We start from the raw sequence: 115,343 nt of genomic DNA, 5'->3' as shown, positions 1-115,343 counted from the left end.
GGCGGCCATGGGCACGCCGATGATCCTGCGCGCCCAGCCCAAGGAGTATGTGCTCGGCGCCTCGCTGCCGCTCACCGGGCCCTTTGCCACCGCCGGTCAGTTGGTCGCGCCTGCCTTTGCCATGGCCGCGAAGCTTTTCAACGACGAGGGCGGGGTGGCTGGGGTGCCCATTCGCTTCGTCACCGAGGATTCGGGCTATGTGCCGCAGAATGCGCTCAACAACTACCAGCGGGCGCTGGCCTCTGAAGGCAAGAACATGATCGGCTATTTCGCTGACAGTACGGGGGCGATGAAGCTGATCGCGCCCGAGTTGAAGGGCGAGAACGCCCGGATTATGGGCTCGACCTCTTTCGCCTCGGAACTGGCCGACCCTGCGACGCATCCCTACCAGTATCTCTCGGGTCCGACCTATCAAAGCCAGTTCGACATCCTGTTGCAGAACATCAAGAACGAGGGCGGGCAGAAGGTCGCCTTCATCTTTTCCAACACTGAGTTTGGCCGCGATCCGATCGAACACGGGCGCAAGACCGCCGAGGAGCTGGGCCTCGAGGTCGTGCTGGAGGAAAGCACCAAGGCCGAAGGCGCGGATATCCCCACGCACGTCACCAAACTGGCGCAGTCCGGCGCGGATCACTGTATCCTTCAGGGCTATGTCACTGGCGTCTGGCCGCAGCTTATTGGCGGCGCGCGGCAGTTTGGTCTGCCGGTCAAATTCAAGGGCACCTTCTGGGGCATGGAGAAGCTGATTGCCGACCGCATCACCGCCGAGGCGGGGCCGTTCCTTGCGGGCTATGAGGGCGTCATGCCTTACCGCTATTTCTATGACCGCGAAGAGGCGCCGCGCTATCAGCAGTACGCCGAACTCAGCAAGAAAATGTTCGCGGGCACGCCGCTGGAGAACTACATGTCGACATGGGCGATCCAGACCATGTGCGGGCTGGAGATCGCCATGAAGGCCTTCCGCGACACCGCCGAGGCCGGGCTGGAGCTGACACCCGACAACATCGCCGAGAAGCTGGCGGGGATCTCGGACTGGGATTCGGGCGGCTTCTTTGGTGGGCCGGTGAGCATGGAAAACAACGCCATCGGGACGGGCCGGGTCTATGGCTACAACCCCGAGGACGGGTTGTTCACGCCGAAATCCGATTGGTTCACCGTTTGATAAACGCGGGGCGTCCGGCGGGCGCCCCACACCCTAGAAAGAGGACGCGCCCGTGCTGACCATCGAGAACATCGAAGTGACCTACCACCATACGGTGCAGGCGCTGCGCGGGCTGTCGCTGGAAGTGCCCGACGGCAAGATCGTCACGCTTCTGGGCACCAATGGTGCGGGCAAGACCACCACGTTGAAAGCGGCGAGCAACCTGCTGGCGCTGGAGAACGGTGAGGTCGGCGAGGGGCGGATCAGCTTCAAAGGTCAGTCGATCATGACGATCCAGCCCGACCGTCTGGTGCAGCAGGGGCTGTTCCACGTGCGCGAGGGGCGGCGGATCTTCAGTGAAATGACGGTGGAGGACAACCTGATCGCCGCCTCCTACGCGCTGGACCGGCGGCAGGCGAAGCCGGACTATGACAAGGTCTATGCGTTTTTCCCGCGGTTGAAGGAGCGGCGCCGCCAGATCGCGGGCTATCTTTCAGGCGGGGAGCAGCAGATGCTGGCCTTTGGCCGGGCAATGATTGCGCGGCCTGAGTTGATCCTGATGGATGAGCCCTCGCTCGGCCTCGCGCCCAAGGTGGTGGCGGAGATCTTCGACACGATTAAGCGCCTCAACCAAGAGGACGGCACCGCGATCCTGCTGGTGGAGCAGAACGCCGGGGTGGCCTTTTCGGTGGCCGACTACGGCTACATCATGGAGAGCGGCCAGATCGTCATGGAAGGGGATGTCGCCAAGCTGCGCGGCGACAAGGACATCCAGTCCTTCTACCTCGGCATGGGCGAGGAGGGCGGCGCGCGGCAATCCTTCCGCGATGTGAAACATTACAAGCGCCGCAAACGCTGGCTCAGCTAGTGCTCTGAGTCTGACACTTCCTACCTGTTTCCGCGAGTTTCATCGAGCTTGTCCAGCGCGCGACGTTCCCGGGTGAGGATATCCTCTGCGGTTTTGGTCCATTTGAAGGGCCTTGGCTTCTCGTTGTGGTGGGCCAGATAGTCGTAGATCGCGGCCTCAAGATCATCGACGCTGGAATAGCTGCCGCGCCGGATGCGCCTTGATGTGATCTCGGCAAAGAAGCGCTCCACCAGGTTCAGCCATGACGCGCTGGTGGGCGTGAAGTGCAGCTTGAAGCGCGGATGCTTTTCGAGCCAGGCCTTTACCTCAGGCGTCTTGTGGGTGGCGTAGTTGTCGAGCACCAGATGCACATCGCGCCGCGTGGGCACAGCCTTGTCGATCTGTCGGAGGAATTTCAGGAACTCCTGCGCACGATGGCGTGGCATGCAATCGCCAATGACGGTGCCTGATTTCACATCCAGCGCAGCAAACAGCGTGGTCGTGCCATGGCGTTTGTAATCGTGCGTTACGGTCGCGGCACGGCCCTTCTTGAGCGGCAGTCCGGGCTGGGTGCGATCCAGCGCCTGGATCTGGGATTTCTCATCGACGCAGAGCACCACGGCACGGTCTGGCGGGTCGAGGTAGAGCCCGACGATATCGGTGACCTTCTCCTCGAACTTTGGGTCGTTCGAGACCTTGAACCCCTTCGTGAGATGCGGCTTCAAGCCAGCTTCTGCCCAGATGCGGCCGACGCTCGACGGCGAGATGCCCATGGCTTCGGCCATTAGCGCGCGGCTCCAGTGCGTTGCATTGGGCGGGGTTTCCTGCACCGTCTTGGCGATCACCTTCAGCCTTGTTTCCACGGGCAAAGGCGGCACCCGCGAGGGTCGCGTCTTGTCACGCTTGAGACCGGCCACGCCCTCATCGAGATACCGCTGCTGCCAGCGCCAGACCGTGGGTTTCGACGTGCCCGCGCGTCGCATAATCTCGAACGTGCCATGACCGTCCGCTGTGGCCAGGACGATCTCGGCCCGCCAGACAAGCTTGCGCGCAGTGTTGCGGTTGCTGATCAGGGCTTGAAGCTCAGTACGGTCGGCGGGGCCAAGGTAAAGGCAGATGTCATGGCGTCTCATGCCTCAAATATGGCACATCACGTTGCCGATGGGAATCTCCTGTCAGGTGGAGAACACTAGGGAGGTCCGCCATGGCATTCGACGAGTTCAAGGGTGACTTCGCGCCGCTGGTCCGCATGGTGCACAACCATGCCAAGAACCGCCCCAACGGGGTGGCGATGCGGCAAAAGGAGTTCGGCATCTGGAACGAGATCACCTGGGAGGGGCTGCAAGAGATCATGCAGGCCACCGCCGCAGGGCTGGTCGATCTGGGGCTGAACACGGGCGATCATGTCGGCATCCTTAGCGAGAACCGCAGCGAATGGGTGCAAGCGCAGTTCGGCATCAATGCGGCGGCGGGGGTGGTCGTGGGCATGTATCCCACCAGCCCGGCGGCGGAACTGGAGCATCTGGTGAATGCCTCCGATACCACGGTGCTGTTCATCGAAGATCAGGAGCAGCTGGACAAGATCAAGGAACTGGGCGACCGGGTGCCGCAGTTGCGGCAGTTGGTGATTTTCAACCCCAAGGGCACGCGGGGCGAGGATCTGCTGGGGCTGATCAGTTTCGACGACCTGCTTGAGCGGGGCCGGGCGCGGCGTTCGGGTCTCGCCGACGATCTGCGCGCGCGGCAGGCAGGGATAGAGCCGGATGATACGGCGATGATGGTTTTCACCTCCGGCTCCACCGGGCTGCCCAAGGCGGCGGAGATTTCTTACGGCAATATCCACGCGGGCGTGGGTGTGGCGCGCGATGTCTTCGGGGACTACCCGCCCGGGACGGATGTGCTGAGCTATCTGCCGCTGTGCCACATCGCCGAACAGGCGGTGACGGTGATCAACGGGCTGGCGCAGCAATTCGTGATGAATTTTGGCGAGAGCCTTCGGACCATCACCCTTGATCTGCGCGAGGTCGCGCCGCAGGTCTTCTTTGGCGTGCCGCGAATTTGGGAGAAGATGCAAGCGGGGGTGCTGGTGCAGGCGCAGACCGCCGGGCGGATCAAGGGGCCGATGACGTTGATGGCGCTGAAAGGCGCACAGCGGCGCGGCATGATCCGGCGCGACAAGTGGAGCGCGGGGGACCGCATGGCGCATGCCTTTTGGGATACGCTCGTCTACCGGCACATCCGCAGCTATCTGGGACTGGGGCGCACGAGTTTCGCGATCTCTGCCGCCGCGCCGATCAGCGCCGAGCTTCTGGGCTTTATGCGCGGCATCGGGGTCAATATCCGTGAGGCATGGGGCATGTCCGAAACCTCGGGCGTGGGCACGATCCAGAAATCATGGGGCCAATGCGACGGGCGCATCGGCTTTCCGGTCAGCGGCGTGCGCACCCGCATCGCCGAGGATGGCGAGGTGCTGTTCTCGGGCGGGACCATTTTCAAGGGCTATTACAAGAACCCCAAAGCCACCGCCGAGACCATTCAGGACGGCTGGCTGCACACAGGCGATGTGGGGCGCGAGGAGGCCGATGGCTCGATCACCCTGATCGACCGCAAAAAGGACATCATGATCAACGCGGCGGGCAAGAACCTTGCGCCCGCGCATATTGAGAATGTCATCAAGGCCAGCCCCTTCATCAAAGAGGTCGTGGCCGTGGCCGACAAGCGGCCCTATGTGACGGCGCTGGTGCAGATCGACATGGACACCGTGCGGCTCTGGGCCGAGGGGCAGGGGATTGCCTATACCACCTTCCGCTCGCTCGCTGAGCATCCCAAGGTGCAAGAATTGATCGACGCTGAGGTGGCCAAGCAGAACCGCGATCTGGCTCGGGTCGAGCAGGTCAAGAAGGTCTGGCTGATGCGCAAGGAGCTTGATCACGACGACGGAGAGGTGACTGCGACGATGAAGGTGCGCCGGGCCAAAATCTACGAACTCTACGGCGACCAGATCGAAGCGCTCTACGCTGCGTGAGGCTCAGAGCACGCCGATCTCGGCCAGAGCGCGGTTCAGCTCCACAGGCAGTTCCGCCTCGGCCTCGCGGCCCTCGGGCAGGTCGGGGGGCGCGTCCTCGGGTTTGAGGTAGCGCCAGCCTTGGAACGCGCGGCGCAGGCTGTTTTGGGTGCGGATGATCTCAGGGTCGAGCACGATGGCGCAGCGGCGGATGCCGTCGGCGCGGGTGATCTCCTCTAGGCGGATAATGCGCTGGCGGGCTTGGATGACGCCTTTGATGACCCAATAGATCGAGCCGCCGTTGAGAATCTCGGCCTCGCGCTTGGGCCACATGCGGGTCACATGGCGCGGCAGACCGTCCTTGGTCCGCACGTCCTTACGCGCCTGCCATTTGGCGAGGCTCTCGACGCCTTCGGTGCCGACCGAAAGTTTGATTAGATTGATGTAGTTATCCAAAAGTTCCCCCGCAGTGCTGCCCGAGAATACACCTCTATATAGTAGTTTCCCCTTCGGAGCTAGCAAGGTATTGTGGTAGACTGAAGAATAAATTCCCGTAGATGTGCATTTTGGGCGTTGAGAAATCGGCCCTTCATGTTGTATCGATGCCAACTCTTAAGTCGCATTCGTGCTGCCCTCACGACTCAAAGGAACCGTTGTATGTCCCGCTTTACCGCCCCGATCGCCGAACAAATCTGGGATATGAAATACCGTTTTAAAGGGGCCGATGGCACCGCCAAGGACGTCACGGTAGAGGACACATGGCGCCGTATCGCCCGCGACCTCGCGCAGGTCGAATCGAAGGCGGATGTTTGGGAAGACAAGTTTTTCAACGCGCTGGAGGATTTCAAATACCTCCCCGCTGGCCGCATCACCGCAGGCGCGGGCACCGCGCGCCGCGTGACCCTGTTCAACTGCTTCGTCATGGGCACCGTGCCCGACAGCATGTCGGGTATCTTTGACATGCTGAAAGAGGCTGCATTGACCATGCAGCAGGGCGGGGGAATCGGCTATGATTTCTCCACCATTCGTCCACGCGGCGCGGATGTGCTGGGCGTATCGGCAGATGCCTCGGGCCCGCTGTCCTTTATGGATGTCTGGGACGCGATGTGCCGCACCATCATGTCCGCAGGCTCGCGTCGCGGCGCGATGATGGCGACCATGCGCTGCGACCACCCGGATGTAGAGGATTTCATCGCCGCCAAGTCCGACCCCGCGCGTTTGCGCATGTTCAACATGTCCGTGCTGGTCACCGACCCCTTCATGGAGGCTGTGAAGGCCGACGGCTCGTGGGACCTCGTTTTCGGCGGCAAGGTCTATAAGACCGTGCAAGCGCGCGACCTGTGGAACAAGATCATGCAGGCGACCTATGATTATGCCGAGCCGGGCGTGATCTTCATCGACCGCATCAACGCCGCCAACAACCTGAACTATTGCGAGACCATTGCCGCCACCAACCCCTGTGGCGAGCAGCCGCTGCCGCCCTATGGCGCCTGTCTGCTAGGTTCGATCAACCTCGCGCGTCTGGTCGCGCAGCCTTTCGAAGACGACGCCCATCTTGACCAAGATGCGATGAGCGAGCTTGTCGCCACCGCCGTCCGCATGATGGACAACGTCGTCGACGTGTCGAACTTCCCGCTGCCCGAACAGGCCGCTGAGGCGCAGAACAAGCGCCGCATCGGTCTGGGTGTCACCGGCCTTGCCGATGCGCTCTTGATGGTCGGCCTGCGCTATGGCTCCGACGAGGCGGCGGCGCAGACCGAGGCATGGCTCAAAGCCATCGCCCGCGCCTCCTATCTGGCGAGCGTGGAACTGGCGAAAGAGAAGGGGGCCTTCCCGCTCTTCGATGCCGAAAAGTTCCTCGCCTCCGGCACCATGATGCAGATGGACGACGATGTGCGCGATGCGATCCGCGAACACGGCATCCGCAACGCGCTGCTGACCTCGATCGCGCCCACCGGCACGATCAGCCTTTATGCGGGCAACGTAAGCTCTGGGATCGAGCCGGTCTTTGCCTATGCCTACACCCGTAAGGTGCTGCAGAAAGACGGCAGCCGGACCGAGGAAGAGGTTGTCGACTACGCCGTGCAAATGTGGCGCGAGTTGAAGGGCGACACGCCACTGCCCGACTATTTCGTCAACGCCCAGACTCTGCCACCCGCCGACCACGTCAAGATGCAGGCCGCGGCGCAGAAATGGATCGACAGTTCGATCTCCAAGACCATCAACTGCCCCGAAGATATCTCCTTCGATGCCTTCAAGGACGTCTATATGCAGGCGTGGGATACGGGCTGCAAAGGCTGCACCACCTACCGCCCCAACGACGTGACCGGTTCGGTCCTGAGCGTCTCGTCGGAGAAGACCGACAAGGCCCCCGCCGACAGCCCCGATCAGGTCAGCGAGGGCGGCGAGATCGTCTATATGTCCGACCCGCTGGACCGTCCGGCCGAGTTGGAGGGCAACACCTACAAGGTCAAATGGCCCGACAGTGAGCACGCGCTCTACATCACCATCAACGATATCGTGCTGAACGGCCACCGTCGCCCCTTTGAGGTCTTCATCAACTCCAAGAACATGGAGCATTTCGCCTGGACCGTGGCGCTGACGCGGATGGTCTCTGCCGTGTTCCGCCGTGGTGGTGACGTGTCCTTTGTGGTTGAGGAACTCAAGGCTGTCTTCGACCCGCGCGGTGGGGCATGGATGCAGGGCAAATACATCCCCTCCATCCTCGCGGCCATCGGCGGCGTGATCGAGCGCCATATGATCGCCACCGGCTTCATCGCGGGCGAGGGCATGGGCCTGAAAACTGACCCGCAGGCGAAGGTCGTCGGCCTCGATGCGCCGCGTGGCAAGTCATGCCCGTCTTGCGGCCAGTTCGACATGCGAATGGTCGAGGGGTGCATGACTTGTGGGAGCTGTGGGCATAGTAAGTGTGGGTGATTTTGGACTGCCTAGTAGTTGAGACTGAAAGCAATTAAAGTCCATTCCGCGTGAATTGTTGACCATTATGAAAGCACTTATTGACCACCGGGATGTTTCCCGGTGGTCTTTTTGGTCGCAAAAGGAATATGGGCTCGGCGAGCCAGCTCCCAAAACCGAAACTCAAGAAATCGGGTTTGCAGAGAGTATCGTCGCAGAGGTCGGCTGACTTTCAGCGGCCTATGGTCAACTAAACGAGCTTGGAGTAGTTGGACCGCGTTGCCGTGACCTTTCAGGCTCACCTCGCTGCGAGCAGCGAGCGTCGAAGCGGTGCCTCAGCCAAATTGAAAGGGGCCATGGCGATGCCATGGCCCCTTATTCTGCCTGCTCAGTCAACTGTGCTGTCTTCGGGTCTCCGCAAAACCCAAAGAGAGGCAGCCAGAGCTATACCGGCGGCACCGCGAACAGGTGCCCGGGCCGACCTACCGAGGGATGGACCCTACGTCATCCGATAACGGCTCGGGCCGCAAGATGATCACTTACGAGCCACGCGTTGCGCTGCATCTCGTCGAGGTGGTTGAACAGGATTCCAATGTTGCGTCCCAATTCAGAGCCGCCAGTTTCGTAGGGGTCGCCTTCCTCCGTGTGGTGGATAACAGGCACGCCACCTACATCCTCAATGAGGGTTTTGAGGCGCAGCAACACTTCCTGCGCAGTGTCGAGTTTATGCGGTATGAAGAGGTCTTCGACAGACAACTTGCAAGTGGCATCGATCGCAAAACGGAGCGACAGAGGCAGAGCGTCGCGCACGGGATGGATCGCGTTGCGCGATTTCCGCTGGCATGCGATTGCCCGGGCGGCGGATAGTTCGACGTCGACGTGAATGGTCTTCGAGTTCACGAGTGTTCTCCTGAAAAAAGTGCCAGCCTGTTTCGGCACGTCAAGCTGGCGCACAGAATGCGCCAGACGCTCCTACTGCCAGGCGCGCGCGGCCCGGAGGCCTTCGAGCAAGAGGCAGATTTCTTCGATGACGGAGCTCATGGGATCGATCGCAGCGAACCGTTCGGCCTCGATCCTATCGAGGTCATGAACATGCTCGAGCCCGAGAAGGCTCTCCATGGCGTCCAGTTCGCGACGCACACGCGAGGTCGTGGACGATGAAACGCACATGTCGTCGATAAGGCGTTGCACGCGTGCTTCTGCGTCGCGGCCGCCTAAAAGCAGTGCAGCCGAGCAAAGGGCAGCGGCATTGGACAGAACGAAGGCGGCGGGAGAGGGAGTTGAAAGGAAGTCACGAGGCATTGGCCATCTCCTTTTAGGTGCTGGCCCAAAGCGGCCAGCGTCAAGACCCACGGCGCCTTATTCGGCGCTTCAGGAAGTAGATTGGCCGGTTAAGAGAAGGACGAAATACATTCGTGGCTTCGAGGTGAGATTATTCCCGGGTTAGGAGATAAAGTTCCATGCCGACTGAAACGCCAATGGCTTCGCGAGTTCTACTCAGACTCGCCCACATCAAAGCGGACCACGCACTTGCTGCTGCCATTGCGGATCAAACCACGCACGCCGGTCATGAGAAACTCGGGCCTCGGGTGAAGCGATGGAATACGAGGGCCATGCAACCGAGGGGTGGTCTAAGCTTCTGGCGTTGAACTCGTAGGTTTATTCGCGCTAAGTCGCTATCAGAACTTCACATTGGCATGCAGCGACCCGCGCTGGAGCCGCGGGCAGTGCTGATGACAGAACGGTAGGTGGCAGGGTGAAGCAAGGCGCGACGACGGCAGGCACGCAGATGACAGCGCTTGCTCAACGCATCGAAGAAGAGATGCGTAATCAGACATTGTTCAATGGCTATATTGATAAGTTGCAATACCTCATCTCGAACCGTGAGGACTCGGAGCTAAAAGGCCTCCAGGAGAAACTTGAGGCAGTAGGGCGAGCGAGTGACTGGCCAAGTGCAGAGCGAGATTTGCTTGCGTTTGAACAAATTCTCGAAAAATACACTCACTATCAATCGGCGCAGATGCTATTTGCCCGGCTTCTTTTCAGAATTATGAACGTTTTTGAGAGGAAGATAATGCCTTCTGATTACACCCTCTCACGCCGCCAGGTCGAAGATATAATAGATAGCGAGATCATCGCCCCAACCTTATCCGATGTAGATAGCATTGGCGGAAAGGCTGATCTATTCATGGACGAAAGTGACATTCATGGAATGATCAACTGGTTGGCAGAGCGTTGCCATATAAGGTGGCAGTCATGTTAAATATCTCTTATTCGGCAGCTTATGATCCTTATCACACGGCATTTCGCTTTTTGATGCTGCTGCGTGCGAGCTCAAAAGAGCAAAAAACCTACGATTGGCTACGGATATCAGATTTCTATCTGTGCTTTCCGAAGAGGCTGTCAGAGTTCTCCGCGCCAAGGAAAGTTCCTGGATTGAAAGGAAGGATCAGTCGGCTTGTGAGGTCTTTGCCCGACGTTCATTACGCCTCCTTGCCGGAGTCCAGAATTATATTTGAGCGAATGACGATAATTCAAGATACAGCACTGAGCCCACATTTCCCAAGTAAGGCGCTGATTTCGCTGTCCTGACCATTATATTTCCTATATAAAACATGGTGTTGAAGGCTGCGAGGGGCGCGTTTCATGGATCACCCAGAGGGTGCGGGCTTGCAACGGGCAGATCGGGTGGATTTCGACCCTCGCGTGCGGCTGGAATTTCGCGGCACGCAGCTCAGTTCCGACGGCGGCCTTCTGGTGATGCGCGAGCTTGATGACGCGCTCGGGTTGTCCGATTTGGCGTCAGCGGCGCTGCGCGATACTCGCTCTGGCAAGAACACGGTCCATCGGCTCGACGGCCTGTTCCGGCAATCAGTCTTTGGGCGGCTGGCCGGATACGAGGATGTCAACGACGCCAACCGTCTCGCCTGCGATCCGGTCATGCGCCAAGTTGTCGGCGGCAGAGCGGTCGATGCACAAGCGGCCTCGGCATCGCAGATGGGACGGTTCGAGACCGAGACGCTGGCTCTGGCCGGGAACCGTGCCGCGCTGGCCGACCTGAACGGGCAATGGATCGACCGGTTCCATGACCGTAACGGGCTGAAGTACATCGTTCTGGACATGGACAGCTCGGTCAGCCCGACCCATGGCGACCAGGAAGGGTCCGCCTGGAATGGCCATTTCGACTGTAGCTGCTATCACCCCAACTTTCTGTTCAACCAGTTCGGGATGCTGGAACGCTGCGCCCTGCGCCATGGCAACGTCCACAGCGCCGATGGCTGGCGTGATGTTCTCGACCCCGTCATTGCGCGCTACGCGGAGCGCGACCTTGGTGGCAGGTTCTTCCGGGCCGATGCTGCCTACGCGATCCCGGCGATCTATGAGCGATTGGAAGAAGCGCGGTTCTTCTACGCCATCCGGCTGCCCGCAAACGCGGTCCTCAAGGACAAGATCGCGCATCGGCTAACGCGCCCTGTCGGGCGGCCGTCACTGACCAAGGTCAAGCGGTTCTTCGAGGAATTCGAGTATCAGGCGGCGTCCTGGGACAAGGAACGCCGGGTGATCGCCAAGATCGAATGGCATCCGGGCGAACTGTTCCCGCGTGTCGGCTTCATCGTCACCAACCTGCCGATGGAGCCGGACTGGGTGGTGCGGTTCTACAACCAGCGCGGCACCGCCGAGCAGCACATCAAAGAGGGCAAATACGCCTTTCGCTGGACGCGGCTGTCGTGCCGGAAGTTCCGCGACAATGAGGTGCGGCTGCAACTGCACGCCCTGGCGTACAACCTGGCCACCTTCTTGCGCTGCATCGAGCTGCCCGAAGCCATGGCCGACTGGTCGTTGACCAGCCTGCAACTGAAGCTGATCAAGATCGGGGCACGTGTGGTCCGTCACGCCCGCACCATCACCTTCCAGCTGGCCGAGGTCGCTGTCACCGGCACGATGGTACGCGCCATCCTCGCCGCTATCCGCCGATTGCGAGCGCCACCGCTATGCGCATGATCGCGATCCACGCTCAAACTGAACGAAAGCGGCTGGACAGATCTGTCCGCTGCGCTGAAAAACGCCGCCCCTGGGCAAGGAAACAGCGGCTTCGCGGTCTGATCCGTCCAGATCCAGCAGTCTGCGCGACCGCAGGTGCCGCTTGCGGCAGAAAATCCTTGTCTAGCGATCGGATACAGGCGATCTTCACCTCAAACGACACGCCACCTGGGGAATGCAGGCTGAGTGCGCTCAGTAAGAAAGATATGGTCTCATACAGTTTGTCTGGGAACCAGAGAATGGTGGCGCACGGGATTCAGGAGGTTCCTGAGCCGCTCCTAAGCGAAGTAGATAGTGCTATTGCCAAAAACCAACCTCTCCTGGAGATTTTGGCAGAAGATTTCGTTGAAATTGAAGTATTGGGTCCTGGAGGCCTAAAAGACCGGTCTGGCCTGGAGGAGTATCAATATGACACAGTTTAGCCCCAGGCTCGTTGTGCGTAGACTGAAGGTCATGAAGTCAGGTCAGCCAGTTTTTGATGAATTCTTTCATACTGGATTGAATATCATCAGGGGAGAAAATAGCTCAGGAAAGTCTACTATTATGGACTTCCTATATTACTCTCTCGGCGGAGATGTAGAGAGAGGGCACTGGCGAGAGGCGGCCGCAAGTTGCGACTCTGTTATTGCTGAAATCTCCGTAAACGGGCGACTGGTCACTCTCATGCGCGAGATTGAGGAGACGCCTTTCCAGCCTATGCGTGTTTTCTACGGAACCATCGATGAGGCGGACTCGGCTTCTCTTGGCGCGTGGGAAACTTACCCATTTAAGAGGGGGAAGAAGGAAAGTTTTTCGCAAGTCCTGTTCAGATTTCTCGATTTGCCCGAGATAGAATACGGTGAGGAAAACGCACGGCTCACAATGAATCAGGTTTTGAGGCTGCTCTATGCAGATCAAATGAGTTCTGTTGAGAGGATCTTCCGGCCGGTTTCATTCGACTTGGCAATCACACGGCAGGCTGTGGGCGACCTACTTTGTGGGGGGTATAGTGATACTTACTATAGGTCGCTCCTTCGGCGGCGCGCCAAAATAGCATCACTTCAGGAAGTTAGGTCGAGCATCCAGTTTCTGATCAAGAGCCATAAACGCAACGGTCGGCCCATTACGAAAGAGTGGATCGGCGAAGAAGGTGCGCGAATAGAAGAGGAAATAGCCGAGGTAAACTCGAAGATTGAAGGTATCGAGAAGGAAATTTTCGACGCTGAATTTACTGATCGACTGAGCCTGAATGATCAAGAGTCCGCATACGGTAGAGTTGTAGAGCTCCAGGAAAAGATAGGCGCCGCTGAGGAGAGAATAACCCGTCTAAATCTTCAAATTGCTGATACGGATCGGTATATCGCTTCAATTGAGCATAAGCTTGAGCAGCTCGACCAAGCAAATTTGGTAGTTAGCTCTATAGGTGGCTTGGCGTTCGAATTCTGCCCTTCATGTTTCGCGCCGGTTGAGGATCACGCTGTAGATGGTGGTTGTAATCTTTGCAAATCGACCCACTCGTCGGAAGAAACAAGAAAGCGAGTGCTGAAGCTTATTAACGAATACTCAAGGCAGCGGAAGAGAGCTGAGCATGTTCAAGAGGAGCGCCGAGCGGAGCTCCGTGCCGAAAAAGCCACGGTTGAGGAGCTCAAGTCTCTTTGGAAGAATGCTGGTGCCCAGTATCAGATTTCCTTACGAGCCGCGGATGTGATCAGCACAGTCACTGCCTCGACAGGGCCGATCATCCAAGGCCACTGGCTTAAACCCGGCAGTCACCTTGACCTGATTGGTGCCTTTAAGGGTGATATGCGCGAAAGCGACGATCAGGCGATCACGCAGGCGGAGCTGTTCGTTGATCTGCGCGCCGGGGCTTCGCTGGCGGGTGACCTTGCTCAGCCGCTGGACGCAGGGCAGATCACGCCGGGCCACATCCGTGCCGATCTGACCGAATTGTGCCAAAGGGCGCATCCGGGCCGGAGGGATGACACAGCGCGCACTGTGTTCAAATCCGCAGGCATGGCGCTTCAGGACTTGGCTGCGGCCAACCTAGCGCGCGATCACGCCATATCGGGGTAAAGCGCCAGTAGTTCCTGCGCGATATCGACGAATTTCTGTTCCGAGGGCGACAGCTTCTCTCTCGGGGCATGCACGAGATAGACATCGGCGCCGATGGCCTCATCGGTGATCTTGAGCGGCCAGAGATCGCCGCGCCGGATGTCGTCCTGCGCGGTCATCAGCGGCAGGATGCCAACGCCAAGGCCGGCCACGATCATCCTGCGAACCTCTTCGATGTTGGTGCTCAGCCCGTTGATGCGGCTGCCCAGCCGGGTGCCTTCGCGCAGAACCGACATCGGCTCGAGCCCCATGCCTTCGGTGGCGCAGGCGAAGCTGATAAAGGGCTCGTGCCTGAGATCCCGCAGTGCCACGGTCTCCTGCCCGAAGAGCGGATGCTCGGCACCGCAGAAGACGAGGAACTCTTCTCGAAAGAGGCGGATCGACGGCAGATTGACCAACGGTTTGGCCAAGAGGCAAAATCCGATCGTGCCGCGCCCCTGTTGGATCGAGCGGACGATGGACTGGCTGTTCTGGACCTCGCTTTGAAAGGCCACGGAAGGATAACGCTGATGATAAAGCCGCAGCAACTCGTCCAACATCGGTGACACCAGATTGCTGATGATCTGATACCGGACCTGCCCCCGTTCCTCTTCTTCAGCATTGCGCACCAGAAGGTTGATCCGCTCGGCACTGTGAAAGATATCGCGGCATTCCTGAAAAATCTTGTCGCCGCGTGTCGTCAGTTCGAAATGGCGGCTGTCGCGGAAGACCAACTGGCAATCGAGTTGCGCTTCGAGCTTTTGCAGCGCATTGCTGACCGAAGGCTGGCTTAGGCCCAGTTGCCTGGCCGCCTTGGTGATGCTCTGCTCTTTCGCAATCATGTAGAACATGCGCAGCAGGTTCCAGTTCAGGTCGGATTGCGATTGGGTGATCATGGAGGGCGACTCGATTTTGTTCGGGTTGGCTGAGAATGCCCTATTTTTGGTCACTGGCCACATAGTCAATGCGAATGCCTGTGATTGACAGCGCCTATGTGGCGCAACTGTGCGCTTCGCCCGCCGTCGGATAGGCTTGCCGCTCATTTAATCGGAAAGCGAAAAGCATGAGCATCACACGACTGCACCCAGGCCCGCGCATGAGCCAGGCCGTCATTCACAACAACACCGTCTACCTCGCCGGCCAAGTCGGCACCGCCGGTGCGGATGTCGCCACCCAAACCCAGGACTGCCTGAACGCCATCGACCGCCTGCTGGATCAGGCAGGCAGCAGTAAATCCAAGCTGTTGCAGGTTATTATCTGGCTGGACGACATGGCAAATTTCCAAGAGATGAACGCGGTCTACGACGCATGGATTGATCCTGCCAATCCGGCCGCGCGCGCTTGTGGCGAGGCCAAGCTGGCCACGCCTGACTACAAGGTGGAATTCATCGTCACCGCGGCGGTCTGAGCACCGCATCCCGGCCCGGGGGTTATGCCTGTCATAACTCCCGGCTATTTGACCCATTAGCTCTCTCGCCGCCATCCTTTTCCTAGAAAACAGGCGACAGGACAGAGCATGACACCCCAACTCGACCTCTCGGACATCGAAACGGCGACGCTGGGCCATTTCCTTGAAACCGGCTTCATGGCGCCGTCGCTGCAGGGGCTGTTGCCCGGCCGTCGGGTATTTGGCCCGGCGCTGACCGTGCGCATACAAGGCGACGATGGCGCGATGCTCACCGATGCACTCTCTGCCGCGAAACCCGGTCAGGTCATTGTCATCGACCGTTGCGGCGATCTGCGCCATGCCTGCTGGGGCGCGGTTACCACCGCCGCCGCCAAGGCGCGCGGCGTGGTGGGCGCGGTGATTGATGGCTTTGTCACCGACCGGTCCGCCATAGAGCACGAAGACTTCCCCGTCTGGTGCCGCGGCCGCTCGCCAATCACCACCAAGCCGCGCCGGCTTGGCGGCGACTTCAACGTGACCGTGGGCTGTGGCGGTGTCTCCGTCCGGCCTGGCGACATGATCTTGGCCGACGAAAACGGCGTTGTCGTGTTGGACAAGAAACAGACCGCAAACCACGCGGCGCGCGCCCGCAAGATGCAGGAAGACGAGGTCGGGATTCTCGAACGCCTGCGCGCGGGCGAGACACTGGCCGACATCACGCGGGGCGCAAAGCAGCCTTCCTAGAACCGGAAAACCGGCACCACCTTTCTTCACTTCACTCAACCGACAGAGAGACCCATGATTCAAACTGTATCTAGAAAACGTTTCACCGGGATGGCGGCGCTTGCCGCCAGCACAGCGCTGATACTGGGCACGCCTGCATTGGCCGACAAGGCATCCAATACGCTCAACGTGGCCTTCGCCGCCGAACCCGAGCCGCTTGACACCTATAAGATCGCCGGTCGTCAGGGCCTGATCCTCGCGCGGCACATCTATGACGGGTTGCTTTACAAGAACCTCGACACGGGAGAGATCGTGCCCGCCTTGGCAGAATCTTGGGAATTCACCGGCCCGCTGACGATGGAGTTCACTCTGCGTCAGGGTGTGAAGTTCCACAATGGCGCCGATTTCACCGCCGCCGACGTGGTCGAAACGCTCAACACCGTGATCACCCCGGAATACGGCACCCGCTATTCGATTTCGGTCGACTGGATCGACAACGTCGAGATGCTGGGCGATTACAAGGTGCGCATCAATATGTCCAAGCCCTTTGCCGGCGCGGTCGAGATGCTGGCCGATGCGCTTCCGATCTACCCGCATGAGTTCTTTGCTGAAAACGGGTCTGCCGGGATAGCCGCCACGCCGATCGGCACCGGGCCGTACAAGCTGGTGAGCCAAGAGCCGGGCATTCGATACGAGATGGAGCGGTTCGAAGATCACTACGCCGGCAGCCCCAAGGGTGGCGCGACCATCGACAAGATCACCGTCCGTACCATCCCCGAAATGAACACCCAGTATGCCGAGCTGATGTCGGGCTCGCTTGACTGGATCTGGCGCATTCCCCCGGATCAGGCGTCGCGTCTGGAAGGCCGGGTTCAAATCATCAGCGCGCCGATCATGCGCATCGGATATGTGGGTTTTGCTCCAGAAGCGATGGCAGGCGACACGCCGATTGCCGACAAGAAGGTACGTCAGGCGCTAATCCATGCCACCAACCGAGACGCGATTGTCGAAGCTTTCGCGGGCGGCGCCTCCGAGGTGCTGAATACCCCCTGCAACCCGGCCCAATTCGGGTGCGCGCAGGACGTTGCGGCCTATGAATACGACCCGGAGAAAGCCAAGGCTCTGTTGGCCGAAGCAGGCTATGAAGACGGCTTCGAGATGGAAATGGTGTTTGCCGCCATGCCCCGCCCGACGGCCGAGGCTGTGGCTGCGGACCTCGCGAATGTCGGCGTGACGCTGGAGTTGAACGAACAGCAATATTCCTCGGGTATCGGCAAGTGGCGCGCCAAAGAGCTTCCGGCGTTCTTTTCGAACTGGGGCAGCTACGGCATTGGCGACACGGCGTTTATCCTGTCGAACTTCTTTGGCGGCGGCGCGGACGATCTTGTGCAGGACGCCGAACTGGCTGAATGGCTGACCGAGGCCGATACCGCATCCGACCGCGAGGTGCGCGCCGAGAACTACGCCAAGGCCGTCAAGAAGGTCGCGGACGAGGCCTATTGGATGCCGATGTACAACTTCAACGTCGACTACGGGCTGTCCAACGATCTGAACTTCACCCCGCACCCCGACGAGTTCGCCCGTTGGTGGGCGGCCAGCTGGAAATAGGCTGACCCCTCCTGCGGAACAGGGCCGGGCGGACCGCTCCCCACTGTCCGGCCCCTATTAATGGAAAGACCGATGCTCTCTTTCATCTCCAAACGCTTGGCCGTGGCGCTGCTGGTCTGTTTGACCGTTTCAGCGCTGAGCTTCGGGCTGATGTTCCTGTCGGGCGACCCGGCGATTGCCATCGCGGGCTCCGGCGGCAGGGCTGAGGACGCCGAGGCGGTCCGTATCGCCTATGGCTTCGATAGGCCGCTGATTGTGCAATATCTCGATTGGATTGGCAGCGCGCTGACCGGAAATCTGGGGCAGAGCATTTATTTCAACGTGCCGGTGACCGAGATCATCGGCAACCGTGTCGGCGTCACCCTGACGTTGGGGTTCGTCTCCTTCATCGTTGCCTTGGTGATCGCCGTGCCCTTGGGCGTCGCGGCGGCGCTGCGGCCGAATGGCTGGATTGACCGCCTCGCGCTGGTGATCGCCGTCTCGGGACAGGCGATCCCGAGCTTCTGACTGGGGCTCATGGCCATCGTCGTCTTCGGTGTCTGGTACGGCATGGTGCCGATTTCAGGTGCGGACACCTGGCGGGGCTATATCCTGCCGGTGATCGTTCTGAGCTATTACGCCATCCCAGAACTTATGCGGATCACCCGCTCGGGCATGATCGATGTGCTGGCCACAGAGTACGTCCGAGCGGCCAAAGCCAAAGGGCTGCCAATGCACTTGGTGATTTCACGCCACGCGCTGCGCAACGCGGTGCTGCCGCTGGTATCGCTGGCGGCCGTGCAACTGGGCCAGCTTCTGTCCGGGTCCATCGTGATCGAGAGCGTTTTTGCGCTGAACGGGCTGGGGCGGCTGGCTTGGGAATCGCTGCTGCGCAGTGACCTGCCGGTGATGCAGGCCATTATCCTGATCCTATCGCTGCTCTACGTCGTTCTGACCACATTGGCCGACATTCTGAACGCTGTGCTTGATCCGCGCCTGCGGGGGGCTTCCTGATGTCCGAAGTCACCATGGAAACCGCACGGCCCAGCCTTTGGCGCAAGATGCGCGGAAATACCGGGGCGCTGATTGGTGGCACGCTGCTGGCGGGGATCATTCTGATCGCGCTGTTGGCGCCGTTGCTCGCCCCGCATGACCCGATCGCGCAGGACCTGACACGCCGCCTTCTGCCGCCGTTCTGGCATGACCGTTCCGTGCCCGAACACCTTCTGGGCACCGATCACCTTGGCCGCGACTACCTGTCGCGCCTGATCTATGGCGCGCGGGTGTCTCTGGGTGTGGGGCTGGGGGTTATCCTCGTCTCGGGTGCCATCGGCATCACGCTGGGCCTTCTTGCAGGGTATTTTGGCGGCTGGATCGACATGGTTATCAGCTTCGCCATCACAACCCGGCTGTCGCTGCCCATCGTGCTGGTCGCACTGGCGGCGGTGGCACTTGGCGGCGCGTCGCTGATCACGCTGATAACGGTTCTGGGTCTGCTGCTCTGGGATCGGTTCGCCGTCGTCACCCGCGCTGCCGCACAAAGCCTTCGGCATCAGGAATTCATCATGGGCCTGCGGGCCATCGGGGCGAGCCGAACCCGCATCCTATTCCTCGAGATTCTGCCCAATATGCGCGCCACGATCCTTGTCGTCGTCTCGCTGGAGGTCGCAAACGTGATCCTTCTGGAAGCCGCGCTCTCCTTCCTCGGGCTGGGGGTGCGCCCACCGACGCCAAGCTGGGGGCTGATGATTTCCGAGGGTCGCGACAATATTCTGTTTGATCCGTGGCTGATCGCCCTTCCCGGATCGGCGCTCTGTCTGCTGGTGCTGGCTGTGAACCTCTTTGGCGACGGACTGCGCGATATAACGGGACCTGCACGGAAATGACCGAGATGATGCTTGATATTCGCAACCTGCGCGTTTCGATCCCCACCGACCGGGGCATCTTGAACGCGGTTCGCGGGGTGGATCTGCAAATTGCCAAGGGCGAGACGCTCTGCCTTGTGGGCGAGTCGGGCTGCGGCAAATCGCTGACCGCGACCTCGATCATGGGACTGCTGCCGCGCTACGCCAAGGTCACATCCGACCGCTTTCAGATGGCGGGTCAGGACCTGACCACGAGGACCGATGGCAAGCTGGCAAAGCTGCGTGGCCGTGACGTTGCGATGATCTTTCAGGATCCGACCAGCGCGCTGAACCCGACGCTGACCATCGGGCGACAGCTGACCGAAGGCGTCATGCGCCACGAAAAGCTGAGCCGTAAGGACGCTGACACCCGCGCCATCGAGATGCTCGACCGCGTGGGCATCGCCAATCCGGCGGCGCGGCTGACGCAATATCCGCACGGGTTCTCCGGCGGCCAACGCCAGCGCATCATGATCGCTTCGGCGCTCATGGGGCGCCCCGGACTGCTGATCGCGGACGAGCCGACGACCGCGCTGGATGTAACCATTCAAGCCCAGATCTTGGCGCTTCTGGGCGAGCTGCAAAGCGATCTTGGCCTGTCGCTTTTGCTAATCACGCATGATCTGGGCGTGGTCGCGGCCATCGCTGACGATGTCGCGGTGATGTACGCCGGACGCATCGCCGAACGCGCGCCCGCCGCTGACCTCTTTGCCGCGCCGCGCCACCCCTATACCCAAGGCCTACTTGCTGCGATCCCGGTGCCGGGCGTCACCCCGCGCGGGAGCGAATTGCCCGCCATTCCGGGCCGCGTGCCGGGGCTGATCGGCACGATGCAGGGCTGCGTCTTTCGCGACCGCTGCGCCCTTGCGGGACCGGACTGCGTCAATGATCCGGTGCCGCGCGTCGACACCGGTCCCGGCCATTTCGTTGAATGTGTCAAGGCAGCGAAGGTGGCAGCATGACGCCGCCCATGATCCGAATGACCAACATCCGCAAAGCCTACCGTCTGCGCCGCGGCATGTTCGCTCCGACCGAGGAGCTGGTGGCGGTCAACGACCTGTCGCTTGAGGTGTCCGAGGGCGAAACGCTTGGGCTCGTCGGCGAATCCGGTTGCGGCAAAAGCACGGCGGTCAGCATTATGCTGGGCCTGTTGCAGCCAGACCAAGGCGAGGTCGAGATCGCGGGCCAGAAGATCGGCGCCATGCCGGTGGCCGACCGCGTGCGGCTGATCCAACCGGTGTTTCAGAACCCCAATGCCTCGCTCAACCCGGTCAAGCGCATTCAGACCCTCGTCGGCCAGCCGCTGCGCCTGCACGGCGGCGCAAATGTCGACGCCGAGGTCAAGCGAATGCTCGATCTGGTGGGGCTGCCCGCGCGACTGGCCGATGCCTATCCCGGCGAGCTTTCGGGCGGGCAAAGGCAGCGTGTCGCCATCGCCCGCGCGCTCATCCTCGGCCCACGTGTGCTGATCTGTGACGAGCCGACCTCGGCACTTGATGTCTCGGTACAGGCGCAGATCATCAATCTGCTGCTTTCGCTCAAGAAAGAGCTTGGCCTCACGATGGTTTTCGTCAGCCACAATCTGGCCGTGGTCGAGCATTTGGCAGACCACGTGGCTGTCATGTACCTTGGGCAAAAGATTGAAGAAGCCGGAACCGATACACTTTTCGAAAATCCCTGCCATCCCTATACACGTGCCCTTCTTGCCGCGACCTTGGTGCCGGACCCACAGGTAGGGCTGCCGGAACAAAAGCTGGGCGCGGCGGCGGCAGACCCGTTTGCCGCACGCCGCGGGTGCCTATTCGCGCCGCGCTGTCCGGATGTGCGGGAAAGCTGTGTCAAAGGTCCGCAAGAGCTCCGGGAGTTGCGCGACACCCATGTCAGGTGCGAGCGGGCGGCATGACGTCGTGTTCCTTCTGCGGCTGAACCACGCCGGTGAGCATTTCGGCAACGCGCTGTTTTGCTTTGCGTGCAGGAACGAGACCCGCAGCCCCGAGCCCTTCGCCAAACATAAGGGCAGGCTGCGGTAAATCGCGATCAATCGGCAGAACCTGCGCGAGGCGCTAGGCGGTAATCCCCCCACTGAAGCGGACCACCCCTGCAGGCCGGTCTTGGCAAGCTTTTTGAGCAACGCCACTCACGTAGACTTCTTCGACAGCGCGGTCGTCCCCCATGATTTGCAGCACGAACAACTCCTCCGCGAGGCTCTCAGCGCGCTCCATGCGCAGGGCCATCGCGCTTGTGGCAGATGAGTTCAAAATCACAACGTCTGCCTCTGTTCCCGATGCCAACGTACCGATTTTGTCCTCCAGACCCAGAACATTGGCGTTGCCTCGTGTCGCCCAATCGAAAGCTTGGAGCGGATGCATAGATTGCCCCTGTAGCTGCAGAATTTTATAGCCCTCCTTCAGAGTTTGGAGCATCGAATAACTTGTGCCTGCGCCTACGTCCGTCGCAATCCCGCTTTGAACGCCACGCGCAGTTAAGTTGCGATGATCAAACAGACCGCTGCCGAGAAAAAGGTTCGAGGTGGGGCAGAACACGGGGTGCGCGCCGGTTTCCGCCAGCGCGTCAACCTCTCTAGGTTCGAGATGAATGGCGTGCCCTAACAGTGTGTTGTCCCGCAATAGGCCGTAGGACTGGTACACATCCAAATAATCACGCGCCTGCGGATAGAGCTCTCTGGTCAAGGCGATTTCTTCTTTGTTTTCGGACAAATGCGTCTGGATGTGGCAATCAGGATGCTCCGCACCGAGCGCCATCGCCGTTTCCATCTGCTCTGGCGATGACGTGATGCCGAACCGGGGCGTTATGACATAGCCGTTCCGGCCTTTGCCGTGCCATTCGGAGATCAACGCCTTTGTTTCATCATACCCTTTCTGCGGCGTGTCGAGAAGATCGGCTGGCGCATTGCGATCCATCAAAACCTTACCGCCCAGCATCCGCATATTGCGCCGCGTCGCTTCTGAGAAAAAAGCATCCGCCGAGGTCTTGTGAACCGAACAATATGCGGCGGCGCTGGTCGTGCCATGCGCAACCAACTGATCAAAAAACGCCTGTGCCATGCGGTGACTGTGGTCTTCGCAGGCAAAGCGCGTTTCTTCCGGGAAAGTGTAATTGTTGAGCCAGTCCAGCAGTTGCGAACCCCATGAGGCGATCACCTGCACCTGGGGAAAGTGAATATGGGTGTCGATGAAGCCTGCCATCATCAAATGAGGGCGGTGATCCGTGATTGGCGCATCGGGGGCTTTGGCCAGTATACTGTCGAAGGGACCACTGTCTTGAATGATGCCATCGCTGATCAACAAACCGGCATCTTCAAGATAGGTGTAGGCTTGGGTATCAGAGCCATCTTGCGGCGCGCGGTGAAAGGTCAACAGGCGACCGCGAAGCAGTTTTTGGGTCATAGGTTTCTCAAATCTAGGGAAGAGTTTAGAGGGGCGGCGACCTGCCGCCCATCGTTTGGTTACGCCTGATGGGCGGGCATATCTTCGTCCATGAAGTCTGGCTCATCGGGCACAACAATGCGGTGCTCTAGGTCCTCTTTCGGTGCGACCAACGGATATAGGTACATGAAGGCGCCGACGATCAAGTAGCCTATGGTGATCGGGTCCAGCTGCGGCAGTTGCAGCTTGTAGGAATGAATGATCCCAACCGACGACATCAAAGACGCTGCGATTGCAAAACCGCCTGCCATTTTGAAGCGGCCGTCAATGATGTCAGCAACGATCGCACCCCAGATAAGTCCGGTGATAATCGCCCCCTGACTAAGCGCCAGATGGCCTTCGTAATGTGCGCCTTCCATCAAAAGCGCGGCGGTGAGTGCTTCGTCTCCTAAAGATGGCAGACCCTCAACGCCGGAACTGCGCAGGGCATTCATCAACGAACCCCATTTGGTCACCAAGAAGGCCGAGATATGCGGCAGGATGGCGAAGGACACGGCGGCCATATGCATCGGCTTTACCGCCCATGCCGTATTGGTGATCAGGCTGACGGATACGAAGACCAAGACCGGTGCGGCCGCGGCAACCGGGATCAGACCTGCAAGGAACGACAAGAGCCCGACAAATGCGGCAGCGGCGATGACGACAGCAACACCAATGATATAGCCCGCATGTGCGTCAAGCCGTTTGTAGGCGGGATGGCCGATGTAGACAGTCGTCGGAAAGGGCGATCCAAAGAGTGCGCCCAGCATCGTGCCCGCCCCATCGGTAACCTGACACAGACCGACTGGATAGTGGTCGCCTGCCGCTTCCGCAGATTCCACGTTGTTCATGGTTTCGATGAAGTTGTAGATCTGCACCGGGATCAGCACGAGGAACAGTTCAGGGTTCGCGAACAGGTACTGAATGCCGGCAAGTAGATCGCCGATGTAGGGAACCGGCGGGTAGAATCCGATTCCGCTCACGTCAACTTTGGACTCCCCCAAGACAATGGCGATCACTGTACCCGCAGCGATTGCCACCAGACCGGCAGGCAAGTTGCCCGGAAGGCGAAACCGTCCGATCAGCCCCCATAGGATGAACAACAACGACGTGAAGGCGATGACCGGGCTTTCGAAAATCTGTGCCAAGGGCACCGAGCCGATAAACACAAGCGCGATGCCGCATAGGGTGCCCAGCATGCCCGCGCGCGGCGTGATCTCTTTCAACCACGGCCCGACGATAGCCCCAAGTGCAGCGACGACACCGCCCATGAAGCCAGCCCCGATGCCGACCTGCCATGCCAGCAACGGGTCGTTCGTGGCCCAGTAGATTGGCCCAATGACCCCGAATAGATAGACGAACATCACGGGTGTCGAGATGCCGTAGGGCAGGGCCGTGACGTCTTTGCCCTGTTTGTTGGCTGCCCATTTGGCCATAAAGGTATAGACCGCAACACCGGCCAAAATGGCGATGGCCGCGCCGGGTACGATGCGGCCAAAAACGATCTCGGGTGGCATCTGAAACACGAACTGGCAAACGCCAGTCAGGATCAGCAGGTTCACAAGGTTGTCGGTAAATAACGCCCAAAAAGCGTTAAAATCGCTGCGTGCAAACAGCTTGTAGTTATAAGTCCTCCCGTCCATGACGGTCTCCTCCACTGATAGGGCGGAACGCCTCTGGCCAGTCAGGCCAGTCTCCCCGTTCGGCCCAGATATGCGCGCCCCAGGGGCGCTTCTATTGCCCCGATCGGGGCGGTTGCGGCAGTTTCAGTGGTCAATTCAGCGATCACCTCGGCAACCACGAAGGCTGCAATGACGCTGGGCCGCTTGTCGCGGCTACCGCATGCCCCAATAGGGCAATTCAATTGTTCGATTGTTTGGCCGTCGCAGTGCATGCGCGCCCAGTTTTTAAATTTCGCGCGCTTGGTCGCCGAGCCGATCATACCGACGTACAAGGCATCACCCCGTTCCAACGCGGCGGAGGTCAGCAGAAAGTCTAACGCATGATCATGGGTCAGAACGATAAAAGCACTGCCCGCTGGCGCGCTCCAGATATCGGCTTCTGGCAGCGCGCTGATACGGGTCTCTACCGCTGCCGTGTTGAGGGCGATCTCCTCGGTACGGGTGTCAATCAGGGTGCATCTGACGGGCAAATGTTGAAACAGGTCGGCCAAGGCCCGCCCGACATGACCGGCCCCCATGACATAGACATGAGGCAGGGCGGCTTTTGTCTCAAGAGCCCGGTCCGCTGCGGCGCGCTTGTCTGATGACCGCATCCGCGTCAGGCGGATTTCGACCCTTCCCCCGCAGCATTGGCCGATCTCAGGGCCAAGCGGCACGTCCAACTCTCGCACCAAATCTCCGCTCTGCAGCATGTCCCGCGCTGCTTGGATGGCCAGAAATTCCAGCTGGCCACCGCCTATCGTTCCCCAAAGCCCTTGGGCAGAGGCAAACATCTCAGTTCCCTCGTTCCGGGGGGAGGAGCCACGCACGCGGGTCAGTGCGACGCGAATGACCGATGCATGTGCCGCAAGAAATTCATCCAAAGAAACGGCGTTATTCGACATGGTTCACCCCTCGGCCTGCAACCGTGCCACAGCCAGCAACACCCGTTCCGGCGTGGCCGGCGCATCAAGACGCGGACACGCGCGGTAGTTGGCCACTGAAGCGACGGCCATCGACAGCGCTTCGAACACCGAAATGCCAAGCATGAAGGGCGGCTCTCCTACCGCCTTGGAGCGCTTCACGGTCAGTTCGCGGTTCTCCGACCAGTCGGCGAGGTTCACGTTGAATATGCGGGGGCGGTCGGAAGCGAGGGGAATTTTATATGTAGAGGGCGCATGGGTCCGCAGTCGTCCGGCATTGTCCCACCATAACTCTTCGGTTGTGAGCCAGCCCATGCCTTGGATGAAGGCGCCCTCAACCTGACCCCGATCAAGTGCCGGATTAAGGGACCGGCCCACGTCATGCAGGATGTCTGTGCGCTCAACACGATATTCGCCCGTCAGCGTATCGATTGTCACCTCAGAGCATGCCGCGCCATAGGCATAGTAATAGAACGGGCGCCCTTGGCCTTTGCTGCGGTCCCAGTGGATCTTTGGTGTCTTGTAGAATCCAGCCGCCGAAAGCTGCACGCGGGCGAGATAGGCCTGTTTGATAAATGCATCAAAAGTCAGGATTTCTTTGCCGATGAACACTTTATTTGCGTGGAAACTCACCTCTTCTGCAGGAACATCCCAAGTTGTTGTCGCAAATTCGACGAGCCGCGCCTTGATCTGTTCTACCGCGTTGAGCGCGGCCATGCCGTTCAGGTCGGTTCCGCTGGAGGCGGCAGTCGCTGACGTGTTCGGCACTTTCTCAGTGGTGGTCTTGGTAATCTTGATCTGCTCAAAATCGACCTGAAACGCCTCGGCGACAATCTGTGCCACCTTGGTATTCAACCCCTGACCCATCTCTGTGCCGCCGTGGTTCAGGTGGATCGAGCCGTCGTTATAGACATGCACCAATGCCCCGGCCTGATTGTACCACGTCGCCGTGAATGAGATTCCGAACTTGACCGGGGTCAGGGCAATCCCCTTTTTGAGCACCGGCGAGGTCTCATTGAAGGCCATGATGTCTTTGCGGCGCTGGCGGTAGTCAGAGGTGGTTTCCAACTCCTCGACAAGCCGTTCGAGAATGCTGTCTTCGACTTTCTGATGATAGGGCGTGATGTCTCGCCCTTCGCCGCCGTAGAAGTTCGCCTTGCGCACGTCCAGTGGGTCTTGGCCTGTGGCATAGGCGATCTCTTCGATAATTCGTTCAGCCGCCACCACACCCTGCGGGCCGCCAAAGCCACGAAAAGCCGTGTTGGAGACTGTGTTGGTCTTCATCGGATGGCTTTCAAGCCGCACATTCGGGTAAAAATAAGCGTTATCGGCGTGAAAGAGGGCACGGTCGGTCACGGGGCCCGAGAGGTCGGATGAAAAACCGCACCGTGCAGCAAAGCTGCCATTCACCGCTTCGATGCGTCCCGCTGCGTCGAAAGACACATCGTAATCGATTACAAAATCGTGGCGTTTCCCCGTAGCCGTCATGTCTTGGTCCCGGTCGGGGCGGATCTTCACGGCGCGGTTCCACTTTTTCGCCGCCATAGCGGCAACAGCGCAGAACAGGTTCATCTGGCTTTCCTTGCCGCCGAACCCGCCGCCCATGCGGCGCACGTTCACCACAACCGCATTCGAGGGCACGCCGAGAACTTGAGCCACCATATGCTGCGCCTCGGAGGGGTGCTGGGTGGAGGAATGCACGATGATATCATCGTCTTCTCCGGGAATGGCCAAGGCGATATGCCCTTCGAGGTACATGTGGTCCTGTCCGCCTACAGCGATCCTGCCCTTGATCCGATTGCTGGCGGTTTCCAACGCCCCATCGACATCGCCGCGTTCGAGTTTCAACGGAGCGGTGACGTGTGGGTATCCCGCCTGTTGCGCCTGAATGGGATCAAGCGCATGGGGTAAAACATCACAGTTGATCTTGGCTTTTTCTGCGGCGTGGCGCGCAATGTCCCGTGTCTCTGCGATCACCGCAAACAGGGGTTGGCCATGAAATTGAATCAAATCAGTGGGGAAAACCGGCTCATCATTCAGTCCCGTGGGGCTTAGGTCGTTGACGCCTGGCACATCCTCGGCGGTTAGGATGCCGATCACGCCTGGAGTTGCCAGAACATCGGTAAAGTCGATGTCCAAAAGCGTCGCATGAGCAACATCCGAGACACCTAGATAGGCATGCAACGTGCCTTCGGGCAGCGTAATGTCGTCGGTGTAGTCTGCCGCGCCCGTGACGTGTTTTGACGCGCTGTCATGAATGCGGTCGCTGTGGGCGGTGCCGGTGATGGAAACGTTGTCTTTCATTTTTGCGTCTCCTTGCGTTAAGCGTTGATCAGTTGAACGGGCGCGGCGCTCTGCGCATCCTGTTCCAGATAAAAACGGCGCAGAAGATTCTGAGCAGAGAGCTTTCGATACGCCGCGGAGGCGCGCCAGTCCGTAAGCGGTTCGAAATCCTCGGCCAGCGCTGCTGCGGCGGCCTCGAAGTTTTCGCGCGTCCAGTGCTGACCATTCAGCGCAGCTTCTGCCGCCGTTGCACGTTTGGGTGTCGCGGCCATGCCGCCAAAGGCAATGCGGGCATTGCTGATGACGTTTCCGGTTACCGTCATATGAATGCCAACGGCCACCGACGAGATATCTTCGTCGCGCCGTTTGGAGATTTTGTAGGCGGCGTTCAAATCATCGGGGCCGGGCAGGGGAACCTGAATGCTCTCGACAAATTCCGCCGGTGCGCGGTCCTGCTTGCCATAGTCTATAAAGAACCTTTCAAGAGGCACGTTTCGACGGGCAGCACCGTGGCGGAGCGTGATCTCTGCGCCAAGCGCGATCAGGACGGGCGGGGTATCACCGATAGGAGAACCGTTGGCGATATTGCCCCCGACCGTGCCCATGTTTCGCACCTGCCATCCCGCGATACGGTTCCAATAGGGGAGAAGATGAGGCAGGTGCTCTGACAGAATGGCCTGACAATCGGTGTAGCTGGCCCCAGCCCCGATTTTTAGCTGCCCTCCCTGACACTCAACTGTTTTCAGCGCATTCAGATGGCCGGTGAAAACCGCGGGTCCGATTTTACGCAGAAATTTTGTCACCCAAAGCCCGACGTCTGTGGACCCAGCCACGATGGTTGTGTTCGGGTAGCTCAAGAGGCAATCGGCCAGATCATCCACGTCAGCCGGGATGATGCTCAGGTCGTCTTCGGGTCCGGAGACGATGCGCTTGCCGTGCTGAAGCGCTTGCAGTCGCGTTGTTATCTGCGCGCGTTCGGCATTCAGAAGATCCGAAGATGGCGTGCCATAGCGCGACACGGCCACCGCTGCCTTGATGATGGGCTCATAGCCGGTGCAGCGGCACAGGTTCCCTTGTAGCGCCGTTTCAACCTCTTGCGATGTTGGTTCGGGCGTCTGCATCCAGAGCGCATAAAGCGACATTACAAATCCGGGCGTGCAGAAACCACATTGGCTTCCATGATGTTCAATCATTGCTTCCTGAACAGGGTGCAGCCGACCTTTCGGGCCGGAGAGATGCTCGACCGTGACCACATGACAACCGTTGATCGAGGCCAGAAACCGAATGCAGGCATTGATGGGCTCATAGACCAGCCCGGCATTGCCAAGCCGGCCCACCAGTACGGTACAGGCGCCGCAATCGCCTTCGGCGCAGCCTTCTTTTGACCCGGTCAGACGGCGTTCGAGCCGAAGAAAGTCCAAAAGCGTTTGGCTGGCTGAAACGTCGTCCAGCGCCACGTCTGTGCCGTTGAGAATGAAACGGATGTCGCGTTGATAGTCCAAGGGGTGCCTCCCAATCGCCAGTCTGGCTGTGATCGTCGCCGCTACGATAGACACAGTTGTTTAGGTAAAAAAATCACCTGAAACGCTAAATACTTTCAACAGAACGTTGAAAATTCATCGGACCTTGGGCATGTTCATGTGGAAGGAGGGGCGCCGTATGTCTTATATCGAAAGCTTGCGCGTCTTCGTTCGCGTGATGGACTTGGGAAGTATCACCGCGGGCGGGCGGGACCTGAGGCTGACGCCTGCAGTTGCCAGCAAACGTTTGAAAGAGCTAGAGAAACATCTCGGCGTGCGCCTGTTTAACAGGACGACCCGCTCGATAACCCCGACAGAGGTCGGTACCGTTTTTTACGATGAGGCCCATGCTATTTTGCAGGCGCTGGATAACGCCGAGGCCCGGGTCGCCAGCTTTTCCGACGCCCCGCGAGGGGCCCTGCGGATCACGGCACCGCTTGGGGTCGGGCGTCGAATAGTTGCGCCATTGGTCCCGGAATTCTCTGAAACCTATCCAGATACTGAGATAAGGATGCGGCTGTCCGACCGACGGGTAGACATCATGGCAGACGGGCTCGATATCGCTTTCTTTATCGGGGAGCCAAGTGATTCCACGATGAAGCTGCGAAAGTTCGCGGATTGCGATCGGGTCTTATGTGCCTCTCCGGATTATCTTTCGCGTAGTGGAACGCCGATGACGCCTGACGATCTTCATGATCAGGCGCACAACTGCCTTTTGCTGCGGTATCCAAGATCGCCAGAGTATTATTGGACACTTCAGACCGATATGGGCCCCCGAAAGCTGGAGGTTCGCGGTCGGTTCGATGCTGATGACGGTGATGTACTGACCGATTGGGCGCTGGCCGGGCGTGGGATCATCAACAAGCCGCGCTTTGATGTGCGTGAACACCTCAAGTCGGGACGACTTGTCGAGGTATTACCGCACACTCCGCCAAAGCCGACCATTTTTGGCTGCCTGTATCCCCACAAAAAGCTTCAGGATCCAAAGGTTCGTCTGTTCGTTGACCACATCGCACGAAACAGCAAACGCTTCTTCGTCTGAGTTCGACGCCCGTTCAGCGTTGCACTCTGGTGTGACGGATGGCCGGGTGCCTGCCGCCGCGCCAAAGGTTTTTTGCCAATTGCAGTAGTGAACGCGCGCTGTCGGTGCCGATAAATCTTTAAAATAAAAGCGGAATGCGGAACGTTACTGGCTACGCACTTCGCGCACCCAAGCGACAATATTGCGTCGCGCTTCTTCGTCCATTTGTACGGCATTTGGCGGGGGCATGGCGTGGCTCACGCCCGCTTGGAGATAGATCTGGTCCGCATGACGCGCAACGTCGCCGGGGGTCTCAAGGTAGACCCCCTTTGGCGCCCACTGCATATTGCCCCAGACTGGTTCTCGGGCATGGCACATAGAGCAATTGCCGATGACGGTATCGTAAGCGCTCTCGAACCCCTCAGCAGAGGCATAGGCCTGCTCATATGCCGTCAGTTCTCGGGCTTCTGCGTCCTCCCATGTCTCCCCCGTTCTGATGGTGGAAAGCCACGCGATCAAAACCATAAGCAACACGGTCACCGCCCAAGTCCAATGCGGACCGGAACCGGTTTTGTGCATCGTGTTGAAGTAGTGGCGAATGGTGACACCGGTCAAAAAGATCAGGCTTGCAATGATCCAACTGAACTCCGTTCCAAACGCCAGCGGGTAATGGTTCGACAGCATCAGGAACACCACCGGCAAGGTAAGGTAGTTGTTGTGGGTCGAGCGCACCTTGGCGATCTTGCCGTATTTCGCGTCAGGTGTGCGACCGGCCTTAAGGTCTTCGACAACGACCCGTTGGTTGGGCATGATCTGGAAAAACACATTGGCGGTCATGATCGTCGCCGTGAAAGCGCCGAGATGCAGCAACGCCGCCCTGCCGGTGAAAATTTGGTTGTATCCCCATGACATGATCACAAGGATTACGAACAAAAGCAGCATCAGAACTGTGGGGTGATCGGCCAATTTGGATTTGCACATCGCATCATAGAGCAACCAGCCAATCGTCAGGGAGCCGCCGGAGATCAGGATGCCCTGAAACAGCGAAATATCGGCTTTGGTGGGGTCGAGCAGAAACAATTCACCGCCGACCCAGTAGATGATCATCAAGAGCGCCGCCCCTGACAACCAAGTGCTGTAGCTTTGCCATTTGTGCCATGTCAGGTGCTCTGGCATCCGGGCGGGCGCGACCAGATATTTGACTGTGTGATAAAAACCCCCGCCATGTACTTCCCATTCTTCGCCGTAGGCGCCGTCGGGCAGGGCGTCGTTTGGTTTAAGCATTAGATCGAGCGCGATAAAATAGAATGACGCACCGATCCACGCCATTGCAGTGATCACATGTAGCCAGCGGACGCTGAACGCGATCCAGTCCCACAGAATTGCCAAATCGTACATGGCTGGTCTCCTTAGATTCGAATTTTCTAACACCCTAGGCGAGACAGGTTTGTTCTGGTATCGCCGTAAAGGACCAAGCAGCATCAAAAAAGACAGAATAATGTCCTACTTCGATAACATCCGCACTTTTGTGCGCGTCTATGAACTGGGCAGCATGTCTGCCGCGGGGCGGGATTTGCGGATATCTCCAGCTGTTACGTCATCACGGATTTCACAATTAGAAGAACGGCTTGGCGTAAGGCTTTTTCAACGGACGACACGCAGTCTTTCCCCGACCGAGCAGGGCAAGTCGTTCTACCGCGGCGCGACTGAAATACTCGAAGCCGTCGAAAGCGCCGAGGCGCAGATCGTCAACATCACCGAGAACCTGAAAGGATCGCTCTATGTTGCGGCGCCTTTAGGTGTCGGTCGTAGGTTAATCGCCCCGCAAGTCCCCGGTTTCTTGAAGAACTATCCCGAAGTCAGCGTGAGGTTGCGTTTGTCCGACCGGAAAGTGGACTTGACCACAGAGGGTCTGGATTTGGCATTCTTTCTGGGGCAGCCCGAAGATAGCAATCTGCGCATCCGAAAAATCGCAGACGTGGAGCGGGTGCTCTGCGCATCGCCGGACTATATTGCGCGCCGTGGCATGCCCGACAGCGGAAGCGCGCTGTTGGCGGAGGGGCATGAATGCCTGAGCCTTCGCTTCCCGGGGGCGACCGAATTTCAATGGCGGCTAACGACACCGGACGGCCCCAAGCGATTTCGTGTCTCGGGGCGCTATGAGTCAGATGACGGGGACGTGCTCACCGATTGGGCACTTGCCGGACATGGCGTCGCAATGAAGCCGGTTTTCGAAATTGCAGAACACTTGCGGACCGGCGCTTTGGTGCCTGTCGCCGAAAAGACGCCTCCCGAGCCGATCCAGATGGCGTGCCTATTCACGCATCGCCGTAGACAGGATCCGAAAACGCGCCTTTTCATGGAGTTCATGGTTGATCGCATCGCCGCGACAATCTAGCGAAGCAATGAGTGGGCCGAAGCCTCAGCTTCCGCGATATGTTGAGTATCCGAAAGGAGAAAGCAACAAGGGCACGTGGTAGTGCGATTGCTCGGACATCCCAAAGCGGATCGGTATGACGCCTAGAAACCGGGGGTCTTCAGGCGGCGTGCCGCTTGCATCCAGATAAGGGCCTGCGTGGAACACCAGTTCATATTCGCCCACTTCGAACTCTGCTTCAGGCAGGATTTGTTCGTCAGTGCGCCCGTCGTTGTTCGTCGTAAGCGTTTTCAACAGATGCCGTTCAACACCGCTGATGCGAAACAATTCAATTTTCAGCCCTTCGGCGGGGCACCCAAGGGCGGTGTCGAGGACATGAGTTGTAAGATAGCCGGCCATTTTTAACTTCTCCTGAAACGCTGTCTGTTTCTAGGCTGAATGCCTTTAAGTGACAAATCTCCACTAACAGAAGGCTCCTTTAAATTTTTTTTGAAAAACAGATCCATTTTTCCTGTTTAGGTTGGGTTTTAGAAGAAAAGGAATATTTGCGTGAAACGTTACCCAAGAGATATGACCGGCTATGGTGGCGCTGTACCAGCGGCGCAATGGCCGAATGGCGCAAAAATCGCCGTTCAGATCGTGCTGAACTATGAAGAAGGTGGGGAAAACAATATTCTCCACGGTGATGCTGCGTCTGAAGCGTTCCTATCGGAAATCACCGGGGCCGCTCCTTGGCAGGGTCAACGCCATTGGAACATGGAATCGATCTATGAATACGGCAGCCGCGCCGGGTTCTGGCGTGTTCACAAACTGCTCAAAAACACGCCAATCACTGTTTATGGTGTAGCAACCGCTCTTATGCGGGCGCCCCAGCAGCTCAAGGCGATGAAGGAGGCGGGCTGGGAGATTGCCAGCCATGGTCTGAAATGGATCGAATACAAGGATATGGAGCCGCAGGAAGAGCGCGCCCAGATCCGTGAGGCAATCCGCCTTCATACCGAAGTGGTGGGGGAGGCCCCGCGCGGCTGGTACACCGGACGCTGCTCCATGAACACTGTGGACCTTGCCGCCGAGGAGGGCGATTTCGCCTATATCGCCGACAGCTATGCTGATGATTTGCCCTACTGGGTGCGGGCTGGCGGTAAGGACCAGTTGATCGTGCCTTACACGATGGACTGCAATGACATGCGCTTTGCGATTCAAGCGGGATACACGAACGGTGATCAGTTTGAGAGCTATCTCAAGGATAGCTTTGACATGCTCTATGCCGAGGGGGCCGAAGGTGCGCCCAAGATGCTTTCGATCGGCTTGCACTGTCGTCTCATTGGGCGTCCGGGGCGCGCAATGGCATTGAAACGCGCCTTGGAACATTTCGCGAAACACGACGGGGTCTGGTTCGCCACACGGGAACAGATCGCCGATCACTGGGCAAGCCTGCACCCGCCTGCCGAGGGGACCGCGCCATCTGAAATGGACAGGGAAACTTTTGTCGCGGAATTTGGTGGCATGTTCGAACACAGCCCTTGGATTGCCGAGGGTGCCTTTGATCTTGAGCTTGGTGCGACCCATGACAATGCAGCAGGCATTCACAACGCGCTGGCGCGTGTGTTCCGTAGCGCATCCGAAGAACAGCGGCTGGGTGTGCTGACCGCCCACCCTGATTTGGCGGGAAAACTGGCGGCAGCCGGGCGCCTCACAAAGGAAAGCACTGCCGAACAGGCGGGTGCCGGACTGGATTTGCTGACCGACGAAGAACGGGAGACCTTCCAGAACCTCAACGCTGAATACGTTGAGCGGCACGGCTTTCCTTTCATCATCGCCGTGAAGGACAACACCAAATCGAGCATTCTCGAAGCGTTTCACCGCCGTATCAAAAATAACCGCGATACCGAGTTCTCCGAAGCCTGCCGACAGGTTGAGCGCATTGCAGAACTGCGCCTGATTGAGAGGTTTGCATCATGAACACCGTTTTGACGGCAACCACAATTAATTGCGATGCCATTGCGGGGCTAGCAGAACTGATCGATGCATCAGACACGCCCGACAAGCTCATAAACCAAGGGCGTTGCGGACGTTTTCATGATCGGGCGACCCTCGACGTTGATGGTCGCGTAGGGGTCAGCGTCTTTCAATCCACATCGTTCTCCCTGCCTTTCAAAATGGAAATGATGGAGCGTCATCCTTTGGGCAGCCAAGCTTTTCTGCCGATGCAGGAAGGCGAATATCTGGTCGTGCTAGCCGAAGATAAAGACGGTGCTCCGGTTGCGCCCCGGGCCTTTATTGCTGGGCCGGGGCAGGGCGTGAACATCGGGCGCAACGTCTGGCACGGGGTTTTGTGTCCGCTGTCCGATCCGGGGCTTTTCATGGTTGTCGACCGCGTCGGCGAGGGGCCAAATCTGGAGGAACATTGGTTCGATGAGCCATTCATCATCGAGCGACAATAAATAACTCGGCAAAAAAAAACGCCGGCTCACGCATCCATAGGGAGGGACAATTATAATGTCTGATGCATCCATCGGAACGCCGGACCAACTCCGCGATCCAAATTACACCCCGCCGCTCACAAAAGCGGTGCCGCTGGGGATCCAGCACGTGCTGGCGATGTTCGTATCGAACGTCACTCCGGCGATCATCGTGTGCGGCGCTGCAGGTTTCGGCTTTGGCTCAAACAGCCCTGATTTCCCGCAAATGATCTACATGATACAGATGTCCATGTTCTTTGCCGGGGTCGCGACGCTGTTTCAGTCGGTCGGCGTAGGTCCGATTGGCGCGCGCTTGCCGATCGTGCAGGGCACATCGTTTGCCTTTATTCCAATTATGATCCCGCTTGTCGCCGGGAAGGGCGTGGACGCGATTGCGGTCCTGATGGGGGGTATCGTCGCCGGTGGCCTGTTCCACGCCTTTCTAGGGCTATTCATCGGGAGACTTCGTTTTGCACTGCCGCCGTTGGTCACTGGCTTGGTCGTGACCATGATTGGCCTGGCTCTGGTCAAGGTCGGTGTTCAATATGCGGCAGGGGGTGTGCCTGCAATCGGCACCGAAGAATACGGCTCCGGGCTCAACTGGTTCATGGCAGGTACCGTGATTTTGGTGACCCTTGGCCTGAAGTTCTTTACCCGCGGCATGCTTTCTGTGTCGGCCGTTCTGATCGGCCTTTTGGTTGGCTATGTCGTCGCCTTTGCGCTTGGTCAGGTCAATCTTGGCAACGTAGGTCAAGCGGCAAGCTTTGCGCTGCCGAACCCGCTACACTTTGGCATCGAATTCTCGGCCGCCGCGGTTATCGGCTTTTGTGCCATGTCTTTCGTCTCGGCCATCGAAACTGTTGGCGATGTTTCCGGGATCACCAAAGGGGGCGCAGGCCGTGAGGCGAGCGACCGCGAAATCCAAGGGGCGACCTATGCAGATGGGATCGGCACGGCCATCTCGGGCATGTTCGGCGCGCTGCCCAATACGTCGTTCAGTCAGAACGTAGGTCTCATCGCCATGACGGGTGTGATGAGCCGGATGGTCGTTACAATCGGGGCGATTTTTCTGATCATATGCGGTCTTGTTCCCAAAATCGGTGCGGTGATCTCTTCGATCCCGATCGAAGTGCTGGGCGGTGGTGTCATCGTGATGTTCGGCATGGTGGTCGCGGCTGGTATCTCGATGCTGTCCGATGTGAACTGGAACCGTCGCAACATGGTAATTTTTGCCATCGCGCTGTCGCTTGGTCTGGGCCTGCAGCTTGAGCCGGATGCGCTTCAGTATCTGCCGGGCACGCTGAAAGTCCTAGGGACTTCGGGCATTCTGCCCGCGGCCCTCATCGCCATCGTTCTTAACCTTGTGCTGCCCGAGGAGCTTTCGGGTGAAGCCACCGAGGAAGTCTCTGGCGGTATGGCAGGACAGGGGAGCGGATCACTCGCGCAGAGTGACCGCGTCTGATGTCGCTTTCGCGGTGAGATGATTGCTGCGGAATAGGAAAAGCGGCGCAGGTCTCTGCGCCGCATTTTTTTCGTGGGTAACTGCTAGGGCTGGAAGAAGTACGTGCCGGGATCGCCGGGTTTATCTCGGGACTTGGCCAGCCTAGCGGAAAGCAGCGTTAAAGGGGACGGCTCAAACCGATAAAGGATACATGGGGGTTTCAAAACACTAGGCGATGTCACGTCCAAAGGCCGCAACGATAGCTGCACCTGTACCAACGTGCAGCTCGCCAGCGCTGGTTTGCCCAAGGTTCAGACATCGCTCACAGAGGCGGCCCTCATCTGAAATATATCTTCAACCTTTCAGAGGTGCGTCATTCCCGGCAGATCACCGGCTTCTCGCCGCGAGACGTTCCGCCATTTCAAGCATGCGCGCAGAGAAGCCCCATTCGTTGTCGTACCACCCAAAGACGCGCAGCTGGCGCTGTTCGATCGATTGCGTTTCGGGAAGGGCGATCACCAGAGATTCAGGGCGGCTCCGAAAATCGGTCGAAACACAGGGGTCTTCTGTCAAGCCAATGAGGGTCGAGTCTGCAAAGGCTTCGCGCAAGAACTCGACAAAAGAACCTTCGGGCTTTTCCAAGATTTGCAGCGTCGCGTCGATTGCGGATACTGAGATGCAGGGAACCCGGACGGCGCTGACACTGAGGCGTCCGTGAAATTCTGGCAATACGTTAAAGATCTGATTAAGCGCGCTGGTTGTTGTCGGAACCATTGAGACAGCAGCAGCACGGCTTCTTTCAAGACTGGCACCGGGCTGGTCAACAGTCGGTTGGCTCCCGGTGTAGCAATGAATGGTCGTGATATGTGCTCTGGAAATTCCGAGCCCTAGATCAATCGTGCGGAGGAGGGGGGCGATCGCATTGGTCGTACAAGACGCATTGGAGACGATCCGCGCATCGCCAAGTTCTTGTTCATTGGCGCCCAAGACTACCGTCTTGTCGGCGACCTCGGACGGGCCGGAGATTAGAATGTTCGACGCCCCAGCGTCGATGCCTGCTTCTGCAAAATCTCTATCCCTGACTTTCCCGGTGCATTCCAAAACAACATCCACACCGCGTAAATCCAAAGCGCGCAGGTCCGGTTCGCAGGTAAAGGGGATGGGGCGACCGCCAATTATCATCTGGCGATCCCCCGTTTCTACTGGGAGAGGCAAAGGGCCGAAAACACTGTCGTAGCGCAGCAGGTACGCGCAAGTTTCGAGTGGCGCGATATCGTTGATGCCAACGACTTTGACGGCGGACTGGCTTTCATTTTGTAAAATCTGGCGCAGCAAAGTCCTGCCGATGCGCCCAAAACCGTTGATAAAGACACTTAGCTGGCGGGTCACGTTCAAGCTCCGTACATCAGGAAAAGGGCGGGCAGCCAGGCAGTCAGCACGCCGCTTAGGAGTGTGGCAACTGCTGTTTGGTCTTGAACCGGTTTCTTCATCGTCAAAGTGGCGAAATACATGAACCAAAGACCCGACCAAGTAAGCCAGCAAATGCCCAGCCAGATATCAATGAATTTCGCCGCAGAGGCGAGGGCTAAAAAGGCCTGAGGCAACACGGAAAGAGAGACAAACAGGCTGAACCATCCCAAACCGCGGCCATCGGCGCCATTCAACCGGTTAACCGCCACCCAAAGGTAGGTCGCGCTGAACAGCAGCGTCAGGGCAACAGAACGGACTTCATCCCCGGTCGTGGCGCGCACGAGTGACACAGCGGCGACTGTGGCGGTAATTGCCGCTGTGGCAAAGTTGATGACAACAATCTCTCGATCCGAGATGCGCCCAGACATCCAAAGACCATTCAACACAAGAACTGCCCCCACAAACAGCAGGGATATTGGCAAAAACATGAAACCTACCGTTTGTGCGCTGAAAGAAAGTCTTTAGGTTTCTGGGCCAGTTCAATGCGTCTTGGCTTAGAAGTCCACGTCGATTGCGACGCCCTGTTCAACGGCCAAATCAACGACTTTGGCCGCCACCGCGAGGTCCTGAAGGCCCACGCCGGTCCCGTCGAACAGTGTGATTTGATGATCCGACGTGCGGCCCGGATTGGTCCCATTGATGACCGCGCCAAGCTGGGCAACATCCGTGTCCTTGATAAGCCCTTCAGCAATGGCATGTTGCGCCTCGCCGATGCTCACGGACTGGGCGACCTCATCGGTGAACACGGAGGCGCGTGCCAGCAAGGCCGCTTCGACCTCCTGTTTGCCTTTGGTGTCGGTGCCCATACAGGCGATATGGGTTCCGGGGCTGACGTGATCGGCCATCAACGACGGTGAAAAGGCGGAGGTGATCGAGATGATGACGTCGGCTTCGGTCATGCCGGGCAGATCGACGGCTTCAAAGGGAACCCCCGCCTCATGCGCGACTTTCTCGATATTGGGCAGCATCTCTGGGTGGTAGTTCCAGCCGATCACCTTCTCGAACTTCCGCTGCTCCAATGCGGCCCGTAGCTGGAAGGTGGCTTGGTGGCCTGCGCCTACCATGCCGATGACGGTCGCGTTTTCACGTGCCAAGTGTTTGATTGAAACCGACGAAGCCGCCGCCGTACGCAACGCGGTCAGCAAGTTGCCCCCGACCATCGCTTTGACCTTGCCGGTGTCAGGGTCAAACAGGAATACGGTGGACTGGTGGTTGATAAGGTTGCGTTTTTCAAGATTGTTCGGCCAGTATCCACCGGCCTTCAATCCCAAGCTCAACCCGGCGCGATCAAATCCGCCTTTGAACCCGTAAAGCGCATCTTCGTGCCCAATCGCTTCGCGTACGACAGGGAAGTTGTAGGCATCACCGGAGGCCATTGCGGCAAAGACTTTCTCGATAGCATCAAAAGCTGCCTCGCGAGTCATTAGGTTGGCGATCTCACGTTCAGGTACGATCAGCATGTTTCTCTCCAAATATTTCGTTTCAGAAGACTCCGAGAGGTTCGCCAATGGCTTGAGAACGTCGCGTCGCAGGTTGCGGTGGAAAAGAGTATTCTGACACGCTTCAAATCAGTTCGCCCATGTGCCCGCCGGAAGCAGACACATGGGGCAGTTGTCTTACATCGCTAGATCAGTAGGCGTGACCGCGTGCCGAAACTGGCCAGAGGCACTCAACCTTGCCGTTGCGAACACCGACATACCAATCATGGACGTTGGCGGTCGGATCGCAGTGACCCGGAACCAGCTTCAGCTTGTCGTTGACCTTCAACGCGCCGTTTGGGTCCATCACGACCCCATGCTCGTCCGAACACTTGATATATTCGACATCATCGCGCCCGTAGATCACTGGCAGGCCGCTATCAACAGACTGAGCCTTGAGGCCAGCGTCGACGATCGCCTTGTCCGCCTTTGCATGGCTCATCACGCTTGTGAGGATGAAAAAGGCGTTCTCCCATTCCCCTTGGTCGATGCGTTTGCCGTCTTTGTCGAGGATGCGCCCATAGTCCGCGTCCATGAAGGCATAGGAGCCGCACTGCAGTTCGTTATACACACCCGAGTTGGACTCGAAATAGTAGGAGCCAGTGCCGCCACCGCCGACGATGTCACAGTCCAAACCTTCGGCCTTCAACGTATCGACCGCGTCTTTGACCATCGCTACGGCGATATCGATCTTCTCCTTGCGTTCGTCATAGCTGTCGAGGTGCTGCATTGCGCCTTGATAGGCTTGCAGGCCGGAAAACTTAAGCCCCTCGGCACCGTCGATGGCCTTGGCAATCGCCACCACGTCAGGCGTGGTGGTCACACCGCAGCGCCCCGCGCCACAATCGATTTCGACAAGACATTCGATTTCAGTGCCATGTTTTTGCGCCGCCGATGACAGATCAGCCACATTGGCAAGGTCGTCAACGCAACAGATCGTGCGGGCGCCAAGCTTGGGGAGACGGGCGAGGCGGTCGATTTTGGCGGGATCGCGCACTTGGTTCGAGACGAGGATATCTTTGATGCCGCCCCGCGCAAAGACCTCGGCCTCTGAGACTTTTTGGCAGCAGACACCGCATGCACCGCCGAGCTTTTCTTGAAGCCTTTGGACATCGACCGACTTGTGCATCTTGCCGTGGGTCCGGTGGCGCATGCCATGTTCCTTGGCGTAGTCGCCCATCTTCTTGATATTACGCTCCAGCGCATCAAGATCAAGCACAAGGCTCGGGGTTTGGACGTCGGCCTCGTCCATGCCCGGTTTTGCCGGGATATCGTAGCCCACTTCGAATTCGTCGAGATTGGTCATATCTTTCATGTCCGTGCTCCTTCGTTTTTCAGTCGATATTTGAGATCAGGCGGCGTTCAGCCACGGCAGCTTGTCGAGATCGACATTGCCCCCCGTGATGATCAGGCCGACGCGCTTGCCCCTAAAGGCTTCGGGGTTCTTGAGAACTGTCGCGAGCGGCACAGCAGAGGATGGCTCCATGACCACGCGCAGATGCTTCCAGGTCAGCTTCATCGCCTCAATGATCTCTTGCTCTGACGCCGTGTAGATTTCGGACACGTGGTTTGAGACGAAATGCCAAGTCAGGTCCTTGAGCGGGACCAGAAGCCCGTCGGCAATGGTCTTGGGGGCATCGTCGGCGATAATATGGCCCGCCTTGAAGCTGCGGTAAGCGTCGTCTGCCTGTTCAGGCTCGGCCGCGATGATATGAGTTTCGGGCGCGAGGGTCGCGAGGGTGAGGCAGGTGCCCGATATCATGCCACCGCCCCCAATTGGCGCCACCACAGCATCAAGACCATCCGTCTGCTCAATGAATTCTTTCGAACATGTGCCCTGTCCGGCGATCACTCGGGGATCGTTGTAGGGGTGTACGAAATCGCCCCCTGTCGCAGCTTGCACCTCGGCAAAGGTCGCCTCACGGGAACTGGTCGACGGCTCGCATTCGGTAATGACACCGCCAAAACGGCGCACCGTATCCTTCTTTGCCTGAGGGGCTGTGCGGGGCATCACCACGTTGCATGGAATGCCGCGCTTCATAGCGGCATAAGACAGGCAGGATGCATGATTGCCCGAGGAATGTGTTGCGACGCCTTTGGCCGCCTGCTCCTCGCTAAGCCCGAACACCGCGTTCGAGGCGCCCCTCACCTTAAAGGCACCCGGCTCTTGAAAGTTCTCGCATTTGAAGAACAGCTCGCAACCGGCAAGTTCGTTGAGGTAGTCCGAGGTGCGGATCGGCGTGCGGCGAATATAGGGGCCGATCCGTGCGTGGGCGTCTAACATGTCCTCGTACGTCGGGATGTACATCTGGCAATCCTTCATTACGCCGCGTCTTTTTGCGCTGCTGCGGTATGGCCGCGATAGTATTCTTGGGCCGCCGCGACCCCGGAGCCGAGTTTGATGTCCAATCCAAGATCGACCATGCACATTTCTGCGGTCGCGATGCCAGAGAGTGCCATGACATCCGTCAAGCTGCCGAGGTGGCCAATCCGGAAGACCTTGCCCGCGACCTCACCGAGCCCCACGCCAAAGGCCACGCCATACTTGTTGGCGGCATGTGTCACGATATCGGTGGCGTTGAAGTCTTCGGGCGTCCGAATGGCGCTGACAGTGTCAGAGTAAACCGAAGGGTCCGTGGCGCAAAGATCAAGGCCCCAAGCGCCCACCGCCGCGCGCACACCCTCCGCAATCCGGAAGTGCCGGGCAAACACGTTCTCCAGACCTTCGGTCAGCAGCATGTTGCAGGCTTGGTTCAGACCGTTCAGCAGTCCCACAGCAGGCGTATAGGGATAGGCGTTGTTTGCGTAGCCTTTGGCCATGTCGTGTACGTCGAAAAACGTGCGGGGCAGAGTGGCGGTTTTGGTGGCCTCCATCGCCTTGGGTGAGAAGCCAACGATGGCGAGGCCAGCGGGCAGCATGAAGCCTTTCTGTGACCCGGTCACGGCAACATCCACGCCCCATTCGTCGAAACGGAAATCCATTGAGGCAATTGACGAAACACCATCGACCAGCAGCATCGCTGGATGGCCCGATGCGTCCAGCGCACGGCGCACGGCCGCAATGTCTGATTTCACGCCGGTGGCTGTTTCATTATGCGTGGCGAGAACGGCCTTGATCTCATGGCTTTTGTCAGCGGTCAGGATCTCTTCGTAGCGATCCGCTGGGATCCCTGCGCCCCATGCGGTTTCGACTGTCTGCACAGCAAGACCATGACGCTGGCACATATCGATCCAACGATGGCTGAACATACCGTTGCGTGCAGCAAGCACTTTGTCACCCGATGAGAGCGTGTTGGTCAGCGCAGTTTCCCACCCCCCCGTGCCGGTGGACGGAAAAATGAAGATTTCTGCGTTGTCGCTTTTGAGGATCTTACGAACACTTGCGCGAGCGGGATGTAGAATTTGCCCAAACAGCGGTGACCGGTGGTCGATCGTAGGCATGTCGCAAGCCTTGCGCAGGCTCTCGGGAATGTTGGTCGGGCCCGGGATGAAAACGGGATTTTGAAAGCTCATGGACGGTCTCCTTCCGTTGTTGGCTTCACAATAGACCGGACCAGGGCGAACCGATATTTTTTTGAAATAGGGTTTCAGTTTTTGGGTTAATGCGTAAAGATGAGTGTTGTCAGTGCGTTATATTTTTCACATGGTGATTTCGTCTTTCACATAGAAACGAAGGGTTCTTATGGAATCTCGAGACAATGGTTCAGGAACTGGTCGGAAAGCACGCGGAAGGCCCCGTGGCTGGACGGACAAGACCGCGCAGAACACGATCAAATCGCTCGACCGGGCCATGGAGGTGTTCGAGTATCTCAGCGAAGCGCAGGGCAAGCCGCTCTCTAAGTTGGCAGATGAGATGCGCCAATCGCCAGCGACCGTCTACCGTATCCTTGTAACCCTTGAGGGCAGGGGGCTGGTCGAATTCGATCACGAAGAGCAGGTTTGGTACATTGGTCCGCGCGCGTTTGTGATCGGCGCGCGTTTCCTTCGGCGCACAAGTCTTGTCGATCGAGCGCGACCCATCATGCGAAAGCTGATGGAAACGACCGGTGAAACAGCTAATATCGGCGTCGGAAAAGAAGAGGCGGTCCTGTTTCTGAGCCAAGTGGAGACACATGCGAACATCCGCGCCTTTTTCCCGCCCGGCAGCCTTTCTCCGATGCATGCATCCGGCATTGGCAAGGCGTTGCTCGCATATATGGATCCTGAGCGTTTGGACAAACTACTCTCGAAGGGGCAGATGACGCGGTTTACCGCACATACGATCATCGATCCGACGGCCCTGCGCCAGAATCTCGAAGCCATTCGGGAAAGCGGCTTTTCAGTTGATAATGAAGAGAGGAACGAAGGCATGCGCTGTATCGCGGCGCCGGTATTCGACATGAATGGCGAAGCTGTCGCGGGAATCTCGATATCCGGGCCAACAAGCAGGGTCGGCGCGTCCGAGGTCGAAGAATTGAGCCGCCCCGTCATCAAGGCGGCTCACCAATTGAGCTTCGCAATCGGGGGCAGCGTTACTCGGCCGCAGCCTTGAGGCGCTGATGTTGAGGGTATGACGCGGCGCCGGGACGGAGCGCCATATGGCGATTTACGTCCTTGTAAAGCAGGTACCGGAACCGCCCCGGGCCACCCGCATAGCATGCCTGGGGGCAAAAAGCGCGGAGCCACATGTAATCGCCAGCCTCGACCTCGACCCAATCATTGTTTAGATTGTAAACGGCTTTGCCCTCCAACACATAGAGCCCGTGCTCCATCACATGTGTCTCAAGAAAGGGAATGACGCCGCCCGGTTCGAATGTCACAATCGTGACATGCATGTCGTGGCGCAGGTCGGATGGGTCGACAAAGCGGGTCGTCGACCATTTGCCATCTGTGCCCGGCATGGGCGTCGGTTCGATGTCGTTTTCGTTCAGGACCAACACATCGGGCATATCCAACCCTTCGACGGCCTCATATGCCTTGCGCACCCAATGGAAGCGCAAGACTTCATCGCCTTCGTTTCGCAGGGTCCAGGCGCTCGACGGGGGCAGGTATGCGTAACCGCCCGGGCTCAGCTCGTAAGTCTCGCCCCCGACACGCAAAGTGGCCGCGCCCTCCACAACGAATAATACGCCCTCGGCTTCCGGGTCCAATTCAGCCTTTTCAGAACCGCCTCCGGGCTGTACCTCCATGATGTATTGCGAAAATGTCTCGGCGAAGCCGCTCATCGGGCGCGCGATGACCCACAGGCGCGTATCCTCCCAAAAGGGCAAAAAGCTGGTGACGATATCCCGCATCGTACCTTTTGGGATGACCGCATAGGCATCCTTGAAAACTGCGCGATCAGTGAGAAGCTGCTCTTGCCCGGGATGTCCCCCGTGTGGCGCGAAATATTTGGTGCTCATGGATGCTCCGGAAGAAAAAGACTGTTTATGCGAGAGTATTCGATGCGGCTAGGGGGCGACCACCAGCAAAGTGACGACAACTCTATTCGGTGAGATTTGAAAATAGGCGTGATAGGGCCAATGTCGATTGCTTCAGGTTAGATGCCCGCCTGTTTTCAAGATCGCCAGAGGCGTTCGAGGTGTCGCCCCGGACGTCCATTGAGACACGCAGCATCAGTCCCGGCGGTATTGCCGCTTTCAGCCCATGAAGGCATGAGCTGCCCTTCAATTGGCGTCCGGCTGATTTTCGGGGCGTGCGGCGTCAAAGGCCGGGAGGCGCAGGGCCTCCTTTTCGATCTCAAGCAGCCGCGCGAAGGGTGTCATCTCAACGCCCCACCGGTGGGCGTTGTAAAGCTGCGGGATAAGGCAAAGGTCGCAAAGCAGCGGGTGATCGGCAAAGCTGAATTTCGGGCCGTCCGGCAGCAGCGCTTGATAGGCGTGCAGCCCTTCAGTCATCCAATGGCGCATCCATGCTGTTCCATCATCCGCGGTCAGTCCGTGATGGGTTTTCAGGTGGCTGACCACCTTGAGGTTGTTGATCGGATGAATGTCCGTCGCGATCACCTGTGCGGCGGCCAGTACCTGAGCCCGCTCAAACGCAGGCTCGGGCAAAAGGGCAGGGTCTGGCGCGATCTCGTTTAGATAGGCCATGATTGCCAGCGATTGGGTCAACGCCCGCCCGTCTTCAAGAAGCAAGGTTGGCACCCCCTTGATGGGGTTCTTGGCTGCATAGTCTGGGCTGCGTTGGTCCCCGGCCACGAGGTCCACCGGGACTATCCGATAGGGGAGACCCTTGAGATTCAGCGCTATCCGCACGCGGTAGGATGTGGTCGAGCGCCAGTAGGAATAAAGCGTAAGCATCGCGCTATTTCATACCCGGCGTGCTGTCGAACTTCATTTTCATATCCGCCCAGCCGTCGATGTAATCATCCTGAGGCTGTGCCTCTCCTCTGGAAAGCGGCACCCCGTAAAGGCCATAGCTGCAGTTATGCGGGCTGTTCATGACTTGGGGCAGGGCATCGGGGAGCGCTTTGGGCTCGAAATAGTCGCCACCGGGCATACAGCTGGGCCTGTCCCCTCTGGTCGGATTGAGCCCGTTTTTGTCAGTGCCAGTCATCAATCTTTCCCCTCCCCTCGATCCTTCATGCGTCGGCCATAAACCATGCCAGAACCGCCGTTTCAGAATCGTTACAATTGCAACTAATAGGGAGCCGTGGGACAATCCGTCAAGAAAATTCCAGGTGCAACGATCGCGGGAGGGCCGTTCCGGATGGCATCGGATGACTTCAACCTGTCGGACTTCCTCCCCTACAGACTGTCCGTATTGGCCGCGCACAACCCGGTTGCAGGGCGCTTTAGATGAACAAACGGACGAGCTCTGAACGACGGGTCAACGAAATTAACCGACGTTGGCCGCGTAGAGCTTGCCGATTTCCTCTGCCGTTTCGGTCAGTTTTTTCAAATGCGCTTTGGCGATGGCGGCGACGCTATGCTGTTCGGCCAGCCAAATCAGGCTAACCGCGCCGACAGCATGACCCTGTGCGCTTATGGCGACCGCAATCGCGCTTGGAATGCCGCCGTAATCCACCGCACGCCCCCAATAGCCGTCCTCTCGGATGGCGAAACCCTGCGCGCGCACCTCGCGCAACTTTGCTGGCAGCGCCAAGGCAGCGGTGCGGTCTTTGCCGGTGGTGTGGACGGCCAAACGGGCGGAATATTCTGCCTCCTGCGCGGGCTCCAGTGCCGCCAGAAAAGCGCATCCCAGTGCAGAGCGGAAAGGCGAGGGCCTGTAGCCAATGCAATCGGGGAAGATACCGTGGATTGAAAAGTTCCGCGTTGTGTCCACAATCTCGACCCGGCCATTGCCGATTGGCGCAGCAAGGTCCACGCCAAGTCCGGTGGCATCAGAGAGCGATAGGATTGCAGAGGCACCTGCTTCGACCAGCGTGTCTATCGACGTAGGGCGGGAATTTACCCGCGGGAAACGGGAGCCGACCCTGTAGCGGCTGTCGCTCCTGCTTTGGGTCAGCCAGCGCTGCTGGACCAATGTGGCGCAGATGCGCAGGATTGTCGGCTTGGGCAAGCCGGTGCGCTCGGCCAGAAAGGCCAAGGAACACACGCCATTGCTGGAGATAACTTCGAGGATGTTGAGCCCGCGTTCAACGGAGCGGTTTAATTTCGTCATAGCGTTCCACCTGGTGAAATCCATGTTGGACCGTTACCCCTTCGCTGTCTAGTTTTTGCGCAATCACGGCAGGGGCGGAGGAGGTCTTTGCCGGGGTGCCGCATTTAGGGGGGATGAGGACCGATGCAAAACCTGCTTTCAAAATCCGTGACCGGATTGAACCTTGCGCTATCGGGACTGATCATCGCCGTCGTTTTCTACGTTTCCGTCTTTGGCGTGTTCAGCGAGTCCTATCTGCGCGTCGGGATGCTGCTGGTCGGAGGGTTGTTGATCCTGTTGACCCAGATGGAACGCGGCCAAACTGGCGCTGAAAAACCTTTGGCCTTGCTTACGGCGGCGCTATTGGGGGTCTCGGTCTTTCAATACTTTCGCGCAGCGGCAGAGATCGAAACCGGGCTGTATTTCCTGACCTCCACCGACATTTGGCTGGGCACTTTGGGGCTGATCGCCGTGATCGAACTTACGCGCCGGTCTGTTGGCATGGTCATGGCAAGCGTTGCGGCCCTTGTGCTGCTTTATGGGGCCTTTGGGCAATATGCACCGGGGTTCATGCGCCATGCAGGCATGACCTCAGAAGAGTTGATCCAAGTTCTATGGTATTCCTTTGACGGGGTCTTTGGCCGCCCCATGGCGACAGTCGTCTCGACCATCCTGATCTTTATCGTTTTCGGCGCTTTCCTTGAGTTTCTCACGATCGACCGGGTGCTGGTAAAGCTGGCGCTTGCGGCGACCGGGCGGGTCCGTTCGGGGCCAGCGGCGGCGGCGACCATTGCCAGCGGATTGTTCGGCACGATTTCCGGCAGCGCGGTGGCCAATGTCGTCGGCACCGGCGTCATTACGATACCGCTGATCAAGAAGCGCGGGTTCAAAGCGCATTTTGCCGGAGCGGTCGAAGCCGCGGCCTCAAGCGGGGGGCAGATCACGCCGCCCATCATGGGGGCCGTGGCCTTTATCATGGCCGATGTCACCGGTGAGCCCTATCTGACCATCTGCGCGGCGGCCGCCGTTCCGGCGATCCTTTATTACGTTGGGTTGTTCATGGCGACCTCAAGTGCGGCGCGGAGCATGGATCTGGACGTTTCCGAACAGCCAAAGCCCAGTTTCGTTTGGCGTGAGCTTGCGCAGATCATTGTCTTTATGCTGTCGCTGACAGCCATCGTCATTGCCATGGTCGGCGGCTCTTCTCCGGCCTATGCAGGCTTTATCGGCGTGGCCTTTGCCGTCGTGCTTGGTTTCGCGATCAAGCCGGGCCTTTTGACCGATGTATCGTCGTGGGTCAGGTTCGTTCGCTCGGCGGGCCTGATCTCGGCCCAGCTTGTGGTGATCGTGGGCGCGGTTGGTATCATCATCGGTATTTTGAACCTGACCGGCGTCGGCCTGCGGTTCGCGTCGCTGGTGGCGAGCTATGCGGATGGGCAGTTGGCGATTTCGCTGTTGCTGATGGCCGTGGCCTGTCTGCTTTTGGGCATGGGGATGCCCACCGTGCCTGCCTATCTGATCATCGTGCTGGTCATGGGGCCAGCGCTGCAACGGCTCGGCGTGCCGATCATTCACACGCATATGTTCGTGCTCTATTTCGGCGTGCTCTCTGCGGTAACGCCGCCTGTGGCGCTTGCGGCATTTGCTGCGGCACCCATTGCCGGGGCAGGGGCCATGCGCACGGCGATCGAGGCGTCACGACTGGCATTGCCCGGTTTCGTGATCCCTTTCGCGTTTATTTATCAGCCGGCCATGCTGCTTGGGACGGGCTACCCGCTGGTACAGTCCGCGCAGTCGATCCTGTTCGTTACTTTGGCGGTGCTGCATATCTCGCGCGCCTGCTACCCGGCGAAAGGCAAGGCGGGCTATGCGCCCTTGGGCCTCGGGATTGCCTTTGCCCTTTTGTTTTTCGGACCGCTGGTGTCGTGGATTGCCGTGGCAGCCACCGTGGCGCTTTGGTCCGCCGTTCGGTTCGGGGCGTTCATGACGCCCGAAGTTTCATAATCCAGAGGAGGACAACCCATGACCAACCCAACATTCTCACGCCGTAGTTTTTTAGGCACCGCCACAGGTGCCGCCGCGCTCGCCGCTTTGCCCGGCGGGGCTTTTGCGAAAGATATCCTGCGCATGTCGACGCTTGGGCCTGGCACTAGCCCGAACCTTGTGATGACCACCTTCGCGAGCATCGTGAACGGCGCGCTGCCAGACTATGAGATTCAGTTGAACGCGACGGGCGCTGCCACGCGCCATGTGCTTGAAGTGGCCATGGGACGCAGCGATTTCTGCATGTCCTCGCCCGCCATCCATGCGCTGATGCGCCGCCAGGCCGCCATGTATGAGAAGATCGAACAGGCGCCTGAACTGGTCAACAACCTGCGCACCGTGCTGAACTTTCCGATGGGTGTCTATCACATCGCCGTTTACGATTCCTCTGGTATTACATCGATAGATCAGATCGCCGGCAAGCGCGTGTTCCTTGGCCCCCCCGGAGGCGCGGCCTACGCCACGATGGCACGTCTGTTCAAAGCCGTGGCCGGGCTGGAAGAGGGCACTGATTACGAAGCCGTCAAACTCGGCTGGGACGCGGCCGCGGCGGCGTTCCAAGACGGCAACCTCGACGTGTACTGTAATCCCACCAATGCCCCCAGCCCCGCGCTGACCCAAATCGCGGTGACCAACAAGATCCGCTTCCTTGGTATACCTGCCGATACGCTTGAAACCGAAGGCGTTCAGGCGCTTGTTGGCCGCCCGGGCTTCAGCGCGGCCACGCTGCCTGCGGGCATCTATGGCGACAATCAGGCCAATGAGGGGGATGTCACGACACTGGGCGTCACCGTTGGGATCGTCACCAACAAGGACGCGGACGAGGAGATGATCTATCAGATGACCAAAGCCTTCTACGAGGGTGTCAAAGAAGCGGGCGAAAGTGCACCTTGGCTGCGGGCAATCACGCCAGCGGGCGCTGTGCAAGACATCAACCTGCTGCTGCACCCCGGCGCTTTGCGTGCCTTGACCGAACTGGGGGTCGAAATCCCTGACGCGGCGAAAGCCTAACCTCAAGGACCGGGGCGCGCCCAGCCCCGGTCCCCTCTGCTATAGCTTAAATACACCTCGGACCCGGACGCCATCATGACAAAAAACGTACTCTTCATCATGTGTGATCAACTGCGATGGGATTACCTGTCCTGCGCAGGGCATCCGGGGCTTGATACGCCGCATATTGACGCTTTGGCCAAACGCGGCGTGCGGTTTGATCGCGCCTATGTGCAGTCGACGATCTGCGGCCCATCGCGCATGTCTTTCTACACGGGCCGCTACGTCAGTTCGCATGGATCGACGTGGAACAACGTGCCGCTGAAAGTAGGCGAGATGACCCTGGGCGACCATTTGCGCCCCCTGGGCGTGCGCACGGCACTCTGCGGCAAGACCCATATGAGCGCCGATGCCGCGGGGATGAAACGCCTCGGTTTGGCCCCCGACAGCACCATCGGCGCTTTGGTGTCTGAATGTGGTTTCGAGCCTTATGAGCGCGACGACGGGCTGCACCCAAGCACCAGTTACGGCAAGCGCAACAAAGCCTATGATGACTACATGAAAGACCGCGGCTGGGAGGATGAAAACCCTTGGGACAGCGTCGCCAACAGTGGCGAGGATGCAGACGGCAACATCCTGAGCGGCTGGTTCCTCGACAATTCGGACGCCAAGGCCCGTGCATCGGATGAAGAGAGTGAGACCCCCTATATCACCCGCCGTGCGATGGACTTCATTCAAGAGGCGGGCGACACACCATGGTGCCTGCACCTGAGCTACATCAAACCGCACTGGCCCTATATCGTGCCCGAACCCTACCACGATATGTACCCGCCAGAGACCCATCAGCCGGTGCTGCGCAGCGCGGGCGAAAAGACGGACCCGCATCCGGTCTTCGGCGCCTTCATGGAAGAGCGGGTGTCCAAAGCCTTCACCAGTGACATCACCCGGACCAAGGTGATCGGCGCCTATATGGGGTTGATCAAACAGATCGACGATCAGATGGGCGAACTTATGGCGTTTCTGGACGCCAAGGGTTTGACTGATGAGACGATGATCGTCTTCACCTCGGATCACGGCGACTATCTGGGCGATCACTGGCTTGGCGAGAAGGAGTTGTTCCACGACCCTTCAGCACGCATTCCCCTGATCGTTGTCGACCCAAGCAAGGAGGCGGATGCCACACGCGGCACGGTGTCAGACGCGCTGGTCGAAGCGATTGATGTGGTGCCGACCATCCTCGACTATTTCGATGGGGCCGCTGTTCCGCATATCATCGAGGGCAAGTCCCTGCGTCCGCTCATGCAGGGCAAGGCGGACTCCTTGCGCGATTTTGTCATCTCCGAATACGACTACTCCTTCCGCCAAGCCCGCCGTCGTTTGGGCGTGAGCGTTGCCGAGGCCAAACTGACGATGCTTTTTGATGGACGTTGGAAATACGTCTTTGCCGAAGGCTTCCGCCCGATGCTGTTCGATTTGCAGGCCGATCCGGATGAGTTCAACGATCTGGGCGATGATCCGCATTCCGCGCAAGAATGCGAACGGCTGCAAAACCTGTTCTTTCAATGGACCCGCCGCATCAGCCAGCGCACTACGATGTCCGACGCTGAAATTGAAGGGCGCGGGGTCGACCTCAACGAAGCGCGGGCGGGTGTGCTGATCGGCTTTCCGACGGAGGCCGACCTTGAAGCTGCCTTTGCAGCGGCAGGCGAGAAGCCCAAGAGGTAGGGGCGGCTGCGCATGCCATAGCACCGCGAAGGTCTGTGGCATGCGTTGTTGATCTGGGCCATCAACGCCACTGCTGAGCTGGCGTTCTATGCCTAAGGCCTCAATGTGGCCGGTTGCGACCTGCCTGAGCGGCCTGTTCGCGGGGCGGCCAAGTCGATCGGATGTAGGCGAGAATGTCCCAGATGTCCGCGTCCGACAGCACCCCTTCAAAGGCGGGCATTCCGCTGGCGAAATCATCAATCCCGCGCGCGGCCAATGCGGCGCTGCCGCCGCGCTTGGTATATTCAAAGAGCAGGGCATTGTCGTGGTGCCAGGTATGGCCTGTGGCATCATGAGGGGGTGCTGGCAGAATGCCGTCCTCATCCGGTGTCCGCCAGTCAGGCTGGCCTTCGAGGTTGGCGCCATGACAGGCCGCGCAGGTCTCGGCATAGAGCGTGCGACCCGCATCGATGTCGCGGCCCTCAAGTTCGTGGCCCGCCTGCGCCGTGGTCGCCCAGACAAGGGCAAGAAGTGAATATCGTATCATGTGACCTCTACCCATGTTCGCATCCCTCCGATGGCATGGCTTAGCATATGGCAGTGGATCAGCCAGCGGCCTGGATTGTCGAAAACGCACAGCACATCCCGGCTTTCACCGGCCGCCACCAAAGTCGTATCGCGCAGATCGCCAAGGCTTTCATCGGCGGCAAGTTCATAAAAATGATGGCCGTGCAGATGGATGCCATGCGGAAAGGCGGTATCATTCACGAATGTAATACGTACCGTTTCGCCGCGTTCGATGGCGGCGAAGGGCGCGTCCGGAAGGTCCGAGACATCGTTGAAGGACCAGATGTTGGCGCCGCCGTGCCGCCCGCCCATGGCACCGCCCATCATGGTCAGCGTCAGGTGCTGGGAGGGGGCACCCGGTGCCGGGAGGTCCGGTGCCGCCAAGGTCGGCAGAGGCCCCGATTGCCGATCCGTATTCTCGCCAGAGATGGACAATTCGGCCAGACGGTAAGGTTCCTGTCGCGTGGGCATGTCAAAGCCGACCGGGCCGGTGACATCGACGATCAGGTCGGCCCGCTGGGCCGGCGCCAGAACGAGGTCAGAGGCCGCGCGGGGTTGGCGCAGTGCCATGCCGTCCAGGGCGACAACCGAACCAGAAACGCCAGAGATGCTTAGGGGGAAAATACGATTCGTCGCCGCATTGATCAGCCGCAGGCGGATGCGATCACCTTGCTGCACCTCGCTTCGCGAGAGGAAGCCGCGGGCGAAATTGCCCATATAGCCCGCATGGGCGACGCTATGCATGTCGGTGAATTCATCAACAAGGCTGCCATCTTCGTCGATGATCCAATCGGACAGGATCACGGTGATGTCATGATCCAGATCGAGGGGGGCGTCGTCTTCGACGATCAGCGGCCCCATCAAGCCGCGCGCCACCTGCTCTTGCGAGATATAATGCGAATGATACCAATAGGTCCCCGCATCGGGCGGCACGAAGCTGTAAGTCTTGCTGTCACCGGGGTTGATGAGGTCTTGCGTCAGCACCGGGACACCGTCCATCCGGTTTTCCAACCGGATGCCATGCCAGTGAACGGCGGTGCCCTCTTCAAGTCCGTTCTCGACCTCAATCGATGCCCGCGCACCCCGTTTAAGCCTGATCTCTGGTCCCGGCATCGAGCCGTTGAACCCCAGCATTGCGGTGGTGCCTTCGCCTTCGGGAAGGATTTGCTGGCTTACCGTTTCGGCCTTCAGCTTCAATGGCGTCTGGCCAGCAAAGCCCGGAAGGGGCAGAACCGCAGCGGCGGAAACGCTGGCGAGGAATTGTCTTCTGTTCATGTCATGCCTTATCGGGATGAATTGCGGTTGATGCTGCCACGGGGCACAGGGCGCGCCGATGTCCGAGGCGTGTTAGTATGTCCTGCCGGGGCCAATTCCAACTGTCGATGACGGGTTGGAGGTGGCCCGCCTATGCGCTCTCTATCGGGAAAGAGAATGGGCCGAACCATTTGGGTCACCCCTTGTCCGACAGGGGGGCGCGTCCCGCCATGACCTGCAGCACGAAGCTGCCTGACGCCGTAATCATCAGAAAGCCGTGAAATGCCTCTATCCCGGTGATGAAGCGCAGATGCCCCATAGGGGTCAAATCGCCGCGCCCCAAGGTGGTGAAGTTGACCAGCGAGAAATAGAAATAATCCATCATTGTGGGGGGCTTGCCCGCCGGGCCGGATTCGTTCAGCGCGCCGATTTCCAAACCCTGCACGGCCCAGAGGAAGAACAGCGTATAGATTAAAGCCTCGATGACATGCGCGATTGTGATTGCGCCGACGGCCAAGCCTAGGTTCTGGCCATGCGCAGCTCTCTTGCGCTGCGCGATGGTATCGGAAACCCGTTTGAGCACGAGATAGTGGATCGCCGTGCAGATGCTGACGACCAGAACGGATAGAAGCATTGCTTGGATCATGAAGGGGCAACCTGTTTTGTGGGGGAGGGGGGCGTTTCCTGGAGCGATTACGCCGGGGCGGCGTTTGATCTGGTTGCAGGGCCTATCGCTAAGCCCTTCACAGCCGCAGTTTGCGGGGCGTCCGCCGGCACCCATGCGTCATCCATCAAATCCTCAATGAAGGTGCTGAGCAACTGGGTGCGCCCGGTAACGGCAGCCTTGCGATAAATCGCGTTTGTTTGCGCTTTGATCGTCCCCTCAGAAGTGCCGCGCAGGTCCGCAATGTCGCGGGTGCTCAGGCCCTTGACCAAAAACACCGCTACATCCCGCTCGGCGGGGGTCAGACGCCAATCGGTGAAATGCTGCGTCATCACCATCGAAAACTCCGAGGTGCATCGGCGCATCTTCTCTTCGGCGAGCCGCGCACGTTGCAGACTTGTTCTGAGGGCGATCCAGCCAAGCGCCACGCCGAGGTTCAACCCGATGGCCAAGATCGTTTGCTGATACTCATGGCTCTGCCAGATCAGAAATTCAGGCTCCATTCCCATAGCGTCCAACAAGAAGCAGACGGTAAAGAAGATTGCCACAATTGCCTGTAGTGCAGCGATGGCCCAAAGGGCGATGGTTCCACGCGTTCTCATTGCTCGAACTGCCTTTTTTTGGTGGAAAGAGCAGGGCCAGCCCGTTCGCCGGCCCTGCTGTCGGCGCTTACTTCATCGCTGTGACGGTCAGCTTGCCTTTCACACGGTCGGCCACGAATTCGATGTTCTGGCCTTCCTTCATATTGGCGATCAGCGTCTCATCGGCTTTGAACACCATGGTCATCGACGGCATGTCGAGGTTCTCGAGGGGCCCGTGGATGATCGTCACCTTCTTGCCCTTGGCGTCGACCTTCTTGATCTTCCCGGTTGAGTAGACGGCAGGTGTCTCGGGAGCCTCATCAGACTGCGCCACGGTGATCGGGCCATGCATGCCGGATTCGTAGTGGCCGGGGATCAGGCAGGCGAATTCAAACGTACCTTCGTTGGCGAAGGTCCAGATCACCTCGCCCTCCATGCCGGAGTCGAGACGCACCGAGTTCGGGTCGTCATGCTCCATGTCCATCTTGGCCATGGATTCCTTGTGCTCGGCATTGCCTTCCATCGTGTCGATCACGAACTCATGCTCGATCTCGCCCTTGTTGGTGACGGCAAAGCGGATGGTCTCGCCTTCCTTGATGTCGAACGCGGCGGGCTCGAAAATCATCTCGCCGTCGTCGGTTTCGCGCATGGTCACGTCGATGGTGCGGTCCACGGCTTCGGCCTTGCCAGGCATGCCGATGGCCATCTCTTTGTGCATGTCGCCGTGGCCATCATCGTCATGACCGCCGCCATGGGTGCCCGCGGCAAAGGCGGGGGCGGTGATGAGAAGGCTGAGGGCGGTCGAAAGAAGAAGTTTGTTCATGGTGTTTCCTGTATGGTTTTAGAGGTCATTATGGTCCAAGGGCCGCTTAGCCCTCGGAGGTTGGTTTCGGCGTGATCTTGGTTTTTGGGCTGTGGTTCTGCGCGAATTCCGGCAGCTCGCCCGTCCATTCATACGCCTCGGTGCCCGGAGGGTTTTCATACCAGCCGGGATCTTCGTAGTCGTCCGCGTCGATGCCTTGGCGCACCTTCACGACCGAGAACATGCCGCCCATTTCCAGTGGGCCATGTGGCCCCCAACCGGCCATCATCGACACGGTGTTGTTAGGCAGCGGCATCGACATTTCGCCCATATCTGCCATGCCCGCCGTGCCCATGGGCATGAACTCGGGCTGCACGCGGCGGACCTGACGTGTCATGTTGGAACTGCTGGTGCCAATGAGCGTCGGCACGTCATGGCCCATGGCGTTCATCGTGTGGTGCGACTTGTGGCAATGGATTGCCCAGTCGCCCAGATGGTCGGCCACAAACTCATAGGCGCGCATGGCGCCCACGGGGATGTCGATCGAAACCTCGGGCCATTGCGCCGATTCCGGCACCCAGCCGCCATCGGTGCAGGTGACCTTGAAGTCATAGCCATGCATGTGGATCGGGTGGTTGGTCATCGTGAGGTTGCCCACGCGGACCCGTACCTTGTCACCCTGATTGACCACCAGCGGGTCAATGTCGGGGAAGATGCGGCTGTTCCAAGTCCACAGGTTGAAATCCGTCATCGTCATGATGCGGGGTATGTAGGTGCCCGGATCAATATCAAAAGCGTTCAGCATGATCAGGAAGTCCCGATCGACGCGCATAAAGTCCGGATCCTTGGGGTGAACCACGAACATGCCCATCATGCCCATCGCCATCTGCACCATCTCATCGCCATGCGGGTGGTACATGAAGGTGCCGGATTTGGTCAGATCGAACTCATAGACAAAAGTCTTGCCCGGCGGGATGCCCGGATGGCTGAGCCCGCCGACGCCGTCCATGCCCGAGGGCAGGATCAGCCCGTGCCAATGCACGGTGGTATGCTCGGGCAGGCGGTTGGTGACATAGATGCGCACCCGGTCACCCTCGACCGCCTCAATGGTGGGGCCGGTGGACTGGCCGTTATACCCCCAGAGCCGTGCGACCATCCCGTCGGCCAGTTCGCGCTCCACCGGTTCTGCGACGAGATGGAATTCTTTCACACCGTTGTTCATCCGGTGCGGCAGGGTCCAGCCGTTGAGCGTGACTACGGGGTTGTAATCCGGCCCCGAGGTGGGGCGGGTTGGCGATTGGGTCAGCGCGCTGTCCATGACGGCGGCTTCGGGCAGGCCCATATTCATGGTCTGCCCCCATGCTTTGGAGGACACGAGCGTTGCACCCGCAGCACCGGCCCCCAGCAGTTGACGTCTGTTCATCATCTGGTTGCTTCCTTGTCTCAATGTCCGCCGCCGCCACCGGCGGCGATTTGTGTCTCTCCACCGGCACCACCGCCGCCGCTGCCACCGCCGTAGATTGCGGCAGTCAGACCAGCCGAGGCCAGCCAGAACTCACGCTTGGCATTGGCCGCTTCAAGCTGGCTCCCGATCCTTTCGCGGGCGTCATTCAGCAGGTCGAAGGTGCTGGTGATCATGCCGTTGTTGCTCAGCAGTGCCTCCTCATCGATGGTACGCCGCAGCGGCAGCACCACGTCCGAATAGTGCCGCGCAATCTGGTGGCTTGAGCGGTAGGCCGTGGCCGCAGCACGTGCTTCGGAGCGGACGTTCACCGCGCGTTCGGCCAGCACATTGGCCGCTTGCAGATAGCTAAGCTCGGCCTTGCGCAGCCGCGCTTTGCCGCTGTCGAAGATTGGGATCACGAACTCAAACTCGACCTGCGGTGACACGCTGGTCTCAATCTCGCCGTTCTCTTCCTCCCGTTCGATTTCGGCCCCGGCGATGACTTCGAGATCGGTCAGGGTACGGGTCGCATCGGTCAGGCCATAGGCTTTGGCCGTGGCCTCCAACCCCAGCCGGGCGACTTCCAGATCAACCCGATTGGCCAGTGCCAGCCGTTCGATGCCCCGGTGGCTGCTGACCGTGTTCGGCACACGCGGCAGGGCATCGGGCACGTAATAGGCCACGTCCTGCCCCCAAAGGCCCATAAGCCGGGTCAGTTGCTCCTTGGCCAATTGCGCGTCCAGCCGCGCCTGTGCCAATTGGCCCGCCATTTCGGCGTTGAACGCCTGCTCTCGGGCCTGCGCGGCTTTGTTCAGCGCGCCGGTCTTGCCCAGCTGCTGCGCCAGTTCCGCCGCCGCATCGGTGGTGACGGCCGCGCGTTTCAGATAGCTGACCGTTTCAAAGGCCGCGACCGCATTGACCCAAGCCTCGCGTGTTTCATTGGCCAGCGCCAGCGTGTCGCTGACGGCTTGCATCTGCGCGTGCTGGAACTCGGCCTCGGCAGCGGCGATGCGCTGTTTGCGGGTGCGGGCGTCCAGAAGGTTAACGGCGATCATGCTCTCCAAGGCGCGGTACAGCCCGACCTCGGGCGCACCGATGCCCAAAAGACCGATGGAGACGACGGGGTTCTCGGGCGTGGACTGTTGCCATGCTTCCGCTGCCGACAGACCGATCTGCGCGTAGGATGCCTGAAGCCCCTTGTTGTTCAACAGCGCAACCTGCACCGCGGTTTCGGCGCTAATCGTCTTGCCCTGCACCATGGCGCGGACCTGTTTGGAGGCGGCGACGGTCTCGGCCTGCGACTGCGCCCAGACGGTGCGCTTGCCGATGGCCTTGGAGGTGCGCGCTTCAACAGTGGCAAAGCCAGCATCACGGGCCGAGAAACTCACCGGCAGGTCCGTTGCCGTGCAGGCGCCCAAGATCAGTGGTGTAATGACTGCGGCGGTTTTCAATTTCCAACGCATCAGTGGTTCATCCCCTGCATATCCATCCCTTGCATAGGTGCCTGTTCAGCGTTCAATCGTCGCCAATCGAGCGGCTCCACCACGCCGCGACGACGGTAGCCTGCAAAGGGTTGCTCTTCGGCGGTCGTGGCACTGCCGCGCGTGCTGTTGTCGGCGGCGGTCATCGCGGCGACTTCGGGCAGAGGCGTGGGCTGCTGCACATAGGCGGCTGTGACGTCTGGAAATGGGGGGAGCGTCGAGGCGCAAGCCCCAAGGGTCAGGGACATCGCCCCTGCAATCAGTGGTAATTTCATTGGTTTTTTTGCCTGAGAATGAGGTGATCTTACCCGCAGCCAGACGCCGCAGATGCAAAGGCCGTCAGGGGGCCGGGATCAACTCAGGCTTGAGGCGGGCGCAATTGGCCCGTGGGCTGGCCAGAGGCGACAGAATGCGACACGCTGGCATATTCAACGGATCGCACGGCCGTTATCTTGGCGTCCTGCGATGCGGTCAGCGCCGCCGTCAGACAGATGCCACCACAGCAAGGCTCGCCTTCGAAACTCTCTGGTATGTCTGTCAGATCAGGTAGCGCGGCAACATCCTGTTGCAGTTCTGACGCTGCGGTCATCTGGTGGCCCGCGTGATGCGCCGCCTGCTCGCTTTCGTGCATTCCGCTTTCGGCATGAACCGAAGAGGGCGGAAGCAGCAACAGACCACAGGCCAGAACCACACCCAGAAGGGCGCGGCAGAGGTCTGTTATGTTTGCCAGAGCACGCATAGGGGTTAGCAATGTCGTAAGTCGCAGAGCCTGTCAACGTGTCCAGCGCTGGAAGGATTGCGGTTAAATCTTCGACCTTTGCATCAAAGCCTCGAAAGTCGACGGGAGGCCCACCCGGTTGGCAGGCCCCCCTTGGCGACGGTCACATCTCGTTCGAGCAGTCCAAAAATCCGCGGTAGCCAACGGTCAGCCCGCGGTCGAGATGGAATTTCATCTCGGCTTCTGAGCGGCGCAGGTTGCTTTCGGTATCGGTCCAATCTGCCCCGGCAAGGGGGGTGACGGTCACGTCAACGCCATCGGCGGTGAAACGGGCGCCATCGGCAAGCGCGGCTTGGTCAATGGCCTCATCGGATTGCAATTCGATCAAGGTGCCCGAGAGTTTGATCCCCCCGACGTTGCCCGCCATCACAAGGCTTGGGTCGCCTTCGTTGGTGCGGCCAAACTGGCAGGTAGCGGCGCTGCCAAGCAGGCTTTCGACGTTCTCAGGGGTCAGCCCCGCCGGGTCGACTTTTGCGACCTCTGCGGAGGATAGTGCCTCGTCCACCGTACCAACTTCGGGCTGGCTTTCGGTCTCGCCCAATTCCGGATCAACCGCATCGCCGTTTTCTTCGATGTCGGCGATCAAGCTGCGCATCTCGGCGATCTCTTTACGCTGCGCGGCGATGATGCCATCGGCCATCTTGCGCACGCGCGGATCCGAAAGTTCTGCCCGCTCAGAGGTCATAATGGCGATCGAGTGGTGCGGGATCATGGCGCGCATATAGCTGGTATCGCCCACAGTTACTTGGCTGCGCACCAGCCAAAGGGTCAGGGCGAAGACCGCGATGGAGCCGATATAGATGGCAATGTTCATGGCCTTGTTGGAATACATCGACAACATGAAGCTGAGCATGATGACCGCCATCACAGCCCCCATCAGCAGCGCCATATAGGTCCGCGTTTCGCTAAAAAAGACATGCTCGAAGGCGTAGGTGTTCAGGTACATCAGGCCAAACATCACGATGGTCGAAGTCGCGATCATTGCGGCGAAACGCCAGTAGGACATGGGGTGTCTCCTCTTTCAAATTTCTGCGCGATTGCGGCGCGCACCGTGGCAATCAAGGACAAGGGGGGCTATGATCGCCAAAGCCAATGCGGGCCTAGCAACGCGCCGGCAAAATGCGAATGAGGCGGCCCTAGATACCCCCCTATGGTATGTTAACTGGCCACGGTCGTCTTAGTTCCGTTAGGTGGAGGCATCAAACGTGGAAGCAAAGCAGAACAAGGCAGCGATCCTCAAGCGACTGGCGCGGCTGGAAGGGCAGTTGCGCGGCGTCACACGGATGGTCGACGAGGGGCGGTATTGCGTGGACGTGCTGGTGCAAACCGCCGCCGTCCGCTCGGCCCTGCGCGCGGTCGAGCGATTGGTGATCGAGGATCACGCCAACCACTGTATGGAAGAGGCGATCCTATCGGGCGACCGCGAAGAGCAGCGCCAGAAGTTCCGTGAATTGGTCGCCTTGCTGGAAAAGGCACGCGACTAGGGGCTCGTTTTTGAGGTGGGCGGTTTTGGCCTTGGACCCAAGAGGTGAAACCGGCGGCTTGGTCACAAGCGTAATGCGCAGGTTTCCTCTCATCGCAACTTCGTGGTGCAACCATACCTCCGAGGCGAATATTAGTTCTTTGTAGCCGTAAATTTTTCGAACGCTCCGCTTTTTAGGGACGCAATAGATGGTCGGCGTCCGCGCTAATGAATTCCCGACTGCGGATCGCTGCCGCACAAACAGCCCGAAAGGAGAACGTCATGCCAAACGAGCCAGATCATGCCAAAGAGAAACGCCCACCCCACCGGGAGCGCCACAATGCGCAGGATGACCACGAAGGCGCGGCGCACCGTCCTGAGGAGTTCGATCCAAAGAACCCGCAAAAGGCGGTGAAGAAAGAGAAGTGAACGCGAAAGCAGTGCGAAATTCCCGCGCTGCTTTCTCGTATCGCCCAGTTATTATTGTCGGGCGAAAAATACCCTAAGCGGTGCCGCGGACGGGGCGGGATCAGCCCCTCGGTCTTGCGGCGCTCGCGGCAAAGGTCGATGCGCTCGGCGCATTCTCGGCCCGACCACAACACTTTGTTCTCCCCGAAAAAACTCTCTAGCCGTAGCGTAACTTCGCAACACGCGCGCCGGGCATCTATACCCCGGCGGTGGAACCGGCTATGCCTATGACCAAGATCGTTGCGGCGGGCAAACTGCCGCGGCTGATCGCATTGCAGGCAGAGACGCGCTGTCGTTCAGCGATGGCGGTGTTTCGACCGCGATAGCAGGCGGGGCGACTGGCCCATGCCTCTGCGAGAGGCGGCGGCAAACGCCGCGTAACCGACCATTACGCCGAGCGCTTTGTCAGAGCGTTTGACCAAGAAAACAAACATAGGGGGATACAATGACCAATTTCATAAAACGTCAAAACGGACCGAGCCGTCGCGGTTTTCTAGCCGGGAGCGCGGCTGCGGTGGGGGCAGGGCTGATCCTGCCACAGGGCGCACGGGCACAGGCCCAGCCCAAAAAGGGTGGCACTCTGCGGGTTGGCTTTACCCAAGGGTCGACCTCCGACAGCCTTGATCCTGCAACCTTCAACAACGACTTCATGTTCGCCAGCGGCTATGCGGTCTTCAACACTCTGACGGAAATTGCCCCCGACGGCACCGCGCAGCCCGACTTGGCTGAGAGCTTTGAGGCCAGCAGCGACGCGGCCACATGGACCTTCCGCCTGCGCGACAACGCGCAATTCTCGGACGGCAAAACGGCGACGGCGAATGACGTGATCGCCTCGATCCGTCACCACATGGGGCCAGAGTCCAAATCTGGTATCAAACCGCTGCTAGAGCAGATCACCGACATCCGCGCCGATGGCGACAAGGTCGTGATCTTTGAACTGGCCGCAGGGAACGCGGATTTCCCGTTTATCTTCAATGACTACCACCTCGGCATTCGCCAAGATACCGGCGATGGCACGATCGACCCCAACAGCCGCATCGGCACCGGCGGCTATGTAATCGATGTTTTCGAGCCGGGCGTACGGGTCGAACTGACGCGCCGCGATGACTACTGGAAAGAGGGCCGCGCGCATTTCGACAAGGTTGTGATCCTGAAAGTCGGCGATCCGGCGGCCCGGATGAACGCGCTGATGACCGGCGAGGTTGACCTGATTGACCGTCCCGACCTCAAGACGATCAACCTTCTGGGCCGCGCGCCCAACGTGAAGATCCACACCCAAGACGGCACGTTGCATTACATCATGCCGATGCAGACCAACACGGCCCCGTTTGATGACGTGAACGTGCGGATGGCGTTGAAATACGGCATCAACCGCGAAGACATGATCGAAAAGGTTCTGCGCGGCTATGGTACCGTGGGCAACGACCAACCGATCTCGCGCTCGATGCCCTATTACAACGACGACCTTGAGCAGATCACCTATGACCCGGAGCGGGCGAAGTACCACCTGAAACAGGCGGGGCTTGAAAGCCTTGATGTGACGCTGTCCACCTCGGATGCTGCCTTTAACGGGGCGGTGGATGCCTCGGTTCTCTTTGCCGAAAACGCGCGGCCTGCGGGGCTGAACATCGAGGTGAAGCGTGAGCCGGATGACGGCTATTGGTCGAACGTCTGGCTGCAAAAGCCCTTCTGCTGCTCCTATTGGGGTGGGCGTCCGACGCCTGACCTGATGTTCTCGACCGGCTATGCCGCCGATGCGGAGTGGAACGAGACCAAATGGGACAACGAGCGCTTTAATGAGTTGCTGTTGCAAGCGCGGCCTGAGCTGGACCAGACCCGCCGCGCCGAGATGTACGGCGAGATGCAAAAGATCGTGAAAGAGCAGGGCGGCGCGCTGATCCCCGCCTTTGGACAATATGTCTCGGCCATGAGCGAAAGCGTTCAGATGCCTGAGGAAGTGTCCGAGATGTGGGATCTCGACAGCCAGCGCTTCATCGAACGCTGGTGGATGTCTTAAGCCACAGCCTCATCCGGGCGGCCCCAAGGGGCCGTCCGTTTCCCGCACCAATGGCCCGAACCGGGCCGGAGAAAACCTTAAAATGTCCCGGCTTCAGAAGCTTGTTATCGGCCGAGTGTCCCTCGGCATTCTGACCCTCTTTGTCGTATCCGCCCTGATGTTCGTTGGCATCGAACTCTTACCCGGTGATTTGGCGCAGCAGATTCTTGGCCAATCGGCGACCGAGTCGACCCTCGCCGCCTTTCGCGCCGAGCTTGGCCTCGATCAGCCCGCGCATCTTCGTTATTTCGATTGGCTTGGTGGTGTGCTGCGCGGTGATTTTGGCACCTCGCTGGCCTCAGGGCGCGAGGTGTCCGAGCTTTTGGGGCCGCGGCTTGCCAATACCATGTTTCTGGCCACCTATGCCGCCGCCATCGCCGCTCCGCTGGCGGTGATCCTTGGGCTTCTGGCCGCCCTGTGGCGCAACACGCTGTTTGACCGTGGCGTCAACCTGACCGCGCTTTCGGCGATCTCTATGCCCGAGTTTTTCGTGGGCTATGTCCTGATCCTATTCCTGTCGATCAAGGCGGGTGTCTTCCCGACGCTGGCACGGATCGACAGCGCCACGGGGCTCTGGGACGCGCTTTACCGCAGCTTTCTGCCCGCGCTGACGCTTATTCTGGTGGTCGTGGCGCATATGATGCGGATGACGCGGGCGGCCATCATCAACGTGCTCGCCTCGCCCTATATTGAGATGGCGCGCCTTAAAGGTGTGCCGCGCTGGCGCATCATCGTGCAGCACGCGCTGCCCAATGCATTGGCGCCGATCGTCAACGTCGTGGCACTGAACCTTGCCTATCTGGTGGTCGGCGTGGTGGTGGTAGAGGTCGTCTTTTCCTACCCCGGTCTTGGGCAGTTGTTGGTCGATGCGGTCTCCAGCCGGGATTTCCCGGTGGTGCAGGCGGTGGGGCTGTTCTTTGCCGCTGTTTATATCACGCTCAACGTCTTGGCCGACATCATCTCGATTATGTCGAACCCGCGTCTGCGGCACGGGAGATAACGATGAAATCTTTGCTGAAATCCGCGCCCCCCTCGGCGATCTTTGGGATGGTGGTGCTGGCAATCGTCGCCTTTACGGGGGTATTCGCGCCTATCGTCGCGCCCTATGGCGAGACGCAGGTGGTGGGCGATGCCTATTTGCCATGGAGTGCGGCGCATCCGCTGGGCACCGACAATCTGGGCCGCGATATGCTGTCGCGCATGATCTTTGGGGCGCGCAATACGGTCGGGCTGGCGCTGCTGACGACGGCTATTTCCTTTTCGGTCGGGTCAACGCTGGGGATGCTGGCCGCGCTCAAAGGCGGCTGGCTGGACGAAGTCCTGTCGCGCTTGGTCGATGTGCTGATGGCCGTGCCGCCGTTGATCTTGGCGCTGATGCTCTTGGCCATCGTCGGCCCGTCGATCCCGAATATGGTCGGGGTGATCGCGGTGATCTATGTGGCGCCGGTCTACCGGCTGTCGCGGGCTGCGGCGATGAATGTGGTCGGCCTTGATTTCGTCGAAGCCGCAAGGCTGCGCGGAGAGCGCACACCATGGCTGCTGCGCCGCGAAATTTTGCCCAACATCTGGTCGACCTTGATCGCCGAGTTTGGGGTGCGCTTTTGTTTCGTGTTCCTCTTTATCGCGGCGCTGTCCTTTCTCGGCATCGGGATTCAGCCACCCACGGCGGACTGGGGATCGATGGTAAAGGAAAACGCCACCTTGATCAGCTTTGGGGATATCACCCCGCTGATCCCGGCGGCGGCCATCGCCTTGCTGACCGTTGCGATCAACCTGATCGTCGATTGGATGCTGCACCGCGCCAGCGGTCTGAAAAGTTAACCGAGCAGGGGCCAAGCATATGGGAAATCTTCTGAACATTCGCGGTCTCCGGCTTGAGGCAGGCAGCCGCGCGCGGCCCAGTGTGATTATCAAAGGGCTTGATCTGGAACTCGACCGAGGGGAGGTGCTGGGCCTTGTCGGTGAAAGCGGGGCGGGCAAAAGCTCGGCCGGGTTGGCGGCGATGGGCTATGTCCGCGACGGGGTCCGTTTCGCCGGGGGCAGCGTCGAATTCGACGGGACCGAATTGATCGGCATGGCGGGCGGGCACTTGCGCCGTCTGCACGGCAAGCGGATCGCCTATGTCGCCCAGTCCGCCGCGGCAAGCTTTAACCCCGCCAAGACGCTGATCGACCAATATACCGAAGCGCCGCGCCTGCACGGTGTCTCGGGCCGCGCGGCGGCAAAGCAGGACGCCGTGGCCCTCTACCGCCAGATGCAACTGCCCAACCCCGAAGAGATCGGCTTTCGCTATCCGCACCAAGTGTCGGGCGGCCAGTTGCAGCGGGCGATGACGGCCATGGCCATGGCCTGTCGCCCCGACCTGATCATCTTTGACGAGCCAACGACCGCCTTAGACGTCACCACCCAGATCGAAGTGCTAGGCGCCATTCGCGACATTGTAGAGCAATATGACACGGCGGCGATCTACATCACGCATGATTTGGCGGTGGTCAGCCAGATGGCCGACCGCATCTGCGTGATGAAGGATGGTGAGGCGATCGAGACCGCACCGACCAAGACCATGCTGGACGCTCCGCAGGAGGAATACACCCGCTCGCTCTGGGCCGTGCGGTCGTTTCGCCGCCCCGACGCTGAGGCGGGGGAGGCTCCGGCGCTGATCCGCTGCGAGGGGGTTTCGGCGGCCTATGGGCCGATGACCGTGCTGGATAATCTCAACTTCACCTTTCCGCGCGGCCAGACCACGGCGGTGGTGGGGGAAAGCGGGTCGGGGAAATCCACTCTCGCGCGGGTGATCGCGGGGCTGCTGCCCCCCGCCTCGGGGCAGTTTTTCTGGAACGACGCGCCGCTGGAACCGCGATTGGCCAAACGCGGGGCCGAGACGCTGCGCAATATCCAGATGATCTATCAATCGGCGGATACCTCGTTGAACCCGCGCCACAATATCCGCGAGATTTTGTCCCGCCCGGTGCGCAAGTTCACGGGCCGCAAGGGCCGGGTGCTTCGGGCGCGGGTGGAGGAACTGATGGATTTGGTCGATCTTGACCGCGCCTTCCTTGACCGCAAACCCAGCGAGCTTTCCGGCGGTCAGAAGCAGCGCGTTGGCATCGCCCGCGCGCTGGCCGCCGAGCCGGAGTTCATCATCTGCGACGAGGTGACCAGTGCGCTCGATCAACTGGTGGCCGAGGGGATCTTGCGGCTGCTGGTGCGTTTGCAGACCGAGCTGGACCTGACCTTCATGTTCATCACCCATGACTTGGCCACGGTTGAGGCGATTGCCCATAAGGTGATCGTACTGAAGAACGGCCAGATCGTCGAACAGGGCGGGCGCGATGAGATCTTCGGCGCGCCAAAGCAGGCCTATACCAAACGGTTGCTGACCTCGGTGCCGCAGATGGATCCGGAATGGCTGACCGAGGCCCGCGCGCGGGAGCGGTCCTTGCGCGAGGCGGAGTAGGGCGCTGGCGGTTTATATACCCGCGGCGCGCGCCGCGGCAAAGGCGGCCTCTGCCACGTCGAGAAACAGAGCGGCTTCGGGCTGCTGCAACACAAGGGGCGGGCGGATCTTCAGCACATTGGCCCCCGGCCCGGTGGCGCTGATCAAGACGCCATTCTGGCGCATGTGGTTCACCACGAATTTGGCGCGGGCGGCGTCGGGGGCATTGGTTGCGCGCGAAGTGACGCATTCAACGGCCAGAAACAGCCCCGCGCCGCGCACATGGCCGATCTCGGGGTAACGCGCCGCGATGTCTTGCAAGCCGTTCTTGAGGGCCCCGCCGACCGTGGCAGCATTGTTCTGCAACCCTTCATCCGCGATCACGTCAAGCACCGCCATACCCGCAGCCGCGGCCACCGGGTTGCCACCAAAGGTGTTGAAATACCGCGCTTTTTCTCCGAATTCTTGCACCAACTCTGGCCGCATCGCGGTGCCGGAAAGGGGGAAGCCATTGCCCATCGGCTTGCCCATCGTGACCATGTCAGGCACCAGCCCGTGGCGCTGGAACCCCCAGAAGGCGTCGCCGGTGCGGGCAAAGCCGGGCTGCACTTCGTCAGCGATGAAGAGCCCCCCCTCGGCGCGGATCAGATCGACCGCCGGTTGCAGGAACCCTGCCAGATCGGGGTGCAGCCCGTCGCTGGAAAAGATCGTATCGACGATGAAAGCCGCAGGCTCGATCCCATCGGCGCGCATCTCGGCAATCGCTTGGGCCAGATCGGCGGCGAGTTTCGCGCCCTGCTCCGCGGCTGGAATGCGCAGCGTGTCGGGCGCGTCGATCAGCCGGATGCGCGGGCTGCGCGGGATGAAATCGCCCAAGGATGGGGACAGTTCCGCCACCGCTTCGGTCAGCCCGTGATAGGCAAGGCGGGTGACGATGACGCCCTCGCGCCGGGTATAGCTACGGGCGATGCGCAGGGCGATGTCATTCGCCTCGGACCCGGTGCAGGTGAACATGACATGACCGAGTGCGCCGGGCATGGTGGCCAGCAGCCGTTCCGCGTAAGTCACCACGTTTTCATGCAGATAGCGGGTGTGGGTGTTCAACACGCCCAACTGCTGGGTGATCGCCTCGACCACGCGGGGGTGGCAATGGCCGACCGAGGCGACGTTGTTATAGGCGTCGAGGTATTTGCGTCCGTCCTTATCCCAGAGCCAGACACCCTCACTGCGCGTGATATGCAGCGGCTGGTCGTAGAACAGCCGGTAGGCGGGGCCGAGCGCCTTGGCGCGGCGGTCGATCAGGGCGCGGTCGTCCGGGCTGAGGGCGTCGGCTTGGGCGCTGTCATAGGCGTTGATCATGGTCATCGGTCACTCCGTTCCCGCAGCACGGTGCAGGGCTTTGATCGCGGCGGCGTCGCCCACATGGTCGAGTGCGGCCAACCCGCGTTGCGAGGCGGCGGCGTTGCGCAGGATATAGGGGGCGTTGTCGGGATAGCGCCGGGCGCGGGAAGCGCCGATCGCCAAGGTGGTGGCATGGCGCAGCCGGATCAGACTGGGCAAAAGCGCGATTTCCTCAGCCTCCAGCGGCAGGCGTTTGGCAAAGCCCGTGACCATCTCGCAAACATCTTGCAGCGGGTCCGCGCCTTGGCCGAGTTGATAGGAGCAGGCCACCGCCAGATCGCAGGCCAGCGGCGTATGCACCATATCGCCGAAGTCGATCAGTCCGACGGGGTGCTGGGCCTCTGGCGCGTCGACCAGAATATTGTGCGGATTGAAGTCGTTATGAACGACCTGTGCCCGCAGATGTGGAAGCTGGGGCGCGACTTCTGCATCAAAGTGATCGAGGGTGCGCCCCAGTTGGGCGCACAGCTCGGCGTCTTGCACATCCGCCAGCAGCGGGCGCAGATGGCCTGCCTGTTTGATGTCCCACTGCAGAAAATGCCCCCCCGCCGGATGGAAAAAACCGCGCAGCCCAAGGGCGACCCGCGCGTGAAAATCGCCCAAGGCGCGGTGCAGGCCGGGGCGCGGCGTGGCATTGCTGAGGACGGTGCCGCCGAGGAAAGACATCAGGCGGACGACATGGGGCTGACCGTCAGCCGCTGTGGCAACCTCGGCCGCCTTGCCATTGAGGCTGGCGCAGATGCGTTGCACGGGCAGTTCGGGATCAGCGGTGGCCAGATGCATGAGCGCGGCAGTCTGCATGTCGGTCACCGCGCGGTCTTCGGCGGCGTTGGTGATCTTTAGTAGCGCCTTTTCGCCCGTAGTGAGGGTAATCAGGAAGTTCGCGTCTTTCTCAGCGGCAAGCGGTTCGATCTCACCCGAGATACCATAGCGCTGCAAGGCAACCTCTGCCGCGCGTGCCGCGTCAAAGGCGGGCGGATCTTGCGCTAGAAGATCGGTCTTGTTGCCGCTCTCTTCGGCCAGCACACCGCTGAGAAAGGGGGGCAAGCCGCCCTGAGGCGTGATCCCGACCTCGGTCATGGGGTGATGCCCTCGGTCCCGCACCATTCGGCGATAAACAGCGCCATGGCTTGAGTGATCTTTTTGACCGAACTCAGGCTGACGGATTCGTTGATCCCGTGGATGTTGCGAGACTTCGGCCCGTAACAGAGCGCCGGGATCTTGTTATACAGCGCATAGACCCGCGTATCGAGATAGCCTGCTGTCATAAAGGACTGCAGCGGCGCGCCGATGGCGTATTCGTGGGCGCGTTCCAGCACCGCTTCGGCATCGCTGCCGGGCTCCAGCACATAGCCTTCGGCGTGGAAACCGTTAAAGACCACCTTGGGCGGGTTGTTGGACAGGAAGCTGTCGGTCTGGGCAAAGGCTTTGACCCGCTCGGTGATCTCCCGCGCGGCGTCTTCGGCGTTGCGGCCCGGATAGATGGAAACGCGGCAATCGATGTTGCACCATGACGGCACCGATGACGCCCAATCACCGCCTTCGATCTTGCCGATGTTGAGGTTAATGGGATGCGCTTCGTCTTCGAAATGCGGGTGGTCGCCTTTCTCGGCGTTCCAGTCCTCCTCCATCTCGCGCAGGGCGGTCATCACGCGGGTGGCCGCGTCGATGGCATTGGCCCCTTCGCCCATTTCGCGCACATGGACGGGCACGCCGCGCACCTGCACCTGAAACCAGATGACGCCGGTATTGGCGCGCACCAACATTTCTTCTTCGGGTTCGGGAATGAAAACCGCATCGGCGGTGTAGCCTTGCAGGAAGGTCTGCAACGCGCCGTTGCCGGTGGATTCCTCCTCGACCACGGACTGCACATAGACGGTCGCCGCTGGTTGCAGCCCAATGCGGCGCAGCGCGTCTAGGGCAAAGATATTCGCCGCAGCACCCGCCTTCATATCGCCCGCGCCCCGGCCATACATCCAGTCGCCGTCGATCTTGGCCGAAAAGGGCGGATCATCCCACATGTCGTGCAGCCCTTCGGGCACCACGTCGAGATGCGATTGCAGGATCAGCGAGCGGCCCGCCTCATCGCGCGGGCGGTGGATACCCACGACGATGGGCGCGTCAGAGTGATCGTCTGAGTATCTCGAGCCGCCGGGGTGCGCTTCAATCGCGGCGCGGTCCATCTTGAAACGGTCCATCGCGTAGCCACGGCTTTGCAGGTTGCGAAACAGCAGGTCTTGGATCGCATGTTCATGGCCGCGCAGCGAAGGGGTCTGCACGAGTTGTTGGGAAAAGCTCACTTGCTCAGCGAAGCCATCTTCGACAGCCTGAAGGATGCGGGATTTCAGATCAGGATCGAGGGTCATGTCGTGTCCTTTCGGTGGGTTACAGCATCGCTTCGATGAGGAAGGGGCCGGGCTCTTTTGCGGCCTCTTCGATGGTGCGCATCAAGTCGGCGATGTCTTCGACCCGTTTGCCCGGCACGCCCATGCCCTTGGCCATGGCGACGAAATCCAGTTGCGGACGGTCGAGGTTCAGCATGCTCAGCGCGTCGGGGCCGGGCTGCGCGCCGACGTTGTGCAATTCGCCCTTGAGGATCTCATAGGACTGGTTGGCGAGGATGATCGTGGTGACGTTGGAGTTCTCGCGCGCTTGGGTCCAGAGTCCTTGGATGGTGTACATGGCCGAGCCATCTGCCTGCAGCGTGATGACCGGACGGTCGGGGCAGGCGATGGCCGCTCCGGCAGAAAGCGGGATACCGATGCCGATGGATCCGCCGGTCAGGGCCAGCCACGTGTTCGGCGCCGCACTGTCGCCCGCGGGGAAGGTGGCTCCGCCGGAGGAGACGGCTTCATCCACCACAATCGCATCTTCGGGCAATGCGTTCGCCAAGGCCGCGCCGAGGTTTTGCAGGGTGATGCCGCCTGCCTGCGGTGCGGCGGGTCGTTCGTGGTCGCGCGGGGTGGCGGGTTTCGCGCCGATGCGGTCTGCGAGTGCGGCCAAAGCCGTGGAGCCGTCCGCATCGACGGCGGCCAATGTGACGGTATGACAATCGACCGGCAGCAGCAGGCTCGGTTTGCCGGGATAGGCAAAGAAGGCCACGGGAGGTGGCGTCTCAATCAGGATCGCGCGGCTGTAGGGGGCAAGGCATTCAAGGGCCGCGTTGATCGGGTAGGGGACTTTGTTGATCGCAAAGCGGCCCTGCCCACGCTCCATCCGGCGGTTCGAGGTGGGCGCGAGGATGTCGGCCCCGGTCTTTTCTGCGATGCCGTGCAGCAGGGCCATCGCTTCTTGGCTTTCCAGCACCGCGCTGCCGACCAGCAGCACGGTTTTCTCACCGCTCTCCAAGGCTTTGATTGCCGCGTTAAGAGCGCGTTCATCCAAAGGGGCAGGGGCGGCGGGGGCCATGGCATCGGCCATTTTGCCGCCCGCATCCCAACCGATGTCCGCAGGGGCGATCAGTGTGGCGACCTTGCCGGGCTTGCTCTGCGCCACGGCGAGCGCGGTCATCGCATCCGCCGCAAAGCTGCCCGCATCTCGGCCCGAACGCACCCAATCGCTAAACGGCGCGCATGCGCCTTCGACATCTGCCGAGAGGGGGGCATCGTATTTCTGGTGCCGCAGCGCGTGATCGCCCACAAGGTTCACCATTGGCACCCGTGCCTTGCGGGCGTTGTGCAGGTTGGCGGCAGCGTTGGCAAAGCCGGGCGCGAGGTGCAGCAGGGTCACTGCCGGTTTCCCAGCCATGCGCGCATAGCCATCGGCGGCGCCCGTCACCACGCCTTCGAACAGGCCCAAGACGCAGCGCATCAGTTTGGTGCGGTCCAGCGCGTCGACGAATTGCATCTCGGAGGTACCGGGGTTGGCGAAACAGACCTCCACCCCGCCTGCGTGCAGGCTGCGGACAACGCTTTCAGCGCCGTTCATCTCTTTGGGTGTCTTGCTCATGCTGTGGCCTCGCGGAATGTCGTAAGAAATGATTTTGCGTTATCGGCAAGGGAGGGGCCAAGGTAGCCGCCCTCTTGAATCAATGCCGTGGGAAGGTTGAGCGCTGCCAAGCGCCGCGCCATTTCGGCAAACCCGTCGGGTAGACCTTCACGGCGGCCAGCGGATCGTCGGCGGCCATGTCGAAGCCCAGCGAGACAACCAGCGCCTCGGCTCCGAAATCACGGATTGCGGCGATGCCTTTGTCGAGCAGGGCCAGCACCTCCTCTTGGCTCGCGCCCTGTTCCAGCAGCAGGTTCAGCGATTTACCCGCCCCGTCGCCTTCGCCCGTCTCATCGGCATGGCCGAGGTAGAAGGTGGGGTAGGTGGCCGGATCGGGATGCAGCGAGCAGAAGAAGATGTCGCCGCGTTCATAGAGGATGTCGAGCGAGCCATTGCCGGTGTGCACGTCGATGTCGATCAGCGCGACTTTCTTGTAGGTCTGGGTCAGATGCTCCGCCGCGATGCAAGCGTTGTTGAAAAAGCAAAACCCATTTGAGCAATCGCGCATCGCGTGGTGGCCGGGCGGACGGCAAAGCGCATAGGCGGCGCGGGCACCGGCCGCCACCGTCTGGGCCGTCTCGATGGCGGTTTGGGCCGACCAATAGGCCGCGTCCCATGACCCTTCGGTCAGCGGGGTCGAGGTGTCGGTCATCCACCAGCCCAATTGACCGTGAATGTCCTTGGGCTCTTTCCCGCGCCGCACGCCGGGGTGCATGGTTGGGATGGCCAGCGCATCAGGGCCCGCGCTTTCGACGAAACGGGCATGGGCGTCGGGCAGGAAGTCGACATAGTCAGGGTTGTGCACGGCCTTGATCGGGGCAAGCCCGTGGTCTTGGGGTTTGGTAATCTCAAACCCTTCGCCGATTAACATATCGCGTAGAATTTCAGCACGTTGTGGCTGTTCTTGATGCGGCATGGCCGCGCCGCGCCGAAAGTAGTGGGTCGGTGCATGGCCAAGCTGGCGTTCGTCGAAAAAGACTTTCATCACATTCCCTGTGGTCTGATGTCGTTGCGGCAGAGCATTGCAGTTTTAATTTGCAGGCTCAATAGAAATGATGCATCATGCATCAAAACTGGCCATGGTTCGGTCGGTAAGGACGAGGGCGCGATGGCCGAGATCAGTCAAGTTTCATTGGGCGATGCGATCTATGATCGGGTCTGTCAGGACTTGGTAGAAGGCAAGCTGCGCCCGAATGAAAAGGTCACCATTCGCGGGTTGGCTGAGCGGTTGGGCACCAGTTCGACCCCGGTACGCGACGCAGTGCAGCGGCTTTTGCGGGATGAGGCTTTGATCCAGCGCAGCATGCGCGACGTGCGCGTGCCGGTGCTGACAGAGGCGCAGTATCTTGAGATCGCAAGCATCCGGCGCGAGTTGGAGGGTTTTGCCGCAGGCCGCGCCGCCGAGATGGTGGGCCCAAAGGAGGTCCGCCGCCTGAAAAAGATCGTGGAGAGGAATGAAGCCGCAGCCGTGGCCGGGCGCTGGCCGCAGGCGGTGAAGTACAATCAAGAGTTCCACTTCGCATTGGTGGAGGCGGCTGAGATGCCCATTCTGCTGGCGATACTCAGTGGGCTGTGGCTGCGCATGGGGCCGCTGATTGCAGGGTACTATGCTCGGGAACAGCTGGGGCTGGTCCGACATCATCAGGCGATCATTGCCGCCTGCGAAAATCGCGATCCTGCGGCGGCTGCCGCGGAGATGCGCGCAGACATAGATGACGCAAAGGAGGGGATCATCAGATATATCGAATCGTTCACCATAGGTGAATGAGTTTTTCCAAGTCCTGCGCACCGCGCGGCCTTGTCCCAACCGACTGCAAGAAGCCGACGTCAGATCGGACGCTTTCAAAGGGCCAAGATTCAACACAACCAATGGGGATTGAAATGCTTAACACTACCAAATTAACCGCAGCCGTTCTGGCGCTGGCACTGGCTGGACCACTGGCCGCGCAGGATGGCGAGCCGAAATCCGGCGGCACGCTGAACGTCGTGATCCAGCCCGAACCGCCCAGCCTGATGATCGGCCTTGTGCAGAACGGCCCGACACAGATGGTCGGCGGCGATATCTATGAAAGCCTGCTGCGCTATGATTTCGATCTGAAACCCGAAGGCCAATTGGCTGAATCTTGGGAGATTTCAGAGGACGGCAAGACCTATACCTTCAAGCTGCGCGAAGGTGTGGTGTTCCATGACGGAGAGCCCTTCACCTCGGCGGATGTCGAATTCTCCATGGATAAGTTCCTGCGCGAGAGCCACTCGCGGATGCGCACCTATATGGAGCATGTCGAAAGCATCGAGACGCCGGATGAATATACGGTTGTCTTTAACCTCAAGCAGCCCTTCGGCCCCTTCATCGGCATCTTCGAGCCCGGCACCGCGCCGATGATCCCCAAGCATATCTACGAAGGGACGGATTTCGCCAACAATGAGGCGAACAATACGCCCATCGGCACCGGCCCCTTCAAGTTCGACAAATGGGAAAAGGGCAGCTTTATCCATCTGGTCAAGAACGAAGACTACTACATGGAAGGCAAACCCTACGTCGACGAAGTCTATTACCACGTGATCCCCGATGCGGCCTCGCGTGCGGTGGCCTATGAGACCGGCAAGGTCGACGTGCTGCCCGGCGGCTCGGTCGAGAATTTCGACGTGGCGCGTATTCAGGCGATGGACAACACCTGCATCACCGACAAGGGCTGGGAATACTTCGGCCCGCTGTCTTGGATGTGGGTGAACAACGACAACAAGCCGCTTGATGATGTGAAAGTGCGCAAGGCGATCATGCATGGCGTCGACCGTCAATTCGCCAAGGACGCGCTTTGGAATGGTCTGGGCAAGGTTTCGACCGGGCCGCTGTCGTCCTCCACCCGTTTCTATGACGGCGATACGCCGGATATCTCCTATGATCCGGAAAAGGCCAAAGCACTGCTGGAAGAAAGCAGCTATGACGGTGAAACCATCCGCATCTTGGGTCTGCCTTACGGTGAGACGTGGCAGCGCTGGGCCGAGGCGGTCAAACAAAACCTGAGCGAGATCGGCATGACGACCGAGATCGTGCCCTCGGACGTGGCGGGTTGGAACCAGAAGGTCGCAGACCGCGACTATGATCTCGCCTTTACCTACCTCTACCAATACGGTGATCCCGCACTTGGTGTTTCGCGGACCTATATGGGCGACAATGCTGCCCCCGGTTCGCCTTGGAACAACGTGGCGAACTATCAAAACGCCGAGACGGACAAGCTGTTCGCCGAAGCGGCACTGATGGCCAGCCCCGAAGAGCGCAAGGCTGCCTATAAGGAAATCCAAGACAAAATCGTCGAGGACGTGCCGAACATCTGGCTCTTGGAACTGGGCTTCCCCACCATTTACCGCTGCGACGTGAAGAACCCCGTAAACACCGCCTTTGGCGTAAACGACGGTTTCCGCGACGTGTGGCTCGACAAGTAAAAAAAGCGACAACGCTCAAGGCCCGAGCCGTTTCGGCGGCTCGGGCGGATCTTAGAACAACACGGGGCGGATAGCGTGATACGTTTCATATTGGGCAGGTTGGTCAAGGCGGTGTTTATCCTGCTGGCGATCCTTGTCTTCAATTTCCTGTTGATCCATGCGGCACCGGGTGACCCTGCGGCGGTCATGGCGGGCGAAGCCGGGGCGGCGGATGAGAAATTCCTTGCAGACCTGCGGGCGCGTTTCGGGCTGGACCAGCCGCTCTACATGCAGCTGTGGCTCTATATCAAAGGCGCGGTGCAGCTTGATCTGGGCTATTCCTTCCGCCAGCAGATGCCGGTGGCCGAGATGATCGGCGACCGTCTGCCAGCGACGCTTTTGCTGACCGGCGTGGCCTTTGTGCTGTCGCTGGTCTTGGGCGTGACCGCAGGTGTCGCGGCCTCCGCCCGGCAGGGGCGGTGGGGTGACACGATCATCTCGACCTTCGCGTTGCTGTTCTATGCCACGCCGCTGTTCTGGGTGGCGCTGATGGCGACGCTGGTGTTTTCGGTCTGGCTCGAATGGTTGCCGGGCTTTGGGTATTCGACCATCGGGGCGGGCTATACGGGGTTTGCCCATGTATTGGATGTGGCGAAACACCTCGTCCTCCCGGCCTCTACCTTGGGGCTGTTCTTTACCGCGATTTATATGCGCATGACGCGGGCTTCGATGCTTGAAGTCTCGCGGCTCGATTTCGTCAAAACCGCCCGTGCCAAAGGGCTGACCCGCGGCGTGATCCAACGGCGGCACATCCTGCGCAATGCGCTTTTGCCGGTCATTACGCTTGCGGGGCTTCAAGCGGGGCAGATCTTTGGCGGGGCGATCCTGACCGAGACCGTTTTCGCATGGCCCGGCATCGGGCGGCTGATGTTCGAGGCGATCAACCAGCGGGATTACAACGTGATCCTCGGGGTCTTTTACATCTCGGCGGCCATGGTGCTGCTGTTCAACCTGATCACGGATGTCATCTATGTCATTGTTGATCCGCGGATAAGGCTGACGACATGATGAGCTTTTGGAAACGTTTCAGCTATAACCGTGGCGCGGTCATTGGTCTGGTCATCCTGACCTTCGTCGTGGCCGCTGCCATCCTCGCGCCCATCCTTTTCCCGCAAAGCCCGTGGAAAATGGTGCAGCGTCCCTTCCTGCCGCCGTTTACCCAAGACGGGCTGATGTTGGGCACAGATGCGCTTGGCCGCAATGTGCTGGCGGGGCTGGCACATGGGGCTTATGTGAGCCTGCTGGTCGGGCTGGTCTCAACCATCGTAGCGCTGGCCATTGGCGTGCCGGTGGGTGCAGCCGCGGGGTATTTCGCGGGGCGGATTGACGACGCGCTCATGCGCTTTACCGAATTCTTTCAGACCATCCCCAGCTTTGCGCTTGCCATCGTGCTCTTGGCGATCTTTCAGCCCAGCCTGACCTTCGTCATCATCGCGATCTCCATCGTCTCATGGCCCCCCGTGGCGCGTCTGGTGCGCGGCGAGGTGCTGTCGCTCAGAACCCGCGAGTTTGTCGAGGCGGCGAGCCTGTCGGGCCTCGGGAACCTTCAGATCATCACCCGCCACATCCTGCCCAACGCGCTGCCGCCCATTATTGTGCTGGCCTCGCTCATGGTGGCGCAGGCGATCTTGCTGGAAAGCTCGCTGTCCTTTCTGGGGCTGGGCGATCCGAACATCATGTCTTGGGGCTATATGATCGGGGCTGCACGCACCGTGATCCGCACCGCATGGTGGCTGTCCTTCCTGCCGGGCATGGCGATCCTTTTGACCGTGCTGGCGCTGAACCTGATCGGCGAAGGTCTGAACGACGCGCTGAACCCGCGATTGACGAGGAAATCCGAATGACCCTGCTTAGCATCCGTGACCTGTCTATCGCTTTGCCCGTGGGGGCCGACCGGCTCTACGCCGCGAAGGACATCAACTTTGACCTCGCACCGGGGGAGATCCTCTGCATCGTTGGCGAAAGCGGGTCGGGCAAATCCATGTCGGCCAATGCGGTGATGGGGCTGCTGCCGCAAGGTGTTGAACCCGACAAGGGCAGCATCACCTTTGACGGCCAGTCGATCCTCGGCCTGTCTGAGAAAGAGATGTTGAAGCTGCGCGGCAGCCGTATTTCGATGATCTTTCAGGAACCGCTCAGCGCGCTGAACCCGCTGATGCGCGTCGGCGCGCAGATCGCTGAGGTGTTCGAGGCGCATGGCGCGCTCAACAGCTCGGAACGGCGCGCGCGGGCGTTGAAACTGCTGGAGGAGGTCGGCATCCCCGACCCCCAAGCGGCGATCCGGGCCTATCCTTTCCAGCTGTCGGGGGGGCAGCGACAAAGGGTCATGATCGCGATGGCCTTGGCGCTCGAGCCTGACATCCTCATCGCGGATGAGCCGACCACGGCGCTTGATGTGACCACCCAAGCGCAGATCCTCAAGCTGATAGAAGACCTGCGGCGCAAGCGCGGCATGGCGGTGATTTTCATCACCCATGATTTTGGCGTGGTGGCCGATATCGCCGACCGGGTGATCGTCATGAAAAAAGGTGAGATCGTTGAGGCTGGCCCCGCGCAGGAGGTGCTGCTGAAACCCCAGCACCCCTATACCCGCGCCCTGATCGACGCGATTCCCCGGCTGACCCAAACCGACGCGCCCGAGCAGGTCGAGCGCGCGCCGCTGCTCAAGGTCGAAGGGCTGCAAAAGACCTTTTCGACCGGCTCTGGCACGCTCTTTGGCAAGCGCCGCGTGGTGAAAGCCGTGCAGGACGTGAGCTTTGAGCTCTACGCAGGTGAAACCATCGGCATCGTCGGCGAGTCCGGTTCGGGCAAATCCACCGTTGGGCGTTGTCTGGTGCGTCTGCTGGACCCAGATGGCGGGCGGGTGCTGATGGATGATGTCGACATCGCCCATATGTCCGGCGCGGAATTGCGCGCGCAGCGGCGCAAGTTGCAGATGATCTTTCAAGACCCGTTTTCGTCGCTCAACCCGCGCGCCCGCGTGTCGCGCATCCTCACCGAAGGGCTGATCGCATATGGCACGCCGGATAAAGAGGCCAAGGCCAAAGCGCGCGAATTGCTCGAACTGGTTGGGCTGGATGAAAGCGCGATGAAGCGTTTCCCGCATGAGTTTTCAGGCGGGCAGCGGCAGCGGATCGGCATTGCCCGTGCGCTGGCGCTGGAGCCGTCGATCATCATTGCGGATGAGGCCGTCTCGGCGCTCGACGTGTCCATTCAGGCGCAGGTGCTTGATCTGCTGGCCGAGTTGAAGACCCGGCTGAACCTGTCGATGCTCTTTATCACCCACGACCTGCGGGTCGCGGCGCGGATCTGCGACCGGATCATCGTCATGCAAAAGGGCCAGATCGTCGAAGCCGGGCCGGTCAGCAAAGTGTTGCACGATCCCGATACCGCCTATACGCGCAGCCTGCTCGACGCTATTCCGGGGCAGGATTATGAACGCGCGCTGGCGGCTGCCGACTAGGGCGCTATTTCAGGCGTTATGCTAGATTTGGATCAAGCGATGGATACTGCGGACCACGACCAAAAGACGCTGCTTTTGACGGGGGCGAGCCGGGGCATCGGTCATGCCACGGCCAAGGCTTTCGCGGGCAAGGGCTGGCGGGTGATTGGCTGTTCCCGGCAGGCGTTCTCGCCCGAATGCCCTTGGCCCGGTGGGGCGCAGGATCATGTGCAGGTCGATCTGAGCGATCCGAACCAGACGATAGAGGCCGTCGCACAGGTCAAGCGGCTGTTGAACGGCAACCCCCTGCACGCGCTGGTCAACAATGCAGGCATTTCGCCAAAGGGTGAAGATGGCGTGCGGCTCAGCACGCTCGACACCGATTTGCGGACCTGGGGACAGGTGTTTCATGTGAACTTCTTTGCCTCCGTGGTGCTGGCGCGGGGGCTTCAGGATGAACTGTCTGCCGGGCGCGGATCGGTGGTGAATGTCACATCTATCGCCGGGTCGCGGGTGCATCCCTTCGCCGGGGCGGCCTATGCCACTTCAAAGGCGGCGCTTGCTGCGCTGACCCGTGAGATGGCCCATGATTTCGGCCCCCTCGGCGTGCGGGTCAACGCAATCGCACCGGGCGAGGTGGAGACGGCAATCCTCAGCGAAGGCACCGACAAGATTGTACGCGACATCCCCATGCGCCGCCTCGGCCAGCCGGATGAGGTGGCGCGGGCGATCTATTTCCTGTGTAGCGAAGAAAGCTCTTATGTCTCTGGAACCGAGATTGAGGTGAACGGCGGGCAGCACGTCTAAGGGGCGGCGCGGGTGATCTGACAATCGCGTGATCAGCGCAGTCTTGCGCTGTCATCTCAGGACATTGGGACTATGTTCAACCGTTCACATCAGGGCAGCTATACGCGCGCTCCCCTCAGGCAAAGCATACCCCAAGGGACACCACTTCATGATAAAATTCGAATTGAACGGGCGGCAAATCTCTGTCGACGCAGACCCGGACATGCCCCTGTTGTGGGCTATCCGCGATGAAATCGGTCTGACCGGCACCAAGTTTGGCTGTGGCATCGGCGCCTGTGGCGCTTGCACCGTGCATATCGACGGCACGGCGACACGGTCCTGCATCACCTATCTGGCGGATGTTGAGGGCCTGTCGGTCACCACGATCGAAGGGCTGGACGAAGAGGGCAAGCACCCCGTTCAAGAAGCATGGCGCAACCTGCGCGTGCCGCAATGCGGTTACTGCCAGTCGGGCCAGATCATGCAGGCGGCGTCGCTGTTGCAAGACACGCCGAACCCCAGTGACGAAGACATCGACGCGGTGATGACCGGCAACCTTTGCCGCTGCATGACCTACCCCCGTATCCGTCAAGCCGTGCGCGACGCCGCCACCGCAATGGGAGGTTCCGACAATGGCTAATCTGATGTCCCGCCTGAAAGGCTCCGACAATCAATCGCAAATGACCCGCCGTGGTTTTTTGGTGTCCATGACCGCCGCGGGCGTTGCCTTTGGCTTCCCACAGGCGTCGAACGCCGCGATGAACCCTGCCGTGCCGGATGGCACACCGATCATGCCAAACGGCCAGACATTCGAGCCGTCGATGTGGTATTGGATCGACGCCGACGGTCAGGTCAACGTCAACATCATCCGCGCCGAAATGGGCCAGCACGTCGGCACCGCCATCGCGCGTATTCTGGCGGATGAGCTGGAAGTGGCTTGGGAAGATGTGCACATCACCCATGTGGATTCAGCCGAGAAATGGGGCCTGATGGTCACCGGCGGCAGCTGGTCGATCTGGCAAAGCTGGCCGGTCTACCGTCAGGCAGGCGCTGCGGGCCGTACCGCGCTAATCGAAGCGGCGGCGGCCAAGTGGGGCGTTGATGCCTCTGGCCTGACCGCACGCGACGGTGCCGTGACCGATGGCACGCAAAGCATCAGCTACGGCGATCTGGTAGCCGAAGGGCTCGACCGGAGCTTTACCGAAGACGAATTGGCAGCCCTGCCGTTGAAACCCCATGCCGATCTGCGCCTTGTGGGCCAAGACGTGCATCCTCTTGATCTGGATACGAAGACCACCGGTCAGGCGATCTATGGCTTGGATGCCAAGGTCGATGGCATGGTCTACGGCGTGCCGATGCTGCCGCCGACGCGCTATGGCTCCAAGGTCAATTCAGTCGATGACAGCGCCGCGAAAGAGGTCAAAGGCTACCTTGAGACTGTCGTGCTGGATGATCCGTCGGGCACCGTGCCGGGCTGGGTTGTGGTGCTGGGCAAAACGCTCCACGCCGCGCGGATGGCCACCTATGAGATCAGCGTCGATTGGACCGCAGGCGAGACGGCCGATGTCTCCGAAGACGATATCCAAGCCCGCTCGCGCGAGTTGATCGGAAGCGACGCCGGGTCGATCCTGCACACCGAACAGCCCGAGACCAGCGCCGTTTTCGACGCCGCCACCGAGACGCTTGAGGCCGAGTACACCACGCAATCCGTGCTGCACTTCCAGATGGAGCCAGTGAACGCGACCGTCTTCCAGAACGCCGATGGCGTCTGGGAAACTCACGCGGGCAACCAGTGGCAATCGCTGATCCTGCCGACGCTGTCCACGGCGCTTGAGGTACCTGCCGATAAAATCGTGATGCGCAGCTACATGCTGGGCGGGGGCTTTGGCCGCCGGTTGAACGGTGACTATATCGTGCCCGCCGCACTGGCCTCCAAAGCTGTCGGCAAGCCCGTGAAACTGGTCTTCTCCCGCGAGGAAGACGCTCAGTTTGACAGCATTCGCTCGCCTTCGGTGCAGAAACTGCGCATGGCGTTTGACGATGCCAAGGCCGTCACGGGGATGGAACACCACGCCGCCGCCGGTTGGCCGACGCAGGTGATGGCACCGGGCTTCATGCCCAAAGGCGTCAACGAAGAACCCTATGATCCCTTTGCCATCGACGGTGCGGATCACTGGTACAGCGTGGGCGCGCACCGCGTGCGGGCGATCTCCAACGATCTGGCGAATGCGACCTTCCGTCCCGGTTGGCTGCGCTCGGTCGGGCCGGGCTGGACCAACTTTGCTGTCGAAAGCTTCATGGACGAGGCCGCGCATAAGGTCGATGCCGATCCGTTGCAGTTCCGTCTGGATCACCTGAAGGCCGAAGGCATCAACGCGGGCTCTGCGCCCAATGCGGTGGGCGGTGCGTCGCGTCAGGCGGCTGTCTTGCAGCGCGTGGCCGAGATGTCAGGCTACGGCAAGACCGACCTGCCCGAGGGCACGGCAATCGGGATCGCCACCACCTTTGGTCAGTCGCGGACCATGCCAACTTGGACCGCAGCCGCGGTCAAACTGGCGGTGGATGCCGAAACGGGCGAGGTCGCTGTCGAGAAGATGTGGCTGGCCTTCGATTGTGGCACCGTGGTCGACCCCGATGGGGCACGCGCGCAATGCGAAGGCGCGGCGCTCTGGGGCCTGTCCATGGCACTGCATGAGGGCACGCGGATCGAAGACGGCAATGTCGTTGATCTCAACCTCGGGTCTTATACGCCATTGCGGATGGTTGATGTGCCGGACATCGAAGTGGCCTTTGTCGAGAGCACGGAAGCGCCCGTCGGTCTCGGCGAGCCGGGCACCACGGTCATCGCGCCGGCGGTTGCCAACGCGATCTTCAACGCCACCGGGGCGCGGGTACGGCATCTGCCGATCACCGCTGATGCGGTCCTCGCGGCGCTGGAAAGCTGATACCAAGAGACGGGCGCGACATGCCGCGCCCGTCTTTCATCTTGGCCGGGGGCGTGGTCGTCTTGAGCGGGGCGTGCATTCGGCGGGCAGCACAGTGACTGCCCAAATTCAACGGCCCAAATTTTGCGCATTCTCTCTTAAAAACGTGGGGATTTACCCTCCACGCCATAATTCTGACAGGTTTCGAACAATAATCTAAACGCGCGATCTATGCCCGGTTGCGGGCTGGTACGAAGGACAATCTGTGGCACCTACCGAGACATATGAACAGCGCGTTGCCGCCACGCGAAAACGCTTTATCGAAGGGATCCCGGATCGCTTGCAGGCCGTCTCTGACGCACTGCGCGAGACGGACGGGGCCGATCCGCGCGAGACGAAAGCGCGCAAGGTCCACCGCATGCTGCACGATCTGGCCGGGAACGCCGCGATGCTGGAATACCTTGAGATTGAAGATTGTCTGCGCAAGGGGCTGCGCGTCGCCGAAGATGCCGATGAGTCCTCTTCGCCCTTGTCAGCCGATGATGTTCGTATAATTGAGACGGCTCTGGCCGATGCCAATAGCGTCGTCGAAAATATCTAAGAAAGCCTTTCCATGAAGTATCCCGCAATTGGTTTGCTGGCGGCTTTGCTGCCGTTTCAAGTTCACGCTCAAACGACCACGGGTGAGGACGCGGCGCGTGCCCCCGCGGAGCAGGTCCAAGAGGGGCTGATCGCACGGACCTTCGATCTGGCGGAGCTTGGGTTTCAAAACGGCATTTCCTTCCGACAACTGTCTGGAAACGCGACGATCTATATTCCGCTGCCCGACGCGGATGCGCTGAACTCGGGCAGCTTGCAGCTGGAGCTTGAACACGCCTCCACCACCGAGGTGGACCGCTATTTGCAAGTGTCGGTCGCGGGCCGCCCCGTGACATCGCAGGCGCTGCCGAATGGGGCAGGGCGCCTGAGCCTGCCCGTGCCGCTCAGCCCCGAAGACGTCTCTGGCGGGTTTATCGCCGTGGGCCTGTCCTATTCCGGCGCCCTCAGTGATCGGGTCTGTGTGGACGAGCGTGCCTCGGGGGATTTCCTTGAGATCACGGCGGCGTCTTCCGTGACGTTGCAACTGGACCCCTCGGAAATCGACACATCGGCTGCCTTCGCGGGGCTGCGTCCTGCGAATACGCGCCTTGCGATCAACGGAAACGATTCCCTCGCCGCTCTGGCTGCCGCGACCCGCGCCGCGGCGTTGTTTGACGCCGAGGCAGGGCGACTGACCTTTGCTGAGGAAACGGCAAGCCCGGCGGGCGCATGGTCCGAAGGTGTCATCCAGCTTGACGTGACTGCCTCTGGCGTGGCGAGTGAGATGGCCGTGGATACCCAAACGGGCCTGCCGGTCTTGACCCTGCGCGGCAGTGATCCGCAGGTGGGGCTGTGGCAGATGATGTCGGAATGGTCGGCCCTGTCGAACACGGATGCGACCGTGGTCGATGTGGCAGGGGCTCAGGCTCTGTTCGATGACCGCTTGCCGCTCTCTGCTTTGCAGGCCGATCTCACCCCGCGCGCCGTGGTCTCGACCGAAGACTTCTTTGTTCCGTTCCAGTCCTCGGATCTTCCAGCGGGCAAGGGCGTGGCCGGTGTTAACCTGCATGTGGCCGCAGCGCTTGATCCCGAAGGGCGCGGGGCGACGGCCTCGGTCTTTCTGAATGACACGCTTTTGGGCAACCGCCCGCTTGGCAGTGGCAAGCCCGAGCAATTGACCTTTTCTGTGCCCAGCGGCCTGCTGGGGCGCGACAACCTGCTGCGCGTGTCGATCCAGCGTCAGCCCACGGGCGGCGAATGCCGGTTCAAGCGGCAGGGCTATCCGGCGCAAATCCTGCCCGGCAGCGCCTTGTTGCTTTCCGATGCCGCGCCGCAGGATCAGGATTTCTTTGCCCTGCGACAGGAGTTCGGCAATGGTGTTCAGGTCGTGCTCGACCCCGATCTATCGCTGGATTTCGCGCAAACACTGCCGTGGCTCGCAGGCGTTGCGGGCAGCGTGATCCCGGACCGTGCCACCATCCTGCCCCGCGCCTCGGTCGACGCGCTTGAAGGGGACGAGCCTTTCTTTGTGATCTCTGAGCAAAACCCCGGAGATGGCGACCCGCTGATCACCTTTGATCAGGGCCGCATTGAGGTGCGCGACCGTAGAGACAACTTGATCTATTCGGGCGAAGACCTGTCGCGCCTTGGTGTGGTGCAGATCGTCACCCGTGGCGATACCCGTGGTCTGTGGCTGCGTCCGGGCAACGGCCCGGCACCGGAACTGACGCCCGAGCGGCCCATGATGCTGGACCGGGGCGATCTGGCCCTCCTCGGGCAGGACGGGGTGATCCTTGCCACTGCCACTGACCGCAGCCCGCTTGTTGATGTCGTCTACCCTGACCGCAGCAGCCTTGCGCAGATGCTGGCCAAGTACCGCCCTTGGATCGTTGGGGCCATCTGGGTGCTGGTGACGCTGCTTGTGCTGATCGTCTTCCAGCGCGTCTACCGCGCGCGTCGCGGCAAAGACGAGACGTAAGTCACCGTGGCGTTGGATGCCGAAAGCGAAGCCATTGGTTCGCTGCTGCTTGACCGTGGCGCGCTGACGGCTGAACAGCTCGACGCGGCAGAGGATTTGGCCGAAGACTGGAACGTCTCTCTGGTCAAAGTTCTCCTGTCGCGGCGCTGGCTGACCACGCAGACACTCTACCGGGAGATCGCCTTTTACCACGGGCTGACGCTGGTCGATCTGATCGAAGACCGCGCCGATGATGATCTGATCCGGCAGTATGATCCGGTGGTGATGAACCAGTTTATGACGGTGCCGATTGGCCGGGCAGAGGATGGTACCCTGACGGTGGCCACCTCGCGGCCCGGGCCGCGCACACTGCTGCACATCCGCGAGGTTTACGGCACCGGCGTGACCATCGTGGTGGCATCGCATTTCGATGTGTCATGGCAGCTACAACGCGCCTTCCGGGAGAAACATTCCCATGAAGCGGTCTTTGCTCTGGCAGAGCTTGACCCGGATATGTCGGCGCAGAATGTGGTGACCCCGCCGCAGATCTTGGTGATTTACCTTTTGGTCTCGGCCCTGTTGCTGGGGCTCGCGTTTTCGCCAGTGGTCACGCTGATCGTGCTGAACGTCTTTCTGACCGTGTTCTACACCGGAAACTTCCTGTTCAAAGCCCTGCTGGTCTGGCTGGGCGGTGCCGCGCAGGAGACCTCATCGCGGGCCATCGCGGCTGAGGCGTCGCTGCTGCGCGACGAAGACCTGCCGATCTATACCGTGCTGGTGCCGATGTTCCGCGAGCCTGAGGTGCTGCCGATCCTTGCCCAAGCGCTGCGCAATCTCGACTACCCGCTGGCCAAGCTCGACATCAAGATCGTGCTGGAAGAGGGTGATCACGAGACGATCGACGCGGCGCGCAAGCTGGACCTCGAAGGCGTGTTTGAGATCATCCGCGTGCCGGCCTCGCATCCGCAGACCAAGCCCAAAGCCTGCAACTTTGCGCTGCGCTATGCGCAGGGCGATTTCCTTGTGATCTTTGACGCCGAGGACAAGCCAGAGCCGGATCAGTTGAAAAAGGTCATCGCCGCCTTCAACCAATCCGCGCCCAATACCGCCTGTATTCAGTGCCGTTTGAACTACTACAACGCGCGGGAAAACTGGCTGACACGGATGTTCACCTTGGACTATTCGCTGTGGTTCGACCTGATGCTGCCGGGGTTGGAGCGTTTGGGTGTGCCGATCCCGCTGGGCGGCACCTCGAACCACTTCCGCATGGACGTGCTGCGCGAGTTGAACGCATGGGATCCCTTCAACGTGACCGAGGACGCCGATCTGGGCATTCGTCTGACGCAAAAGGGCTACCGCGTCGGCGTCATCGATTCCACGACCTTTGAAGAGGCCAATGTTTCGATCCCGAACTGGGTGCGCCAGCGGTCGCGCTGGATCAAGGGCTATATGCAGACCTTCCTTGTGCACAGCCGCAGACCGATTCACCTGTGGCAATCGGTCGGCAGTGCGGGGGTCTTTGGCTTTATCTTCTTCATCGGGGGCACGGTGCTGTCGGGCCTTCTGTGGTTGCCGCCCGTAGTGCAAGAATTTTTTGACCCTATTGGCGAGTGATCGAGTGCGGTCTTCTGTAAGGCCTCGAGATGCGGCACTTCCAAAAGCCGCGGGCCGGGATGGTGATCAGCGGATCAGGTCCAAATCTGTTGAGCGAGCTCTGAGCTCGTAGGCCCTAACTGGTTTTCCCAATCCAGATCTATTCGATCGTTTTGCCCATTCAGGTCGTCGTCTTCTTACACTCCCCTTGGCACCGTCGCTAGCAGTTCAACAAGAGCATCATGCCGCGACTGCCAGCGCCGGATCCTTGTAATCTTCGTTCTTTGTCAGCATCGCCCAGATTTGCCGGGCCATCTTATTGGCCAGCGCGATAGCGACCAGCATCTTGGGCTTGCGCGCCAACAATCGTGATAGCCAGCTGCCCTCCGTAATTGTGCGCCGTCCGAGCCAGCCCAGCCGCGACATTGCCCCAATGATCAAGAGACGTCTTATATCAGCTTGCCCGGCCTTGGTCATCCGCCCCAAACGTTCTTTGCCTCCCGAAGAATGTTGCTTGGGCACCAGACCCAACCAAGCCGCAAAGTCACGTCCCGTTTTGAACTGCGCCATATCAGGTCCAAACGCTTCTACAGCGATGGCCGTCAGTGGCCCAACACCGGGCATAGTCTGAAGCCTGCGCGCCCTGTCTGACTCAGCGGCCAGCGACTCGAGTTTCGCGGTGCGTTCGTTGATACGCGCCGTTTTCTCTGCAATCTGCGCCAGCAGGTCCAAGCACTCCTCGCGGATCAATGACAGCAAGTCGGCAGTCTTATCCTCTACAAGCGCTGTGATGCGATTAAGACTGCGTATCCCTTGAGGAAACACATGCCCATGCTCATACAACAGCGCCCGCAAGGCGTTCACATCCGCCGTCCGCTGATGCACCAGGCGTTCCCGGCCACGGAAAACTGCCGCGCGCGATTGTTGCTCGACTGTTTTAGGCTCCACGAAGCGCATCTCGGGCTGGCGAGCCGCGATGACAATCGCCTCGGCGTCGGCAGCGTCGTTTTTCTGGCGCTTCACGAACGGGCGAGCATACTGTGGCGCGATGAGTTTTACCTCATGTCCAAGCGCTTCCATCTCGCGCGCCCAATAATGTGCGCTGCCACATGCCTCGAGGATAACCAAGCTTGGCTCCTGCTTAGCCATGAACACGGGAAACTGCGTTCGCGTCAGCTTCTTGCGAAACTGAATCTCCCCCGTGTGCAGCGCCCCATGAACTTGAAAAACATTCTTTGCCAGATCGACCCCGATCATCATATCCTTCATCTCGCCGTCCTCCTCTTTGTGTGGCTTTCAACACCACGACCTTGGCACATTGCGATGCCGTCTGGGGAGGGCGGCAACCACTCCATCTGTTGAACCCGGTGTTCTGGTCGATCTTTGCCATTTGGCTGATCTTCGGGACCGAGGTGATCACCCCCTATTTCCCGCTGCCGGTGCTGTATCTTTCGCTGGTCAACCTTTTGGCGGGCAATGGGCTGCTGATCTACCTCACGATGGTCGCGCCCTTTAGGCGCAGATGGACCGATCTGGCCCCTTGGGGGATCACGGTGGTGGGCTATTGGGTGTTGATGACCGTGGCCTCTTACAAGGCGCTGTCGCAACTGATCTTCAACCCGTTCTACTGGGAGAAGACCCAGCACGGCCTGTCCAAACACACCGCCAATGAGGTCGCCGAAGCCAGCGCCGAAGCGACGGAGGCCACGCAATGATCCGCGCCGCCTTTTGGTCCTTTGGCTTTGTCGTGCTGGCGCTGGTGCTCTTGCTCAGCCTCGGCTGGACCGAGGCGCATGGCTTTCTGTCAATGGATGTGACCGACCTTTGGGCCAAGTCCATCGTGCAGATCGACGGGCCGGTGCAGTTCAAGGCTACGGATGCCTTCTATCCGCCCGTGCCCTATGCGCTGTCGCTGTTGGGGCAGGCGGTCTTGCCTGCCACACAGGTGCCAGTGCCCTTCGTGCTTTCTGCGCTGGTGGGGGCGGGGCTGCTGGTTATGTGGTTCCTCAATCTGCGCGATACGGGTCAGTTTTCGGGTGTGACTGCGGCTCTGGTCGTGCTTCTGCTGGCGTTGAACCCCTTCTTCTTACGCGCCTTGGCCGATGGGCCTGAAACGATGTTCTGTATCTTGGGCACATGGTTGTTCGCGCGCGGCATCGTTAATCTGCGGCTGACCGGCAACGCGCCCGACATGATGAAAGTGGCCGTGGGGCTTTTGGTGGTGGCGCTTTCGGACAGCTACGGTCTGATGCTCTGCCTGGGGGCGATGCCCTTCATGATCGTGGCGGCGCGGCCCAGCATGATTGCGGCCTCTTCCACGGGGTATCTTGTGGCGATGTTCTATCCGGTGCTTGCCGCCGTGGGGTCGCTGATGTTTGTCAGCATGATCTTCGACAGCCGCCTTGTCCCGCTTTTGTCGGAAACCGCGACGCCGCTGACCCTGCGCGAGCATTTGGTCATTCTGGCCGGACTTGGCCCCGCGGCCTTTGTCGCGATCCTGCGCAACATCTTGATCCCGCGGCTGTTCATGCCGCTGCTGGCCGCCGTGGGCGCTGTGCTGGGCGGGTATACGCTGAACACGTTTTTCCACGTCGAAGGCGACCCGGCCATGGCGCTGGCGCCCATGCTGGGCGTCTTGATCGCCGCGATCCGCTTTTGGCCCAACTTGCCGCTGCGCGAACCCATTGCCATCACCCTGATGGCGCTGTCGCTGCTGACCTCTGCGCTTGTCATGCGCCATGTCGCCCATAACGAAACCCGCGTTTGGACCAATGCAATGCTTGGGAAAGAGAACGCAGCGTCGCGCCCCACGCAGGAAGTTGTTTCATTCTTGCGCGACAAGTCTGAAATTATGGTAGATGTTGAAAAAAATCCCCAGATCGTGGTCGGTTTGGGGAATATAGACCGGCTGGTGATCGCCGGAGAGCCTGCCTACGACTGGGCGCTTGAGGGGGGCGTGCCGCGGACAAACTATATCGTCGTCCCGCGGCAGGCCGAGGGGCAGATCACAGCAGACAGAATTCTGCGCAGGTTCCCGCAGCTGAGACTATCGCAGCTGCCGGGGTATGAGGAGGTTTTTCAGAACAGCCAATGGCTTGTTTTTGAAAGAATTAACGAGTGGAAATAAAGTCATGAGCCCACGAATTATCGCAGTTGACGACTCGGACATCGCGCAGGATTTCATCAATGCCACGCTTTCGGAGCTTGGGTTCGACGATGTCGTCAGCTTCATCGATCCCCGCGCGGCACTTGACGCGATCGAAAGCGATGAGCCCCCCGCAGACCTGATCCTGATGGACATAATGATGCCCGATATCGATGGTATCGAACTTTGTGCCCGTATCCGTGCCCTAGACAGATGGAGCGATGTGCCGATCATTATGCTGACCAGCCGGACAGATATGGGCTCCCTTTCCGAAGCCTTCATGGCGGGGGCCAATGACTATGTCACCAAGCCCTTTAACCAGATTGAGCTTCAGGCCCGAATGCGCAGTTGCCTGCGCTTGAAATCAGAGTTGGACCGCCGCCGGTCGGGCGAAAACCGGGGCGCGCGCCGCCGCGCCGTGCAGAGCTTTTCAGAGGCCACGGTGCCCAGCCTTTTTGGCAGCAAGGGCGGCTTTCAGGGCAACCTCATGTCGTTGTCCCCCGCGATGCAAAAAGACCTTGGCTTGATCGTGTTTCGGATCGACGGTGACCGCGATCAATCAGACGCGGCGCGTGGCCAGCGGCAAGAGCTTCAGCACCTTGTGGCTGGGCTTTTTGGCAAGGTCGATATCCCCGCCCGGGACGGTTTTTCCCATTGGGAGGATGACCTGTTCGTCTACGGCTCGCTTCATGCCGATCACGCGCAGCTTGAAGCGCGGGCGCAGCAGTATATCTCTGCCGTGGCAGAGGCGTCGGCCTCTGTGAAAGAAGGCTGGACATCCCGTCCTTTGAGCGTCAGTGCCTGTGTCGTACCGCCCTCCGACGCGGCTGTCGCCACGTCGCTTGCGCGGGGCATTCAGGGCGTCGAAAGTGCTGGAAAAACAGGCGCGACGGGCACGATCTGCCTTGCCGCCAACGATATAGGACATCTGCCAAGGAATGGTCAGCACTGAGCCCACCAACAAAGTCGATGCGGAGCCTTCCTCACGCTCGCAAACCCTGTTTTGGGGACTGATCTCAACGGTCGTTCTGATCTATTTCGTTGGGCTCGCGTTTCTCACGTGGTCCGACTACAACCGCGCCACGACCCGTGCGGAAGTGGAGCTTGAGCATTTCGCAGAGCTTTATGAGCAGGCGGTCGATGCCTCCCTTTCGGTTGCGAATGTGCGGATGTGGGGGCTCATCGACGAGCTGTCGACCGCGCGTCTGAGCGACCCGGATCAATTCGAAGCGCAATATGGCGCGTTGATGAATTCCGCCGTGCAAGAGACCAAACAGGTCGATGCGCTGGTGCTGATCGGTGCGGATGGGGTCGTGCTTTGGGCCACGATCAAACCTCTGATGGGGCAGTACCTTGGGGACCGGGCCTATTTTCAGGCAGCGATCGGGCTTGATGTTGATGAATACACGGTCGGGGTGCCTATCGTATCGCGCGCCACAGGGCGGCGGCTGACGCCGATTGCATGGCCCTTGATCGGCATCGACGGTCAACCGCGCGGGGTGCTGGCGTCGTCCTTGGGCGAAGACTACTACTCCCAGCTGCTTGCGTTGGATGGGCTGCAACAGGACATGTATGTCGAGGTGGTGACCTCCAACGGAGAGCGCGCCTTTGCCTCGGGGCGGCCCCAGCGTGACCCCGACACGCCGGTGTTCCGCGCGCGCAAGGAGATCCCGGCGCTTGACCTTTATATCGACGTGACGCGCAGCAAAGCGGCGGTCATGCAAAGCTATTGGCAGCGCACGGTGGCGTTTGCGGGCCTTGCGACGATCCTGTTCTTGACGGTGATCAACGCGGCGATCCGCGCCAGACGGCAGTCGACCCAACTGGCGCAGGCCCTGCGCAACTCCGAACGCGACCGCGAGCGCATTCGTGTGGCGCAGAGCGAATTCGACGCGATTTTCGAGAATGTCGGCGACGGGCTGATCGTCTACAATGACAACAACAAGCTGCACCGCTCCAACCGCAAGGCGCGGCAACTGATGGGCGTCTCATCGGATATCGACGCCGTCCAAAAGCTGCGCGGCATGGTCCCTCCCTTTTCGCAGATGGACGAAGACGTGGCCGTTCACCGCGTTCAGATCCCCACGGCAGAGAACGAGAGTGTGGCGGTGCAATGCCGGGTGATGAAACTGCATCTGCATGGGGATTATATCGCCTATAACGTGCTTCAGGATATCTCTGCCGAAGAGCGTCTGGTGGCGGCGCGCACGGCCTTTGTTACCTCGGTCAATCACGAATTGCGCACGCCGCTTACATCCCTTGCCGGGTCGCTTGAAATTCTGCACGACCGCTTTGGCGATACCATGCCAAAGAACGCGGGCAAACTGTTGTCGATGGCCACCCGCAACGCCGACCGGCTTTTGGTGCTGGTCAATGACATCCTGACCCTTCAGGCTATTGACCAACGCCAACTCAGCATCCAAGCCGAGCGGGTCGCGGTGTCGGAAGTGCTGTCAGAGGCGATTGCCGCCAACACCGGCTATGGGGTGAACCGTGATGTGCAACTCGACATTCACGCAGGGCCAAACGCGGCGCAAGAGGCCTATGTGCAGGTGGACACCGTGCGCATGCAGCAGATCTTTTCCAACCTGATCTCGAACGCGGTCAAATATACGCCGCGCGGCGGGACGGTAAAAATCGGCGCCGAGGTGGACGATCAATGGGTCACGTTCTATGTCTGCGATGCGGGGCCGGGCATCCCTAGATCCGCGCATGATCGTATGTTCAAAAGGTTCGCTGACCCTGTGCATTCTCGCGAAAACCAAGCGAATGGCACGGGGCTGGGTTTGGCCATCACGCGGGAGTTGGTGTTGCGACAAGATGGCGATATAAGCTTTGAGACGCGCTCTGAAGAAGACGGAGACGAAAACCCCGGCACCACATTCTATGTGCGGTTCGCCCGTGATACTGGTGCCACGCCCGAGCAGGGGGCCCCGGCATGAGAGTGTTGTTCGTCGATGACGAGGATGACATCCGCGAGTTGATCGAGTTTGCGATCATGACCGAAGATGACATCGAACCGACATTCGCGGCCACCGGGCTGGACGCGATTGCCACGATGGAAACCCAGTCTTTCGACGTGATCATGCTGGATGTGATGATGCCGCCCCCCGATGGCATGGAGGTGTTGCGCTGTGCGCGGGCCAATGCGGATTTGGACGACACGAAGATCGTGATGTGCACCGCCAAAACCTCGCCGGAATCGGAAAAGAAGTTTCGCGCCCTTGGGGCCGACTACATTCTGCACAAACCGTTCAAACCGCTAAAGCTGGCGGATTTCATTCGGTCGATCGCCTAATACCTCATCGCGCAGCCCCTCGCGGCTTTGATTAAGCGGAACTTATCATGCCCAAAACAGCACAGATGCCCACAGGATCCACGCGGCGCATATGGTCCGGCCTCGTTTTCCTCTCGGCGTTTGCGGCATTGACCGTTTCGGCAAGCGAGGTGACTTCGGCGGCTTGGCCGCGGGGCGAGGACAAAAGCTTTGTAACGCTGTCATATGAATCCACGGTAGATGGCCCCGACTTCGGCGATTACGGGGCGTTTTACTATGAATACGGTGTCACCGAGAAACTGACCTTCGGTCTCGACATCGGCAAAAGCCGAGACGCCGGTCAGGTCAGCGCCATCGCCTTTTTGCGCTATCCATTGGGGGCACCTGAGGGGGACAACGTTTTCGCCGCTGAACTTGGTCTTGGCTGGGCCGAGCGCGATGGCAGCGCGGTGGCGGCCCTGCGGCCCGGCCTGTCATGGGGCCGCCCGGTGTCGGGCGCATGGGGCAACGGCTGGCTGGGGGTGGAAAGCACCTATGCCCTCTACGAAGACGGCGAAGGTCTGGGCAAGATCGACAGTTCCTTTGGCATCAACCACGCCAATGGCAACCTGTCGATTTTCAAGCTGGAATTCGCGGCCCCCTCTGACGGCGATGAAACATTGGTCTTCGCCCCGTCGCATGTGGTCAAAGTGTCCGAGAACAGCTTTCTGGAGTTCGGCCTGTCCCATGAATTCACCGATAGCGTGACCAAGGTCAAAGTCGGGGTTTGGCACAGCTTCTAGGGCGCACGCCGGGCCCTCTCAATCGCGCCAATCGGGGCGGTTGCCGAGGTGGGCAATCAGAAAGTCGATGAAGAACCGCGTCTTGGGGGTCAGCACGTTCGAGCGCGGGTAGACCAGCCAAAGCACCGAGCGGTCATTCATCCGCCAGCCCGGAAGCAGCCGCAGCAGCTGGCCCGAGGCAAGTTCATCCGCCACGCTCCACAGCGAATTGACCGAGATGCCAGCCCCCGCGCGTGTCGCTTCCCGCTGGGCATCGCCGTCGTCCATGATGACGCGGCAGGTCATCTCGCTCGGGGCTAGCGTGGCGGCCTCGCCCTCCGGCCCGATCAGCGCGCGCGGTTCAAGATCGCCCCATGCGATAAAGTGATGACCCCGCAGGTCGGCAGGGGTGTCGGGCATCCCATAGGTATCCACATAGGACGGCGCGGCACAGAGCACGCGGGTGTCATCGGCCAGCTTGCGCCCCCGCAGGCTGCTGTCGGTCAAAGGCGCGCTGCGCAGGGCGAGGTCGAAACTGCCTTCGATCGCGTCAAACCGGGTGTCGGAGAGGCGCAGATCGAGGGTCAATTCAGGGTAGGTTTCGTGAAACTTTGGCAGCAGCGGCATGATATGGCGTTGGGCAAAGCTGCTGGGGGCGGCGAAGCGCAAAATGCCCTTCGGCCCCGCCTTTGTCCCGCCCAGAATGGCCCGCGCGGCATCGGCCTGCGCCAGTATCTCCTGCGCATAGGGCAGAAAGTCGGACCCATCCAGCGACAGCGACACCTTTCGCGTGGTGCGCCGCAAAAGCTCAACCCCGAGTTCCTGTTCAAGCTTGGCCAAACGCGCGCTGGCCACGGCAGGGGCCATCCCCAAGGCGCGCCCGGCGGCCGAGATGTTAAGCCGTTCGGCAGCCATGACGAAAAGGCGCAGGTTGTCGATGTCCATGGGGCTGTCCTTGCTGCGGGCTATCCGCAGGGCCAGCGTACAGTCGGCTGATATTGTATTCAATATCAAGAAAATGAACTCAGCTGTCGCCGGATTATCTAGCGTATCCCGCTGGTCTATATCTGCCTCAACGCAACATTCAGCGAAAGATAGACCGATGAAATCCATGACCCTCACCAGCTACGGCGCTGATGCTCCCTTTGTCGAAGCCGAACTGCAGCGCCCATTGGCCACCCCCGGTCATGTGGTGCTGCGCGTCAAAGCGACGAGCGTGAACACCATCGACACCATGATCAAGGGCGCGGGCAAAGACCTGCCCCTGTCGCCGGATCTGCCTGCCGTTCTAGGCATGGATTTCGCTGGGGTGATCGAAGAACTGGGCGAAGGTGTCACTGGTTTCGCTGTTGGTGACGAAGTCTATGGCTGCGCCGGTGGGTTGGCTGATCTGCAAGGGGCCTTGGCCGAACTCATGCGCGCCGACGCGCGGCTGATCGCCCATAAACCCAAATCGCTGTCGATGCGCGAGGCGGCTGCCCTGCCGCTGGTGGGCATCACCGCTTGGGAAGGGCTTCACCGGGCGGGCGTCGGGGCCGGGCAGAAGGTGCTGGTCCAAGGCGGCGCAGGCGGCGTGGGTCATCTGGCAATCCAACTGGCCCGGCATCTGGGGGCCGAGGTTTCTTCGACCGGTACCGGGGATGACCAGCTTGCGGTGATCGAAGGTTATGGCGCGCGGGCGATCGACTTTAAGACCCAGAAAATCGAAGATTATGTGGCCGCGCAAACCTCTGGCCGCGGGTTCGATGCAGTGTTCGACACCGTCGGTGGGGACAATCTTACCAACTCTTTCGCTGCCACTGCGCTGAACGGCCATGTGGTGACAACCGTGGCACTTTCGGAAATCGACCTGACCCCGGCGCACTTCAGCGGCTTGTCCCTGCACGTGGTCTTCATGCTCTTGCCGATGCTGCACGACGTGAACCGCGCGGTACATGGAGAGATCCTTGGCAACCTCGCCACGGTGGTGGATGAGGGCGCGGTGAAACCCTTGCTGGACGAAAAGACCTTTGATCTGAGCCAAGTTGGCGAGGCCTATGCGCGGCTGCAAAGCGGGCAGGCCCTCGGCAAGGTGGTGATCGAGGTCTGATCCGGCCTGAAATACTCCGGCCCCGCCGCGTATCTTTTGCGGCGGGGTAGGGACTGGCTGCTGCCCTAACTTTCCCTCTGAAGAGGGAGGGTGGGCGGCGAGCGCTAAGGAAATCGTCCTTGACCCCACGGTAGCCTGCCTCTTTCTTCCTCATCTCGCGATTGGCGGCAAATTCGGTCTTGCCTCTGCATATCAGAGTACAGTTAATTGGCCGGACAAGCTGAATACAGCAGCGGCGCGCGGCACCCTGTGCCGACGCCCGTTAAGAGCAACCAAGGGAGAGAGACATGAAATTCACCGCAATCCTCGCTGCAACCACCATTCTGGCAGGCGCTGCCGCCGCACAGGACGTTGATAAATCCGACTGGCCCAGCAGCTTTACCGTCGGCACAGCCAGCCAAGGCGGCACCTACTTCGCCTATGGCTCCGGCTGGGCGAACCTCGTGGCCAAAGAACTGGGCCTGACAGGCGGCGGCGAAGTCACCGGCGGCCCGATGCAGAACATGGCGCTGGTCCACACCGGCGAGGCGGCCTTCGGCATGACCACGATGGGTCCGGCGGCGGAATCGCTGGCTGGCACCAACCCCATCGCACCCGGTCTGGAAATGACCCAAGCCTGCGCGATGTTCCCGATGTACCAGACACCTTTCTCGGTGACCGCGCTTGCGTCCTCGGGCATCGAAACCGTGGCTGACATTCCGGCGGGTGCCAAGATCGGCTTTGGTCCGGCGGGCTCCACCTCCGACACCTATTTCCCGCGCATGATGGACACGCTGGGCGTCGAGTATGAGCGCCGCAACGGCGGCTGGACCGATCTGGGCGGCCAGTTGCAGGACGGTCTGCTGGACGTGATCGCCTTTGCTGCCGGCGTGCCGGTCCCCGCGGTCAGCCAGCTCGAAGTGCAGACGGATGTGAACATCATCGAGTTCACCGAGGAAGAGCAGGCCAAACTGCTCGAAGAATTCCCGGTATCTCAGTTCGACATCGCATCCAGCACCTACACCACGCTTGAAGCAGATGCGCGCTCGGTTTCCATGTGGAACTTCGCCATCGCCAACTGCGATCTGCCGGAATCCTTCGTGAAAGCGGCTGTGGATGTGGTCATGTCCGACAATGAGCGGATGAAGGGCATTCACAAGGCGGCTGCGTCCTCCCTGCCAGAGAACTGGAAAAAGAACACCGTTCTGAAATGGCACCCCGGCGCGGCGGCATGGTTCAAAGAGAACGCGGATGCCGATATTTCCGATGATATGATCTACGGTAACTAAGCAAACGCCTAGACAAACTTGCATGCCGTCCCTAATCGGGGCGGCATCTTGCCATCATCCCGCCTGATTGCCGGGAAAGGGAGCTTCCATGACAGACCAGCATAGCGCCGACCCTCAAGGCCCGATTGTCGCCGAAGGGGTTGACGACGAACCCGTTGAAAGCAACCGCCGCATATTCACCGGGCGCACCTATCTGGTCGTCGCGGCGATGTCGGCGATCTATGCCTTCTTCCACATGGCCGCATTGAACGGCATGTCGATTGGCGAGCTTACCGGCGTGCGGCTCCCGCTTTTGCCGACTTTCCCGATGGAGACATGGAACTTCCGCATCGTGCACATCGCGGGCGCGCTGATCCTTGGCTTCACCCTCTATTCCGCGCGGGGCTTTGTCGATGAAGGCACCGGGCAGGGCCGCCACCCGCTGGATTTCGTGGCATGGGCTGCGATGATCCCGGCGCTTTATTCGATTTGGACTGCCTTGGGCATCGCCAGCCAGATCAACTCCGGGGTGCAGTGGAACGGCATGAGCCCCGAGTTCAAAAACCTTGAGATTTACCACTACGGCCTGCCGCTGGTGGCCGCGACGGCCATCGGGATCGTCGTCGGTTGGCTGCGGGGCCGTGAGCGGGGGCAGGTTTCGCCTGCGGATCTGTTGCTGTCGGTCTGTGGCATCGCCGTGGCGATCTATCTGATCACCATGTACAGCACCTTGATGCGCAACTCGACGGGCACGCCCTTCGCGCCCATCGGTATCTCCATCGCCGCTGTCGCAGGCACCGCGTTGATCATGGAACTAACGCGCCGCGTGGCGGGGCTGGCACTGATCGTGATCTCAGGCATCTTCCTCATCTACGTCTTTGTGGGGGATATGCTGCCGGGCTTCCTGAATGCGCCCAACATCCAGTGGACGCGGTTCTTTAGCCAAGTTTACACCGATGCGGGCATCTTGGGGCCGACCACGGCGGTCTCTTCGACCTATATCATCCTGTTCATCATCTTCGCGGCCTTCCTTCAGGCGTCGAAAGTGGGCGACTACTTCGTCAATTTCGCCTTTGCCGCTGCGGGACGTTCGCGCGGCGGTCCGGCCAAGGTTGCGATCTTTGCCTCGGGCCTCATGGGCATGATCAACGGCACCTCGGCGGGCAATGTGGTGGCGACAGGCTCGCTGACCATTCCGCTGATGAAGAAAGTCGGCTACCCGGCCCGCACCGCAGGCGCGGTCGAAGCCGCCGCCTCGACCGGTGGGCAGATCATGCCGCCGATCATGGGCGCAGGTGCCTTCATCATGGCCGAGATCACGGGCATTCCTTACACCGACATCGCCGTGGCGGCGATCATCCCGGCGGTGCTTTACTTCGTGTCGATCTACTTCATGGTGGATTTCGAAGCGGCCAAGCTGGGCATGCGCGGGATGCGTTCTGAAGAGCTGCCCAAGCTCAAGGACATGCTGCGCCGGGTGTTCCTGTTCATCCCGATCATCATCCTGATCTATGCGCTGTTCATGGGCTATTCGATCATCCGCGCGGGCACGCTGGCGACGGCGGCGGCGGCGGTTGTCTCGTGGTTCACCCCCTTCCGTATGGGGCTACGCAGCATTGTCAAAGCCTTTGACCTTGCTGGGATCATGTCGATCCAGATCATCGCGGTCTGTGCCTGTGCCGGTATCATCGTGGGTGTCATCAGCCTGACCGGCGTCGGCGCGCGCTTCTCTTCGGTGCTGCTGGGTCTGGCGGAGGCGAGCCAGTTCCTCGCCCTGTTCTTTGCCATGTGTATCGCCATTCTGCTCGGCATGGGCATGCCCACCACGGCGGCCTATGCGGTGGCGGCGTCGGTCGTGGCACCGGGGCTAGTGCAACTAGGCATTCCGCTGCTGACGGCACACTTCTTTGTCTTCTACTTCGCCGTGGTCTCGGCCATCACGCCCCCCGTGGCGCTGGCCAGTTACGCGGCGGCGGGGATTTCGGGCGCCAACCCGATGGAGACTTCGGTGGCGTCGTTCAAGATCGGCATCTCGGCCTTCATCGTGCCGTTCATGTTCTTCTACAACGGCGCGATCCTGATGGACGGCACATGGTTCGAGGTGATCCGCGCAGGCATCACGGCGATCTTTGGGGTCTATCTGCTGTCTTCGGGGATGCAGGGCTGGTTTGCGGGCAGCAGGGCGGCGTGGTTCATCCGGTTGGGTCTGATCCTTGCCGCGCTGTGCATGATCGCGGGCGGTTTGGTGACCGACCTCATCGGCATCGCGGTAGCGGCGTTGATCTTTGCCATCCAGTGGAAGTTCCGCCCCGCGCCCGATGCGCAGATCGCCGTACACGGCAGCGACTGATCCACGCCCCGGCCCTACGGGGCCGGGGTGCCCTCAATTGAGGCAGCGGCCCCTGTTGCATCCGGGCCAAGCGCCGCCTAGGGTCCGCGCGATCCTTCCGGGCGGTTAATATGTTCACTATCTTTCTGGCCATCGCGCCGGTCTTTGCGCTGATCCTCATGGGCTATGGCCTGCGGCGGGGCGGCATCCCCTCAACCAAATTCTGGAACCTGAATGACCGGCTGGTCTATTGGGTGCTGATGCCTGCGCTGTTCTTTGCCAAGATCTCGGCGGCGGACCTCAGCGGGGGCTTGGGCGATTATGCCTTGCTGCTCTATGCCGGGTTCTTTGCGGCGATCTTTTGCGGGTGGCTCTTTGGGCGGGCCTATGCCGCGCCGCAGGCCAGTTCGCTGCTGCAGGGCAGTGCGCGGTTCAACACCTTCATCGGCCTTGCGATTGCCGAAGCCGTCTTTGGCACGGCAGGGCTACAGATCGCGGTGCTGGGCTCGGCGCTGCTGGTGCCGGTGGTGAATGTGACGGTGGTGACGCTGATGACCCGGCAATTGGGCGGGGGCGGGAAATCTATCCTGAAAGGGCTGGTCAAGAACCCGCTGATCCTCGGCATCCTCGCTGGGGTGCTTTTCAACTTCGCGGGCCTGCACGAAGTGCCGGTCTTGCACGAAAGCGCGCGGATTTTGGGCGATGCGGCTCTGCCGATCATGCTGCTCTGTGTTGGGGCCAATCTGCGGCTGCGCGGGCTTTCGGGGTCTGTCTCGGTCATCGGGCTGTCGATTGTGGGCAAACATCTGGTGAACCCGCTGGCGGTGCTGCTGGCGGCGCTGGTGTTGACGCCTGCGCCACTGACCCTGCAAATCGCGCTGATCTTCGCGGCCCTGCCGACCGGGGTGGCAAGCTATACGCTGGCGCGTGAGATGCGGGGCGATGCGCCACTGATGGCGGCCATCATCACCACGCAGACATTACTGAGCTTTTTCACTCTGCCGCTCACGCTCTATCTGGGAAGCCTGATTTCCGCGCCCTAGGCCCGGATCATGTGTGAAACGCGAATGTGATCTGCGCCTGCCGCATGGCCAAGTATTTACAGGTTGACATATTCGGTCCAACTGTCCAATTGCCCTTGACGACAGCCAAGGAGCCCGCATGACCGAACTTGAAAAGACCGTGCTTGACGCTGCGTTGCATGTCTTTTCCCGCTATGGGGTCAAGCGCACCAGCATGGGCGATCTCTGCGAAGAGGCGGGTGTCTCGCGCCAGACGCTCTACAACCGGTTTCGCAACAAAGATGACATCCTGCGCGGGCTGATTGGGCGTTACACCGAATTGGCGTTGCAAGAGATCGCCGAAGAGATGCCCAATGCACCCGATCTGGGGGCACAGCTGGACCTGATCTTTGACCGGATGGCGGTGCGCGGCTATGACACCATGCAGGCGATGCCCAACGCGCAGGATTTCATCGCCGGGGCCAATGCGGTCAGCCAGGAGGCGCTGCAATGTTCCGCAGGGCGTTTCCGTGGCGTTATCGCCGAGGTGTTGCAGCCCCATGAAGCGGCGCTCACCCGGAATGGCCTGACCGTCGAGGCACTTGCCGATTTTATCCAGCGTTCCGCCAAAGCCGCCGGCATGCATGCGCTGGACCGTGACCATTTTCTCGCGCAGCTGCGCACCCTCAAACAACTTAGTCTGACCGCCGCCCTTGGACCCGTGCCGGATGCTATTCATAAGGAAGACTGACCATGGCCAGGTGGCTTGTTAAGACAGTGCGCGGTTCGGGCGCAGGGCGGCTAATGGGATTTGCGCTGACCTTGGCCGGCGGTCTGGCCGCGCCGATGGCCACGGCTGCCGAAATCCCGGTGGTCAAGCTGCAGACGGTCAAAGTCAGCGATGCCGAGATGGAACGCGTGTTCTTCGGCAAGGTGGTTGCACGTGAAACCGTGGACCTTGCCTTTCAGGTCGGCGGCCAGATTGAGCAATTTCCGGTCGAAGAGGGGGCCACGGTCAGCAAGGATTCAATCGTCGCTCGGATGGACCTAGAGCCGTTTGAACTGGCGCTAGAGCAAGCGCAGGCCAATGACGCGCAGGCCCGCCGGACCATGGAACGCTATCAAAAATTAGCGGGGTCTTCGGTGGCCGAGGTCAATCTGCAAGACGCCGAAACCGCCGTGACGGTGAACGATATCGCCGTGCGCAACGCCGAGCGTGATCTTGAGAATGCCACCCTGCACGCGCCTTTCGATGCGATCGTGGCCTCGCGCCTGGTGCCCAACTACTCTACCGTCAGCGCGGGCACGCCGGTGGTGCGTCTGCATGACATGTCCGAGCTTCGGGTCGAAATTGACGTGCCCGAGACCCTGTTCCTCCGCGCGGGGCGCGATCCGAACGTTCGGTTCATGGCCAAATTCCCGGCGAACGCCAATAGCTACCCGATGCAGATCCGCGAATACAACGCCGAGACGGCGGATGTCGGCCAGACCTACAGCATCACCCTTGGCGCGGACTTGCCCGAGGATTTCTTGCCGCTGCCCGGCGCTTCGGTTGAGGTGCGCGCCACGCTGAACATCGGCGGGTCGAGCATCATCGTGCCCGATTCCGCCATCGTGGTGGGCAATGACCGGGGCACCTATGTCATGGTCTTTGACCCCACCGGCGCACGCGAGGGCACGGTCGCCCTCACGGCGGTTGAGATCACCCCCACCGCGCGCGGCGATGTCAAAGTCGAGACGGGCCTTTCGGATGGGCAAGAGATCGTGGTGAGTGGCGCAAGCCAGCTTGAAGACGGCGCCGCCGTGCGCCGCTTCGTCGGCTTCGGAGACTGAGCGCATGGATATCGCACGTCTGTCCATCAACCGCCCCGTCTATACTTGGATCATCATGCTGATCTGTCTTTTGGGTGGCATCTGGGGCTTTGCAACCCTTGGCCGCCTCGAAGACCCGGCCTTTACCATCAAAACCGCCGTGGTCGTGACCCAATACCCCGGTGCCTCTGCCGAGGAGGTGGCGCTAGAGGTTACTGAACCTCTGGAATCTCAAATCCAGAAGATGTCCGAGATCAAGGACATCGAATCCATGAACCAGCCCGGTCTGTCGTGGATCACGGTCAATATGCAGGATACCTTTGACGGGTCTGAATTGCCGGAAATCTGGACCAAACTGCGCAACCGCGTGAACGAGGCCGCGATGCCGAGCGGGGCGACGCAGCCCTATGTGAACGACGGTTTCGGCGACGTTTACGGGCTTTACTACGCCGTCACCGCCGAAGGCTACTCCGATGCCGAGGTGAATGAGCTGTCCACCTATCTGCGGCGCGAATTGCTGCTGGTCGATGGCGTGTCGGATGTGGCGCTCTCGGGCGTGCCTAATGAGGTGATCTATGTCGAGCCGCAGCTTGCGCTGAGCACCACGCTTGGCATCCCACCCACGGCAATCGTCGGCGCGGTATCCAGCGCCAATGAGATCGTCGACGGGGGCGCCATCCAAGACGCGGACGGGCGCACTTTGATCCAGCGGCCCGAAGGCTCTGACAGTGTGTCCGAAATTGCGGCGCTGTCGGTGGGGGTTGGCGGTCAGGTCATCAACCTTGCCGATGTGACCAATATCTACCGCACCCGCGAAGCCGACCCTGATCTGGTGATCCGCCACAATGGGCAGGAGGCCTTTACCGTCGGTGTGGCCGGGATCGCGACCGAGAACATCGTCGACATCGGCAAACGGGTCGACGACAAGCTCGCGCAGTTGCGCGAAACGCTGCCCTTGGGCATCTCGGTTGAATCGATCTACCGTCAGCACACGGTCGTCGAAGAGGCATCGAACGCCTTTTTGCTAAACCTTGCCATGTCCGTTGCCATCGTGGTGGCCGTGCTGGCCGTCTTCATGGGCTGGCGCGCGGCGATCGTGGTGGGCTCCACCTTGTTGCTGACGGTGGTGGGAACGCTCTTTTTCATGGCGCTCGGCGCGATTGAGATGGAGCGTATCTCGCTCGGGGCGTTGATCATCGCGATGGGGATGCTTGTCGACAACGCCATCGTTGTGGCCGAGGGGATGCAAATCTCGATGCAGCAGGGCAAAAGCTCTCGCGATGCGGCGACCGAGGCAGCAAGCAAGACACAGATCCCGCTTCTGGGGGCGACGGTCATCGGGATCATGGCTTTTGCCGGGATCGGGCTAAGCCCCGATGCGACGGGTGAATTCCTGTTCTCCCTCTTTGCCGTTATCGCGATCTCGCTGCTGCTTTCTTGGCTTTTGGCCATCACCGCGACGCCGCTTTTGGGGCATTACTTTTTCAAGCGCGGGGCCGAAGGCGGGGCTGGCGGCTATGACGGGGCGATCTTCAAGGGCTATGCCGCCGTGCTGCGTGCCTCGCTCAAGCTGCGTTGGCTGGTGATCGTGGCGCTGATTGCCGGGACGGCGGTGTGCTATGCCCTTTTTGGACAGATCAAGCAGCAGTTCTTCCCCGACAGCAACACACCGCTGTACTTCGTGCACTACAAACTGCCGCAGGGGTCGTCGATCCACCAGACCTCCAACGATCTGGCCGTGCTTGAAGACTGGCTGGTGGCGCGGGACAATGTTGAGGACGTGACCTCTTACGCAGGGCAGGGGGCGGCGCGTTTCATGCTGACCTATCAGGCCGAAGACCCCAACCCCAGCTACGGGCATCTGATCGTCCGGGTCACCTCGCTTGAGGTGATCCAAGATGAGATGAACGCGCTGGAGGCGTTTGCCGTCGATGCGGTCCCGCAGGGGGAGTTCCGGGCCAAGCGTCTGGCCTTTGGCCCCGGCGGCGGTGCCCCGATCGAGGTGCGTTTCTCGGGTCGCAATCCCGATGTGCTGCGTGATCTGGCCGATGAAGCCATGGCGCGGATGCAGGCGGCATCGGACAATATCATCACCCCGCGGCAGGATTGGCGCGAGCGTGAATTGGTGCTGCGTCCGATCTATGCCGAGGAGCGTGCACAGGACGCAGGGATCTCTCGGACCGAGATCACGGAGACCCTGAAGTTCGCCACCGAAGGCACCAGCGGCGGCACCTTCCGCGAGCGGGATCGTCAGATCCCCATCGTGATCCGCGCCCCGCAGGATGCCGATCTGGCGCTGACCGATCATGTGATCTATGCGCAAAACACCAATGCGCTGATACCCATGGAGCAGGTGATCGACGGTTTCCGGTTCGAGCCGCAGGACACGTTGCTCTACCGCCGCGACCGGGCCGATGTGATCACCGTGGGGGCCGATATCCCGCGCGGTGTCACGGCGGCACAGGTGCAGGCCGAGGTGCAGGAAACCATTGAGGCGATGGAAATCCCCGAAGGCTATGCCATGGAGTGGGGTGGTGAGTTGGAAAGCGCGGGCGAAGCGCAGGCCGCCTTGGGCAAGCAATTGCCTCTCAGCCTCATCATCATGGTGCTGATCTCGGTCCTGCTGTTCAACGCGCTGAAACAGCCGATCATTATCTGGCTCTTGGTGCCGATGGCGGTCAACGGGGTCAGCCTTGCGCTACTCGGGACGGGGCTGCCCTTTACCTTCACCGCGCTTCTGGGGCTGTTGTCGCTCTCGGGGATGTTGATCAAGAATGGCATCGTGCTGGTGGAAGAGATCGACCTTACCCGTGCTGCTGATCCGACCATGGACCTGAAAGAGGCCATCGTGCTTGCATCGACCTCGCGTTTGCGCCCGGTGTTCTTGGCTGCGGCCACAACCATTCTGGGGATGCTGCCGCTTTTGTCGGATGCGTTTTTCCAGTCAATGGCGGCAACGATCATGGGCGGGCTGGCCTTTGCCTCGGTCTTGACCCTGATTGCGGCACCGGTGCTGTACTTCCTCTTTTTCAAGCGCAGCGCCGCGCGTGAGGCGGAGGCCGCCCGCGCCGCCTGATCGGCGCGTGACGGCAAGGCAAAGGGCGCGTTCGGTCACTCCGGGCGCGCCCTTTGTCGTACCCGGGCGGTAAAAATTCCGCGCCGCCCTGCAATCCCGCCTTGGTTTCGCGAAAATGCCAGCTACCTTACCGTTTTCAAACGGCATGTCGCTGTGTCAGGCCATTCTTTCAAGGAGTTCTCGCCCATGGGTCCCCGCATTCTCTCTACCGCTGCCGCTGCTGGTCTTGCCGCCGCGCTGGCCTCTGCCGCCTCGGCGGAAATCACCGTTTCGTCGAAGATCGACACCGAAGGCGGCCTGTTGGGCAATGTCATCGCACTGGCGCTCGAAGACGCAGGGCTGCCGGTTGAGCGGCGTCTGCAGCTGGGCGGCACACAGGTGGTGCGCGAAGCGATCCTGTCGGACCAGATCGACATTTACCCCGAATACACCGGCAACGCGGCCTTCTTCTTTAACGAAGCGGAAAGTGATGTCTGGAAAGACGCGGCCAAGGCCCATGCCCGGGCCAAGGAATTGGACGGCGGTGAGAATAACGTCACTTGGCTCGATTCCGCCCCGGCCAACAACACTTGGGCCATCGCCGTGACCGGCCCGCTGGCCGAGGAAAACAACCTCACCACCATGTCCGATTTCGGCGCATGGGTGGCCGAGGGCGGTGAGGTGAAGCTTGCCGCTTCGACCGAATTCGTGTCCTCCCCTGCCGTGCTGCCCGCGATGCAGGAGACCTACGGCTTTGAGCTGACCCAAGACCAGACCGTCATCCTGTCGGGCGGCGACACGGCAGCGACCATTCAGGCGGCGGCGCGTGGCACGTCCGGCGTCAATGCGGCGATGGTTTATGGCACCGACGGCGGTGTCGGTGCGACCGGCCTTGTGGTGATGGAAGACGACAAGGGCGTGCAGCCGGTCTATGAACCCACCCCCATCGTCCGCGCCGAAGTGCTGGAGGAATACCCCCAAATCGCCGAGGTGCTGAACCCGATTTTCGCCGGGCTCGACATGGCGACACTGCAAAAGCTTAACGGTCGCATTCAGGTCGGCGGGGAGCCAGCGGAGGCCGTGGCCCGCGCTTATCTGACCGAGACCGGGGTGCTGGACTGATCTCCGCCACGCGGACATTGACCGGCCCCGGCGCAGGGTTTTCTGCGCCGGGGCTTTTGTTCGCCGTGCTGGGCGCGGCGGCGCTTTGCGTGCCTTTCATGACCCTCGCCGCCAATCGGATTGTGGCGGGTGAAGGGGTGATGGCATGGGGCGTGGCCTCTCTGCCCGTTGTGCTGCCGGGGCTCGCCGCGATTGCTGCGGGTCTGATCATGGGGCTCCCCGCAGGACGGAACAGCCTGCGTATTGCAGGAGCGGCTTTGGGCGTCGGCGGTCTGCTGTGGCTGCTGACCCAAGGGGCGTCCGGTTTGCTGGCCGAGGCCGGTGACTATGCCCGTGTTTCGCCCTCGGTGGGCTTTTGGTGCCTGCTGGTTGTTTTCATGTTGCTCATGGCCGATGCGCTGGCCGCTATGGCACCGGGGCCGCTGATGCGCGGCGGTGTTTTGGTGGCGGTGCTCGCGGTGCTGGGCGCGATCTTGTGGTCGGGCGCGCTGTCTGACCTGTCGGTGATGCAGGAATACGCCAGCCGGGCGGATGCTTTCGGGCGGGAATTCTTGCGTCATCTCGGGCTGGCCTTCGGCTCGCTTGCCGCCGCAGCGGTAATTGGCTTCCCGCTTGGGGTGCTCTGCCACCGCCTTGCCAGTCTGCGCGGTGCCACTTTGCCGGTGCTGAGCTTTTTGCAAACCATCCCTTCGCTTGCCATGTTCGGCTTGATGATCCCGATCCTCGGCTGGGTTGGGGCGAACTTGCCCGGCGCGCGGGCGCTTGGCATTGCGGGCATCGGCTTTGCGCCCGCCTTTCTCGCACTGGTGCTTTATTCGTTGCTGCCCGTGGTCGGCAACACGGTGGCGGGGCTCGCATCCGCCCCGCCTGCGGCGCTTGAGGCCGCGCGGGGCATGGGGATGACGCCCCTTCAGCGTCTGTTGCGGGTAGAGTTGCCGCTGGGCTTGCCGATCATCCTGACCGGGCTGCGCATTGTATTGGTGCAGAACATCGGGCTGGCGGTCATCGCCGGGCTGATCGGCGGCGGCGGGTTCGGCACGTTCGTCTTCCAAGGGCTGAACCAGACCGCGACCGACCTGATCCTGCTGGGTGCTTTGCCGACCGTGGTGCTGGCGCTTACGGCAGCTATCGTGATGGACATATTGGTCGAACTGACCCGCAAGACCCCAAAGGACAGCACATGATCGAGATCGACCGCATTACCAAGACCTATGGCGATATCCGGGCGGTGGATTCCGTGTCGATGACGGTTGAGACGGGAACCATCACGGTGATCGTCGGCACCTCTGGGTCAGGGAAAACGACGCTTTTGCGGATGATCAACCGGCTAGAGGAGCCGACCTCGGGGGAGGTGCGGATCAACGGCGACTCCACCCTTTCGGTCAAGCCACATATCCTGCGGCGGCGGATTGGCTATGCCATCCAAGGGCACGGGCTGTTTCCGCATCACACCGTGGGGCGCAATATCGGCGCGGTGCCGCAACTGCTAGGCTGGCCGCGCGACAAGATCGCGGCGCGGGTGGATGAACTGCTCGCGCTATTCTCGATGGACCCTGCGCAATTCCGCGACCGCTATCCGGCGGAATTGTCGGGAGGGCAGCAACAGCGTGTCGGCGTGGCGCGGGCCTTGGCCTCGCGGCCTGATCTGCTGTTGATGGACGAACCCTTTGGCGCGTTGGACCCGATCATCCGCACCCGCGCGCAAGAAGACCTGCGGCACATCCAGCAGCGGCTTGGCTCGACCATCATGCTGGTGACCCACGACATGGAAGAGGCGATCCGGCTGGGTGATCGGGTGGCGGTGATGGACGGGGGGCATCTGGTGCAGCACGGCACACCGGCTGAAATCATCGCGAAACCCGCGACCGATTTCGTGGCGGATATGGTCGGCGATGTGGAGCGGCCCCTGCGGCTTCTCTCGCTGATCCCCGCCGCCGAGTTGGTGGAAGAGGGCAGCGCCGAAGGCGAAGTGCTGTCCGCCGACGCCAGCCTACGCGACGCGCTCTCGGCCTGCCTATGGACGGGGCGCCCAGCGGTGCCGGTGGCGAAAGACGGGGTGCCGATGGGTCGGGTGACCCTCGACGCAATCCGCGCCCGGGCCGGGCAGCACGCATGAGGATCAGCTGGTTCCTGCGGCCGCTTCTGGTGGCGGTATTGCTGGCCTTGGTCCTGCGGCCTGAGTGGTTCACGCCGCTGCTTGCGCCTTTGGCCCCGGCCAATGGTCCGGTGATCTACACGCGCGCCTCTCTTTTGTCGCTCTCGCTGAGCCATCTGGCGCTGGTCGCGATGGCCTCGGCTGCGGCGACGGTGGTGGCAGTGACGCTGGCGATCCTTGTGACCCGGCCTGCGGGCGCGGCGTTCCGCCCGCTGTCACGCACCATCACCAACATGGGGCAGACCTTTCCGCCCGTCGCGGTTCTGGCGCTGGCCGTGCCCGCCTTGGGCTTTGGCGCCGGGCCAACGCTGGTGGCGCTCTTTCTTTATGGGCTTCTGCCGATTTTTGAGAACGCGGTGACGGGGCTGACCAATCTGCCGCCCGCAACGATGGAGGCCGCGCGCGGCATCGGGCTGAGCCGTTGGCAACGGCTGTGGAGGGTGGAACTGCCGCTTGCCCTGCCGGTGACGCTGACGGGCATCCGGCTGTCGGTGGTCATCGCACTTGGCACGGCGACCATCGGCTCGACCGTGGCGGCGCGGACCTTGGGTGAGGTGATCATCGCGGGGCTTTTGACCAATAACACCGCCTTCGTGGTGCAGGGCGGGCTGGCGGTGGGGCTGTTTGCGGTGCAGATCTATGACGCCATGGTGCAGCTTGAAACGCGGCTGGCGCGGCGCATGGGCGGCTGAGGCTCAGCCCCCGTTCGCGGAGATGATCTGCTGGGCCAAGTCTACCAGATCGTCCGAGAGGTAGTGCGGCTGCGGCACGTTTTCGGCCTCGATCAGGTTGTTGTTGGGGCGGGTCAGGAACGCCCCCTTACAGCCCGCCGCCTGCGCGCCGATGGTGTCCCACAGATGGCAGGCCACCATGCAAAGGTCATCGGTCTGTAGGTCCAACGCATCGGCCACCATCTGGTAGGTCGCCGGATGGGGTTTGAACTTTGCCACCTCATCAACGCTAAAGCTGCGGTCGAAGAAGTCAGCGATGCCGGCTTTCTCCAAAGGTGTCGGCGCGGGAGAGGGGGGCGAATTGGTCAGCGTGACCAGCCGGAAACCTGCTTCGCGCAGCTTGCGCAGGGCGGGGGCGACATCCGGATGGGCGGGCATGGAGCCGATGAGAGATTTTAACTCGGCCACGTCCTCATCACTGATCGTCACGCCCTTGTTTGCGCCGACCATCTGCAAGACACCCCCCGCCAGCGCACCGAAGGGGGCATAGCGTCCCGAGAGGGTCATGGTCTGGGAATAGAGGATCAACTCGGCAAACCATTCGCGCAGGACCGAGGCGTCGCCGAAGAGGCGCGCGAACAGTGGCTCCAGAGTGGTGATGTCGAGCAGGGTCTCGTTCACGTCGAAGACGATTGTAGAGACGGGCTTTTGATCGGGCATGGGGGTCCTTCCTGTCACGGCGGGCGATGCGCCCGGTCATTGTGAAGAAACCCCCAGCCCTGTCAAAAGGTTTCAGACCCCCAAACGGTCGCGCAGCCCGTACCACCACGATCCCACGACCGAATAGGGCACGCGCAACATGCGCCCGCCGGGGAAGGGGAACCACGGCACATTGGCGAAGACGTCAAACCGGGTCAGATCGCCGTCGATCGCTTCCGAAAGGATGCGCCCGAAGGTATGCGAGCCGGTGACACCATGGCCGCTGTAGCCGTGCGCGAAATAGGTGTTGTCGCCGATCCGGCCCATCTGCGGAACACGGCTGAAGGACAGGGCAAAATTGCCGCTCCAGGCATAGTCGATCTTCACGTCTTTGAGTTGGGGGAAGACCTTGTCCATGTTCCGTTTGAGCTTGGCCTTGATGTCGCGCGGGTCAGCGCCGCCATAGACGGTGCCACCCCCGAAAAGCATGCGTTTGTCGCCCGACAGACGGTAATAATCGAGGATATAGCGGATGTCTTCGACGCAGGCGTCGGTGGGCAGCAGCGCGTGGGCTTGTGCCTCGCTCAGCGGTTCGGTTGCCATGACTTGGGTCGAGACGGGCATCACGCGCGGGGTCAGCGTGGGCACCACATGGCCAAGGTAGGCATTGCCGCAGAGCACCAGCGTCTTGCAGGTCATCGTGCCCTTGGCGGTTCTGACCACGGGGCGTGGGGCGTCGTGATCGACATCCGTCACGGGGGACATCTCATAGATCGTGCCGCCGTTTTTCTCAAACGCCGCCGCCTCACCGAGGGCGAGGTTGAGCGGGTGCATATGGCCGCCCGAATGGTCGATCAGCCCGCCTTCATAGAGGTCGGAATTGATGTGGGCGCGCAACTGGTCCTTGTCCAGCATCTCTTGATTGTTGATGCCGTAGCTCTGCCAGAGCTTCTGCCGCTCTTCCAACTCGCGCATATGCGCAGGCGTGAGGCCGGTGAAGATGTTCTTTTCCTTGAGGTCGCATTTGATGTCATAGGTGCGGACCCGCTCGCGGATGATCTCGCCACCTTCTTGCACCAACCCGGCTACGAAAGTCGCCGTGTCCTGACCATAGCGGCGCTTGATCGTTTGCAGGCTGGCGTTGAGCCCGTTGACGATCTGCCCGCCATTGCGGCCCGAGGCCCCCCAGCCCACGCGCGCGCCTTCGATGATGGCGACCTTATAGCCCTTTTCGGCCAGATGCAGACCCGTCGACAGGCCGCTATAACCCGCGCCGACGATGCAAACGTCGATCTCGTGATCTCCCTGCAATTTTGGGCGCTCAGGTGAGGGATTGGCCGAGGCCGCGTAGTAGCTTGACGTATGGCTGCCGTCACCGGCGTAGGGGGGACGAGACATCAGACGATCTCCAGATAGGTATCATATTCGAAATGGGTCACTTGCCGCGCGAATTTGCGCAACTCTTGGGTTTTGCATTCGACCATCATGGTCTGCAACCGCGAGGAAAAGATGCCTGGCACATCCGGCCCTTTGCGGAAGGCATCAATCGCCGTGGCCCAGTCGAGCGGCAGGTTGTCGAGCTTCATCGTATAGGCGTCGCCAGTGATCGGGGCGACGGGCTGCATGTCTTGCTCGATCCCCAAAAGCGCGCCGCCCAAGATGCTGGTCAGCACCAGATAGGGGTTGGCATCGGCACCGGCCACACGGTGCTCGATGCGCCGGGCCTTGGCGTCTCCGCCGGGGATGCGGATCGCGGCGGTGCGGTTCTCATAGCCCCAGGCGACATTGGTCGGCGCATGGGCGCCCGGCAGCAAGCGGCGATAGGAGTTTTCATGCGGCGCGAAGGTCAGCGTGTTTTGCTGCATCGTTGCCAGCAGACCGGCCACGGCGTTGAGCATCAGGGATGTGCCCTCATCCCCGCCATTGTCAAAGACGTTAACGCCGTTCTCATCGACCAGCGAGAAATGCACGTGAAAACCGCTACCTGCCAGATCGCCATAAGGTTTGGCCATGAAGGTTGCGGCAAAGCCGTGTTTGCGGGCGATGCCGCGCACCAGCCGTTTGAACAGCACCGCGTCATCTGCCGCGCGCAGCGGATCGTCCACATGGCGCATGTTGATCTCGAACTGCCCCGCCCCGTTTTCCGAGATCGCCGCATCCGCCGGGATGCCCTGCAATTCGCAGGCGTCATAGACCTCGTTCAGGAACTCATCGAAATGCTGCAACTCGTCCAGCGACAGTGCGCCGTCGGAATCCAGCCGCTTGCCGGTCACCGGAGAGCAGGGCGCCTGCGGGTGATCCTCGGACGGATCAACGAGGTAGAACTCCAACTCGGTCGCAACCACGGGGGTGAGACCACGTGCCTTGAACTTGGCCGCCACTTCGGCCAGCGCGCGGCGCGGATCGCCGGGGAAGGGGGCGCCGTTTTCCTGACGCATCCAGAGCATCGCAAGCGCGGTCGGGCGCGAGGTCCATGTGATGGGCATCAAGGGGCGGCCCGTGAAATCACAAAGGCCATCGGAATCCCCGGTCTCAAACACCAGTTCGCTGTTTTCGACATCTTCGCCCCAAATATCCATGCCAACGATGGACAGGGGCATGCGCAGCCCGCCTTCGACAACCTTGGAGACTTGATCGGCTGGCACCCGCTTGCCGCGCATGGTGCCGTTAAGGTCGCAGACACAGGCAAAGATGGATTCGATTTCGGGATGTTGCGCCAGCCAGGCTTCGGCTTTGCTCTGAGACATGGGGTTCCTTTCGATATCGAACCTGAAAATGTGATACCATTTAGGGAAACGTCATACCACTATTCGCTTGTCTGTCAATCGCCCCGGAGCGTATGGTCAGCGGCGAAAGACCAAAGGCGGCCCGATGACCGACACCGAAAACGACGCGCTCAACATCCCCGAGATCCCTGAGATTCCGGGCGGGACGACGCAGGAATATGTCTATGAGCGGCTGCGCAATGCGATCATGCTTGGCGCGATCACGCCCGGCACCTCGCTGACCATGCGCGGCATTGCAGAGCGTCTTGGCCTCAGCCCGACCCCGGTGCGCGAGGCAGTGCGGCGGCTGAGTTCGGAACATGCCATCCAGATCAAGGACAACCGCCGCCTGACCGTGCCGCTGATGACCTCTGACCGGTTCGAGGAACTGGTCGCCCTGCGCATCGCGGTCGAGACCCACGCCGCCTTGCGCGCCTTGCCCTATATCTCGGACATCGTGATCGACAGGCTGACCGAGATTGACGGCAGCATGGATCGGTTTGTGGCGGAACGGGACTCGGACCAACTGACGCTGCAGAACCAAGCCTTTCACCGGATGCTGTATTCGGTGAACCCGGCGCAGGCGTCCTTGCCGATGATCGAAAGCATCTGGCTGCAACTCGGCCCCTTTCAGCGGCAGGTCATCACTGAGGTGGCGGAATACTATCAGATTGACCGACATAAAGAGGTGTTGGCGGCACTAACCGCACGCGATGGCGCAGCGCTGAGCGCGGCGATTGCCAATGACATCGTCGACGGTGTGCTCGACACGGGCCGCAAGCTGCTGGCGGCAGAGGCGGGCGGGGAAGCGGGCCAGCCGTAGCACACGGGCGGCGTCTGGCCTTTGATCTATGAATTCCTTGGGTGATCAGGCTAGAACTGCGCCGAACGATGGGGGAACGATGGGGTTGGGGCGCGACATGCAAAGACATAGCATCGGGGGCAGGGGGGTGCAGTCGCTCTGCGCGGTTTTGGTCGTCCTGCTGTCAGCCTGCGCGCCGCGCCCGGGCGGAGAGATTTTGACCGTCGTGCCGGCAGACGGCTCCGCGCGGTCTTTGGCGATCACCGTGGCCTCTACCCGGGGCCGCGACGCGCAGTCGGGGCATTATAGCGATGCCCGGGCCCGTGGGCTCAATTATGAGCGGTTTACCATCGCCATCCCGCCAAATCATGAGGCCAGCAAGATCGAATGGCCTGACGAAGACCCCGACCCGAGCCGCAGCTTTGCGGTGACGGCGCGTGATCCCCTGCGCGGGCTAGATATCCGCCGATCAGGGCGGGCGCGGCAGGATGTGATGGTCTTTGTCCATGGCTACAACCAGACCTTTCCCGAATCGCTGTTCCGTTTGGCGCAGGTGGCGGCAGACGGGCATCTGCCCGAACAGCCGATCCTGTTTGCTTGGCCCTCTGCCGGAACAGTGGTGGGCTATGTCGCCGACAAAGACGCAGCGGCCTATTCGCGCGATGAACTGGTCGCCATGCTCGGCACCCTCGCCGCTGATCCCGATGTGGGGGAGATCACGCTTTTCGGTCACAGCATGGGCGGCTGGCTGGTGGCCGAGGCGCTGCGGCAATTGCGCCTGTCGGGGCAAGATGAGGTGATCGCACGGCTGAGCGATGTCGTGCTTGCGGCCCCCGACATCGACGTGGATGTCTTTCGCAAACAGATTGAGGTGATCGGGCCACTTGATCCACCCATGGCCATCCTCGTCGCGCCGGATGATCGGGCGCTGCGCATCTCGGCGGGTCTTGCCGGGGCGCGGCCTCGGATCGGGCGGACCAACGCCAGCACGCCTGCGGTGCAGGCGCTGGCCAAGCGCTATGGTGTTTTGCTGGTCGATATCTCGGCCATTGGCGCGGTGGATGGTACCCATCACAACCGCTTTGCGTCTCTCGTGCAGTTGATGCCGGAAGGGGGCGATAGGCTGGCGGAGGCCCGGGCACAGGTCGGTGCCTTCATCCTTGATCCCGTCTCGGCCACGCTGGTCGCGCTGTCGCGCTAAGGCGGGCGGCTTGCACTTGGCCCGCGCCGCGCAGTATGGGGGCGCGAGCCACCACGAAAGACCGA

The 115,343-nt window shown here is 60.5% G+C and carries 102 protein-coding genes and 1 pseudogene (1 of these 103 running past the window's edge); 61 read left to right on the top strand and 42 right to left on the bottom strand.

What is annotated here, in order from left to right:
- Both T8A63_RS14780 and T8A63_RS14775 read left to right on the top strand, forming a co-directional pair.
- Positions 1-1,162, top strand: the 3' portion of a protein-coding gene (locus T8A63_RS14780) for an ABC transporter substrate-binding protein (RefSeq protein WP_322344241.1). It extends 47 nt beyond the left edge of the window; the window shows 1,162 of its 1,209 coding nt (coding positions 48-1,209); the start codon falls outside the window, past its left edge; it ends in the stop codon at positions 1,160-1,162.
- A gap of 52 nt (positions 1,163-1,214) precedes the next feature.
- Positions 1,215-2,009 (top strand): ABC transporter ATP-binding protein, encoded by a 795-nt coding sequence (locus tag T8A63_RS14775; protein ID WP_067629504.1) that lies wholly within the window; start codon positions 1,215-1,217, stop codon positions 2,007-2,009.
- A 20-nt stretch (positions 2,010-2,029) separates the two neighbouring features.
- On the opposite strand, the gene T8A63_RS14770 is transcribed toward T8A63_RS14775, so the two are convergent.
- Positions 2,030-3,121 (bottom strand): IS630 family transposase, encoded by a 1,092-nt coding sequence (locus T8A63_RS14770; RefSeq protein ID WP_067931132.1) that lies wholly within the window; start codon positions 3,119-3,121, stop codon positions 2,030-2,032.
- 71 nt (positions 3,122-3,192) lie between these two features.
- Here T8A63_RS14770 and T8A63_RS14765 point away from each other — a divergent pair, with 71 nt between their 5' ends.
- Positions 3,193-5,013, top strand: a complete 1,821-nt coding sequence (locus tag T8A63_RS14765; RefSeq protein WP_322344240.1) for an AMP-dependent synthetase/ligase — start codon at positions 3,193-3,195, stop codon at positions 5,011-5,013.
- 3 nt (positions 5,014-5,016) lie between these two features.
- On the opposite strand, the gene T8A63_RS14760 is transcribed toward T8A63_RS14765, so the two are convergent.
- On the bottom strand, positions 5,017-5,448 hold the full coding sequence (locus T8A63_RS14760; protein ID WP_322344239.1) for a DUF1489 domain-containing protein: 432 nt from the start codon (positions 5,446-5,448) through the stop codon (positions 5,017-5,019).
- 201 nt (positions 5,449-5,649) lie between these two features.
- Between T8A63_RS14760 and T8A63_RS14755 the strand changes: the two genes are divergently transcribed.
- Positions 5,650-7,929, top strand: a complete 2,280-nt coding sequence (locus T8A63_RS14755) for an adenosylcobalamin-dependent ribonucleoside-diphosphate reductase (RefSeq protein WP_269347484.1) — start codon at positions 5,650-5,652, stop codon at positions 7,927-7,929.
- Between the two features lie 483 nt (positions 7,930-8,412).
- On the opposite strand, the gene T8A63_RS14750 is transcribed toward T8A63_RS14755, so the two are convergent.
- Together T8A63_RS14750 and T8A63_RS14745 are read right to left on the bottom strand one after the other, a co-directional pair.
- Positions 8,413-8,808 carry a hypothetical protein gene (locus tag T8A63_RS14750; protein ID WP_322344238.1) on the bottom strand — a complete coding sequence of 132 codons (396 nt, stop codon included), beginning with the start codon at positions 8,806-8,808 and terminating at the stop codon, positions 8,413-8,415.
- Between the two features lie 72 nt (positions 8,809-8,880).
- Complete coding sequence (locus tag T8A63_RS14745) at positions 8,881-9,210, bottom strand: hypothetical protein (protein WP_322344237.1); 330 nt, start codon at positions 9,208-9,210, stop codon at positions 8,881-8,883.
- A 487-nt stretch (positions 9,211-9,697) separates the two neighbouring features.
- On the opposite strand from T8A63_RS14745, the gene T8A63_RS14740 reads away from it, so the two are divergent.
- Genes T8A63_RS14740 through T8A63_RS14725 form a run of 5 tightly spaced genes read left to right on the top strand, consistent with a single transcriptional unit; the run spans position 9,698 to position 14,001 of the window.
- Positions 9,698-10,171, top strand: a complete 474-nt coding sequence (locus T8A63_RS14740) for an ABC-three component system protein (RefSeq protein WP_322344236.1) — start codon at positions 9,698-9,700, stop codon at positions 10,169-10,171.
- Complete coding sequence (locus tag T8A63_RS14735) at positions 10,165-10,500, top strand: ABC-three component system middle component 5 (RefSeq protein ID WP_322344235.1); 336 nt, start codon at positions 10,165-10,167, stop codon at positions 10,498-10,500. The genes T8A63_RS14740 and T8A63_RS14735 overlap by 7 nt, the downstream gene beginning before the upstream one ends.
- Positions 10,501-10,554: 54 nt before the next feature.
- Entirely contained in the window at positions 10,555-11,910 is a 1,356-nt protein-coding gene (locus T8A63_RS14730) for an IS1380-like element IS1247 family transposase (RefSeq protein ID WP_006473457.1), read from the top strand.
- On the top strand, positions 11,901-12,371 hold the full coding sequence (locus tag T8A63_RS22420; RefSeq protein WP_416153216.1) for an ABC-three component system middle component 5: 471 nt from the start codon (positions 11,901-11,903) through the stop codon (positions 12,369-12,371). Before T8A63_RS14730 ends, T8A63_RS22420 begins: the two co-directional genes overlap by 10 nt.
- Positions 12,358-14,001 carry a hypothetical protein gene (locus T8A63_RS14725; RefSeq protein WP_322344234.1) on the top strand — a complete coding sequence of 548 codons (1,644 nt, stop codon included), beginning with the start codon at positions 12,358-12,360 and terminating at the stop codon, positions 13,999-14,001. Before T8A63_RS22420 ends, T8A63_RS14725 begins: the two co-directional genes overlap by 14 nt.
- Here the strand turns inward: T8A63_RS14725 and T8A63_RS14720 are convergent.
- Positions 13,983-14,915, bottom strand: coding sequence for a LysR family transcriptional regulator (locus T8A63_RS14720; RefSeq protein WP_260011557.1), 933 nt, complete (start codon positions 14,913-14,915; stop codon positions 13,983-13,985). The genes T8A63_RS14725 and T8A63_RS14720 overlap by 19 nt on opposite strands.
- Before the next feature lie 167 nt (positions 14,916-15,082).
- Here T8A63_RS14720 and T8A63_RS14715 point away from each other — a divergent pair, with 167 nt between their 5' ends.
- The 7 genes and pseudogenes from T8A63_RS14715 to T8A63_RS14685 all read left to right on the top strand — a co-directional run bounded on the left by T8A63_RS14715 (position 15,083) and on the right by T8A63_RS14685 (position 21,523).
- Positions 15,083-15,427 carry a RidA family protein gene (locus T8A63_RS14715; protein WP_300056629.1) on the top strand — a complete coding sequence of 115 codons (345 nt, stop codon included), beginning with the start codon at positions 15,083-15,085 and terminating at the stop codon, positions 15,425-15,427.
- A gap of 108 nt (positions 15,428-15,535) precedes the next feature.
- Positions 15,536-16,150 (top strand): RraA family protein, encoded by a 615-nt coding sequence (locus tag T8A63_RS14710; protein WP_322344233.1) that lies wholly within the window; start codon positions 15,536-15,538, stop codon positions 16,148-16,150.
- Positions 16,151-16,204: 54 nt separating this feature from the next.
- Complete coding sequence (locus T8A63_RS14705; protein WP_322344232.1) at positions 16,205-17,737, top strand: ABC transporter substrate-binding protein; 1,533 nt, start codon at positions 16,205-16,207, stop codon at positions 17,735-17,737.
- A 72-nt stretch (positions 17,738-17,809) separates the two neighbouring features.
- Positions 17,810-18,730: pseudogene (locus T8A63_RS14700) on the top strand (ABC transporter permease).
- Positions 18,730-19,602, top strand: coding sequence for an ABC transporter permease (locus T8A63_RS14695; RefSeq protein WP_120350329.1), 873 nt, complete (start codon positions 18,730-18,732; stop codon positions 19,600-19,602). The pseudogene T8A63_RS14700 and the gene T8A63_RS14695 overlap by 1 nt, the downstream one beginning before the upstream one ends.
- A 5-nt stretch (positions 19,603-19,607) precedes the next feature.
- On the top strand, positions 19,608-20,582 hold the full coding sequence (locus T8A63_RS14690; RefSeq protein ID WP_416153251.1) for an ABC transporter ATP-binding protein: 975 nt from the start codon (positions 19,608-19,610) through the stop codon (positions 20,580-20,582).
- Complete coding sequence (locus T8A63_RS14685; protein WP_322344230.1) at positions 20,579-21,523, top strand: oligopeptide/dipeptide ABC transporter ATP-binding protein; 945 nt, start codon at positions 20,579-20,581, stop codon at positions 21,521-21,523. Before T8A63_RS14690 ends, T8A63_RS14685 begins: the two co-directional genes overlap by 4 nt.
- Before the next feature lie 160 nt (positions 21,524-21,683).
- On the opposite strand, the gene guaD is transcribed toward T8A63_RS14685, so the two are convergent.
- Genes guaD through xdhA form a run of 5 tightly spaced genes read right to left on the bottom strand, consistent with a single transcriptional unit; the run spans position 21,684 to position 29,414 of the window.
- Positions 21,684-23,027 (bottom strand): guanine deaminase, encoded by a 1,344-nt coding sequence (guaD, locus tag T8A63_RS14680; RefSeq protein ID WP_322344229.1) that lies wholly within the window; start codon positions 23,025-23,027, stop codon positions 21,684-21,686.
- A gap of 59 nt (positions 23,028-23,086) precedes the next feature.
- On the bottom strand, positions 23,087-24,688 hold the full coding sequence (locus tag T8A63_RS14675) for a xanthine/uracil/vitamin C permease (protein ID WP_322344228.1): 1,602 nt from the start codon (positions 24,686-24,688) through the stop codon (positions 23,087-23,089).
- 41 nt (positions 24,689-24,729) lie between these two features.
- Positions 24,730-25,611: a xanthine dehydrogenase accessory protein XdhC gene (gene xdhC / locus T8A63_RS14670; protein WP_322344227.1), complete on the bottom strand. Its 882-nt coding sequence runs from the start codon at positions 25,609-25,611 to the stop codon at positions 24,730-24,732.
- A gap of 3 nt (positions 25,612-25,614) precedes the next feature.
- Complete coding sequence (xdhB, locus tag T8A63_RS14665; RefSeq protein WP_322344226.1) at positions 25,615-27,933, bottom strand: xanthine dehydrogenase molybdopterin binding subunit; 2,319 nt, start codon at positions 27,931-27,933, stop codon at positions 25,615-25,617.
- Between the two features lie 17 nt (positions 27,934-27,950).
- A complete protein-coding gene (xdhA, locus tag T8A63_RS14660) occupies positions 27,951-29,414 on the bottom strand; it encodes a xanthine dehydrogenase small subunit (protein WP_322344225.1) in 1,464 nt (487 codons plus the stop codon).
- A 157-nt stretch (positions 29,415-29,571) separates the two neighbouring features.
- Between xdhA and T8A63_RS14655 the strand changes: the two genes are divergently transcribed.
- A complete protein-coding gene (locus T8A63_RS14655; protein WP_067941315.1) occupies positions 29,572-30,474 on the top strand; it encodes a LysR family transcriptional regulator in 903 nt (300 codons plus the stop codon).
- 144 nt (positions 30,475-30,618) lie between these two features.
- Here T8A63_RS14655 and T8A63_RS14650 read toward each other — a convergent pair whose 3' ends face one another.
- Entirely contained in the window at positions 30,619-31,851 is a 1,233-nt protein-coding gene (locus T8A63_RS14650; protein ID WP_322344224.1) for a urate hydroxylase PuuD, read from the bottom strand.
- Positions 31,852-31,951: 100 nt separating this feature from the next.
- Between T8A63_RS14650 and T8A63_RS14645 the strand changes: the two genes are divergently transcribed.
- Positions 31,952-32,851 (top strand): LysR family transcriptional regulator, encoded by a 900-nt coding sequence (locus T8A63_RS14645; RefSeq protein ID WP_322345740.1) that lies wholly within the window; start codon positions 31,952-31,954, stop codon positions 32,849-32,851.
- Between the two features lie 24 nt (positions 32,852-32,875).
- Here the strand turns inward: T8A63_RS14645 and uraH are convergent, their stop codons facing one another.
- Positions 32,876-33,229 carry a hydroxyisourate hydrolase gene (gene uraH, locus T8A63_RS14640; RefSeq protein WP_067628535.1) on the bottom strand — a complete coding sequence of 118 codons (354 nt, stop codon included), beginning with the start codon at positions 33,227-33,229 and terminating at the stop codon, positions 32,876-32,878.
- A 150-nt stretch (positions 33,230-33,379) separates the two neighbouring features.
- Here uraH and puuE point away from each other — a divergent pair, with 150 nt between their 5' ends.
- From puuE to T8A63_RS14625, 3 genes are read left to right on the top strand one after another with little or no spacing between them, the layout of a single operon-like run.
- The gene (puuE, locus tag T8A63_RS14635; protein ID WP_322344223.1) at positions 33,380-34,792 is read left to right on the top strand and encodes an allantoinase PuuE; all 1,413 of its coding nucleotides are present in this window, start codon (positions 33,380-33,382) and stop codon (positions 34,790-34,792) included.
- Positions 34,789-35,274, top strand: a complete 486-nt coding sequence (locus T8A63_RS14630) for an ureidoglycolate lyase (RefSeq protein ID WP_322344222.1) — start codon at positions 34,789-34,791, stop codon at positions 35,272-35,274. Before puuE ends, T8A63_RS14630 begins: the two co-directional genes overlap by 4 nt.
- A 55-nt stretch (positions 35,275-35,329) precedes the next feature.
- Positions 35,330-36,754: a uracil-xanthine permease family protein gene (locus T8A63_RS14625; protein ID WP_300056600.1), complete on the top strand. Its 1,425-nt coding sequence runs from the start codon at positions 35,330-35,332 to the stop codon at positions 36,752-36,754.
- A gap of 366 nt (positions 36,755-37,120) precedes the next feature.
- Here the strand turns inward: T8A63_RS14625 and T8A63_RS14620 are convergent, their stop codons facing one another.
- From T8A63_RS14620 to bhcA, 6 genes are all read right to left on the bottom strand, one after another.
- Positions 37,121-38,122 carry a type I glyceraldehyde-3-phosphate dehydrogenase gene (locus T8A63_RS14620; RefSeq protein WP_322344221.1) on the bottom strand — a complete coding sequence of 334 codons (1,002 nt, stop codon included), beginning with the start codon at positions 38,120-38,122 and terminating at the stop codon, positions 37,121-37,123.
- Between the two features lie 2 nt (positions 38,123-38,124).
- The gene (locus tag T8A63_RS14615; RefSeq protein WP_322344220.1) at positions 38,125-38,631 is read right to left on the bottom strand and encodes an AmiS/UreI family transporter; all 507 of its coding nucleotides are present in this window, start codon (positions 38,629-38,631) and stop codon (positions 38,125-38,127) included.
- A gap of 66 nt (positions 38,632-38,697) precedes the next feature.
- Complete coding sequence (bhcD, locus tag T8A63_RS14610; RefSeq protein WP_120350345.1) at positions 38,698-39,663, bottom strand: iminosuccinate reductase BhcD; 966 nt, start codon at positions 39,661-39,663, stop codon at positions 38,698-38,700.
- 169 nt (positions 39,664-39,832) lie between these two features.
- A complete protein-coding gene (gene bhcC / locus T8A63_RS14605; RefSeq protein ID WP_322344219.1) occupies positions 39,833-40,996 on the bottom strand; it encodes a 3-hydroxy-D-aspartate aldolase BhcC in 1,164 nt (387 codons plus the stop codon).
- Between the two features lie 36 nt (positions 40,997-41,032).
- On the bottom strand, positions 41,033-42,004 hold the full coding sequence (gene bhcB, locus T8A63_RS14600; protein ID WP_322344218.1) for a beta-hydroxyaspartate dehydratase BhcB: 972 nt from the start codon (positions 42,002-42,004) through the stop codon (positions 41,033-41,035).
- Positions 42,004-43,194 carry an L-aspartate--glyoxylate aminotransferase BhcA gene (gene bhcA / locus T8A63_RS14595; protein WP_260011620.1) on the bottom strand — a complete coding sequence of 397 codons (1,191 nt, stop codon included), beginning with the start codon at positions 43,192-43,194 and terminating at the stop codon, positions 42,004-42,006. Before bhcA ends, bhcB begins: the two co-directional genes overlap by 1 nt.
- Before the next feature lie 169 nt (positions 43,195-43,363).
- On the opposite strand from bhcA, the gene bhcR reads away from it, so the two are divergent.
- On the top strand, positions 43,364-44,212 hold the full coding sequence (bhcR, locus tag T8A63_RS14590) for an HTH-type transcriptional regulator BhcR (protein ID WP_322344217.1): 849 nt from the start codon (positions 43,364-43,366) through the stop codon (positions 44,210-44,212).
- Here the strand turns inward: bhcR and T8A63_RS14585 are convergent.
- The 4 genes from T8A63_RS14585 to T8A63_RS14570 form a co-directional block, all read right to left on the bottom strand.
- Positions 44,193-45,062 (bottom strand): bifunctional allantoicase/(S)-ureidoglycine aminohydrolase, encoded by an 870-nt coding sequence (locus T8A63_RS14585; protein WP_120350349.1) that lies wholly within the window; start codon positions 45,060-45,062, stop codon positions 44,193-44,195. The two genes, bhcR and T8A63_RS14585, sit on opposite strands and share 20 nt — an antisense overlap.
- Before the next feature lie 264 nt (positions 45,063-45,326).
- Positions 45,327-45,962 carry a maleylacetoacetate isomerase gene (gene maiA / locus T8A63_RS14580; RefSeq protein WP_322344216.1) on the bottom strand — a complete coding sequence of 212 codons (636 nt, stop codon included), beginning with the start codon at positions 45,960-45,962 and terminating at the stop codon, positions 45,327-45,329.
- A gap of 4 nt (positions 45,963-45,966) precedes the next feature.
- Positions 45,967-46,218: a homogentisate 1,2-dioxygenase gene (locus tag T8A63_RS14575; protein ID WP_416153215.1), complete on the bottom strand. Its 252-nt coding sequence runs from the start codon at positions 46,216-46,218 to the stop codon at positions 45,967-45,969.
- Between the two features lie 282 nt (positions 46,219-46,500).
- Entirely contained in the window at positions 46,501-47,286 is a 786-nt protein-coding gene (locus T8A63_RS14570; protein ID WP_067628559.1) for an IclR family transcriptional regulator, read from the bottom strand.
- A 123-nt stretch (positions 47,287-47,409) separates the two neighbouring features.
- Between T8A63_RS14570 and T8A63_RS14565 the strand changes: the two genes are divergently transcribed.
- The 3 genes from T8A63_RS14565 to T8A63_RS14555 all read left to right on the top strand — a co-directional run bounded on the left by T8A63_RS14565 (position 47,410) and on the right by T8A63_RS14555 (position 52,023).
- Positions 47,410-49,269, top strand: a complete 1,860-nt coding sequence (locus T8A63_RS14565) for a TRAP transporter fused permease subunit (RefSeq protein ID WP_322344215.1) — start codon at positions 47,410-47,412, stop codon at positions 49,267-49,269.
- A gap of 18 nt (positions 49,270-49,287) precedes the next feature.
- Entirely contained in the window at positions 49,288-50,319 is a 1,032-nt protein-coding gene (locus T8A63_RS14560; RefSeq protein WP_300056578.1) for a TAXI family TRAP transporter solute-binding subunit, read from the top strand.
- A 75-nt stretch (positions 50,320-50,394) separates the two neighbouring features.
- The gene (locus T8A63_RS14555; protein ID WP_322344214.1) at positions 50,395-52,023 is read left to right on the top strand and encodes an alkaline phosphatase family protein; all 1,629 of its coding nucleotides are present in this window, start codon (positions 50,395-50,397) and stop codon (positions 52,021-52,023) included.
- Positions 52,024-52,123: 100 nt separating this feature from the next.
- On the opposite strand, the gene T8A63_RS14550 is transcribed toward T8A63_RS14555, so the two are convergent.
- The 10 genes from T8A63_RS14550 to T8A63_RS14505 form a co-directional block, all read right to left on the bottom strand.
- On the bottom strand, positions 52,124-52,549 hold the full coding sequence (locus T8A63_RS14550; RefSeq protein WP_269343479.1) for a c-type cytochrome: 426 nt from the start codon (positions 52,547-52,549) through the stop codon (positions 52,124-52,126).
- Positions 52,546-53,844, bottom strand: coding sequence for a multicopper oxidase family protein (locus tag T8A63_RS14545; RefSeq protein ID WP_322344213.1), 1,299 nt, complete (start codon positions 53,842-53,844; stop codon positions 52,546-52,548). The genes T8A63_RS14550 and T8A63_RS14545 overlap by 4 nt, the downstream gene beginning before the upstream one ends.
- A 175-nt stretch (positions 53,845-54,019) precedes the next feature.
- Entirely contained in the window at positions 54,020-54,469 is a 450-nt protein-coding gene (locus tag T8A63_RS14540) for an ion channel (RefSeq protein ID WP_322344212.1), read from the bottom strand.
- A gap of 47 nt (positions 54,470-54,516) precedes the next feature.
- On the bottom strand, positions 54,517-55,089 hold the full coding sequence (locus T8A63_RS14535; RefSeq protein WP_322344211.1) for a helix-turn-helix transcriptional regulator: 573 nt from the start codon (positions 55,087-55,089) through the stop codon (positions 54,517-54,519).
- 67 nt (positions 55,090-55,156) lie between these two features.
- Entirely contained in the window at positions 55,157-55,891 is a 735-nt protein-coding gene (locus T8A63_RS14530; RefSeq protein ID WP_322344210.1) for a copper-binding protein, read from the bottom strand.
- Between the two features lie 46 nt (positions 55,892-55,937).
- Positions 55,938-57,296: a copper oxidase gene (locus T8A63_RS14525; protein ID WP_322344209.1), complete on the bottom strand. Its 1,359-nt coding sequence runs from the start codon at positions 57,294-57,296 to the stop codon at positions 55,938-55,940.
- 17 nt (positions 57,297-57,313) lie between these two features.
- Positions 57,314-58,777, bottom strand: a complete 1,464-nt coding sequence (locus tag T8A63_RS14520; RefSeq protein ID WP_067630983.1) for a TolC family protein — start codon at positions 58,775-58,777, stop codon at positions 57,314-57,316.
- Positions 58,777-59,070, bottom strand: a complete 294-nt coding sequence (locus tag T8A63_RS14515) for a hypothetical protein (protein ID WP_082849457.1) — start codon at positions 59,068-59,070, stop codon at positions 58,777-58,779. The genes T8A63_RS14520 and T8A63_RS14515 overlap by 1 nt, the downstream gene beginning before the upstream one ends.
- Positions 59,071-59,153: 83 nt before the next feature.
- Entirely contained in the window at positions 59,154-59,534 is a 381-nt protein-coding gene (locus T8A63_RS14510; protein WP_067630975.1) for a hypothetical protein, read from the bottom strand.
- 142 nt (positions 59,535-59,676) lie between these two features.
- Positions 59,677-60,579, bottom strand: a complete 903-nt coding sequence (locus T8A63_RS14505; protein ID WP_067630972.1) for a DUF305 domain-containing protein — start codon at positions 60,577-60,579, stop codon at positions 59,677-59,679.
- A gap of 199 nt (positions 60,580-60,778) precedes the next feature.
- On the opposite strand from T8A63_RS14505, the gene T8A63_RS14500 reads away from it, so the two are divergent.
- The 6 genes from T8A63_RS14500 to T8A63_RS14475 all read left to right on the top strand — a co-directional run bounded on the left by T8A63_RS14500 (position 60,779) and on the right by T8A63_RS14475 (position 67,016).
- Entirely contained in the window at positions 60,779-61,057 is a 279-nt protein-coding gene (locus tag T8A63_RS14500) for a metal-sensitive transcriptional regulator (protein WP_067630970.1), read from the top strand.
- A gap of 260 nt (positions 61,058-61,317) precedes the next feature.
- Positions 61,318-61,464 carry a hypothetical protein gene (locus tag T8A63_RS14495; protein ID WP_162931808.1) on the top strand — a complete coding sequence of 49 codons (147 nt, stop codon included), beginning with the start codon at positions 61,318-61,320 and terminating at the stop codon, positions 61,462-61,464.
- 484 nt (positions 61,465-61,948) lie between these two features.
- The gene (locus T8A63_RS14490; protein WP_322344208.1) at positions 61,949-63,520 is read left to right on the top strand and encodes an ABC transporter substrate-binding protein; all 1,572 of its coding nucleotides are present in this window, start codon (positions 61,949-61,951) and stop codon (positions 63,518-63,520) included.
- 82 nt (positions 63,521-63,602) lie between these two features.
- Positions 63,603-64,559 (top strand): ABC transporter permease, encoded by a 957-nt coding sequence (locus T8A63_RS14485; protein ID WP_322344207.1) that lies wholly within the window; start codon positions 63,603-63,605, stop codon positions 64,557-64,559.
- A 2-nt stretch (positions 64,560-64,561) separates the two neighbouring features.
- Positions 64,562-65,380, top strand: a complete 819-nt coding sequence (locus T8A63_RS14480; RefSeq protein ID WP_201722017.1) for an ABC transporter permease — start codon at positions 64,562-64,564, stop codon at positions 65,378-65,380.
- A 19-nt stretch (positions 65,381-65,399) separates the two neighbouring features.
- The gene (locus tag T8A63_RS14475) at positions 65,400-67,016 is read left to right on the top strand and encodes an ABC transporter ATP-binding protein (protein ID WP_067630958.1); all 1,617 of its coding nucleotides are present in this window, start codon (positions 65,400-65,402) and stop codon (positions 67,014-67,016) included.
- Between the two features lie 12 nt (positions 67,017-67,028).
- Here T8A63_RS14475 and T8A63_RS14470 read toward each other — a convergent pair whose 3' ends face one another.
- From T8A63_RS14470 to T8A63_RS14450, 5 genes are all read right to left on the bottom strand, one after another.
- On the bottom strand, positions 67,029-68,360 hold the full coding sequence (locus T8A63_RS14470; protein ID WP_067630954.1) for an aspartate aminotransferase family protein: 1,332 nt from the start codon (positions 68,358-68,360) through the stop codon (positions 67,029-67,031).
- Positions 68,361-68,363: 3 nt separating this feature from the next.
- The gene (locus T8A63_RS14465) at positions 68,364-69,476 is read right to left on the bottom strand and encodes a phosphotransferase (RefSeq protein ID WP_067630997.1); all 1,113 of its coding nucleotides are present in this window, start codon (positions 69,474-69,476) and stop codon (positions 68,364-68,366) included.
- Positions 69,473-70,762, bottom strand: a complete 1,290-nt coding sequence (locus T8A63_RS14460; protein WP_322344206.1) for an ArgE/DapE family deacylase — start codon at positions 70,760-70,762, stop codon at positions 69,473-69,475. The genes T8A63_RS14465 and T8A63_RS14460 overlap by 4 nt, the downstream gene beginning before the upstream one ends.
- Before the next feature lie 19 nt (positions 70,763-70,781).
- A complete protein-coding gene (locus T8A63_RS14455; protein ID WP_322344205.1) occupies positions 70,782-72,344 on the bottom strand; it encodes an acetolactate synthase large subunit in 1,563 nt (520 codons plus the stop codon).
- Positions 72,345-72,423: 79 nt separating this feature from the next.
- The gene (locus T8A63_RS14450; protein WP_322344204.1) at positions 72,424-73,368 is read right to left on the bottom strand and encodes a histone deacetylase family protein; all 945 of its coding nucleotides are present in this window, start codon (positions 73,366-73,368) and stop codon (positions 72,424-72,426) included.
- Positions 73,369-73,491: 123 nt separating this feature from the next.
- Here T8A63_RS14450 and T8A63_RS14445 point away from each other — a divergent pair, with 123 nt between their 5' ends.
- The 11 genes from T8A63_RS14445 to T8A63_RS14395 all read left to right on the top strand — a co-directional run bounded on the left by T8A63_RS14445 (position 73,492) and on the right by T8A63_RS14395 (position 87,168).
- Positions 73,492-74,151: a GntR family transcriptional regulator gene (locus tag T8A63_RS14445; RefSeq protein ID WP_322344203.1), complete on the top strand. Its 660-nt coding sequence runs from the start codon at positions 73,492-73,494 to the stop codon at positions 74,149-74,151.
- A gap of 101 nt (positions 74,152-74,252) precedes the next feature.
- On the top strand, positions 74,253-75,827 hold the full coding sequence (locus T8A63_RS14440; RefSeq protein ID WP_067940841.1) for an ABC transporter substrate-binding protein: 1,575 nt from the start codon (positions 74,253-74,255) through the stop codon (positions 75,825-75,827).
- Positions 75,828-75,902: 75 nt separating this feature from the next.
- A complete protein-coding gene (locus tag T8A63_RS14435) occupies positions 75,903-76,874 on the top strand; it encodes an ABC transporter permease (RefSeq protein ID WP_322344202.1) in 972 nt (323 codons plus the stop codon).
- Positions 76,871-77,710 carry an ABC transporter permease gene (locus tag T8A63_RS14430; RefSeq protein ID WP_082849458.1) on the top strand — a complete coding sequence of 280 codons (840 nt, stop codon included), beginning with the start codon at positions 76,871-76,873 and terminating at the stop codon, positions 77,708-77,710. Before T8A63_RS14435 ends, T8A63_RS14430 begins: the two co-directional genes overlap by 4 nt.
- Positions 77,707-79,329, top strand: coding sequence for an ABC transporter ATP-binding protein (locus tag T8A63_RS14425; RefSeq protein ID WP_322344201.1), 1,623 nt, complete (start codon positions 77,707-77,709; stop codon positions 79,327-79,329). Before T8A63_RS14430 ends, T8A63_RS14425 begins: the two co-directional genes overlap by 4 nt.
- Positions 79,330-79,368: 39 nt before the next feature.
- Positions 79,369-80,115, top strand: a complete 747-nt coding sequence (locus T8A63_RS14420) for an SDR family oxidoreductase (protein ID WP_322344200.1) — start codon at positions 79,369-79,371, stop codon at positions 80,113-80,115.
- Positions 80,116-80,263: 148 nt separating this feature from the next.
- Positions 80,264-80,734, top strand: coding sequence for a (2Fe-2S)-binding protein (locus tag T8A63_RS14415; RefSeq protein WP_067940853.1), 471 nt, complete (start codon positions 80,264-80,266; stop codon positions 80,732-80,734).
- Between the two features lie 4 nt (positions 80,735-80,738).
- Positions 80,739-83,039, top strand: a complete 2,301-nt coding sequence (locus T8A63_RS14410; RefSeq protein WP_322344199.1) for a xanthine dehydrogenase family protein molybdopterin-binding subunit — start codon at positions 80,739-80,741, stop codon at positions 83,037-83,039.
- A gap of 244 nt (positions 83,040-83,283) precedes the next feature.
- Entirely contained in the window at positions 83,284-83,619 is a 336-nt protein-coding gene (locus T8A63_RS14405) for an Hpt domain-containing protein (RefSeq protein ID WP_067630919.1), read from the top strand.
- Between the two features lie 12 nt (positions 83,620-83,631).
- Positions 83,632-85,575 (top strand): cellulose biosynthesis cyclic di-GMP-binding regulatory protein BcsB, encoded by a 1,944-nt coding sequence (locus tag T8A63_RS14400; RefSeq protein WP_322344198.1) that lies wholly within the window; start codon positions 83,632-83,634, stop codon positions 85,573-85,575.
- A gap of 6 nt (positions 85,576-85,581) precedes the next feature.
- Entirely contained in the window at positions 85,582-87,168 is a 1,587-nt protein-coding gene (locus tag T8A63_RS14395) for a glycosyltransferase family 2 protein (RefSeq protein ID WP_322344197.1), read from the top strand.
- 219 nt (positions 87,169-87,387) lie between these two features.
- Here T8A63_RS14395 and T8A63_RS14390 read toward each other — a convergent pair whose 3' ends face one another.
- Entirely contained in the window at positions 87,388-88,416 is a 1,029-nt protein-coding gene (locus tag T8A63_RS14390; RefSeq protein WP_067629787.1) for an IS110 family transposase, read from the bottom strand.
- An 89-nt stretch (positions 88,417-88,505) separates the two neighbouring features.
- Here T8A63_RS14390 and T8A63_RS14385 point away from each other — a divergent pair, with 89 nt between their 5' ends.
- Genes T8A63_RS14385 through T8A63_RS14360 form a run of 6 tightly spaced genes read left to right on the top strand, consistent with a single transcriptional unit; the run spans position 88,506 to position 94,351 of the window.
- Positions 88,506-88,862 (top strand): hypothetical protein, encoded by a 357-nt coding sequence (locus T8A63_RS14385; protein WP_322344196.1) that lies wholly within the window; start codon positions 88,506-88,508, stop codon positions 88,860-88,862.
- A complete protein-coding gene (locus T8A63_RS14380; protein ID WP_322344195.1) occupies positions 88,859-90,274 on the top strand; it encodes a hypothetical protein in 1,416 nt (471 codons plus the stop codon). Before T8A63_RS14385 ends, T8A63_RS14380 begins: the two co-directional genes overlap by 4 nt.
- 4 nt (positions 90,275-90,278) lie before the next feature.
- Positions 90,279-91,244, top strand: a complete 966-nt coding sequence (locus tag T8A63_RS14375) for a response regulator (RefSeq protein WP_067940864.1) — start codon at positions 90,279-90,281, stop codon at positions 91,242-91,244.
- Positions 91,231-93,234, top strand: coding sequence for an ATP-binding protein (locus T8A63_RS14370; protein WP_322344194.1), 2,004 nt, complete (start codon positions 91,231-91,233; stop codon positions 93,232-93,234). Before T8A63_RS14375 ends, T8A63_RS14370 begins: the two co-directional genes overlap by 14 nt.
- The gene (locus tag T8A63_RS14365; RefSeq protein ID WP_067630899.1) at positions 93,231-93,590 is read left to right on the top strand and encodes a response regulator; all 360 of its coding nucleotides are present in this window, start codon (positions 93,231-93,233) and stop codon (positions 93,588-93,590) included. Before T8A63_RS14370 ends, T8A63_RS14365 begins: the two co-directional genes overlap by 4 nt.
- Positions 93,591-93,637: 47 nt before the next feature.
- Positions 93,638-94,351 carry a hypothetical protein gene (locus T8A63_RS14360; protein ID WP_322344193.1) on the top strand — a complete coding sequence of 238 codons (714 nt, stop codon included), beginning with the start codon at positions 93,638-93,640 and terminating at the stop codon, positions 94,349-94,351.
- Between the two features lie 18 nt (positions 94,352-94,369).
- Here the strand turns inward: T8A63_RS14360 and T8A63_RS14355 are convergent, their stop codons facing one another.
- Positions 94,370-95,275: a LysR family transcriptional regulator gene (locus T8A63_RS14355; protein ID WP_322344192.1), complete on the bottom strand. Its 906-nt coding sequence runs from the start codon at positions 95,273-95,275 to the stop codon at positions 94,370-94,372.
- A 157-nt stretch (positions 95,276-95,432) separates the two neighbouring features.
- Here T8A63_RS14355 and T8A63_RS14350 point away from each other — a divergent pair, with 157 nt between their 5' ends.
- The 11 genes from T8A63_RS14350 to T8A63_RS14300 all read left to right on the top strand — a co-directional run bounded on the left by T8A63_RS14350 (position 95,433) and on the right by T8A63_RS14300 (position 109,832).
- Entirely contained in the window at positions 95,433-96,419 is a 987-nt protein-coding gene (locus T8A63_RS14350; RefSeq protein ID WP_322344191.1) for a zinc-dependent alcohol dehydrogenase family protein, read from the top strand.
- A gap of 287 nt (positions 96,420-96,706) precedes the next feature.
- Positions 96,707-97,687: a TAXI family TRAP transporter solute-binding subunit gene (locus T8A63_RS14345; protein ID WP_322344190.1), complete on the top strand. Its 981-nt coding sequence runs from the start codon at positions 96,707-96,709 to the stop codon at positions 97,685-97,687.
- A gap of 88 nt (positions 97,688-97,775) precedes the next feature.
- Positions 97,776-100,016 (top strand): TRAP transporter permease, encoded by a 2,241-nt coding sequence (locus T8A63_RS14340; RefSeq protein ID WP_322344189.1) that lies wholly within the window; start codon positions 97,776-97,778, stop codon positions 100,014-100,016.
- A 110-nt stretch (positions 100,017-100,126) separates the two neighbouring features.
- The gene (locus tag T8A63_RS14335) at positions 100,127-101,038 is read left to right on the top strand and encodes an AEC family transporter (RefSeq protein ID WP_322344188.1); all 912 of its coding nucleotides are present in this window, start codon (positions 100,127-100,129) and stop codon (positions 101,036-101,038) included.
- A gap of 118 nt (positions 101,039-101,156) precedes the next feature.
- Positions 101,157-101,747: a TetR/AcrR family transcriptional regulator gene (locus tag T8A63_RS14330; protein WP_067935700.1), complete on the top strand. Its 591-nt coding sequence runs from the start codon at positions 101,157-101,159 to the stop codon at positions 101,745-101,747.
- A 2-nt stretch (positions 101,748-101,749) separates the two neighbouring features.
- Entirely contained in the window at positions 101,750-102,829 is a 1,080-nt protein-coding gene (locus tag T8A63_RS14325) for an efflux RND transporter periplasmic adaptor subunit (RefSeq protein ID WP_082849459.1), read from the top strand.
- A gap of 4 nt (positions 102,830-102,833) precedes the next feature.
- Complete coding sequence (locus T8A63_RS14320) at positions 102,834-105,884, top strand: efflux RND transporter permease subunit (protein WP_322344187.1); 3,051 nt, start codon at positions 102,834-102,836, stop codon at positions 105,882-105,884.
- A gap of 186 nt (positions 105,885-106,070) precedes the next feature.
- Complete coding sequence (locus tag T8A63_RS14315; protein ID WP_322344186.1) at positions 106,071-106,985, top strand: ABC transporter substrate-binding protein; 915 nt, start codon at positions 106,071-106,073, stop codon at positions 106,983-106,985.
- Between the two features lie 17 nt (positions 106,986-107,002).
- On the top strand, positions 107,003-108,169 hold the full coding sequence (locus T8A63_RS14310) for an ABC transporter permease (protein ID WP_322344185.1): 1,167 nt from the start codon (positions 107,003-107,005) through the stop codon (positions 108,167-108,169).
- Positions 108,166-109,101, top strand: coding sequence for an ABC transporter ATP-binding protein (locus T8A63_RS14305; protein WP_322344184.1), 936 nt, complete (start codon positions 108,166-108,168; stop codon positions 109,099-109,101). Before T8A63_RS14310 ends, T8A63_RS14305 begins: the two co-directional genes overlap by 4 nt.
- The gene (locus T8A63_RS14300; protein WP_322344183.1) at positions 109,098-109,832 is read left to right on the top strand and encodes an ABC transporter permease; all 735 of its coding nucleotides are present in this window, start codon (positions 109,098-109,100) and stop codon (positions 109,830-109,832) included. Before T8A63_RS14305 ends, T8A63_RS14300 begins: the two co-directional genes overlap by 4 nt.
- A 3-nt stretch (positions 109,833-109,835) precedes the next feature.
- On the opposite strand, the gene T8A63_RS14295 is transcribed toward T8A63_RS14300, so the two are convergent.
- The 3 genes from T8A63_RS14295 to T8A63_RS14285 all read right to left on the bottom strand — a co-directional run bounded on the left by T8A63_RS14295 (position 109,836) and on the right by T8A63_RS14285 (position 113,257).
- Positions 109,836-110,531, bottom strand: coding sequence for a haloacid dehalogenase type II (locus tag T8A63_RS14295; RefSeq protein WP_322344182.1), 696 nt, complete (start codon positions 110,529-110,531; stop codon positions 109,836-109,838).
- Between the two features lie 72 nt (positions 110,532-110,603).
- Positions 110,604-111,908 carry an FAD-binding oxidoreductase gene (locus tag T8A63_RS14290; RefSeq protein WP_322344181.1) on the bottom strand — a complete coding sequence of 435 codons (1,305 nt, stop codon included), beginning with the start codon at positions 111,906-111,908 and terminating at the stop codon, positions 110,604-110,606.
- Positions 111,908-113,257, bottom strand: a complete 1,350-nt coding sequence (locus tag T8A63_RS14285; RefSeq protein ID WP_067626074.1) for a glutamine synthetase family protein — start codon at positions 113,255-113,257, stop codon at positions 111,908-111,910. The genes T8A63_RS14290 and T8A63_RS14285 overlap by 1 nt, the downstream gene beginning before the upstream one ends.
- A gap of 124 nt (positions 113,258-113,381) precedes the next feature.
- On the opposite strand from T8A63_RS14285, the gene T8A63_RS14280 reads away from it, so the two are divergent.
- The gene (locus T8A63_RS14280) at positions 113,382-114,098 is read left to right on the top strand and encodes a GntR family transcriptional regulator (protein WP_322344180.1); all 717 of its coding nucleotides are present in this window, start codon (positions 113,382-113,384) and stop codon (positions 114,096-114,098) included.
- Between the two features lie 97 nt (positions 114,099-114,195).
- A complete protein-coding gene (locus T8A63_RS14275) occupies positions 114,196-115,278 on the top strand; it encodes an alpha/beta hydrolase (RefSeq protein ID WP_322344179.1) in 1,083 nt (360 codons plus the stop codon).
- Positions 115,279-115,343: the final 65 nt, after the last annotated feature.

Source organism: Sulfitobacter sp. OXR-159 (assembly GCF_034377145.1).
GTDB lineage: Bacteria > Pseudomonadota > Alphaproteobacteria > Rhodobacterales > Rhodobacteraceae > Sulfitobacter.
This window is presented reverse-complemented; position numbering and strand designations above follow the sequence as displayed.

Coding starts and splice junctions, on each gene's coding strand:
- T8A63_RS14770 (WP_067931132.1), bottom strand. CDS start 3,121: ATGAGACGCCATGACATCTGCCTTTACCTTGGCCCCGCCGACCGTACT.
- T8A63_RS14765 (WP_322344240.1), top strand. CDS start 3,193: ATGGCATTCGACGAGTTCAAGGGTGACTTCGCGCCGCTGGTCCGCATG.
- T8A63_RS14755 (WP_269347484.1), top strand. CDS start 5,650: ATGTCCCGCTTTACCGCCCCGATCGCCGAACAAATCTGGGATATGAAA.
- T8A63_RS14745 (WP_322344237.1), bottom strand. CDS start 9,210: ATGCCTCGTGACTTCCTTTCAACTCCCTCTCCCGCCGCCTTCGTTCTG.
- T8A63_RS14740 (WP_322344236.1), top strand. CDS start 9,698: ATGACAGCGCTTGCTCAACGCATCGAAGAAGAGATGCGTAATCAGACA.
- T8A63_RS14735 (WP_322344235.1), top strand. CDS start 10,165: ATGTTAAATATCTCTTATTCGGCAGCTTATGATCCTTATCACACGGCA.
- T8A63_RS14730 (WP_006473457.1), top strand. CDS start 10,555: ATGGATCACCCAGAGGGTGCGGGCTTGCAACGGGCAGATCGGGTGGAT.
- T8A63_RS22420 (WP_416153216.1), top strand. CDS start 11,901: ATGCGCATGATCGCGATCCACGCTCAAACTGAACGAAAGCGGCTGGAC.
- T8A63_RS14725 (WP_322344234.1), top strand. CDS start 12,358: ATGACACAGTTTAGCCCCAGGCTCGTTGTGCGTAGACTGAAGGTCATG.
- T8A63_RS14720 (WP_260011557.1), bottom strand. CDS start 14,915: ATGATCACCCAATCGCAATCCGACCTGAACTGGAACCTGCTGCGCATG.
- T8A63_RS14715 (WP_300056629.1), top strand. CDS start 15,083: ATGAGCATCACACGACTGCACCCAGGCCCGCGCATGAGCCAGGCCGTC.
- T8A63_RS14710 (WP_322344233.1), top strand. CDS start 15,536: ATGACACCCCAACTCGACCTCTCGGACATCGAAACGGCGACGCTGGGC.
- T8A63_RS14705 (WP_322344232.1), top strand. CDS start 16,205: ATGATTCAAACTGTATCTAGAAAACGTTTCACCGGGATGGCGGCGCTT.
- T8A63_RS14695 (WP_120350329.1), top strand. CDS start 18,730: ATGTCCGAAGTCACCATGGAAACCGCACGGCCCAGCCTTTGGCGCAAG.
- T8A63_RS14690 (WP_416153251.1), top strand. CDS start 19,608: ATGATGCTTGATATTCGCAACCTGCGCGTTTCGATCCCCACCGACCGG.
- T8A63_RS14685 (WP_322344230.1), top strand. CDS start 20,579: ATGACGCCGCCCATGATCCGAATGACCAACATCCGCAAAGCCTACCGT.
- guaD (WP_322344229.1), bottom strand. CDS start 23,027: ATGACCCAAAAACTGCTTCGCGGTCGCCTGTTGACCTTTCACCGCGCG.
- T8A63_RS14675 (WP_322344228.1), bottom strand. CDS start 24,688: ATGGACGGGAGGACTTATAACTACAAGCTGTTTGCACGCAGCGATTTT.
- xdhC (WP_322344227.1), bottom strand. CDS start 25,611: ATGTCGAATAACGCCGTTTCTTTGGATGAATTTCTTGCGGCACATGCA.
- xdhB (WP_322344226.1), bottom strand. CDS start 27,933: ATGAAAGACAACGTTTCCATCACCGGCACCGCCCACAGCGACCGCATT.
- T8A63_RS14655 (WP_067941315.1), top strand. CDS start 29,572: ATGTCTTATATCGAAAGCTTGCGCGTCTTCGTTCGCGTGATGGACTTG.
- T8A63_RS14650 (WP_322344224.1), bottom strand. CDS start 31,851: ATGTACGATTTGGCAATTCTGTGGGACTGGATCGCGTTCAGCGTCCGC.
- T8A63_RS14645 (WP_322345740.1), top strand. CDS start 31,952: ATGTCCTACTTCGATAACATCCGCACTTTTGTGCGCGTCTATGAACTG.
- uraH (WP_067628535.1), bottom strand. CDS start 33,229: ATGGCCGGCTATCTTACAACTCATGTCCTCGACACCGCCCTTGGGTGC.
- T8A63_RS14630 (WP_322344222.1), top strand. CDS start 34,789: ATGAACACCGTTTTGACGGCAACCACAATTAATTGCGATGCCATTGCG.
- T8A63_RS14625 (WP_300056600.1), top strand. CDS start 35,330: ATGTCTGATGCATCCATCGGAACGCCGGACCAACTCCGCGATCCAAAT.
- T8A63_RS14615 (WP_322344220.1), bottom strand. CDS start 38,631: ATGTTTTTGCCAATATCCCTGCTGTTTGTGGGGGCAGTTCTTGTGTTG.
- bhcD (WP_120350345.1), bottom strand. CDS start 39,663: ATGCTGATCGTACCTGAACGTGAGATCGCCAACCTAATGACTCGCGAG.
- bhcC (WP_322344219.1), bottom strand. CDS start 40,996: ATGAAAGATATGACCAATCTCGACGAATTCGAAGTGGGCTACGATATC.
- bhcB (WP_322344218.1), bottom strand. CDS start 42,004: ATGAAGGATTGCCAGATGTACATCCCGACGTACGAGGACATGTTAGAC.
- bhcA (WP_260011620.1), bottom strand. CDS start 43,194: ATGAGCTTTCAAAATCCCGTTTTCATCCCGGGCCCGACCAACATTCCC.
- bhcR (WP_322344217.1), top strand. CDS start 43,364: ATGGAATCTCGAGACAATGGTTCAGGAACTGGTCGGAAAGCACGCGGA.
- T8A63_RS14585 (WP_120350349.1), bottom strand. CDS start 45,062: ATGAGCACCAAATATTTCGCGCCACACGGGGGACATCCCGGGCAAGAG.
- maiA (WP_322344216.1), bottom strand. CDS start 45,962: ATGCTTACGCTTTATTCCTACTGGCGCTCGACCACATCCTACCGCGTG.
- T8A63_RS14575 (WP_416153215.1), bottom strand. CDS start 46,218: ATGACTGGCACTGACAAAAACGGGCTCAATCCGACCAGAGGGGACAGG.
- T8A63_RS14570 (WP_067628559.1), bottom strand. CDS start 47,286: ATGACGAAATTAAACCGCTCCGTTGAACGCGGGCTCAACATCCTCGAA.
- T8A63_RS14565 (WP_322344215.1), top strand. CDS start 47,410: ATGCAAAACCTGCTTTCAAAATCCGTGACCGGATTGAACCTTGCGCTA.
- T8A63_RS14560 (WP_300056578.1), top strand. CDS start 49,288: ATGACCAACCCAACATTCTCACGCCGTAGTTTTTTAGGCACCGCCACA.
- T8A63_RS14555 (WP_322344214.1), top strand. CDS start 50,395: ATGACAAAAAACGTACTCTTCATCATGTGTGATCAACTGCGATGGGAT.
- T8A63_RS14550 (WP_269343479.1), bottom strand. CDS start 52,549: ATGATACGATATTCACTTCTTGCCCTTGTCTGGGCGACCACGGCGCAG.
- T8A63_RS14545 (WP_322344213.1), bottom strand. CDS start 53,844: ATGAACAGAAGACAATTCCTCGCCAGCGTTTCCGCCGCTGCGGTTCTG.
- T8A63_RS14540 (WP_322344212.1), bottom strand. CDS start 54,469: ATGATCCAAGCAATGCTTCTATCCGTTCTGGTCGTCAGCATCTGCACG.
- T8A63_RS14535 (WP_322344211.1), bottom strand. CDS start 55,089: ATGAGAACGCGTGGAACCATCGCCCTTTGGGCCATCGCTGCACTACAG.
- T8A63_RS14530 (WP_322344210.1), bottom strand. CDS start 55,891: ATGAACAAACTTCTTCTTTCGACCGCCCTCAGCCTTCTCATCACCGCC.
- T8A63_RS14525 (WP_322344209.1), bottom strand. CDS start 57,296: ATGATGAACAGACGTCAACTGCTGGGGGCCGGTGCTGCGGGTGCAACG.
- T8A63_RS14520 (WP_067630983.1), bottom strand. CDS start 58,777: ATGCGTTGGAAATTGAAAACCGCCGCAGTCATTACACCACTGATCTTG.
- T8A63_RS14515 (WP_082849457.1), bottom strand. CDS start 59,070: ATGAAATTACCACTGATTGCAGGGGCGATGTCCCTGACCCTTGGGGCT.
- T8A63_RS14510 (WP_067630975.1), bottom strand. CDS start 59,534: ATGCGTGCTCTGGCAAACATAACAGACCTCTGCCGCGCCCTTCTGGGT.
- T8A63_RS14505 (WP_067630972.1), bottom strand. CDS start 60,579: ATGTCCTACTGGCGTTTCGCCGCAATGATCGCGACTTCGACCATCGTG.
- T8A63_RS14495 (WP_162931808.1), top strand. CDS start 61,318: ATGCCAAACGAGCCAGATCATGCCAAAGAGAAACGCCCACCCCACCGG.
- T8A63_RS14490 (WP_322344208.1), top strand. CDS start 61,949: ATGACCAATTTCATAAAACGTCAAAACGGACCGAGCCGTCGCGGTTTT.
- T8A63_RS14485 (WP_322344207.1), top strand. CDS start 63,603: ATGTCCCGGCTTCAGAAGCTTGTTATCGGCCGAGTGTCCCTCGGCATT.
- T8A63_RS14480 (WP_201722017.1), top strand. CDS start 64,562: ATGAAATCTTTGCTGAAATCCGCGCCCCCCTCGGCGATCTTTGGGATG.
- T8A63_RS14475 (WP_067630958.1), top strand. CDS start 65,400: ATGGGAAATCTTCTGAACATTCGCGGTCTCCGGCTTGAGGCAGGCAGC.
- T8A63_RS14470 (WP_067630954.1), bottom strand. CDS start 68,360: ATGACCATGATCAACGCCTATGACAGCGCCCAAGCCGACGCCCTCAGC.
- T8A63_RS14465 (WP_067630997.1), bottom strand. CDS start 69,476: ATGACCGAGGTCGGGATCACGCCTCAGGGCGGCTTGCCCCCCTTTCTC.
- T8A63_RS14460 (WP_322344206.1), bottom strand. CDS start 70,762: ATGACCCTCGATCCTGATCTGAAATCCCGCATCCTTCAGGCTGTCGAA.
- T8A63_RS14455 (WP_322344205.1), bottom strand. CDS start 72,344: ATGAGCAAGACACCCAAAGAGATGAACGGCGCTGAAAGCGTTGTCCGC.
- T8A63_RS14450 (WP_322344204.1), bottom strand. CDS start 73,368: ATGAAAGTCTTTTTCGACGAACGCCAGCTTGGCCATGCACCGACCCAC.
- T8A63_RS14445 (WP_322344203.1), top strand. CDS start 73,492: ATGGCCGAGATCAGTCAAGTTTCATTGGGCGATGCGATCTATGATCGG.
- T8A63_RS14440 (WP_067940841.1), top strand. CDS start 74,253: ATGGGGATTGAAATGCTTAACACTACCAAATTAACCGCAGCCGTTCTG.
- T8A63_RS14430 (WP_082849458.1), top strand. CDS start 76,871: ATGATGAGCTTTTGGAAACGTTTCAGCTATAACCGTGGCGCGGTCATT.
- T8A63_RS14425 (WP_322344201.1), top strand. CDS start 77,707: ATGACCCTGCTTAGCATCCGTGACCTGTCTATCGCTTTGCCCGTGGGG.
- T8A63_RS14420 (WP_322344200.1), top strand. CDS start 79,369: ATGGATACTGCGGACCACGACCAAAAGACGCTGCTTTTGACGGGGGCG.
- T8A63_RS14415 (WP_067940853.1), top strand. CDS start 80,264: ATGATAAAATTCGAATTGAACGGGCGGCAAATCTCTGTCGACGCAGAC.
- T8A63_RS14410 (WP_322344199.1), top strand. CDS start 80,739: ATGTCCCGCCTGAAAGGCTCCGACAATCAATCGCAAATGACCCGCCGT.
- T8A63_RS14400 (WP_322344198.1), top strand. CDS start 83,632: ATGAAGTATCCCGCAATTGGTTTGCTGGCGGCTTTGCTGCCGTTTCAA.
- T8A63_RS14390 (WP_067629787.1), bottom strand. CDS start 88,416: ATGAAGGATATGATGATCGGGGTCGATCTGGCAAAGAATGTTTTTCAA.
- T8A63_RS14380 (WP_322344195.1), top strand. CDS start 88,859: ATGATCCGCGCCGCCTTTTGGTCCTTTGGCTTTGTCGTGCTGGCGCTG.
- T8A63_RS14375 (WP_067940864.1), top strand. CDS start 90,279: ATGAGCCCACGAATTATCGCAGTTGACGACTCGGACATCGCGCAGGAT.
- T8A63_RS14370 (WP_322344194.1), top strand. CDS start 91,231: ATGGTCAGCACTGAGCCCACCAACAAAGTCGATGCGGAGCCTTCCTCA.
- T8A63_RS14365 (WP_067630899.1), top strand. CDS start 93,231: ATGAGAGTGTTGTTCGTCGATGACGAGGATGACATCCGCGAGTTGATC.
- T8A63_RS14360 (WP_322344193.1), top strand. CDS start 93,638: ATGCCCAAAACAGCACAGATGCCCACAGGATCCACGCGGCGCATATGG.
- T8A63_RS14355 (WP_322344192.1), bottom strand. CDS start 95,275: ATGGACATCGACAACCTGCGCCTTTTCGTCATGGCTGCCGAACGGCTT.
- T8A63_RS14350 (WP_322344191.1), top strand. CDS start 95,433: ATGAAATCCATGACCCTCACCAGCTACGGCGCTGATGCTCCCTTTGTC.
- T8A63_RS14345 (WP_322344190.1), top strand. CDS start 96,707: ATGAAATTCACCGCAATCCTCGCTGCAACCACCATTCTGGCAGGCGCT.
- T8A63_RS14340 (WP_322344189.1), top strand. CDS start 97,776: ATGACAGACCAGCATAGCGCCGACCCTCAAGGCCCGATTGTCGCCGAA.
- T8A63_RS14335 (WP_322344188.1), top strand. CDS start 100,127: ATGTTCACTATCTTTCTGGCCATCGCGCCGGTCTTTGCGCTGATCCTC.
- T8A63_RS14330 (WP_067935700.1), top strand. CDS start 101,157: ATGACCGAACTTGAAAAGACCGTGCTTGACGCTGCGTTGCATGTCTTT.
- T8A63_RS14325 (WP_082849459.1), top strand. CDS start 101,750: ATGGCCAGGTGGCTTGTTAAGACAGTGCGCGGTTCGGGCGCAGGGCGG.
- T8A63_RS14320 (WP_322344187.1), top strand. CDS start 102,834: ATGGATATCGCACGTCTGTCCATCAACCGCCCCGTCTATACTTGGATC.
- T8A63_RS14315 (WP_322344186.1), top strand. CDS start 106,071: ATGGGTCCCCGCATTCTCTCTACCGCTGCCGCTGCTGGTCTTGCCGCC.
- T8A63_RS14305 (WP_322344184.1), top strand. CDS start 108,166: ATGATCGAGATCGACCGCATTACCAAGACCTATGGCGATATCCGGGCG.
- T8A63_RS14300 (WP_322344183.1), top strand. CDS start 109,098: ATGAGGATCAGCTGGTTCCTGCGGCCGCTTCTGGTGGCGGTATTGCTG.
- T8A63_RS14295 (WP_322344182.1), bottom strand. CDS start 110,531: ATGCCCGATCAAAAGCCCGTCTCTACAATCGTCTTCGACGTGAACGAG.
- T8A63_RS14290 (WP_322344181.1), bottom strand. CDS start 111,908: ATGTCTCGTCCCCCCTACGCCGGTGACGGCAGCCATACGTCAAGCTAC.
- T8A63_RS14285 (WP_067626074.1), bottom strand. CDS start 113,257: ATGTCTCAGAGCAAAGCCGAAGCCTGGCTGGCGCAACATCCCGAAATC.
- T8A63_RS14280 (WP_322344180.1), top strand. CDS start 113,382: ATGACCGACACCGAAAACGACGCGCTCAACATCCCCGAGATCCCTGAG.
- T8A63_RS14275 (WP_322344179.1), top strand. CDS start 114,196: ATGCAAAGACATAGCATCGGGGGCAGGGGGGTGCAGTCGCTCTGCGCG.